General features: G+C 64.0%; 109 protein-coding genes and 1 tRNA gene (2 of these 110 only partly in view). 59 read left to right on the top strand and 51 right to left on the bottom strand.

Going from position 1 to position 112,951, the window contains the following annotated elements:
* Positions 1-1,412, top strand: partial view of a tRNA lysidine(34) synthetase TilS gene (gene tilS / locus DEIDE_RS05215; RefSeq protein WP_012692906.1) — the 3' portion only. 190 nt of this gene lie to the left of the window's left edge; only the last 1,412 of its 1,602 coding nucleotides appear in the window; its start codon lies beyond the left edge, outside the window; the stop codon is at positions 1,410-1,412.
* A gap of 188 nt (positions 1,413-1,600) precedes the next feature.
* Here the strand turns inward: tilS and DEIDE_RS05220 are convergent, their stop codons facing one another.
* Entirely contained in the window at positions 1,601-2,680 is a 1,080-nt protein-coding gene (locus DEIDE_RS05220; protein ID WP_012692907.1) for a GTP pyrophosphokinase, read from the bottom strand.
* A gap of 59 nt (positions 2,681-2,739) precedes the next feature.
* On the opposite strand from DEIDE_RS05220, the gene DEIDE_RS05225 reads away from it, so the two are divergent.
* The 7 genes from DEIDE_RS05225 to DEIDE_RS05255 all read left to right on the top strand — a co-directional run bounded on the left by DEIDE_RS05225 (position 2,740) and on the right by DEIDE_RS05255 (position 10,467).
* Entirely contained in the window at positions 2,740-4,668 is a 1,929-nt protein-coding gene (locus tag DEIDE_RS05225; RefSeq protein WP_242402959.1) for an N-acetylmuramoyl-L-alanine amidase, read from the top strand.
* Between the two features lie 57 nt (positions 4,669-4,725).
* Positions 4,726-5,004, top strand: coding sequence for a hypothetical protein (locus DEIDE_RS05230; RefSeq protein ID WP_041227113.1), 279 nt, complete (start codon positions 4,726-4,728; stop codon positions 5,002-5,004).
* 9 nt (positions 5,005-5,013) lie between these two features.
* Positions 5,014-5,721: an SDR family oxidoreductase gene (locus DEIDE_RS05235; protein ID WP_012692909.1), complete on the top strand. Its 708-nt coding sequence runs from the start codon at positions 5,014-5,016 to the stop codon at positions 5,719-5,721.
* Positions 5,718-6,683, top strand: a complete 966-nt coding sequence (locus DEIDE_RS05240; RefSeq protein WP_012692910.1) for an NAD(P)/FAD-dependent oxidoreductase — start codon at positions 5,718-5,720, stop codon at positions 6,681-6,683. The genes DEIDE_RS05235 and DEIDE_RS05240 overlap by 4 nt, the downstream gene beginning before the upstream one ends.
* Positions 6,680-7,213, top strand: coding sequence for an HAD family hydrolase (locus DEIDE_RS05245; RefSeq protein WP_012692911.1), 534 nt, complete (start codon positions 6,680-6,682; stop codon positions 7,211-7,213). Before DEIDE_RS05240 ends, DEIDE_RS05245 begins: the two co-directional genes overlap by 4 nt.
* A 219-nt stretch (positions 7,214-7,432) precedes the next feature.
* Positions 7,433-9,925 carry an ATP-dependent helicase HrpB gene (gene hrpB / locus DEIDE_RS05250; RefSeq protein ID WP_041227429.1) on the top strand — a complete coding sequence of 831 codons (2,493 nt, stop codon included), beginning with the start codon at positions 7,433-7,435 and terminating at the stop codon, positions 9,923-9,925.
* A 122-nt stretch (positions 9,926-10,047) separates the two neighbouring features.
* Complete coding sequence (locus DEIDE_RS05255) at positions 10,048-10,467, top strand: hypothetical protein (RefSeq protein ID WP_012692913.1); 420 nt, start codon at positions 10,048-10,050, stop codon at positions 10,465-10,467.
* Positions 10,468-10,479: 12 nt separating this feature from the next.
* Here DEIDE_RS05255 and DEIDE_RS05260 read toward each other — a convergent pair whose 3' ends face one another.
* The 4 genes from DEIDE_RS05260 to DEIDE_RS05275 form a co-directional block, all read right to left on the bottom strand.
* Positions 10,480-11,265 (bottom strand): methyltransferase domain-containing protein, encoded by a 786-nt coding sequence (locus tag DEIDE_RS05260; protein ID WP_012692914.1) that lies wholly within the window; start codon positions 11,263-11,265, stop codon positions 10,480-10,482.
* 210 nt (positions 11,266-11,475) lie between these two features.
* The gene (locus DEIDE_RS05265; RefSeq protein WP_012692915.1) at positions 11,476-12,081 is read right to left on the bottom strand and encodes a Rad52/Rad22 family DNA repair protein; all 606 of its coding nucleotides are present in this window, start codon (positions 12,079-12,081) and stop codon (positions 11,476-11,478) included.
* Between the two features lie 137 nt (positions 12,082-12,218).
* A complete protein-coding gene (locus tag DEIDE_RS05270) occupies positions 12,219-13,076 on the bottom strand; it encodes a serine protease (protein WP_012692916.1) in 858 nt (285 codons plus the stop codon).
* Positions 13,077-13,149: 73 nt separating this feature from the next.
* On the bottom strand, positions 13,150-14,694 hold the full coding sequence (locus DEIDE_RS05275) for a S8 family peptidase (RefSeq protein WP_012692917.1): 1,545 nt from the start codon (positions 14,692-14,694) through the stop codon (positions 13,150-13,152).
* A gap of 321 nt (positions 14,695-15,015) precedes the next feature.
* On the opposite strand from DEIDE_RS05275, the gene hisB reads away from it, so the two are divergent.
* From hisB to DEIDE_RS05305, 6 genes are all read left to right on the top strand, one after another.
* On the top strand, positions 15,016-15,603 hold the full coding sequence (gene hisB, locus DEIDE_RS05280; RefSeq protein ID WP_012692918.1) for an imidazoleglycerol-phosphate dehydratase HisB: 588 nt from the start codon (positions 15,016-15,018) through the stop codon (positions 15,601-15,603).
* Positions 15,600-16,232, top strand: coding sequence for an imidazole glycerol phosphate synthase subunit HisH (hisH, locus tag DEIDE_RS05285; RefSeq protein WP_012692919.1), 633 nt, complete (start codon positions 15,600-15,602; stop codon positions 16,230-16,232). The genes hisB and hisH overlap by 4 nt, the downstream gene beginning before the upstream one ends.
* Before the next feature lie 56 nt (positions 16,233-16,288).
* The gene (locus tag DEIDE_RS05290; protein ID WP_012692920.1) at positions 16,289-17,326 is read left to right on the top strand and encodes a branched-chain amino acid aminotransferase; all 1,038 of its coding nucleotides are present in this window, start codon (positions 16,289-16,291) and stop codon (positions 17,324-17,326) included.
* 262 nt (positions 17,327-17,588) lie between these two features.
* Entirely contained in the window at positions 17,589-19,517 is a 1,929-nt protein-coding gene (locus DEIDE_RS05295) for a 1,4-alpha-glucan branching enzyme (RefSeq protein WP_012692921.1), read from the top strand.
* Positions 19,514-19,777 carry a hypothetical protein gene (locus DEIDE_RS05300; protein WP_012692922.1) on the top strand — a complete coding sequence of 88 codons (264 nt, stop codon included), beginning with the start codon at positions 19,514-19,516 and terminating at the stop codon, positions 19,775-19,777. The genes DEIDE_RS05295 and DEIDE_RS05300 overlap by 4 nt, the downstream gene beginning before the upstream one ends.
* 44 nt (positions 19,778-19,821) lie before the next feature.
* A complete protein-coding gene (locus DEIDE_RS05305; RefSeq protein ID WP_012692923.1) occupies positions 19,822-20,619 on the top strand; it encodes a nitroreductase family protein in 798 nt (265 codons plus the stop codon).
* A gap of 73 nt (positions 20,620-20,692) precedes the next feature.
* Here the strand turns inward: DEIDE_RS05305 and DEIDE_RS05310 are convergent, their stop codons facing one another.
* The 3 genes from DEIDE_RS05310 to mnmC2 all read right to left on the bottom strand — a co-directional run bounded on the left by DEIDE_RS05310 (position 20,693) and on the right by mnmC2 (position 23,402).
* The gene (locus tag DEIDE_RS05310; protein WP_012692924.1) at positions 20,693-21,694 is read right to left on the bottom strand and encodes an isocitrate/isopropylmalate dehydrogenase family protein; all 1,002 of its coding nucleotides are present in this window, start codon (positions 21,692-21,694) and stop codon (positions 20,693-20,695) included.
* 62 nt (positions 21,695-21,756) lie between these two features.
* Positions 21,757-22,737 (bottom strand): NAD(P)/FAD-dependent oxidoreductase, encoded by a 981-nt coding sequence (locus tag DEIDE_RS05315; protein ID WP_041227116.1) that lies wholly within the window; start codon positions 22,735-22,737, stop codon positions 21,757-21,759.
* On the bottom strand, positions 22,734-23,402 hold the full coding sequence (gene mnmC2 / locus DEIDE_RS05320) for a tRNA (5-methylaminomethyl-2-thiouridine)(34)-methyltransferase MnmC2 (RefSeq protein ID WP_012692926.1): 669 nt from the start codon (positions 23,400-23,402) through the stop codon (positions 22,734-22,736). The genes DEIDE_RS05315 and mnmC2 overlap by 4 nt, the downstream gene beginning before the upstream one ends.
* Positions 23,403-23,505: 103 nt before the next feature.
* On the opposite strand from mnmC2, the gene DEIDE_RS05325 reads away from it, so the two are divergent.
* The 6 genes from DEIDE_RS05325 (at position 23,506) to DEIDE_RS05350 (ending at position 28,126) form a co-directional block, all read left to right on the top strand.
* Complete coding sequence (locus DEIDE_RS05325; protein ID WP_012692927.1) at positions 23,506-24,075, top strand: DUF1990 family protein; 570 nt, start codon at positions 23,506-23,508, stop codon at positions 24,073-24,075.
* Positions 24,072-24,839, top strand: coding sequence for a DUF1990 domain-containing protein (locus DEIDE_RS05330; RefSeq protein ID WP_012692928.1), 768 nt, complete (start codon positions 24,072-24,074; stop codon positions 24,837-24,839). The genes DEIDE_RS05325 and DEIDE_RS05330 overlap by 4 nt, the downstream gene beginning before the upstream one ends.
* Positions 24,840-24,907: 68 nt before the next feature.
* The gene (locus tag DEIDE_RS05335) at positions 24,908-25,972 is read left to right on the top strand and encodes a threonine aldolase family protein (protein WP_012692929.1); all 1,065 of its coding nucleotides are present in this window, start codon (positions 24,908-24,910) and stop codon (positions 25,970-25,972) included.
* 9 nt (positions 25,973-25,981) lie between these two features.
* Positions 25,982-26,971: a type II CAAX endopeptidase family protein gene (locus DEIDE_RS05340; protein WP_012692930.1), complete on the top strand. Its 990-nt coding sequence runs from the start codon at positions 25,982-25,984 to the stop codon at positions 26,969-26,971.
* Positions 26,968-27,366: a DUF1232 domain-containing protein gene (locus DEIDE_RS05345; protein ID WP_012692931.1), complete on the top strand. Its 399-nt coding sequence runs from the start codon at positions 26,968-26,970 to the stop codon at positions 27,364-27,366. Before DEIDE_RS05340 ends, DEIDE_RS05345 begins: the two co-directional genes overlap by 4 nt.
* A gap of 61 nt (positions 27,367-27,427) precedes the next feature.
* On the top strand, positions 27,428-28,126 hold the full coding sequence (locus DEIDE_RS05350; RefSeq protein ID WP_012692932.1) for a hypothetical protein: 699 nt from the start codon (positions 27,428-27,430) through the stop codon (positions 28,124-28,126).
* A 7-nt stretch (positions 28,127-28,133) separates the two neighbouring features.
* Here the strand turns inward: DEIDE_RS05350 and DEIDE_RS05355 are convergent, their stop codons facing one another.
* Both DEIDE_RS05355 and DEIDE_RS05360 read right to left on the bottom strand, forming a co-directional pair.
* Positions 28,134-28,628 (bottom strand): DUF456 domain-containing protein, encoded by a 495-nt coding sequence (locus DEIDE_RS05355; RefSeq protein WP_012692933.1) that lies wholly within the window; start codon positions 28,626-28,628, stop codon positions 28,134-28,136.
* A gap of 77 nt (positions 28,629-28,705) precedes the next feature.
* Positions 28,706-28,782: transfer RNA gene (locus DEIDE_RS05360), tRNA-Met, on the bottom strand.
* A gap of 400 nt (positions 28,783-29,182) precedes the next feature.
* Here DEIDE_RS05360 and fni point away from each other — a divergent pair.
* Positions 29,183-30,205: a type 2 isopentenyl-diphosphate Delta-isomerase gene (gene fni, locus DEIDE_RS05365; RefSeq protein ID WP_012692934.1), complete on the top strand. Its 1,023-nt coding sequence runs from the start codon at positions 29,183-29,185 to the stop codon at positions 30,203-30,205.
* Here fni and DEIDE_RS05370 read toward each other — a convergent pair.
* A complete protein-coding gene (locus DEIDE_RS05370) occupies positions 30,133-31,470 on the bottom strand; it encodes a low temperature requirement protein A (RefSeq protein WP_012692935.1) in 1,338 nt (445 codons plus the stop codon). The genes fni and DEIDE_RS05370 overlap by 73 nt on opposite strands.
* Positions 31,471-31,501: 31 nt before the next feature.
* A complete protein-coding gene (gene ruvA, locus DEIDE_RS05375) occupies positions 31,502-32,101 on the bottom strand; it encodes a Holliday junction branch migration protein RuvA (protein WP_041227434.1) in 600 nt (199 codons plus the stop codon).
* Positions 32,102-32,155: 54 nt separating this feature from the next.
* Here ruvA and DEIDE_RS05380 point away from each other — a divergent pair, with 54 nt between their 5' ends.
* Positions 32,156-32,770, top strand: coding sequence for a GNAT family N-acetyltransferase (locus DEIDE_RS05380; RefSeq protein ID WP_041227119.1), 615 nt, complete (start codon positions 32,156-32,158; stop codon positions 32,768-32,770).
* A 10-nt stretch (positions 32,771-32,780) separates the two neighbouring features.
* Here the strand turns inward: DEIDE_RS05380 and DEIDE_RS05385 are convergent, their stop codons facing one another.
* A complete protein-coding gene (locus DEIDE_RS05385; protein ID WP_041227122.1) occupies positions 32,781-33,500 on the bottom strand; it encodes an alpha/beta hydrolase in 720 nt (239 codons plus the stop codon).
* Between the two features lie 253 nt (positions 33,501-33,753).
* On the opposite strand from DEIDE_RS05385, the gene metG reads away from it, so the two are divergent.
* The 4 genes from metG (at position 33,754) to DEIDE_RS05410 (ending at position 39,744) form a co-directional block, all read left to right on the top strand.
* On the top strand, positions 33,754-35,760 hold the full coding sequence (gene metG / locus DEIDE_RS05390) for a methionine--tRNA ligase (protein WP_012692939.1): 2,007 nt from the start codon (positions 33,754-33,756) through the stop codon (positions 35,758-35,760).
* A gap of 78 nt (positions 35,761-35,838) precedes the next feature.
* On the top strand, positions 35,839-36,681 hold the full coding sequence (gene rapZ / locus DEIDE_RS05395) for an RNase adapter RapZ (RefSeq protein WP_012692940.1): 843 nt from the start codon (positions 35,839-35,841) through the stop codon (positions 36,679-36,681).
* Positions 36,678-38,036 (top strand): gluconeogenesis factor YvcK family protein, encoded by a 1,359-nt coding sequence (locus DEIDE_RS05400; protein WP_012692941.1) that lies wholly within the window; start codon positions 36,678-36,680, stop codon positions 38,034-38,036. The genes rapZ and DEIDE_RS05400 overlap by 4 nt, the downstream gene beginning before the upstream one ends.
* A 418-nt stretch (positions 38,037-38,454) precedes the next feature.
* On the top strand, positions 38,455-39,744 hold the full coding sequence (locus tag DEIDE_RS05410) for a glutamate-5-semialdehyde dehydrogenase (protein WP_012692942.1): 1,290 nt from the start codon (positions 38,455-38,457) through the stop codon (positions 39,742-39,744).
* A gap of 46 nt (positions 39,745-39,790) precedes the next feature.
* Here the strand turns inward: DEIDE_RS05410 and DEIDE_RS05415 are convergent, their stop codons facing one another.
* The 5 genes from DEIDE_RS05415 to DEIDE_RS05435 form a co-directional block, all read right to left on the bottom strand.
* A complete protein-coding gene (locus tag DEIDE_RS05415; RefSeq protein ID WP_049760443.1) occupies positions 39,791-40,141 on the bottom strand; it encodes a hypothetical protein in 351 nt (116 codons plus the stop codon).
* An 882-nt stretch (positions 40,142-41,023) separates the two neighbouring features.
* Positions 41,024-42,907 carry a 1-deoxy-D-xylulose-5-phosphate synthase gene (gene dxs / locus DEIDE_RS05420; protein WP_012692944.1) on the bottom strand — a complete coding sequence of 628 codons (1,884 nt, stop codon included), beginning with the start codon at positions 42,905-42,907 and terminating at the stop codon, positions 41,024-41,026.
* Positions 42,904-43,602: a hypothetical protein gene (locus tag DEIDE_RS05425; protein ID WP_012692945.1), complete on the bottom strand. Its 699-nt coding sequence runs from the start codon at positions 43,600-43,602 to the stop codon at positions 42,904-42,906. Before DEIDE_RS05425 ends, dxs begins: the two co-directional genes overlap by 4 nt.
* A 154-nt stretch (positions 43,603-43,756) precedes the next feature.
* Positions 43,757-44,437, bottom strand: a complete 681-nt coding sequence (locus DEIDE_RS05430; RefSeq protein WP_012692946.1) for a PspA/IM30 family protein — start codon at positions 44,435-44,437, stop codon at positions 43,757-43,759.
* Between the two features lie 156 nt (positions 44,438-44,593).
* On the bottom strand, positions 44,594-45,433 hold the full coding sequence (locus DEIDE_RS05435) for a hypothetical protein (protein ID WP_012692947.1): 840 nt from the start codon (positions 45,431-45,433) through the stop codon (positions 44,594-44,596).
* 175 nt (positions 45,434-45,608) lie between these two features.
* Between DEIDE_RS05435 and DEIDE_RS05440 the strand changes: the two genes are divergently transcribed.
* Positions 45,609-46,223, top strand: a complete 615-nt coding sequence (locus tag DEIDE_RS05440) for a TetR/AcrR family transcriptional regulator (protein ID WP_012692948.1) — start codon at positions 45,609-45,611, stop codon at positions 46,221-46,223.
* 69 nt (positions 46,224-46,292) lie between these two features.
* Here the strand turns inward: DEIDE_RS05440 and DEIDE_RS05445 are convergent, their stop codons facing one another.
* The 3 genes from DEIDE_RS05445 to DEIDE_RS05455 all read right to left on the bottom strand — a co-directional run bounded on the left by DEIDE_RS05445 (position 46,293) and on the right by DEIDE_RS05455 (position 50,408).
* Positions 46,293-47,675 carry a sugar ABC transporter permease gene (locus DEIDE_RS05445; protein WP_012692949.1) on the bottom strand — a complete coding sequence of 461 codons (1,383 nt, stop codon included), beginning with the start codon at positions 47,673-47,675 and terminating at the stop codon, positions 46,293-46,295.
* A complete protein-coding gene (locus tag DEIDE_RS05450; RefSeq protein ID WP_012692950.1) occupies positions 47,672-49,078 on the bottom strand; it encodes an ABC transporter permease subunit in 1,407 nt (468 codons plus the stop codon). Before DEIDE_RS05450 ends, DEIDE_RS05445 begins: the two co-directional genes overlap by 4 nt.
* A 148-nt stretch (positions 49,079-49,226) precedes the next feature.
* A complete protein-coding gene (locus DEIDE_RS05455) occupies positions 49,227-50,408 on the bottom strand; it encodes a sugar ABC transporter substrate-binding protein (protein WP_012692951.1) in 1,182 nt (393 codons plus the stop codon).
* A gap of 341 nt (positions 50,409-50,749) precedes the next feature.
* On the opposite strand from DEIDE_RS05455, the gene DEIDE_RS05460 reads away from it, so the two are divergent.
* Positions 50,750-52,012, top strand: coding sequence for an MFS transporter (locus DEIDE_RS05460; RefSeq protein WP_012692952.1), 1,263 nt, complete (start codon positions 50,750-50,752; stop codon positions 52,010-52,012).
* 68 nt (positions 52,013-52,080) lie between these two features.
* Positions 52,081-53,343, top strand: a complete 1,263-nt coding sequence (locus DEIDE_RS05465; protein ID WP_012692953.1) for an RsmB/NOP family class I SAM-dependent RNA methyltransferase — start codon at positions 52,081-52,083, stop codon at positions 53,341-53,343.
* Between the two features lie 76 nt (positions 53,344-53,419).
* On the opposite strand, the gene deoD is transcribed toward DEIDE_RS05465, so the two are convergent.
* The 4 genes from deoD to DEIDE_RS05485 form a co-directional block, all read right to left on the bottom strand.
* Positions 53,420-54,127 carry a purine-nucleoside phosphorylase gene (gene deoD / locus DEIDE_RS05470; RefSeq protein WP_012692954.1) on the bottom strand — a complete coding sequence of 236 codons (708 nt, stop codon included), beginning with the start codon at positions 54,125-54,127 and terminating at the stop codon, positions 53,420-53,422.
* Positions 54,128-54,148: 21 nt separating this feature from the next.
* Complete coding sequence (locus tag DEIDE_RS05475; protein WP_012692955.1) at positions 54,149-54,379, bottom strand: hypothetical protein; 231 nt, start codon at positions 54,377-54,379, stop codon at positions 54,149-54,151.
* An 86-nt stretch (positions 54,380-54,465) separates the two neighbouring features.
* Positions 54,466-54,996, bottom strand: a complete 531-nt coding sequence (locus DEIDE_RS05480; protein WP_012692956.1) for a GNAT family N-acetyltransferase — start codon at positions 54,994-54,996, stop codon at positions 54,466-54,468.
* A 76-nt stretch (positions 54,997-55,072) separates the two neighbouring features.
* Positions 55,073-56,155, bottom strand: coding sequence for an NAD(P)H-dependent flavin oxidoreductase (locus DEIDE_RS05485; RefSeq protein ID WP_012692957.1), 1,083 nt, complete (start codon positions 56,153-56,155; stop codon positions 55,073-55,075).
* A 26-nt stretch (positions 56,156-56,181) separates the two neighbouring features.
* On the opposite strand from DEIDE_RS05485, the gene DEIDE_RS05490 reads away from it, so the two are divergent.
* Positions 56,182-57,120, top strand: a complete 939-nt coding sequence (locus DEIDE_RS05490; RefSeq protein ID WP_012692958.1) for a histone deacetylase family protein — start codon at positions 56,182-56,184, stop codon at positions 57,118-57,120.
* A 151-nt stretch (positions 57,121-57,271) separates the two neighbouring features.
* A complete protein-coding gene (locus tag DEIDE_RS05495) occupies positions 57,272-58,870 on the top strand; it encodes a peptide chain release factor 3 (protein ID WP_012692959.1) in 1,599 nt (532 codons plus the stop codon).
* Between the two features lie 74 nt (positions 58,871-58,944).
* Here DEIDE_RS05495 and DEIDE_RS19480 read toward each other — a convergent pair whose 3' ends face one another.
* Both DEIDE_RS19480 and DEIDE_RS05500 read right to left on the bottom strand, forming a co-directional pair.
* On the bottom strand, positions 58,945-59,037 hold the full coding sequence (locus DEIDE_RS19480) for a ribonuclease domain-containing protein (RefSeq protein ID WP_083764231.1): 93 nt from the start codon (positions 59,035-59,037) through the stop codon (positions 58,945-58,947).
* Between the two features lie 503 nt (positions 59,038-59,540).
* On the bottom strand, positions 59,541-63,290 hold the full coding sequence (locus tag DEIDE_RS05500) for a PxKF domain-containing protein (RefSeq protein WP_012692960.1): 3,750 nt from the start codon (positions 63,288-63,290) through the stop codon (positions 59,541-59,543).
* Positions 63,291-63,821: 531 nt separating this feature from the next.
* Between DEIDE_RS05500 and DEIDE_RS05505 the strand changes: the two genes are divergently transcribed.
* Entirely contained in the window at positions 63,822-64,292 is a 471-nt protein-coding gene (locus DEIDE_RS05505; RefSeq protein ID WP_083764232.1) for a C39 family peptidase, read from the top strand.
* Between the two features lie 201 nt (positions 64,293-64,493).
* On the opposite strand, the gene DEIDE_RS05510 is transcribed toward DEIDE_RS05505, so the two are convergent.
* On the bottom strand, positions 64,494-65,624 hold the full coding sequence (locus DEIDE_RS05510) for an aminopeptidase (protein ID WP_012692962.1): 1,131 nt from the start codon (positions 65,622-65,624) through the stop codon (positions 64,494-64,496).
* A gap of 41 nt (positions 65,625-65,665) precedes the next feature.
* On the opposite strand from DEIDE_RS05510, the gene purU reads away from it, so the two are divergent.
* Complete coding sequence (gene purU, locus DEIDE_RS05515) at positions 65,666-66,541, top strand: formyltetrahydrofolate deformylase (protein WP_012692963.1); 876 nt, start codon at positions 65,666-65,668, stop codon at positions 66,539-66,541.
* 44 nt (positions 66,542-66,585) lie between these two features.
* Complete coding sequence (locus DEIDE_RS05520) at positions 66,586-67,029, top strand: hypothetical protein (protein WP_012692964.1); 444 nt, start codon at positions 66,586-66,588, stop codon at positions 67,027-67,029.
* Between the two features lie 80 nt (positions 67,030-67,109).
* Here the strand turns inward: DEIDE_RS05520 and DEIDE_RS05525 are convergent, their stop codons facing one another.
* A complete protein-coding gene (locus tag DEIDE_RS05525) occupies positions 67,110-68,099 on the bottom strand; it encodes an NADPH:quinone oxidoreductase family protein (protein WP_041227441.1) in 990 nt (329 codons plus the stop codon).
* Between the two features lie 171 nt (positions 68,100-68,270).
* On the opposite strand from DEIDE_RS05525, the gene DEIDE_RS05530 reads away from it, so the two are divergent.
* From DEIDE_RS05530 to DEIDE_RS05540, 3 genes are read left to right on the top strand one after another with little or no spacing between them, the layout of a single operon-like run.
* Positions 68,271-70,349 carry a 3-hydroxyacyl-CoA dehydrogenase NAD-binding domain-containing protein gene (locus DEIDE_RS05530; RefSeq protein ID WP_012692966.1) on the top strand — a complete coding sequence of 693 codons (2,079 nt, stop codon included), beginning with the start codon at positions 68,271-68,273 and terminating at the stop codon, positions 70,347-70,349.
* Between the two features lie 45 nt (positions 70,350-70,394).
* The gene (locus DEIDE_RS05535; RefSeq protein WP_242402960.1) at positions 70,395-71,516 is read left to right on the top strand and encodes a glycosyltransferase family 4 protein; all 1,122 of its coding nucleotides are present in this window, start codon (positions 70,395-70,397) and stop codon (positions 71,514-71,516) included.
* The gene (locus DEIDE_RS05540; protein ID WP_012692968.1) at positions 71,513-72,694 is read left to right on the top strand and encodes an acetyl-CoA C-acyltransferase; all 1,182 of its coding nucleotides are present in this window, start codon (positions 71,513-71,515) and stop codon (positions 72,692-72,694) included. The genes DEIDE_RS05535 and DEIDE_RS05540 overlap by 4 nt, the downstream gene beginning before the upstream one ends.
* Before the next feature lie 67 nt (positions 72,695-72,761).
* On the opposite strand, the gene DEIDE_RS19000 is transcribed toward DEIDE_RS05540, so the two are convergent.
* The 5 genes from DEIDE_RS19000 to DEIDE_RS05560 form a co-directional block, all read right to left on the bottom strand.
* A complete protein-coding gene (locus tag DEIDE_RS19000) occupies positions 72,762-73,313 on the bottom strand; it encodes a hypothetical protein (protein WP_012692969.1) in 552 nt (183 codons plus the stop codon).
* Between the two features lie 107 nt (positions 73,314-73,420).
* Positions 73,421-74,800: a tRNA (N6-isopentenyl adenosine(37)-C2)-methylthiotransferase MiaB gene (gene miaB / locus DEIDE_RS05545; protein ID WP_012692970.1), complete on the bottom strand. Its 1,380-nt coding sequence runs from the start codon at positions 74,798-74,800 to the stop codon at positions 73,421-73,423.
* A 320-nt stretch (positions 74,801-75,120) separates the two neighbouring features.
* Positions 75,121-75,954, bottom strand: coding sequence for a hypothetical protein (locus tag DEIDE_RS05550; RefSeq protein WP_012692971.1), 834 nt, complete (start codon positions 75,952-75,954; stop codon positions 75,121-75,123).
* Positions 75,955-75,970: 16 nt separating this feature from the next.
* Positions 75,971-77,167 carry an amidase gene (locus DEIDE_RS05555; RefSeq protein ID WP_012692972.1) on the bottom strand — a complete coding sequence of 399 codons (1,197 nt, stop codon included), beginning with the start codon at positions 77,165-77,167 and terminating at the stop codon, positions 75,971-75,973.
* Positions 77,168-77,359: 192 nt separating this feature from the next.
* Positions 77,360-77,860, bottom strand: a complete 501-nt coding sequence (locus DEIDE_RS05560; RefSeq protein ID WP_012692973.1) for an LEA type 2 family protein — start codon at positions 77,858-77,860, stop codon at positions 77,360-77,362.
* Between the two features lie 109 nt (positions 77,861-77,969).
* On the opposite strand from DEIDE_RS05560, the gene DEIDE_RS17960 reads away from it, so the two are divergent.
* Both DEIDE_RS17960 and DEIDE_RS05575 read left to right on the top strand, forming a co-directional pair.
* Entirely contained in the window at positions 77,970-79,118 is a 1,149-nt protein-coding gene (locus DEIDE_RS17960; protein ID WP_012692974.1) for a hypothetical protein, read from the top strand.
* A 72-nt stretch (positions 79,119-79,190) separates the two neighbouring features.
* On the top strand, positions 79,191-79,868 hold the full coding sequence (locus DEIDE_RS05575) for an outer membrane lipoprotein carrier protein LolA (RefSeq protein WP_012692975.1): 678 nt from the start codon (positions 79,191-79,193) through the stop codon (positions 79,866-79,868).
* Positions 79,869-79,954: 86 nt separating this feature from the next.
* On the opposite strand, the gene DEIDE_RS05580 is transcribed toward DEIDE_RS05575, so the two are convergent.
* The gene (locus DEIDE_RS05580) at positions 79,955-80,590 is read right to left on the bottom strand and encodes a C40 family peptidase (protein WP_012692976.1); all 636 of its coding nucleotides are present in this window, start codon (positions 80,588-80,590) and stop codon (positions 79,955-79,957) included.
* Positions 80,591-80,943: 353 nt separating this feature from the next.
* On the opposite strand from DEIDE_RS05580, the gene DEIDE_RS05585 reads away from it, so the two are divergent.
* The 7 genes from DEIDE_RS05585 to serA all read left to right on the top strand — a co-directional run bounded on the left by DEIDE_RS05585 (position 80,944) and on the right by serA (position 86,407).
* On the top strand, positions 80,944-81,309 hold the full coding sequence (locus DEIDE_RS05585) for a hypothetical protein (RefSeq protein WP_012692977.1): 366 nt from the start codon (positions 80,944-80,946) through the stop codon (positions 81,307-81,309).
* Positions 81,310-81,388: 79 nt separating this feature from the next.
* Positions 81,389-81,655, top strand: coding sequence for a DUF1844 domain-containing protein (locus tag DEIDE_RS05590; protein WP_041227130.1), 267 nt, complete (start codon positions 81,389-81,391; stop codon positions 81,653-81,655).
* 1 nt (position 81,656) lies between these two features.
* Entirely contained in the window at positions 81,657-82,097 is a 441-nt protein-coding gene (gene dtd, locus DEIDE_RS05595) for a D-aminoacyl-tRNA deacylase (RefSeq protein ID WP_012692979.1), read from the top strand.
* A 40-nt stretch (positions 82,098-82,137) separates the two neighbouring features.
* On the top strand, positions 82,138-83,271 hold the full coding sequence (locus tag DEIDE_RS05600) for a M23 family metallopeptidase (protein WP_012692980.1): 1,134 nt from the start codon (positions 82,138-82,140) through the stop codon (positions 83,269-83,271).
* A 352-nt stretch (positions 83,272-83,623) separates the two neighbouring features.
* The gene (locus tag DEIDE_RS05605; RefSeq protein WP_012692981.1) at positions 83,624-84,043 is read left to right on the top strand and encodes a PaaI family thioesterase; all 420 of its coding nucleotides are present in this window, start codon (positions 83,624-83,626) and stop codon (positions 84,041-84,043) included.
* Between the two features lie 5 nt (positions 84,044-84,048).
* Positions 84,049-84,669 (top strand): leucyl/phenylalanyl-tRNA--protein transferase, encoded by a 621-nt coding sequence (aat, locus tag DEIDE_RS05610; protein WP_012692982.1) that lies wholly within the window; start codon positions 84,049-84,051, stop codon positions 84,667-84,669.
* Positions 84,670-84,772: 103 nt separating this feature from the next.
* Positions 84,773-86,407, top strand: coding sequence for a phosphoglycerate dehydrogenase (gene serA, locus DEIDE_RS05615; protein ID WP_012692983.1), 1,635 nt, complete (start codon positions 84,773-84,775; stop codon positions 86,405-86,407).
* 256 nt (positions 86,408-86,663) lie between these two features.
* Here serA and DEIDE_RS05620 read toward each other — a convergent pair whose 3' ends face one another.
* Entirely contained in the window at positions 86,664-87,263 is a 600-nt protein-coding gene (locus tag DEIDE_RS05620) for an HAD family hydrolase (protein WP_242402962.1), read from the bottom strand.
* Between the two features lie 118 nt (positions 87,264-87,381).
* Here DEIDE_RS05620 and DEIDE_RS05625 point away from each other — a divergent pair, with 118 nt between their 5' ends.
* Both DEIDE_RS05625 and DEIDE_RS05630 read left to right on the top strand, forming a co-directional pair.
* Complete coding sequence (locus DEIDE_RS05625; protein ID WP_012692985.1) at positions 87,382-87,798, top strand: DUF3995 domain-containing protein; 417 nt, start codon at positions 87,382-87,384, stop codon at positions 87,796-87,798.
* Positions 87,799-87,802: 4 nt separating this feature from the next.
* Complete coding sequence (locus DEIDE_RS05630; RefSeq protein WP_012692986.1) at positions 87,803-88,360, top strand: TetR/AcrR family transcriptional regulator; 558 nt, start codon at positions 87,803-87,805, stop codon at positions 88,358-88,360.
* Between the two features lie 4 nt (positions 88,361-88,364).
* Here the strand turns inward: DEIDE_RS05630 and DEIDE_RS05635 are convergent, their stop codons facing one another.
* Complete coding sequence (locus DEIDE_RS05635) at positions 88,365-89,705, bottom strand: FAD-dependent oxidoreductase (RefSeq protein ID WP_012692987.1); 1,341 nt, start codon at positions 89,703-89,705, stop codon at positions 88,365-88,367.
* 493 nt (positions 89,706-90,198) lie between these two features.
* Here DEIDE_RS05635 and DEIDE_RS05640 point away from each other — a divergent pair, with 493 nt between their 5' ends.
* Positions 90,199-91,368, top strand: coding sequence for an aminotransferase class V-fold PLP-dependent enzyme (locus DEIDE_RS05640; RefSeq protein ID WP_012692988.1), 1,170 nt, complete (start codon positions 90,199-90,201; stop codon positions 91,366-91,368).
* A 198-nt stretch (positions 91,369-91,566) separates the two neighbouring features.
* Positions 91,567-91,923, top strand: a complete 357-nt coding sequence (locus tag DEIDE_RS05645; RefSeq protein ID WP_162485402.1) for a hypothetical protein — start codon at positions 91,567-91,569, stop codon at positions 91,921-91,923.
* A gap of 107 nt (positions 91,924-92,030) precedes the next feature.
* On the opposite strand, the gene DEIDE_RS05650 is transcribed toward DEIDE_RS05645, so the two are convergent.
* Complete coding sequence (locus tag DEIDE_RS05650; RefSeq protein WP_012692989.1) at positions 92,031-92,654, bottom strand: CBS and ACT domain-containing protein; 624 nt, start codon at positions 92,652-92,654, stop codon at positions 92,031-92,033.
* A 118-nt stretch (positions 92,655-92,772) separates the two neighbouring features.
* On the opposite strand from DEIDE_RS05650, the gene DEIDE_RS05655 reads away from it, so the two are divergent.
* Both DEIDE_RS05655 and DEIDE_RS05660 read left to right on the top strand, forming a co-directional pair.
* Positions 92,773-93,261: an OmpH/Skp family outer membrane protein gene (locus DEIDE_RS05655; RefSeq protein ID WP_041227133.1), complete on the top strand. Its 489-nt coding sequence runs from the start codon at positions 92,773-92,775 to the stop codon at positions 93,259-93,261.
* A gap of 79 nt (positions 93,262-93,340) precedes the next feature.
* Complete coding sequence (locus tag DEIDE_RS05660; RefSeq protein WP_012692991.1) at positions 93,341-93,814, top strand: OmpH/Skp family outer membrane protein; 474 nt, start codon at positions 93,341-93,343, stop codon at positions 93,812-93,814.
* 183 nt (positions 93,815-93,997) lie between these two features.
* On the opposite strand, the gene DEIDE_RS05665 is transcribed toward DEIDE_RS05660, so the two are convergent.
* Both DEIDE_RS05665 and DEIDE_RS05670 read right to left on the bottom strand, forming a co-directional pair.
* Complete coding sequence (locus DEIDE_RS05665) at positions 93,998-94,492, bottom strand: pyridoxamine 5'-phosphate oxidase family protein (RefSeq protein WP_012692992.1); 495 nt, start codon at positions 94,490-94,492, stop codon at positions 93,998-94,000.
* Positions 94,493-94,591: 99 nt separating this feature from the next.
* On the bottom strand, positions 94,592-95,857 hold the full coding sequence (locus DEIDE_RS05670) for an MFS transporter (RefSeq protein WP_012692993.1): 1,266 nt from the start codon (positions 95,855-95,857) through the stop codon (positions 94,592-94,594).
* A 101-nt stretch (positions 95,858-95,958) separates the two neighbouring features.
* Between DEIDE_RS05670 and DEIDE_RS05675 the strand changes: the two genes are divergently transcribed.
* A complete protein-coding gene (locus DEIDE_RS05675; RefSeq protein WP_012692994.1) occupies positions 95,959-96,261 on the top strand; it encodes a hypothetical protein in 303 nt (100 codons plus the stop codon).
* Here DEIDE_RS05675 and DEIDE_RS05680 read toward each other — a convergent pair.
* The 3 genes from DEIDE_RS05680 to DEIDE_RS05690 form a co-directional block, all read right to left on the bottom strand.
* A complete protein-coding gene (locus DEIDE_RS05680; protein WP_012692995.1) occupies positions 96,258-97,016 on the bottom strand; it encodes an RluA family pseudouridine synthase in 759 nt (252 codons plus the stop codon). The genes DEIDE_RS05675 and DEIDE_RS05680 overlap by 4 nt on opposite strands.
* The gene (locus tag DEIDE_RS05685) at positions 97,013-97,591 is read right to left on the bottom strand and encodes an NADPH-dependent FMN reductase (RefSeq protein ID WP_012692996.1); all 579 of its coding nucleotides are present in this window, start codon (positions 97,589-97,591) and stop codon (positions 97,013-97,015) included. Before DEIDE_RS05685 ends, DEIDE_RS05680 begins: the two co-directional genes overlap by 4 nt.
* A 130-nt stretch (positions 97,592-97,721) precedes the next feature.
* Positions 97,722-98,006, bottom strand: coding sequence for a cold-shock protein (locus DEIDE_RS05690; RefSeq protein ID WP_012692997.1), 285 nt, complete (start codon positions 98,004-98,006; stop codon positions 97,722-97,724).
* A gap of 366 nt (positions 98,007-98,372) precedes the next feature.
* Between DEIDE_RS05690 and DEIDE_RS05695 the strand changes: the two genes are divergently transcribed.
* On the top strand, positions 98,373-98,978 hold the full coding sequence (locus DEIDE_RS05695) for a gamma carbonic anhydrase family protein (RefSeq protein WP_012692998.1): 606 nt from the start codon (positions 98,373-98,375) through the stop codon (positions 98,976-98,978).
* On the top strand, positions 98,975-99,829 hold the full coding sequence (locus DEIDE_RS05700) for a hypothetical protein (RefSeq protein WP_012692999.1): 855 nt from the start codon (positions 98,975-98,977) through the stop codon (positions 99,827-99,829). Before DEIDE_RS05695 ends, DEIDE_RS05700 begins: the two co-directional genes overlap by 4 nt.
* A gap of 313 nt (positions 99,830-100,142) precedes the next feature.
* Here the strand turns inward: DEIDE_RS05700 and recG are convergent, their stop codons facing one another.
* The 3 genes from recG to DEIDE_RS05715 form a co-directional block, all read right to left on the bottom strand.
* Positions 100,143-102,485 (bottom strand): ATP-dependent DNA helicase RecG, encoded by a 2,343-nt coding sequence (recG, locus tag DEIDE_RS05705; RefSeq protein WP_012693000.1) that lies wholly within the window; start codon positions 102,483-102,485, stop codon positions 100,143-100,145.
* Positions 102,486-102,939: 454 nt separating this feature from the next.
* Positions 102,940-103,878, bottom strand: coding sequence for a DUF808 domain-containing protein (locus DEIDE_RS05710; RefSeq protein ID WP_012693001.1), 939 nt, complete (start codon positions 103,876-103,878; stop codon positions 102,940-102,942).
* A gap of 177 nt (positions 103,879-104,055) precedes the next feature.
* Positions 104,056-105,459: an MFS transporter gene (locus DEIDE_RS05715; protein WP_012693002.1), complete on the bottom strand. Its 1,404-nt coding sequence runs from the start codon at positions 105,457-105,459 to the stop codon at positions 104,056-104,058.
* Positions 105,460-105,537: 78 nt separating this feature from the next.
* Between DEIDE_RS05715 and DEIDE_RS05720 the strand changes: the two genes are divergently transcribed.
* Positions 105,538-106,533, top strand: coding sequence for an aldo/keto reductase (locus tag DEIDE_RS05720; RefSeq protein WP_012693003.1), 996 nt, complete (start codon positions 105,538-105,540; stop codon positions 106,531-106,533).
* 124 nt (positions 106,534-106,657) lie between these two features.
* Here the strand turns inward: DEIDE_RS05720 and DEIDE_RS05725 are convergent, their stop codons facing one another.
* Both DEIDE_RS05725 and DEIDE_RS05730 read right to left on the bottom strand, forming a co-directional pair.
* On the bottom strand, positions 106,658-107,131 hold the full coding sequence (locus DEIDE_RS05725; protein WP_012693004.1) for a MaoC family dehydratase: 474 nt from the start codon (positions 107,129-107,131) through the stop codon (positions 106,658-106,660).
* A complete protein-coding gene (locus tag DEIDE_RS05730; protein ID WP_012693005.1) occupies positions 107,128-108,027 on the bottom strand; it encodes an HpcH/HpaI aldolase/citrate lyase family protein in 900 nt (299 codons plus the stop codon). The genes DEIDE_RS05725 and DEIDE_RS05730 overlap by 4 nt, the downstream gene beginning before the upstream one ends.
* Before the next feature lie 211 nt (positions 108,028-108,238).
* Here DEIDE_RS05730 and aspS point away from each other — a divergent pair, with 211 nt between their 5' ends.
* Both aspS and DEIDE_RS05740 read left to right on the top strand, forming a co-directional pair.
* Positions 108,239-109,528: an aspartate--tRNA(Asn) ligase gene (aspS, locus tag DEIDE_RS05735; RefSeq protein ID WP_012693006.1), complete on the top strand. Its 1,290-nt coding sequence runs from the start codon at positions 108,239-108,241 to the stop codon at positions 109,526-109,528.
* Positions 109,529-109,637: 109 nt separating this feature from the next.
* Positions 109,638-110,378 (top strand): alpha/beta hydrolase family protein, encoded by a 741-nt coding sequence (locus tag DEIDE_RS05740; protein ID WP_012693007.1) that lies wholly within the window; start codon positions 109,638-109,640, stop codon positions 110,376-110,378.
* 68 nt (positions 110,379-110,446) lie between these two features.
* Here the strand turns inward: DEIDE_RS05740 and DEIDE_RS05745 are convergent, their stop codons facing one another.
* The 3 genes from DEIDE_RS05745 to DEIDE_RS05755 all read right to left on the bottom strand — a co-directional run bounded on the left by DEIDE_RS05745 (position 110,447) and on the right by DEIDE_RS05755 (position 112,336).
* Entirely contained in the window at positions 110,447-111,148 is a 702-nt protein-coding gene (locus tag DEIDE_RS05745; RefSeq protein WP_012693008.1) for a spermidine synthase, read from the bottom strand.
* Positions 111,149-111,212: 64 nt separating this feature from the next.
* Entirely contained in the window at positions 111,213-111,743 is a 531-nt protein-coding gene (locus tag DEIDE_RS05750) for a chromate transporter (protein WP_012693009.1), read from the bottom strand.
* Positions 111,743-112,336, bottom strand: coding sequence for a chromate transporter (locus DEIDE_RS05755; protein ID WP_012693010.1), 594 nt, complete (start codon positions 112,334-112,336; stop codon positions 111,743-111,745). The genes DEIDE_RS05750 and DEIDE_RS05755 overlap by 1 nt, the downstream gene beginning before the upstream one ends.
* 179 nt (positions 112,337-112,515) lie before the next feature.
* On the opposite strand from DEIDE_RS05755, the gene DEIDE_RS05760 reads away from it, so the two are divergent.
* Positions 112,516-112,951, top strand: the 5' end (the start) of a protein-coding gene (locus tag DEIDE_RS05760) for an ABC transporter ATP-binding protein (protein WP_012693011.1). It continues 566 nt past the right edge of the window; 436 of the gene's 1,002 nt are visible here — the first part of the coding sequence; its start codon is at positions 112,516-112,518; its stop codon lies beyond the right edge, outside the window.

The following is a 112,951-nucleotide window of genomic DNA, read 5'->3' on the forward strand; positions in this document are numbered from 1 at the left end:
CTGAACAGCTGGGGGCAGCCCACACGAGCACGCGGGTTGATGTGGCTGCCGTGGCCGCGCGCCGTGGCTGGAACGTAGAAGATGCTGCCCGCCGGGTGCGTTATGAAGTGCTGAGCCGAGCGGCCCGTCAGCATGGAGCCCACACCGTCATGACGGCGCACACCCGCCGCGATCAGGCCGAAACGGTGCTGATGGGTCTGTTGCGCGGGGAAGCTGTGCTGACCGGAATCCCGGCGGTGCGGGGCCGGGTACGTCGTCCCTGGCTGGATGTCCCCCGAAGTGAGATCGAGGCCTATCTGAAAGCTCTTGGGCAGGAGTGGCGCGAAGACCCCACCAATGCCGACGTGACCTACACCAGGGCGTGGCTGCGTACTGAGGTCATGCCTGTGCTGGCTGCACGGTTTCCAGGAGTGGAGGCAGCGCTGGGCCGGGTGGCAAAGCTGGCTCAGCAGGATGACGAGGCGCTCAGGGATCTTGCCGCAGCCTTGACGCCACATGCCCCGCGCGACCGTGTTCCGCTGGCGGTGCTGCGGCGGCGGGTAACGCAGGAACTGAAATCTGCAGGCTTACAGTTTCATGTGGGTCAGGTTGATCAGCTGGCTGAGGCGCAGCGCACCGGAGAGACGAGACATGTCACGCTGCTGGGTGGCCGGGGCGTCACGGTAACGGGCGGAGCCCTGCACCTCGCAGCGCGTGCGTGGCCCCTGCCGTCCTTTTCCTGGCCAGAAGACTGGACTCTCCGGACCCGGCAACCAGGAGACCGCATTACTTTGCCAGGCGGAACCCGTAAGGTCAGCGATGTTCTGACGGATCTGAAGATCCCCCGGGATCAGCGGGACGACGTGCCGCTGCTGGTGTCTGCGCAGGGCGTGAAGTGGATCGGTGTAGAGCCGAATATCTGGGCCAAGGGCGCGCGTGCAGTGGTAGGCCAGCCTGCAGACCTGCTCGACACCGCAATGGGGGAGGCCCTGGGATTGGCCCGGGAAGCAGCCCTGGCCCAGGAAGTTCCTGTCGGGGCCGTGGTCCTCGGTCCAGGGGGCCGCATCATAGGAAGTGGGCGCAACACCAGCCGTGCCGACAGCGATATGACGCGTCACGCTGAACTGGCGGCACTGCGCGCAGCCACCGCGGAACTCGGTACTGCGTATCTCACCGGATGCACCCTGGTCGTCACCCTGGAGCCGTGCCCGATGTGCCTGGGCGCGGCGCTTGAAGCGCGGGTGGAACGAATCGTGTACGGCGCGAGCAATCCCAAGGCGGGAGCGCTGGGCGGCGTTTCAGATCTCCTTTCCAGCCACTGGGGACATGTGCCGGCAGTGACCGGAGGAGTGCGGGCTCAGGACGCGGCACGAGTGCTCCGGGATAGTTTTCAGGAACTGAGACAGCGCAGGCTGAAGTCCCCGGACGTGTAGCGAGATATCTGGAGTGACCGGTATGTACTACGAATCCTGGACGCTGTGTTTGAAACAGTCCCGGGCCCCTCAGGTGCTGAACTGCCGGCCTGGACTGGACCTCCGGCGACTCTGACTTTGGGCCAGCTGCCCTGGAGCACATGCAGGGATCACGGTTCAGGCGACATGAGGGGTCCCGTAGGCTGAAATCAGGAGACGGTCTGGCGCAACTCGGCATAGGCCTCACCGACGGCCAGAACAAACCGCTCTATGTTCCCTGGAGCCCCTATATCGATCAGGCTGGCGACGTCAGAAGCATTGAGCGCAGGGTCGGCGCACACCTGGAGCAGCGCGTAATGCACGACGCTGACTCCTGGCCGGGCGCCTCCCGCGGGCAGCCAGGACTCTCTGAGCCGGGGCAGCAGCATCGCTGCAAAGCGTACGATGTCGCCCTCGTGGCGCCGCAGTTCCTTCTGCAACAGCCCCACCGAATGCACTCCTACGTAGTGCAGCAGCTGGGCCAGCCGTTGCGGTCGGTCCGGATCGGGCCAGCCGATAAGGAGCCGCACCTCCAGCGCGCCCGATACGGCGGAGTCCAGGTCGCGTACCGGTGAGATGCCCAGCAGATGCGTCATGCTCTGGGCATCGATATACACACTGTCGGGAGCATCCTGCACCCGCTGGGGAAGATTGGCAGCGTAGTCGCGCGATAGCCGGTGCAGCGCCATAAATTCCTCGTCGGCCATCTCCAGGAGCCCCGACAGACGGTTGAAGCGCCTGCGGACCTCGCGCGGTACCGCCTCCCGGTTCTTGTAGCCCAGGTCATGCTCGATCTCGGCCCAGGCATGCTGCAGGATGCTGCGGATCTGCACCTCGAACCGCAGCCCCGGAAGAACCGTACCCTGGCCCGGTGGGACGCGCAGCACGTAATGCACGCCCATATATCCGAAGCGGTCCGGGTCATGCACTTTGCCCTTATCCACGGAATTAGCCCAGTCCACCTCGAAATGGTCTTCGAGCAGCCGTGAGATCAGTGCCACGTCGGATTCGAAATAGGTAATGACGCGCACGCCCACCAGGTCGGTCAGGTCCTCCAGGGTCCGGTAGCGGCCGGGTTTGCGCCGCAGCTTGTCCGCCAGACTGGCTGGCCGTTTAACGCGGGCGGTAAGGTGGTGAATTTTCAGCCCTGCCTGGCTCAGAACGTTTCCCAGCAGGGCAACCACCGCCTCCCGCTGCTGCTCGTAGAGAGGCAGAGCGTTGGTGTAGGCCGTCACCAGCGTATGGTCCATGTTGGTGGCTCCAGCATAGCGGGCTACCTCAGGCGTGGGGGTGTGGCCCTCATTGTGGCGTGCTAAACCCGGATATGCGCCATCATCATCACCTGGCCCTGCTGAGCCTGCTGGGTGCGCTGGGCACCTTGCCCGCGTCACCGGCCCGCGCGCAGAGCGCCAGCGACATTTTTGTCTCCTACCCCGAGTCCGGTCACCGGGTGGCCCACAGTCATGTGATTCTGCAGGGAAGTGTGACTCCGGGAGCCACCCTGACCGTGAGCGGGCAGGCTGTTCCTGTAGGCCCGGACGGACTGTTCATGGCCTGGTGGCCGCTTAGGCCCGGAACCAACGACCTGCGCCTTGTCAGCCGGAGCGGCAGCAAAACTGCCACCCGGACCCTGCGTGTCGTTCGTACGGTGCCGCGAGTCCTGCCGGCGTCTCCCACCGCGATTGATCGGGAAACGCTGACTCCACGTGAAGCTGTGGAGTTCTGGGACCTTGCAGGGGACTCGCCAGCCGAGCGGACCGTGAAGGTCGGGTTCGTCGGTTCTCCGGGTGGGCGGGCCACCTTCAGGATCAACGGAGGCGCTGCGGTTCCCATGCGCGAGGGCACAGCTGGAGCGTACTCCGGAACGTTTGTTTTGCCGGTCCAGGCCCTGCTAAAGGACGCGCCGGTCACGGTCAGCCTGACGGGCCGTGACGGCCGGACGGTGACGGCAACTGCTGCCGGGCGCATCAGTGGTGCTACAGGGGAGACCCGCCTGGGTGTTCAGAACCCCGGAAGCGTGCATGGACTGGCCCTGAACGAAGCCACGACGCTGCTGACAGACCTGGCAGGTGCCCCGTTGCTGTACCCCCGCGACGATATGGCGTTTACGCTTGTGGGCCGTCAGGGGCGAGACTACCGGGTGCGGCTGGCGCCTGGCGTGCCGGCTCTGGTCACCCAGACCCAGGTTCAGGTCTCTCCGGGACCCCTGGCCGTGGGCGCGGGTGGGGCCATACAGCTGGAGGCCCTGCGCTCACCGGTTGGGGAGGGGGCGTCGGTTCCAGCACTGTTCTCGCCTCCACCTTTACAGATCAGTCCGGCCGTACCGGTCCCTGCTGTGATGACTGCGCCCGTGATGACTCGTGCACCCAGGCCGGACCTCACGCTGCGTCTTCCACTGGGCGGCGCCCGGCTGCCGTTTACGGTGACCCAGGACAGCCCTCAGCGGCTGGTACTGACGCTCTACGGGCCACTGGCCACGCCGCTCACTGCCCCTCAGGAGACGGATCCATTGTTGGGAAGTGTGGAAGTGCGCCCGCTCGCACTGGAGGTGACGCGCGTGGTGGTGAATCTGACAACTCCGCAGCTTTGGGGCTTTCACGCTGGATACGACGGCAATGACCTGCAATTAACAGTTCGGCGTCCTCCGGCCCTCAACCCAGCGCGGCCGCTTGAAGGCCGGACCATCACGCTGGATCCCGGACATGGGGGCACCCAGGGAGGAGGGGCTGGTAGCCTGCGCACGCCGGAAAAGGGGTTGGTGCTGCCCATTACCCTGCGTGCCGCTGAGCTGCTGCGTGCGCAGGGCGCCACAGTTCACCTCACCCGCACAGCTGACGTCACCGTGAGCCTGTACGACCGTGGGCTCACTGCGGAAGCCACGGGCAGTGACCTGCTGGTGTCGGTCCACGCCAACGCCCTGCCGGATGGGCGCGACCCGCGCGGTGTGCGTGGTCCGGAGGTGTACTTCACCCATCCTCAGGCCCAGCCGCTGGCAGCGTCGCTTCTGGCTGCCCTGCGCGCGGGCCTGCCGGAGATTGGCCCCGGAGCCGGTCTCAAGCCTGGGGCCAATCTGGCGCTGACCCGGCCCAGCGCCCAGATCAGTGTGCTGGTGGAACTCGCCTACCTGACGGATGCGGGCAACCTGCGCGCCCTGCACAACCCCGAAGCACGGGAACGTTTCGCGCAGGCCATTGCAGGTGGAGTCACAGCGTTTTATACGGGGCAGGCCCGGCGCTGACCCTGTGCCGGGCCCCAGAAGCCAGACTTATATCATTGGTTTGGACAGCGTGTCCAGGTGAAGGTAGACCGTCCCCTGGGGCGCCGGCATCCACGCTGGTCAGATCTGATCTATGCCGTCAACTATGGTGAGTTGCCCGGTACGCCGAGCCGAGCCGGCCAAATTGTCGATGCGTATCTTCTGGTGTGGGGCGAAGTGATTGCTGTCCTGGTGCGGACCAACGACCAGGAGGACAACCTGGAGGTCGCCCGGTCCGGAACAGTCTGGACGGATAAAGAAATCATGCAGGCCGTCTTGTTCCCGAAGAGGTTCTTTCAGACCTCTTTAAGGCGTTAGCCTCGGCGCATGACTTCCGCGCATTCTGGAGCCCTGCGTCCTGTAACTCTGATCACCGGCGCGGCGGGCGGCATTGGCCGTGCTCTGGCCCGGCTGCTGGCCTCCGACCATGACCTGATTCTCAGTGGCCGCACCAGCGGACCGTTGGACACATTGTGCGGCGAACTGGGTGCTACGCCTCTTCTGCTTGACCTGACCCGGCCCGATACCTTTGAGGCGGCTGTCGCTGGGCTGGGACGCGTGACCAATGTGGTGCATAACGCTGGTGTGGTGGACCTGGGTCCAGTCGGCACACAGGCCTATGACGTATGGACCCACACCCTGACCGTCAACACGGTCGCGCCAGCAGAGCTGACCCGGCTACTGCTGCCAGGGCTGCGGGCTGCTCAGGGAACGGTGGTGTTCGTCAACAGCGGGGCTGGACTGCGGGCCAATGCCGGCTGGGCCAGTTACGCGGCCAGCAAACATGCGTTGCGTGCGCTGGCCGACGCCCTGCGCGATGAGGAAGCCCCACACGGCGTCCGGGTCACCAGCGTGTATCCGGGGCGCACTGCCACCGAAATGCAGCGCAGGGTCCGCACCCAGGAAGGAGCCGACTACCAGCCGGAGGTGTTTATCCAGCCGGAAACGGTGGCCGCCACCATCGCCTTTGTCCTGAATGCCCCACGCGACGCCTCGCTGACGGACGTGACTGTGAGGCCTGGGCCCCGCGCATGAGCTTCACCGACTCTGGATTCGACTACGACGCGGTGGTGATCGGTGCTGGTCCCGCCGGTCTGAACGCTGCGGTGGTTCTGGGTGGGGCGCGCCGGCGCGTCCTGCTGCTCGATGGCGGTCCGGCGCGGAATTCCCGCGCCCAGAATGCCCACGGCGTTTTTACGCGCGACTGCACGCCGCCTGGGGACCTGAAGGAAGCCGGGCTGGCAGACCTTGCCCCGTATGACGTGACCGTCCTGTCCACCCCGGCGCGAGAGGCCCGCATCCTGGAGAACGGCTTTTCGGTGCGCCACGACCACAAGTGGGTGACGGCTTCAAGGCTGCTGTTCGCCACTGGAGTACGCGACGTGCTGCCGCGCATTCCCGGCCTGCGCGAACGCTGGGGCGACACGGTTCACCACTGCCCCTACTGCGACGGCTGGCCCAACCGGGAAGCCCATCTCGCCGTGCTGGGCAGCCACCAGGAAGGCCATCACCTGGCCCTGAGTGTCCGGGCCTGGTCTGACCGGATCACCCTGCTGACCGACGGCCCGGATGAGCTCACGGCCGAGCAGCGTCTGGACCTGGAACGCGTGGGAATCCCGGTTATTCCCACGCCAGTACGAAGGCTGACAGGGAAGCAGAACGTTACCGTGCACTTCCGGGATGGAGAAAAGCTCCCCCTTGACGCCATCTTCCTGAATCCTACCCAGACCCAGAACAGCACCCTGCCGGCTCAGCTGGGCTGTGAGCTTAACGAGAAAAGCCGTGTGGTTGTCAACGAGCACGGCATGACCAGCGTTCGGGGAATCTGGGCGGCGGGAGACATGACCGGTGCCCCCCAGTACGTCATGAGCGCGGCCAGCAGCGGCATGATTGCGGCCATCAGTCTCAACACCACCCTGATCCACGAGAACGTCCGGGCCCGTGGCGCGGCCTTCCACAAGAGCCTCGACGAGCAGGCTGGGGTCGGCGAAGCTTGAAGGCGGTTCTCTTTGACCTGGACGGAACGCTGCACGACCGCAACGCCACCATCCGGGACTGGCTGGAGGTTCACAGGCAGGAGTTTGCCCTGCCGGAAACCTACGCCGCCCGCTTCCTGGAACTCGACGACTATGGCTACCGCAGCAAACGCGAGGTCATCACCCGTCTGGTGCAGGAACTGGAACTGCCGCATGGGGTAGACACGCTGCTCGATACCTACTGGTTACACCTGAACCATGCCCGGGTGATGCCATACACGCACGAGGTTCTCCAGCGTGGCGTCCGGGTGGGTATCGTGACCAACGGGTGGAAGGAAGCGCAGTCCCGTTGCCTGCAGGTCTGTGCACTGGAAGGGCTGGGAGCAGAAGTCGACAGCACCTGGTGTGTGAGTGACTCGCCGCGCAATGACATCTGGGGGCCGCAGCAGATCGGGCTGCGCGCCGCCTGGCTCCCCACCGGCCACGCGCTGGATGGAGAAATCCCGGACGCAGTTCTGCATGATCTGCGCGATGTGCTGCTCCTGGACTGAGGAGGGGACTTGCTGCACATGCTCGAAAACGAAATCGGCACAATAACCGTGAGATAGAAACCTCGGCCCTGGTGTCCGACGTTTTTGAAGATCATGCCGCCCGCCAGTCCTGACCGTGAACGCTTCCAGGGAAAGCCCGTCCTGAGATGGCCGCGTGCATCTGGTGTGGGCGGTTTTCTGTTGCTTTGCACGGATGCGATCCGTACTACCATCGGGCGCGTGAGTACTGCGGCCACCCTGCCCATCCATGAGATCGTTCCGGCGCTGAAGGAAGCGCTGGCGACGCAAGCACTGGTGGTGCTGCAGGCGCCCCCTGGAGCCGGCAAAAGTACAGCCCTGCCCCTTACGCTGCTGGATGAGCCCTGGCTCGCTGGGCAGCAGATCATTATCCTCCAGCCCCGGCGTGTGGCCGCACGGGCTGTGGCTGCCCGGCTGGCCGAAGGTCTGGGCCAGGAACCCGGGGGTACCGTCGGGTACCGGGTGCGCTTCGAGTCACGGACCTCGGCCAGGACCCGCATTGAAGTCGTCACCGAGGGCATCCTGACCCGGCGCCTGCAGCGTGATCCGGAATTGTCCGGCGTGGGTCTTGTCATTCTCGACGAGTTTCACGAGCGTTCCCTCAACGCCGACCTGGCGCTGGCGTTGCTGCGGGAGGTTCAGGGGGCCTTGCGCGACGATCTGCGGGTGCTGGTCATGTCGGCCACACTGGACCCTGACCTTCCAGCCCGCCTGGAGGCACCGCTCCTGGAAAGCCAGGGCCGGGCCTATCCGGTGGAGGTGCGCTACCTTCCGGCGGATCCGGTCGGGCGGGTTGAGGATCAGGTGGCCCGCGCCGTCCGCGACGCCCTGGAGCGGGACCAGGGCGATGTCCTGGCTTTTCTGCCCGGGGTGCGCGAAATCCATGCGGCGCAGGGCAGGCTGGCCGGAGTAGACGCGCAGGTTCTGCCGCTTTACGGTGACCTGCCCCTGAAAGAACAGCGCCGGGCCCTGCTGCCTGATCCGGCCGGGCAGCGCAAAGTTGTGCTCGCCACCAGCATCGCGGAGACGTCCCTGACCATCGAAGGCGTCCGGGTGGTCGTGGACGGCGGCCTCAGCCGCACCCAGCACTTCGACCCGGCCACCGGACTGACCCGTATGGTGACGGGCCGGGTCACCCGTGACGCCGCTGCCCAGCGTGCCGGACGGGCGGGCCGCACAGCTCCCGGCGTGGCGTACCGGCTGTGGAGTGAACGGACGCAGCCGCTGCTGGGTGCCTCCCGCCCCCCCGAAATCATGGAGGCCGACCTTGCTCCGCTGACCCTGGAACTCGCTCAGTGGGGTGCGCCTGACCCTGGAGCCCTGGCGTGGCTGGACGCGCCCCCAGCGACGCGCATCGAAACGGCCCGCGCCTTGCTGCGGGGCCTGGACGCCCTGGATGAGCAGGGCCGGGCCACGGCTGAGGGCGCACGGCTGCTCGACTTTCCCACCCACCCCCGCATCGCGCATCTGCTGACTGGAGGCGCGGCCGAGGGTCAGGGCCCACTGGCGGCCGATGTGGCTGCACTGCTTGAAGAGCGCGATCCTCTGCCGCCGGGGAGTGGCACCGACCTGGCCGACCGCGTGACGGCCCTGCGGCAGTGGCGTGAAGGCCGGGCAGGTGGAGGAGACCCGGGCGTGCTGGAACGTATCGAGCGACTTTCCAGGCAGTGGCGCCGGCTGCTGGGAACGGACGTCTCGAATGAGGCTCCGGACCCCTTTGCAGTAGGCGCGCTGGTTGCCCGGGCCTATCCGGAGCGTGTTGCGGTGGCCCGCCCGCCTGCGGCTGGGCTGAGCCGGGGACGCTTTCTGCTGGCAGGAGGACAGGGCGCTGCCCTGCCGGAAGGTGACGCGCTGGCGGGATCACCGGCTCTGGCGGTGGCGCATCTGGACGCCGCGCAGGCTGAGGGACGGGTGTTTCTTGCTGCGCCTCTCGACGCACAGGCGCTGAGGGTGCAGGCCATCTGGGAGGACGCCGTGCGCTGGGACACGCGCACGGGAACGCTCTTGGCGCAGCAGGAGTTCCGGGTGGGGGCGATCGTGCTGGAGACCCGGCCTCTCAAGCAGGTTCCGGCCGCTCAGCGTGTGCAGACCCTGGCGGGCGCCATTCGTACCGAGGGACTGCATCTTCTGACCTTTTCGCCTGAAGCGGCACAGTGGCGGGCCCGTGTGCAGTCGCTTCACCACTGGCGTCCCGATGACAACTGGCCGGACGTGTCGGACCAGGCCCTGCTCGACACCCTGGAAGCCTGGCTCGGGCCTCACCTGGGAGGCGCACGCTCACGCGAGGATCTGGCGCGGCTGAGTCTCCTGCCTGCCTTTCAGGCGTTGCTGGATTGGCCGCAGCCGCAGCAGCTTGACGAGCTGGCGCCCACGCATCTGAGTGTGCCCAGTGGTAGCCGGGTCCGCCTGGAGTACCGCCTCGGTGGAGAGGCGCCGGTTCTGGCGGTCAAGCTGCAGGAGCTGTTTGGCCTGGAGCAGACTCCTACCGTTAATGGAGGCCGCACGCCGGTGCTGCTTCATCTGCTGTCTCCAGCCGGACGTCCGGTTCAGGTCACGCAGGACCTTCGTAGTTTCTGGAACAGCAGCTACTTCGAGGTGCGCAAGGACCTGCGCGGCCGTTATCCCAAGCATCCCTGGCCGGACGACCCCTGGACTCATCTACCAACCCGCTTCACCAAAAAGCGCGGAGGCTAGGCAGGCGCATCTGCGGCTTCTTGGAAGGCTAACCTCTGGGACACTGGAAGGATGCGTACTCACATGCTGGCCTTCTGATGTTGAGCGGGAGTGCGAGTGCCGCAGCGGATTATTCCAGGACCATGTGGTCCTTCGTGCTGGGGCAAGCGACCACCGCGCCTGTCGTGGATTCCCGCATCATGGGTGACATCGTGATGCGGATGTGGGTCAATCCGCCATCCGTCCCGGCCGATGGAGTCTTCGTGCTGTACATGCCGGGCCTGAGCCAGGCCCACTGGGCGGTCATGCTGGTCGGTCCTCGCGGGCGCGCTGGTGAATTTGTGGGTGCATCCAGGCTGACGTTCGTCAAGACCATGGTCAGCCCCAAGAAGCCTTCTGAAAAAATGAACCTGTACCGGCTCGGAGACGGCATGTTCAAGGGCCTGTATGTTTCTGAGGGCACCGTTGCAGACAAGGCGGGAAAGTCCCACCGGATGCTGATGCTGCTGACGCCTCAGATGTTCCAGGAGGGACTCAGTCCAGGGGATGTCCTGGGCCGCTGAAGCTCAGCCTGGTCACCCGCCGGTGACCTCCGGCTTGCGGGCTGTAAACAATACCCGTGTAAAGGCGTAGTACAGCCGCTCACCTGGAAAGGTCTGCTGCAGGCGGGCCCGGTAGGCCGCAACAAAGCGCTCGGCTTCCTGGCTGTCCAACCGGCTGAGGTATGGAACCAGAGCTGTGCCCCGGGTCCACTGAATCAGACCATCGGCGCCGTCCAGCACCACTGGGTACACCCGGCTGAGGGCCTCGATCCGGGTAGCGCCCAGGGCATCAAGCACCTCGGCATACCGGGCCGGAGAAAGCACGGGAGACGCCCCGTAAGCTGTGCCGAAGCGGCTGTATCCGCCGAGTTCAGCCTCAAAGTCCTGGGCTGTTTCGCTCAGGAGCCGGTGACTGGGATGTTCGTGATTCGCAGGAATCTGAACCGCCAGCACACCGCCCGGTTGCAGAAGGGTCCACAGTGCCGGCAGCAATGCTTCATGGTCGGGCAGCCATTGCAGGGCAGCGTTGGAATAGATCAGGTCGTAGTGCCCTCCCAGGTCCCGGATATCGCCCTGGGCAAAGGACAGATTCGGTGCCTGTTGGACCGGAGCGCGGGACAGCATCTCAGGGCTGCTGTCCAGACCCAGAACGCGGGCCTGCGGAAACCGGCGAGCCAGAGTGAGCGTCTGCTCGCCTGTGCCACAACCCAGATCCACAATCTGCCGGTAGTCCAGATCGGGAATCATCGCCTGAAGGTGATGTGCCGGAGCACTGCGGACCTCCTGAAACATCCTGTACTGGTCTGGATTCCATGTCATGCCTCTACTGTATTGAGGCAAATTTCTTAGTGTGCGTACCGCAGTGGTAACACTGGACCAGCGTGCCTGATGGCAAGAAAAAAGCCCACCAATGCGGTGGGCTCTGTTGCCTGGCTCCGGTTTACAGCAGGCGTCCAAGGGCGCCGCCCAGCAGCGTCAGCAGCAGCACGGTGGCCATAGCCAGCTGCAATTGCCGGGCTGTGGGCCGGGTCATGCGGCGCGGCCCTGGTTGCCCCCGCTGATGGGGTGCAGGCTGCCCAGCGCGGCCTTCAGGTGCTTGTACACTTCACGCTGCAGTTCCAGGTCCTCGGGCATTTCATATCGCAGCTGATCCATGGCCTGCACCAGGTGAGCGCCTCCTGGGCTGCGTTCGTGGTCGGGCCGGGCCCACTCGGGGAGTTCAGGCGGGCTGACCGGTTCACGCTTGGCGTCGTTCCAGGCCACCCATTGCTTGGGCAGGTCGTACAGGTAGCGGCCAATGCCGAACTGCACGGCACAACGCTTGAGCGCGTCACTGGCAGCTGCTTTCAGCGTTCCCAGGTCACCCTCGGGGGCCTCACCGATGTCCTCACGGCTGACTCCCAATACGGTCAGACGGCCTTTAACAGTAGGGAGACGGGTGCCGGGAACAACCTCGACTTCAAACGACCAGGCATCCGGGCAAACGGCGTCCAGTCGGTCCTGGACATTACGGGCATCAATGTGAGCCAGCATCAACGCGCGGCTGCGGTCTTTGGTAATTACGCCGGGTTTCCACGCGACCGCGTGAGCGGGAAACGGGGCTTGCAGTCGTTTCTGTACATCGCTCAGCTTCATGGATTTAGTTTATAACAGAATGGAATTCTGGTCAAGGCGTAATTCCTCTTCCGAGTAAGGTGATTATCGGTTGGTTTTTGCGCTCCCGAACGTGGAAAACCCCCAGCTCTAGCCAGGGGTAGTCCAAACAATTCGAATTACTGTGCGCCAATTCCTGTCTGCTGATAGATCCAGTTGATATAGCCGTTGACGCGCGTGTAGACGCCGTAGCCGCGGCAGGCCGAGGGTCCATAGCTCACGATACCCAGAACGTAGAACTTGCTGTTGTATCGGGCGGCAAGCGGCCCTCCGCTGTCGCCGTTGCAGCTGTCCTTCCCGGCATCGTATTTCCCGCAGATGGTGTTGCTCGGGCGGCTGCCGCAGTCGCTTCCGGTAGGCGTAATCGGAATGGTGACTTCACGCAGGGCTGTAGGGCTGGAAGATCCGGTTTCGGTTTTGCCCCAGCCGCTGACGGTGGCGCTGCGGCCGTTGACATCCAGAACGGACTCGGTGGTGTTGTTGGGCAGTGCGGCTGTCTGTACTGTGCTGCCGAGCGTAAAAGCCGTACTGATTCTGATCAGTGCAATGTCGTACCCGTTGCTGGCGTCGCTGTAATAGGGATGAATGATGATCTGGCTGGGCGTGCGCAGCTGACCGCTGGTCGTGGTCAGATTGTTGATGCCGGCGCGCACGCGCATGCTGCTGGCGCTATAGCCCGTGACGCAGTGGGCGGCCGTAAGAATCCAGGTGGAGCTGATCAAGGTACCGCCGCACCAGCCACTCATGGAGTTATAGGGTGTCACACTGACCTGATACGGACGGTTGGTCGTGCTGGTGACGGTGCCGTATACAATCTGGCTGCTCAGCTTGTCAAAGGCCAGTTCCGTGCCGGTGGTTGTCACCGTTTCTTCAGGCAGGGCGACCACCTGAGGCACGTCAGCCTGGGGGCCCGTCGAGCCACAGGCGGTGAACAGCAGGGAACCCAGAGCAAGCAGCGGAAGAGCAAATTTTTTCATTAGAACCTCCTGAAAGGTGAATCTGCCGGTGGAACCCCGCCGCCAGGGGATCTGGACGGCGGGATAATCCGGCTTACTTGGTTTCGGTCAGGGTGTAGGAGCCGCTGCCACTGTATGCATACACTTCCCAGCGGTACGTGCCGCTGTTGGCTGCGTAGCTGATGGCCTCGGTGCTGGTGCCGCCTTCGCTTGCGGCCACATCTGCCCACGCGCTGCCGTTCCACTTCTGCAGATACAGGTCAAAGTCAGTGCCGCTGGGGCCACTCAGGTTGCCCTTCAGGGTGCCGCCGCCGTAGCTGAATCCACTGGTCGAGGGCTTGAAGGAACTGGTACCAGAGCTGACGCTGCCGGTGTAGGTCGTTGTTGTGCCTGGGGTCGTTCCGGTGCCGCTGCCGGTGTACAGCAGGCGGTTGGGGCTGCCGGTACCGGCGCTGGTGACCTTGCCGGTCGTAGCGTTGTTGATCAGGGCGCTAGTGACCGAGCTGTTCGTGGTATTCCCGGCAGCGATCAGCAGGGCGGCGGCTCCCGCTGCGTGAGGAGAGGCCATGCTGGTACCGCTGATGGTGTTGGTGGCGGTGGTGCTGCCGATCCAGGTGCTGGTGATGTCGCTGCCAGGAGCAAAGATGTCGAGGCACGAGCCGTAGTTGGAAAAGGAGCTGCGGGCATCGGTCCGGGTGGTGCTGCCGACGGTGATGGCGCTCGCGGCGCTGGCAGGGGAGACGTTGCAGGCGTTCTGGTTTTCGTTGCCGGCGGCGACCACCATCACCAGGTTCTTGCTGGCGGCGCTGTTGACGGCGTCATTCAGCGCCTGGCTGAACCCGCCGCCCAGGCTCATGTTGGCTACGGCAGTGGAGCTTCCTTTGTTGCTTACGGCCCAGTTCACGCCGGCAATCACTCCGGAGTTGGTCCCGGAGCCATTGCAATCCAGCACCTTCACCGCGATGAGCTGGACACCCTTGGCCACGCCCCAGGTGGCACTGCCCACCGTACCGGCCACGTGGGTGCCGTGGCCCTGACAATCGGTGTTGTTGCCGTCGCCCGTGGTATTGGTGCCCCACACGGCCCGGCCACCGAAGTTGGTATGCCCGGTGTTGATGCCGGTGTCGATGATGTACGCCTTCACCCCGCTGGCAGTGGAGTTATAAACATAGTTACTGTCGAGGGGCAGACTGCGCTGGTCGATGCGGTCCAGGCCCCACGTCGCGCCGCTCTGGGTGGCGGTCGCGTGCATCCTGCCGTCCTGCTCGATGTACTTCACGCGTTTGTCTGCACGGAGGACGGCCAGGTTCTGGGCGCTGAGTTTGGCGGCAAAGCCACTCAGGGCCTGGGTGTAGATGTGCTGGATGCTGACACCCTGGGGGTCGAGCTTGAGGCTGTTGATCAGACCGCTCGCATCCTGGGCAGTCAGGTCGCTGCCCAGGGCGCCGTCGCTGAAGACAACGATGTACTGTCCTGTAATGGCTTCAGGGCTGCTGGTGCCGAGCAGTGGAGCCAGATCGGTCTGGCTTCGCTGGCTGCCAGGCGCAGTCGCCAGATCGGGAGTGGAGGACTGTGGCTGACCACAGGCGGCGAGCATCACGGTGAGTCCAAATGTGCATAGTGCAAGACGTACCTTCATCCAAACCTCCAGGAGGGATGCGGAAATCTCGTGTGGAACTATGTTTTGCCGACCCGGTGGTTGTACCATGCATGAGAAAAAATCATTTTTCCTCTTGTCTAGACATATTATATTCAGCCGATGTTCTAAACATTTGAAAAGACTGGCGATCAAAAACATGTTGACCGTATGGTCAGAATTTTAGTTTCGTGAGGGCTGTTGTCTCAGGTGTCAGGGATTTGATCTTCCTGAGCACCACTTCAGGACCCTGCGTGTCAGGGTCGTGCACTGAGTTGTACGACCCCATCCCAGCCGTAGGGTATGCAGCGCTAGGATGCGACCATGAGCCGTCTGGCTACCGTGCAGCGCACCACCACCGAAACCGATATCGAGATCCGACTGAACCTGGACCAGCCAGAGTTCGAAGCCCCAGCGACCGGGCACGGGTTTCTGGACCACATGCTGGATGCTCTGGCGCGTCATTCCCGTCTGGGGCTCAGCGTTCGGGCCAGCGGCGACCTGCATATCGAACCGCACCACCTGATTGAGGACGCTGGCATTACTCTGGGTCAGGCGCTGACTCAGGCACTGGGAGACCGGCGCGGCATCGAGCGGTACGGGAGCGCCTTCGTACCCATGGACGAAACCCTGGCGCACGTGGTCGTGGACCTGTCCGGACGAGCCCATCTGGCTTTCGAACCCGAGACCCTTGACGTCTGGGGCCAGGCCGGCGGCATGACGCATTATCATCTGCGCGAATTCCTGCGCGGACTGTGCAATCACGGCGGCGTCACGATGCATGTGCGGCTGCTGGCGGGCCGGGAGGCACACCACGTGATAGAGGCCATCGTCAAGGCCCTGGCCCGGGCGCTGCGTGACGCGGTTGCGTTGACTTCAGATCAGCTGCCCAGTACCAAGGGGAGTCTGTGACCCCCCGATGTGAGGTGCTGCTGCTGGACTACGGCGGTGGAAACGTCCGAAGCGCAGCCAAAGCCCTGGAACGCGCCGGGATGGAGGTGCGCGTCAGTGCTGATCCAGCCGACGTACCGCACGCGCCTGCCGTGGTTGTTCCGGGTCAGGGCCATTTCCGTCAGGTGATGGAGGCTTTCGACAGCAGCGGGTTCCATGCGCCCGTCATGCAGGCTGCGCAGGCAGGCACACCGCTGCTGGGAATCTGCGTGGGCATGCAGATGCTGCTGACCGAGTCGGAAGAAGCCCCAGGTGTGCAGGGGCTGAACCTGGTTCCCGGTGTCGTGCGCCGGTTCGAAGCGGTGCCCGAACGCAAAGTGCCGCAGATGGGCTGGAACAGCCTGGATAAAGTCGGGGACAGTCCGCTGCTGAGGGACCTGACCTGTCCTGCCTATGCCTACTTCGTGCACTCCTATTACGTTCCGCTGGAGGTCGAGGTGGACGCCGGCGCTATTTCCGAATACGGCGTACCGTTCTGGTCGGCCTTCAGCCAGGGCAATATTCACGCCACGCAGTTCCACCCTGAAAAAAGTGGCGCGGTGGGCCTGGCCATCCTTGAGCGTTTCCGCCGCCACGTCCTCGGCCATTGAGCACTGTGGCCGGCTCAGCCGGCCAGGACTGTAGGGGGCTTGATAGGCTGAAGCTCATGCGCGACGTGAACATTGACTGGGCGAACCTGGGTTTCAGCTATATCCGAACCGACCTGCGGTTCCGCTCTCACTGGAAAGACGGCGCCTGGGACGCCGGGCAGCTGACCGAGGACAACGTCCTGCACATTGCCGAGGGTTCCACGGCTCTGCATTACGGGCAGCAGTGCTTTGAGGGCCTCAAGGCTTACCGCGCTCAGGACGGCAGCATCAACCTGTTCCGCCCCGACCAGAACGCCGCCCGGATGCAGATGAGCTGCGAGCGGCTGCTGATGCCGGCGCCCTCCACCGAAATGTTTATCGAGGCCTGCCGTCAGGTCGTCAAAGCCAATGAACACTTCCTGCCGCCCTTTGGTACGGGCGGCAGCCTGTACCTGCGGCCTTTTGTAATCGGGGTGGGCGACAACATCGGCGTGCGCACGGCTCCCGAGTTCATCTTCAGCGTGTTCTGCACGCCGGTGGGCCCCTACTTCAAGGGTGGGCTCGCTCCGCACAACTTCATCGTCTCGGAATTTGACCGGGCCGCACCCAACGGCACGGGCGCCGCCAAAGTCGGTGGCAACTACGCCGCCAGCCTGCTTCCCGGCGCACAGGCCAAGGAGGCGCAGGCCCAGGGCCGCCAGTTTGCCGACGCCATCTATCTTGACCCGGCCACCCACACCAAAATCGAGGAAGTCGGGGCTGCCAACCTCTTCGTCATTACCAAGGACGGCCGGACCTTCGTGACGCCCAAGTCGCCGAGCATTCTGCCCAGCATCACCAAATACAGCCTGCTGCATATTGCTGAGCACCGGCTGGGCCTGAATGTTGAGGAAGGCGACGTATACATCAATCAGCTCGACCGGTACAGCGAAGCAGGCGCCTGCGGGACTGCGGCCGTGATTACTCCGATTGGCGGCATTCAGCATGGCGACCACTTCCATGTCTTTCACAGCGAGACCGAGGCCGGCCCGGTGACCCGCCGCCTGTATGACGAATTGACAGGCATACAGTTCGGAACCGTGGAGGCCCCCGAAGGCTGGATCGTCAAAGTCTGAGCCCGGACTTGACCGCGACTGTTGTGCACGGCCGGTGACCTTCAGGCACAGCGGGGAGCACGGCACCGGGCGTACGGCCGTCGCCTGTTCCTGAAAGACCATCAGGAGTCCAGGTAGGCAGGCTCGTTCCCGCGCACCCTCTTGTCGCCGGGAAGCCCAGAGATGAGGTGACCCGTCTCTGGGGTTCCCGGCAGACCTTCAGAGCCTTTATGGTCTGCATGAGCTTTTCACCTGCCGCAATCAGGGCCGGTAGACTCCAGGCATGAGCGATTCCTTCCTGCCTCTGCCACTGGATTACGGTCATCTGCAGCAAATGGCGACCTCCGATCTGGTAAGGCCGGACCACCTGCTGGGCGCACACGTTGCCACACAAGGCGGAGTAGAGGGCGTACGCTTCGCTGTCTGGGCCCCCGGTGCGCAGCACGTCAGCGTGGTGGGCGACTTCAACGACTGGAACGGATTTGAAAATGCTATGACCCGGCTGGACTTCGGAGTCTGGGGCACCTTTGTGCCTGGAGCCCGCATGGGCCAGCGTTACAAGTACCGCGTCACTTCCGCTGCCGGGCAGACCGAAGACAAGATGGACCCTTACGGCAGCGCGTTTGAGCTGCGCCCGGCCACGGCCAGTGTCGTCTGGGAGGACCGGTTCGAGTGGACGGACACACGCTGGATGTCCTCGCGCACAGCTGGCTTCGACCAGCCGGTCAGCGTCTACGAGGTGCATGTCGGTTCATGGATGCGGCGTGACGACGGCTGGTTCCTGAACTACCGCGAACTGGCCCACAAACTGGGCGAGTACGTCACGTACATGGGCTTTACGCATGTGGAATTGCTGGGTGTCATGGAGCACCCCTTCGATGGCTCGTGGGGGTATCAGGTGACTGGGTACTACGCCCCCACCAGCCGCCTGGGCACCCCCGAGGATTTCAAGTATCTGGTCAACCACCTGCATGGACTGGGTATCGGCGTGATTCTGGACTGGGTTCCCGGTCACTTCCCGACGGATCCGTCCGGACTGGCCCGCTTTGACGGGGGACCGCTGTACGAGTACGCCGATCCACGCCGCGGGTTCCACCAGGACTGGAACACGTTCATCTTCGACTATGGCCGCAACGAGGTCGTGATGTTCCTGATCGGCTCGGCCCTCAAGTGGCTGCAAGACTTCCACGTCGACGGCCTGCGGGTGGACGCGGTCGCCAGCATGCTGTACCTGGATTTTTCACGCACCGAGTGGGTGCCCAACGTCCACGGTGGGCGCGAGAACCTGGAGGCCGTTGCATTTCTCAAGCGCCTGAATGAAGTGACCCACCACATGTGCCCGGGGTGCATGATCATCGCCGAGGAAAGCACGTCCTTTCCTGGCGTGACCGTGCCGTCGCCGTACGGGCTGGGGTTTGACTACAAGTGGGCCATGGGCTGGATGAACGATACACTGGCGTACTTCGAGCAGGATCCGCTGTGGCGCAAGCACCACCACCACAAGCTGACGTTCTACAACGTGTACCGCACCAGTGAGAACTACGTGCTGGCCATCAGCCACGACGAGGTGGTGCACCTCAAGAAGTCGCTGGTCATGAAGATGCCGGGTGACTGGTACACCCAGCGCGCCCAGTACCGGACATTTCTGGCCCTGATGTGGACCATGCCAGGCAAGAAACTGCTGTTTATGGGGCAGGAATTCGCGCAGTCCACAGAGTGGGACCATGACGCCTCCCTGCCCTGGTACCTCACCGATGTCCCGGACCACCGCGGCGTGATGAATCTGGTGCGGCGCCTCAACCAGCTCTACCGTGAGCGGCCTGACTGGTACCGGGGCGACAAACGTGACGACAGCCTGTACTGGGTCAGCGCGGACGACGCCGATCAGAGCGTGTACGCCTACGTGCGGCGGGACAGCGAATCGGGTCAGTGGAGTCTGGCCGTAGCCAACCTGACGCCGACCTACCGCGAGCAGTACCGGGTTGGCGTGCCACAGGCCGGAGAGTACCGTCTGCTGCTTTCCACGGACGACGGCGAATACGGCGGTTTCGGAACCCAGCAGCCGTCCCTGATGGCAAGCCAGGAAGGCTGGCATGGCCAGCCCTACTCGCTGAGCCTCAATCTGCCTCCAAGCAGCGTCCTGATTCTCGAATTCGCAGGGGACGTGCAAACGCTCACATACCGGCAGCCTGAGGAGAGTCCTCAAGCGTGACCGGCAGCCCTTCCGGACGTCCCGACCTGCTGACTGCCCTGAGCTTCGGCCTGCTGGCCCTGGTAGGCCTGCTGTTGCTGTGGCCGCTGCTGTCCGGCAGTCAGCCTCCCCACCCAGGTGTGATTGGGGTACTGCTGCTGGCCCGGCTGGGAGTTCAGCTGTTACGGTCCCGGACCGACGAGCGCCTGCGCCGACCGGTCAGCTGGGCGGTAGACCTTATTCTGATCGGCCTGCTGTTCTCTGTGGTCAGCCAGCGCTAAGCGTCCCCAGGCATCCAGCAGCGCCACCGGGTATTCTCCGCCGCATGACCCACCGCTCCCCCGAAGAAGTCCGGGCCTTCTATGACGCGCACCGCACCGTGCGTCAGTACGTAACAGCAGCAGACGGCACGCCGATTCCTCTGCCGCCAGCGCATCTGGACGTCATTCTGCATGCCGCGCAACGGGCCCCGACCGACGCGACTGCCCAGCTGTATTCGTTGGTTCATCTGCGTGACCCCGAGGTCCGGGCTCAGGCCGCCGCACTGACCACCAACGCCCACATGGCCACGGCTTCCGAAGCTTTTGTGGTCTGCGCTGATGTTCGCCGTACCCGGCGCGTGTTGGAAGTGTCTGGGCGTACGCCCGGGCACTGGCCGGCGGTGGCAGTGCATTTCGGCATCGGGGACGCTGTGATGGCCGGAACAAACCTGCTGACGGCTGCCGAGATGCTGGGTTATCAGGGCTGCTGGATTGGCGGCGTGCTGAACGGAATCGATGGGCTTATTGACCTGCTGCGTCTGCCACAGGGGGTTCTGCCCTTTGCAGCGCTGACCATCGGAACCCCGGCTGAGAATGCGCCCTACCGCCCGCGTGTGCCGCGTCACCTGGTCGTGCACACGGACACCTATCACGACGGGGATCATGATGAACTTCAGGACGCCATTGCGGTCATGAACCCCATCGCCTCACGGGGGGGCCAGCCGGGCGACTGGCCGCGGCTGCTGGGCGCGTATTTCGCTCAGGACGGCGGCATGGAAAAGCGCGAGCCTCACCTCGTCGCTGCCCTCCGCCGTCAGGGCATGTGGTCAGGGGAAGCTGTGGCCCAGACTCCTGTGCACTAACCTCAGCGGACTGATTTCAGAAACAGAGAGGCTGGCCTGGGTGATCGCCCCAGGCCAGCCTCTCTGCCGGCTTTCAGGCCAGCGCCCGGATCACGGCTTCTGTGAACTCGTGAGTTCCAGCAGTGCCGCCCAGGTCCCGCGTCCGGGGCCCTTCGGACAGAACCTTGTTCACGGCATTGTCCAGCCGGCGCGCCGTGTCGTGATCGCCCAGGTGGTCGAGCATCAGCACGGCAGCCAGGATGGTCGCGGTGGGGTTGGCCACACCCTGACCGGCGATATCAGGCGCTGAACCGTGCACACTTTCAAAAATCCCGAACTTGTCGCCGACGTTACCGCTGGCGGCGATGCCCAGGCCGCCCACCAGTCCGGCGGCCAGATCCGAGAGGATGTCGCCAAACATGTTGGTCATGACCAGCACGTCGAACTGCTGGGGGTTGCGCACCAGCTGCATGGCGGCGTTGTCCACGATCATGGTGCTGGTGTTCAGGCCCTCGACCGTGCGCGTATGGTCGAGGATGGTGTTCATGAACAGACCCTGGGTCACGGGCAGCACGTTGCTTTTGTGCACCACGGTGAGCCGTTTGCTGCGTTTCATGGCCAGGTCCGCGGCAAAGCGGCCGATGCGTTCGCTGGCGTCCTTGGTGATCACAGTGTCAGCGATAGCGGTATCACCGTAGCGGCGTTCCTGCTCCACGTACAGACCCTGGGTGTTCTCGCGGACAATGACCAGATCCACGTTCTCGTAGGCGCCGGGCACCGGACGGGTGCGGGTGGGCCGGACGTTGGCGTACAGGCCGTACTTCTGGCGCAGGTGGCGGATGGCGCCGAAAAAGCCGGCGGGTTTCTCGCCGCTGGGGCTGGTCGCTGCGCCGAACAGCGTGGCGTGGGTGTTCTCCACCGCGTCATAGGTGGCCTGGGGCACGCTGGTGCCGTGGTCGAGGTAGTACTCGTAGCCGGCCTCGGCTTGGACGTACTCGGCGCTGAAGCCGGCCGCGTCCAACACGCGCCGCGTGGCGGGAATGACCTCGTGGCCGATGCCGTCCCCTTCAATCAAACAGATGCGGTAGTTCGCCATAACGCCGTACAGTCTAGTCCAGGCATGTGGCCGGCTTCACAGTTGTGCCCGGTGCGGGAACGTTACCCGCCGCGTAACGGCGGGGCCGCCCGCACCTGGGCAGCCAGCTCAAAGGCCAGCAGCGGCCCCAGCAGGAATCCCTTGCTGCTCAGGCCTGAAAGCCTCCATACACCGTGTGCATCCTTCCCGGCCTGGAGTCCTGAAAGCCGTGAACCTGTCCACCGCCCGGTAACGCTCAGGGTCTCCAGGTTGCTCAGGGCGGCTCCCTTGCCCAGCAGCCAGCTCAGCGAGTTCAGCGGCAGCTGCGGCGGGACCCAGTGCTTTGCAGGCGCTTCAAACGTGGCGCCCAGGACGCCTCCCTGCGCGGCTGGCGCGAGGTAAGCCCCGAAGCTCAGCGGCACCTTGGACGCAGCCCGCTCCAGGGTCAGCAGCGTGCCCATGCGGTGGGTGGCGTCCTCTCCGGCCCAGGTCGAGCCCACCGACCCCCCGCACCACACCACAGCCTGGGCTTTCAGAAGAGTTCCGTCATGAAGCGTGACCGTCTGCGCGTCCCAGGCTGTCGCGCGGGCCTTGACCAGCGACGCACCGGACGCCTTCAGCAGCGCCCTGCACAGGGCCTGCCCATCCAGCCAACCACCGCCCGGCAACTGCAGCGCGTGTGGCCAGTGTCCAGCAAGTGCCTTGGGCCGCTGGTTATGGTCAAGCCAGTGGTGGGGCAGCGTTTCGGGCAGGTTGCGCTCAAAGCGGGCGCGTGTCCGGTCATCCGGCAGGGGACGGACCACACCTGAACGGGCATGCGGCACCGCATAGCCCTGCGCGGCCAGGTCACGCACCAGGGCCCAGGTGAGGGCCATGCCCTCGGGTGCGCGGGCGTCCACGCCGCCTGACTGGCCCCGTACCGGGTTGACCAGCGCTGAGGGCACATGACTGGCCGTATGCATCCCGGCATCTATGACCGTGACCCGCCAGTGTTTGCGGGTCAGGGCGTACGCCACCGACGCCCCGGCAATGCCGCCCCCGATGACCAGTGCGTCGCAAGTCATGTGGGACGGACAGCGCGCAGGCATTCGCGCTTGCCGGGCGCTCCCGGGCGCCTCTCCACCACCAGCCCGGCTGCCTGAAGCGCTCGCCGGACATGACCGGCAGCGCTGTAGGTGGCCAGCACGCCGCCTGGGGCCAGCGTCCGGAAAAGCCGCGTGGCAAACTCCGGCGTCCAGACCTCCGGGTTGCGGGTGGGGGAGAAGCCGTCAAGGTACAGCGCGGTGGCCCAGCCCTCCGGAAGGTCAGCGTCCAGGACGTCCGCGATCATGACCTGAACCCGGGCACCCCCTGCGTTGACCTCTAATGGCGGCTGGGGCCAGCGCGCTGTCAGGGCCTGCCAGGCCGGGTGATCTGCTCCTTCCTGCCCAGCTGCCACGGACTGCAGCACTTCAGCCGGAGCCGGATCGAACTCGTAGGCCAGGTAGTCGAGAGGAGCGCCGCGCTGGGCTGTCTGCGCCAGCGTCGCGCGGCAGTTCACCCCGATCCCGAAGCCGACCTCCAGCACCCTGGGCGCCGGATGCTGGTGAGTCCCGGTGCCTTCGACAAACACATGACGGGCCTGAGCAGCCGCGCCGTGGCGTGAACCGTAGGCCTCGCCAAAGCGGGCATTGTAGGCGGTGCGTGAACCGTCGGGTGTTTCCAGGATGGATGATTCTGGGTCGGGCATCTGGAAGGGGAGAATACCGCTGCGCGCCGCGCGGCCTGCGGCATGAGGAACTGCTCAACCCGGGCCGCGCCCGGCTTCAGGCAGCGTGCGGCACACTGCAGTCATGCGCAAATCGGTCCAGCGTGAAGACGACGGCCGCGGAGCCCTGCTTGAGCGCCGCTACTGGGTAGAGGTCGAGCATCCGCAGATGTCGATTCAGGACCTGATGCTCGATATTCAGCAGAACCTGCCGCAGTACGCCCCGGAATTGCTGGCCGGCTTCGAAAAATCGGTTGGCATGTCCGACGCCCTGCGGCGTGGAGACGAGTATCACATTCGCATCCTGGGACCGTGGAACGGCGAAGTGCGCGTGGTAGAAGTCAGTGACACCTCGTTTGAGCTGGTCACGCTGGAGGATCACCCGGAAGCCGGAAGAATCCGGTTTTCCATCTCGCCACACGAACATTTCGAGGATGCCTTTCACTTTGAAATCTGCTCGCTGGCCCGTTCGCGCGATGGGCTGGTGGCCCTGAGCTACGACGCGTTGGGCAAGCGCGTGCAGCAGACCGTCTGGACCACCTTCTGTGAGCGTGTGGCCCAGCGCAGCGGTGGCCGGAAAATCGGGGACGTGCAGGTCCGGACTGTCAGTGAGACTGACTTTCAGGCGGAGGATGATTCCGGAGACGCCCCGTGAGGCGCACCAGCCCGCCATTGCACGAGCAGCAGCGTGCCCGGCTGGAAGCCTACGCGCAGGCCCGGGCCAACTTCGACACTACCCGCGTACATGAGTGCAGCGAGGAGACCGGCTGGCGCGTTGACAACTATGAGCAGGAGCTGCCAGCCGAGCCTCCTGGAGAGCCGCTGCCAGGAGGCTCGTTCATGGCAGCCCAGCAGGTGCTGCGCAACTACAGCTTTCCTCCGCCCAACCTGATCACCGGTGTGTTTGTGCCGGAAACTCCGCTGGAGCAGCGTGTCATGGTGCTGCGCGGCCGGTTTCTGATCTTTACCTTCTGGTTCGGGGTGCGGATCGGCGGCGTGGTCAACGAGATCCGCGCACTCCCCGACGGCAGCCGCGAGGCAGTCTGGGGCTACAACTACTACACCCTGGAGGGCCACTTCGAACGCGGGCAGATCGAGTTTACGGTTCACAAGCATCTGGGCACAGGCCGGGTCATGTTCCGTATTCATGCCGTCTCGCAGACCGGCCACATCAGTAATCTGTTTTACCGGGTGGGATTCCGGATCTTCGGCCGGTTCCTGCAGCGCCGCTTCTCGCACGAATCCATGCGCCGGGTCAGGGAGCAGGTGGAAGACATGCTCCTGACCGGCGCGAGCACGCCTCTGGAACCCTCCACACCGCTTGAGGCGGTGCCCAGAAGGGACGTTCCGGACCATATGACCCAGCACCTGGAGCGTGCGGCAGACGGTCATGCACCTGACAGAAATCAGGGGGACTGAGCCAGCCTGTCCAGGGGTGCGGAACTGCGCCACCAATCCAGGTGCCATGAGGGCTTACCCTGACGCGCATGACTGCTCCCGTTTCGGTCCTGGCCGATTTCCGCTCCGATACCGTTACCACCCCTACGCCCGAGATGCGTCAGGCCATGGCCCAGGCGGCTGTCGGCGACGACGTCTACGGCGAAGATCCGACCGTCAATGCCCTGCAGACGGAACTTGCCCGACTCACCGGTTTCGAAGCCGGGCTGTTCATGCCGTCAGGCACCATGACCAACCAGGTGGCCATCGCACTGCACACCCGCCGCGGCGAGGAAGTTGTCTGCGCCGAGGGCAGCCATATCTACGAGTGGGAGCTGGGCATGATGGCGGCTTTCAGTGGTGTGGTGCCGCGCTTTGTGCCTGCGCCGCTGGGGGTGCCGGACCCGGGGGACATTCGCCTTGCCGTCCGGCGCAGCATTCATCAGTCGCCCACCGGCATGATCAGCCTGGAAAACACCCATAACAAGGCAGGCGGCACCATCATTCCGCTGGACGTACTGGCCGCCATTCGCAACGTGGCACAGGAAGAAGGTCTGCCGCTGCACCTGGACGGCGCCCGGGTCTTCAATGCCGCTGCCGCGCTGGGCGTTCCTCTGCGGGAGATCACCCGGCACTTCGATACGGTCAGCATCTGCCTGAGCAAGGGGCTGGGTGCCCCGGTGGGGAGCGTCCTGCTGGGCAGCGCCGCGGCCATGAAGCAGGCCCACCGCTACCGCAAGATGATGGGCGGCGGTATGCGTCAGGCAGGGGTGCTGGCCGCCGCCGCCCTGGTGGCCGTGCGCGACGGCCCGGCCCGGCTGGCTCAGGACCACCGGCGCACCCAGCAACTGGCGCGGGCTCTGGTGGACGCAGGGTTCAATGTGGACCTGCGGGCAGTGCAGACCAACATCATCTATGCCCGTATGCCGCAGGCTCAGGCCTGCGTGGATGCCTGGGCGGCCAGAGGTGTGCTGGCCAGTGCCCTGGGGCCCGACAGCGTGCGTTTCGTGCTGCACCATCAGGTGACCGATGACGGGCTGGAGGCGGCCATCCGGGTCCTGACGGCCCAGTCCCCAGAACAGGAGAGCAAGCCGGCATCAACCATGTCGCGGTAGGCTGCGGGCATGACCGCCCCGGACGCGCCGACGTCACCTCCCGCCAGCTGGCCTGAGGCCACTCCAGAGCCTATGCGTGGCGTGCGCGCCGTGGATGGCAACCGTGCTGCCCTGACTCTGCTGGTTGTCCAGAATGTGGTTTCGGGAGTCCTGATCGCGCGCGGCGCACCATTGGGGCTGTCGTTGCTCGCGTCAGTGGTCGCCAACGTGCTGGTGGGACTGCTCCTGTTCCGGCCGGCCCTGCGCGCCCTGGTACAGGACTCACGCTGGCGCACGCCGCCTGCCTGGGGATTGGCCCTGGGCACCTTCGTGCTGGCCTTCCTCGCTTCACGCGCAGCGATCCTGTTTTTCGTGACGCTGTTTCCGGAAAGTGCCGACAGCGTGCCGCAGTTTCTCAGCAAGGGCGCGGACCTGTGGCTGCTGCTGCTGGCAGCGGGATTGCTGGTGCCTTTTCTGGAGGAAGTCGCCTTCCGCGGCCTGATGCTGCGTGGGCATGAGCGCGCCGCCGGGTTTACCCTGGCGGCCGTCGCCTCGTCCTTTGCCTTTGCGGTGGCGCATGGCGTGCCGGCCAGCATTGCGGGAATCCTGCCGCTGGCCTACGCTCTGGCGCGGGTGGTTCAGCACAGCGGCAGTTTGTGGAACGCCGTCATCATCCATGTGATGAACAACACCCTGGCTGTAGGCCTCGGAGCCCTGCTGACCCGCGAGCGCCTCGGCGGAGCCATCGCCAATCCCGGGCAGGCCTCAGATCTGCTGAGCAACCCGGCCCTGCGTGTGCCTTTGGCTGCCGGATCGCTGCTGTTTGGCGGGGTGGTGCTGCTGGTCATGCACCTGTGGCTGACTCCGCGCCCTGATCCTCAGGTGCGCGCCACGCGGCAGGGCCCGTGGCTGAGCGCGGCATACATCGGAGTGGTGCTGTTCGGGCTGATGGCCGCCGTCATGACGTTGCCCGCCGTGCGCCTGATGATTTCATCCACACTGCGTGGTGCGCAGCCGTGAGGGCACCCTCCGGCTGGCGCCGCGTGCAGGCATCGGCCCGCCGGCTCAAGGCCGAACTCCTGGCGGTCAGCCACGCTGCACGTGACCCGCGGACCTCGTGGCCAGCCCGCGCCCTGGCATTGCTGGTGCTGGCCTACGCTCTGAGTCCTCTTGACCTGATTCCGGACTTTATTCCCGTGCTGGGCCTGCTCGATGATCTGCTGCTGGTGCCCGCCGGCCTGTGGCTGGCCTTACGCCTGATCCCTCTTGAGGTCCTGGCAGATGCCCGGGCGCAGGCCGCACGCCACCCGCAGAAGCTGGTGCCCAGTGCCTGGGGGCTGGCTTTGATCCTGCTAACTTACGGTCTTTTGGCCACGTTGGCCTGGTCCTGGTGGGCGAAGCGGCAGGGCAGCTGACCCGCGAAACCTTGCACGCAGCACGACTGCCGCCCCACGGTGGCCGTTAGAGTGGGTCCGTATGGCCCGCAAGCCCCCACCGACCCAGGCGTCAGAACCCACTGCGCCTCTGCCTACCGAACTGCTGACCGGCCCGGGCGATTTCGCTGCCCGGCTGGCTCCCGCCGAGCCTGTGGGCTGGCGGTATGTAGGTGTGGTGGTGCTGTCGGGCGTGCTGTCCGGTGTGGCCTACGCCTTGCTGGTGCGCCCGGCGGCCAACCTGGCGGCCGAGGTGGCCCGCGCGGCCCCGCCGGGCGCCCTCACCCACATCACCAACGTGGTGGGGGGGATGTTTCTGACAGTGCTGAGCTTTGCGCTGATGTGGGGGCTTGGACGCCTGGGGGGCGGGCGGGAGAGCCGGAGCGGCGAAGTCTACGGAGCCTCATTCGCCGTGTTCGTGCCGCTGTATCTGCTGGTGATCGTATGGACGCTGCTGACGCCCGCAGCGGCCTTTGAGCCCACAGCGGTGCCCAGCGGCGCCAGTGCCGGCACCGTGGAGGACGCAGCTCTGCGCGCCGCTGCCCACACCTCTGCGGCCCTGGCCCTGCTGACGGTCACGGTGTTGGGGCTGGGAGTTCAGTTTGCCCTTGTCTATCAGGCGCTGCGGGCGCTGACCGGATCGGTGCCGCGCGCCCTGGCCGGAACCCTGCTGCCCCTGCTGCCTGCACTTGCGGTGCAACTGATTGCCATTTCGCCGCTGCTGAGCCGCCGCTGGAGCTGAAGCTTGCTTATGCTCCCGTGTAACGCCACAGATGCCACAGGCCATAGGCTCCCAGCAGCAGGTGCAGCGCAAACTTGGCCCCCAGGCCAGTCAGCAGGCCCACCATGGTCCCCCAGGTCGAACGCACCGCTTCGGGCATCGGGCGGCGGGCGACCAGCAGTTCGGCCAGCAGCGCGCCCAGGAGAGGCCCCACGATCAGACCGAGCGGGCCCAGGAAAATCCCGGCGATCCCACCGATAAGGGCGCCCCAGGCGGCCTGACGGCTGCCGCCGTAGCGGCGGGCTCCCCACGCCGAGGCCAGGTTGTCGACCAGCATGGCAGCCACGGCGATGATCAGAAATACCAGCAGGAAGGGCAGGTCGCGCCCAGCCTGAAACCCGTCAAGCAACGCCGCGACGGCAGCACCCGCAAAGATGACCAGGGTGGACGGCAGCACCGGAACAAAAGTACCGATCAGGCCAATGATCCATGCGGCCAGGAAAATCAGGAACGGCATACTCATGCCTTCAGTATGGTGGCGGTGCGGTCGCAGTTCCCACACACATAAGAAAACCCCACCGGCTGGCGGTGGGGTTCATTTGGTTGCAGGGACAGGATTTGAACCTGCGACCTCCGGGTTATGAGCCCGACGAGCTACCAGACTGCTCTACCCTGCGTTCCTCTGGTACTGATTGTGCGTTGTGGCGGGCACTTCCTTGCGGGGGTGCCGTTTCCAGCGCTCAGAAATAGTACCCCGGAGTTCCGATTCTGTCAACACCAGCCTGAGGCTGTCCCGCTGATCTACCCGTGAAGAACATGTCGTGGTCTCCGGTGGGGCTACATGCGGGCAGGGGCACTGGTCACCCGCGATCTCTCCATGGCCATGACGGGACACTGGACCCAGATTGGATAAGCGCGCCAGGAAGCATTATTTGTCTGGAAATCACCAGAGTATGAGGGGCCTGATCTCTGGCCGGGGGCCTGTCAAACAGACCATGCTTCTGACAGCGGTTCCACTCTGCTGCCGGACTGCAGGAGAACCATGTGGCTGGTGTGCCGACACTCTAGGCTGAAGCGGTGACTTACCTGACTTCCGGCCCTGGCCTGAGTGCCCGCAAGCTGCGGCATATCGAGGCATGCCTGCTTCCGGACAGCCAGTACCAGGGCGTCACTACTGGTCTGGAGACGGTGCGGTGGCCTTACCGGGCACTTCCGGAGCTGAATCTGGCTGACGTGAATCTGGAAGTCAGCTTCCTGGGCCGCCGACTGAGTGCTCCGCTGCTGATTGGTGCCATGACCGGCGGCGCAGATCGTGCCGGGCAGATCAACCGTAACCTCGCCACGGCCGCGCAGCGTCTGGGGATCGGCCTGATGCTAGGATCCCAGCGCGTGATGCTCGAACGTCCGGAGGTGGCAGCTACCTTCCAGGTGCGCGAGGTCGCGCCGCATGTGCTGCTGGTCGGAAACCTGGGCGGCGCGCAGTTTCTGCTGGGATACGGCGCCGAGCAGGCCGTGCAGGCTGTCCGGCAGGTAGGAGCGGACGCCCTCGCCATTCACGTCAACCCACTCCAGGAAGCGCTGCAGGCAGGTGGGGATACGAGCTGGGCGGGGCTGGCGACGCAACTGGCCGCGCTGGTGCCGTCACTGCCGTTTCCGGTCATTCTCAAGGAAGTCGGGCACGGCCTGGATGCCCGCACCGTCAGCACGGTGGCTGGCATGGGCTTTAGGGCCCTGGACGTGGCGGGAGCAGGCGGCACCAGCTGGGCCCGGGTAGAGGAGCTGGTTCGTTACGGAGCGGTGCAGCGGCCGGACCTGTGTGAAATCGGCGTACCTACAGCGCAGGCCCTGCGGGATGCCCGGCAGCAGGCCCCGGGGGTTTCCCTGATCGCGTCAGGCGGAATCCGCACCGGTCTGGACGCGGCGCGCGCGCTGCTGCTGGGTGCGCAGGTGGTGGCCGTGGCCCGGCCGCTGCTTGAACCGGCGATGGACAGTGCAGAGGCAGTAGAAGTCTGGCTGTCCCGCTTTATTCACGAACTGCGGGTCTCGATGTTCGTTGGGGGGTTTGCCGATATCTCGTCGCTCGGATCGGCAAGCTCCTGAACGATGGTTTCCGGCGCTTCTCCTTCGTCGAGCTGCTCGGTCACTTCTTCCTCCAGTTTCCCGAGACGCCGGGTTGCCGGATCAGTGGCGACAATCAGGCTGGCACCTACTGTCAGAACGGCTACCAGAGCATGCAGCTGCACGGTGTCCAGATCAATGAAGCCCACAGCTGCCGCTCCAAAAGCTCCAGCCCACATGGCCATCAGGCTGCGGTCCATACCGCGCTGCCGTGCGACGCGCCGTGAATTCCAGCGCAGAAAACACAGCGTCAGGAATGCGCTGGCCAGCGGCCAGGCGACAAACTGCTGATTCACCGCGTCTTTCTTGGCGTCCACCCCACTGAGACCATGACCGAGGCCCACGCCAAGCATCACCACACTCAAGGTGAACGGCAGGTGCCCGTAGAGCCACGCCTGCATGCGCTGAACCTGCCCTTCCACATGAGCGCCCAGCAGGGGAAGGGTGCGGGCCTGATCGAAATAAAGCCGCCAAAGGGCCACCGTCAGCAGAATGGCACTCAGGGCCGGGGCCAGCGTGACCAGATTCATCTCCTGCTGCCGGCTGCCGTTGACCACTTCCGTGACGATGGCACCCAGCGCAATGATCTGCAGAAGGCCTACCCGCTCGGGCAGATGCCCTTCATGAGGGAGACTGGAATGCGCGTTGCCCACCCGAGCCTGAATGACGACTGGAATGATCATGTCAGCCAGCAGCGCGGCGCACCACAGGAGGATCTGCAGCGTGGACCCGCCAGGAAGCCAGGCAGAGATCAGCCACACCCCGGCGGCGAGCGCCAGGGGAGCGCTGCTCTGCTGTGCAAACGGGGCTCCGCCCGGCACCTCGCGGGCCAGGGCAAAGTGCATCACCACCTGCAGGACGCGGTTGGTGCCGTAGGCCAGGGCAAACGCCATCCCTGTATCCTTCAGATCACCCCGCAGGGTCAGGGCCAGCATGCCCATGGACACCAGCTGCGCCACCGTGCCCCAGCGGTAGGCGCGCGTCTCGTTGCCGTAGCGGGCCGCGAGCATGGTGTTGCCTGCCCAGGCCCACCAGACTGCCGTGAACATCAGTCCGAACTCGCCAAGGTTTTCGAGCTGAGGCGAGTCGCCCAGACGTTTGGCCAGCTGGTCAAACGCCACGACGAAGATCAGGTCGAAAAACAGTTCGAGCCAGGTGACCTTCTGGTCGTTGTGTACAGGGGTGCCGGCCGGGCCCGATGGTTCGTGTTCCTGAACTTCGATCGTATCGGGCTCGCCGTGGGTCATGACCAACGCCTCATGGCGGACGCACGGCGCATCAGCGCAGGCGTCCCAGGCCCTTGCGAATCAGGGCGTCAGCGCTCTGGGTGGGATCGGCGCCCAGCAGCTCGGCGACCACGCCGCGCACCTGGGCCTCACGGAAGCCGAGGGCCAGCAGCGCCTCAATGGCGTCGCGCCCGGCAGTGCTGGAGACCGGTGTCGCTCGCGTGCCGGCAGGAACGCCCGCCGCGGCCAGATGCTCGGGTACCTTGTTCTGCAACTCCAGAACCAGACGTTCAGCCGTTTTCTTGCCCACGCCGGATACACTCGACAGCAGCTTGACGTCTCCAGCCATCAGGCCCTGCGCCAGGGCGGAGACCGGCATGGCCGACAGCAGACTCAGACCCAGTTTCGGGCCCACCCCGCTGACCCCAGTGACCAGATCGAACAGCTTGAGGCTGTCAGCGTCGGAAAAGCCAAACAGCAGCTGCGCATCTTCCCGGACCACGAACCGGGTGCTCAGCTCGGCATTCTGACCGACCACCAGCTTGCCCAGGGTGCCAGCCGGGCACTGCACCTCGTAGCCGACGCCGCCAGCAACGATCACAGCGCTGTTTTCCCTCACTTCACGCACCACGCCGGACAGGTAAGCAATCACACCCGCCATTCTAGAGGCGCGCCCTTGTTGACACCTGCACCGCGCCACTTTGAAATGGTGCATGTGCCTCACATCCGACCTGCGCGCCCTGAGGACCGGGACGACCTGTATCACATCTGTCTGAAAACAGCTGACAGTGGCCAGGACGGTACCCACCTGTACCAGGACCCGGAGCTAATCGGTCACGTCTATGCCGGACCATACCTGGCCTATCAGCCTCAGTTTGCTTTTGTTCTCGAAGATGATCTGGGTGTCAGCGGCTATGTCATTGGCGCGCTCGATACCCGGGCTTTCGACGAAACCCTGGAACGCGAGTGGTGGCCCGCTTTACGGCGGCGCTACCCCGATCCGGCAGTGCCTGCCTCTGAGCGCAGCCGTGACGAAGCTGTCATTTACCAGATGCACCACCCACGCCCGGCTGACCCGGACATCACAGCTGCCTACCCTTCACACCTTCACATCGACCTGTTGCCCCGTGCCCAGGGCGGGGGCCACGGACGGCGGCTGCTGTTCACTCTCTTTGAGGCGCTCCGTCAGGCCGGGTCCCCTGGGGTGCATCTGGGTGTGGGCGGACGCAACATCAATGCCCAGGCGTTCTACCGGCACGTCGGATTTCAGGATTTAAAACCCCTGCCTGACGGCGGAGCCCTGATGGGCTGGACACTCTAGAAACGGTCCGTTACGGCATGCGGGTCCACGTCAGTGTCTCCTGCACGATGGTGGCCCACTCCTGCTCACGGGGCTCGTGGGCCATGCCATCAATCTCCAGCAGGCGGGAACCGGAAGCGGCCGCAAAGCTGCGTCCCTCTTCCGGAGGGCAGACACGGTCTTCTGTGCCAACGGCCAGCAGGCCTGGAACGTTCAGAGCGCGGGCATGCGTCAGCGGTGATCCTTCATGCCACTGTTTGGCGGTCAGAACCGCGTCGTAATAACGCCTGAGCGCATTGAGGGCGCTGCTCTGGTACACCCGGCGCAGGTCGGTCGGAGCACTGACGGCGACCACATGTGACGCGCACGTGTCCTGGGTCGCTGCTGTCAGCAGGGCGATCAGGCCGCCCATGCTGAAGCCCAGCATCACCACCGGCCCCCGCGGCTGGGACGAGAGCCACTCCAGGGCCAGCCGGGTGTCCCGCGCGCCGCTCCGGCCGTAGTCGTCGCAACCGCCCGAACCGCGCCATCCACGGCTGGACAGACTGAGTGCATGCCATCCGGCTTCGGCAAACATTCGAGCCGGTTCAGCCATGGCGCTGGCATCCTGACCCCAGCCATGAAGCAGCAGGACTGCCGGCGCCTGCTGCGGCTGCCCCCAGTGGTAGCCACCCAGGGTGCCGTCTGGTACAGGAACCGTAACTCGCTCAGCACCGGGAAGGTCGGGTAGATCCAGGCCAGGGATAGTCACAGCCCATTGTCGCCCGGTCCGTAGGCCATTGATGTGATCCCCAGGTGGGCAGACCACGGTAACGTGGGGTCATGATGTTCCGCTTCCTTTCGAAGATGCGAATGCTCCGCTGCTCCTGATCCAGAGGCTGTCTGGAGCGCATTCATACCGGACGCAGCTCATCTTTTCTGAAAGCTGAGCTTTTTCCGTATGCTGGAGAGGTTGTCCGGCCTGCCTCTCATCAGGGTAAGCGCCGGGCGGAGGAGAGATCAGCATGACCGCGAATAACGAGTTCTTCCTGACCACCGCGATCGACTACGCCAACGGCGCGCCGCATATCGGCCACGTATACGAGAAGATTCTGGCTGATGCCATCGTGCGCTACCAGCGTCTGGCTGGAAAAAACGTCACCTTCGTCATGGGCACCGACGAACACGGTGAAAAGATCAGCAAGGCCGCTGCGAAAGAAGGTCTGACCCCCCAGGCTCTGGTTGACGATCTGAGCGTGCGCGCCTTCAAAGGGCTGTGGGATCGCCTGGGCATCAGCTACAGCGAGTTCATCCGCACCACGGAAGGGCGCCACAAACGCTTCGTGCAGGACGTGCTTCAGCGCGTGTATGACAGCGGCGATATCTATTTTGCCGAATACGAGGGTCTGTACTCGGTCGGCGCCGAGCGGTACGTGACCGAAAAAGAACTGGTGGAGGGCCCCGACGGCGTGCGCCGCTTTCCCGGCGACAAGGACCCGCCCGAATTGCGGCGCGAGGCCAACTACTTTTTCCGCATGGAAAAGTACCAGGAGTGGCTGCTGGGCCACCTGCGTGAAAATCCGGATCTGATCCAGCCCTCCGGCTACCGCAACGAGGTTCTGGAAATGCTCAAGGAGCCCATTGGGGACCTCAGCATCAGCCGGCCGAAAAATCGCGTGCCCTGGGGCGTGGAACTGCCCTGGGACGCGGACCACGTCACCTACGTGTGGTTCGACGCGCTGCTCAGCTACCTGACGCCGCTGGTCACCCGGGGCGTGGACGAGAGCGTCAGCGGTCTGGCGTGGCACGTGATCGGGAAAGACATTCTCAAGCCGCACGCGGTGTTCTGGCCGACCATGCTCAAGGCCGCCGGAATGCCGGTGTACCGCAAGCTGGTGGTGCACAGCCATATCCTGGCTGAAGACGGGCGCAAGATGGGCAAGTCGCTGGGCAACGCCATTGACCCCGAAAAACTGGTCGCGGACTACCCGGTGGACGCCATCCGCTACGCGATGCTGCGCGAGGCGACCCTCAGCGCCGACAGTCCTTTTGGTGAGGGCATCCTGGTCTCGCGCCTGAACAGCGACCTGGCCAACGACCTGGGCAACCTGCTGTCGCGTACGGTCAGCATGATCCAGAAGTATCGTGAGGGCGTGATCCCGGCCCCCGGCCAACCGGCTGACCGCGAGCGGGTCATAGAAGCCGCGGCCATTGCCCTGCCCGGTGAGGTGCTGCGTCTGGTAGGCGACCTGAAGGTGAATATGGCCATCGAGGCGGCCATGAACTTTGTGCGTGACCTCAACCGGTACATCGCTGAAAGTGCGCCCTGGAACCTTGCCAAGAGTGAGGAAACACAGGGAAGACTCGACACCGTGCTGTACACCGCCGCCGAGGGCCTGCGTGTGGCCAGTGTGTGCCTGGAGGCTGTGATTCCCGGCAAGGCCCGCGAACTGCGCGCCCAGCTGGGCCTGGGCGGCCAGACTTACGCCCTCAGCGGCGCCTGGGGCCTGACCCCGGCGGGCACGCGCGTGCAGGGCGGAGCGATCCTGTTTCCCAAACCCGACCCCAAAGCTGCTCCTGACGCCGCTGCGCCGGCCAAGGCAGCGCCTGCTCCCAGAAAAGAGAAGACAGACGTGACCGAAGCTGTTGCCCAGCCAAAGATCAACACCCAGCCAGCCCCCAGTGCCACGCCGGCAGCCACTGAGCCTCTTATCAGCATCGAGGATTTTGCGCGGATTGATCTGCGGATCGCAGAAGTTGTGGCCTGTGAGGCTGTCGAGAAGGCAGATAAGCTTCTGAAGCTCACCGTCAGGCTGGGTGACGAGACCCGTACCGTGGTCAGCGGCATCCGCAAGTGGTATGAGCCTGCTGATCTGGTGGGGCGCAAGGTCGTGCTGGTGGCCAACCTGAAGCCTGCCAAGCTGCGCGGAATCGAGTCCCAGGGCATGATCCTGGCGGCCGAGGACGCCGACGGCAACCTGGATCTGGTGGGTACGGGGCTGGATCTGCCCAGCGGCACCAGGGTGCGCTGACACACAACTGCTGAGTCAGCGGATCGCGGCGGCACCGGGAGAGCTACTCCCGGTGCCGCCGCGTACTAGACTGCCGGCATGCCGTTCGTGGTTGTGTCCGGGCTCTCCGGCAGTGGAAAAAGTACCGCGTTGCGGGCGCTGGAAGACGCTGGCTTCTTCATTACCGATAACCTTCCCCCGGAGTTATGGGGCGCGATGTATGACCTGAGCAAGGCCAGAGGCCTGACCCGCGTGGCGGTCAGCACCGACGCGCGCACGCGGGATTTTCTGAGCGCACTGGACGACAGCTATATCAGGCTCTCGCGCCGCGAGGAGGACCTTCACACGCTGTATCTGGAGGCCAATTCGGAGGTGCTGCTCAAGCGTTACAACTTCACCCGCCGGGAGCACCCGCTGGGTGAGACCCTGATGGTGGATTTTGCGCGGGAGCGCGAGCTGCTGGCGCCGCTGAGGGCCATCGCCGATACCGTGATCGACACCACCGACCTCAGCGCCACTGACCTGGCCGAGCGCGTGCTGCGGCTGTTCCGGCTGGAGCACGACTTTCACCTGCGGCTGCTGTCGTTTGGTTTCAAGCATGCTCCGCCACGCGACGCTGACCTGGTGCTGGATGTGCGGTCGCTTCCCAACCCGCACTACGACCCGGTCCTGCGGCCCCGCACTGGCCTGGAGCGTGAGGTCGCACAGTACGTGTTTCAGAACCAGGCAGGAGAGGACTTCTACGCGAACCTGCGGGACTTTGTACGTACCAGTGCCGAGCGGGCCCGCGACACAGGCCGGCATGGATACACGGTGGCGATCGGATGCACCGGAGGGCAGCACCGCAGTGTGGCGGTGGCCAGCCGGCTGGCTGCCGACCTGCGTGACCTGAATGTGGATATCACCGATCACCGGGACATGAAAGCAGGAACCAGGGAATGAGTGATCCTCCACTGCGGCGCGATCAGATAGGCACCGTTTTCCCTGTGGAGAACGGCGCCACCGGGCATCCCAAAACCCGGCGCGCCCGCATGTGGATGCAACCAGGCATTGGCGTCAAGCGCTGGCTGATGCTGTTCGTGGTTTGTACCTTTATTGGGGCGGTCGGCTTCCTTCACTTCACCTGGACCGGGCCACTGCACTTCACGGCCACCAAGTGGATCCTGTGGGTCAACCGCTTCCTGCGTCCGGAATTCATGCCGCTGTATCTGGGAGGCATGATCATCATGACCCTGTCTCTGCTCGGAGCTCTATGGAGCATCGCTATGCTCAGCCGCAGCGTATTACGGGGAACAGGGACTGCTCCCAATACTGCTGTAGATGTCATTTATGCCCGGCATACCCTGAGCCGCGCGCCACGTGTGGTGGCTCTGGGGGGAGGCACTGGCCTGTCCAATCTTCTGAAGGGGTTGAGGGAGATTACCGGGAACACCACGGCCGTCGTGGCTATCTCTGATGACGGCGGCAGCAGTGGCCGGCTGCGCGAGTCGCTGGACATGATTGCTCCGGGTGACCTGACGGACTGCTATGCCGCGCTGTCCGACAGCCCGGTGATGGCCCGGCTGATGCTTCACCGCTTCACCCGGGGCGACGGCATTAAGGGGCATACCTTCGGGAACCTGATGCTGGCGACCCTCAGTGAGGAAGAAGGTGGTCTGGGTGAGGCCATGCAGGATATTCACGAGGTGCTGAGGATCCGCGGCCACGTGTATCCGGCCACGCTGCATCCGGCTTCACTTGTCGCGCAGCTCAGTGACGGCCGCGTGATCAGAGGCGAAAGTCAGTTCGCAACTGCTGTTGGGGAAGCCCGGATCGAGCAGGTTCAGCTTGACCCGCCGGACGTGCCGGTGATGGGCGCCATTCCGCGTGCACTGGAAGAGGCCGAGCTGATTGTTCTCGGTCCAGGCAGCCTGTATACCAGCATCATCCCGGCGCTTCTGGTGCAGGAAATAGCTGTGGGGATCCGCAACTCGCCTGCGCCTCTGGTCTACGTGGCCAGCCTGATGACTGAGCCAGGAGAGACGGACGGTCACACCCTCGAAGACCATGTAAATGCCATCGTTCGTCACCTGGGCCGCACTCCTGACCACATTCTGGTCAACAGCGCCACGCCGCCGAAAGACGTATTGGACCGCTACGCCCAGCAGGGAGCAAGGTTGCTGGACCTGAGTGGCGCCACCCAGGAGCTGCGGGACCGGGTGCGCAGTCTGCCTCTGCTGCAGCCCAATCAGGCCCGCCATGATCCTCATGCGCTGGCGCAGGCCCTGCTCAACTACACCTTGCGGCGGCACCCCTGACCGAGCAGCTTCCGGTCGTGACGTTGACGTTCTATACACGCGTCGATCTGGGGGGCGCCGGCGGCCCCGGCTGACGCCACCACTTCGCTCGTGTTATGTCCGGATGGAGCTATCGGCGATGAACTTCAGGCACACGATGAGGTCCACTACGGCCGGGGAACCGGGCATAGAAGTTACTTCATGATCTGAAGAGACTGCCCTGTAACACCTGGCAGCTTTTTGCCTTTTTCAGCTGAAGGTACCTATGTCGGCATTGACGTTCCCGTGCGGCTGCGCCTTGAGCTTCTGCTGCTCTTGGGGCAGAGTCCCTTGCCCGGTCTCCAGCGCAGCTTGCACATCCCCTAGATTCCGAATGGCCGTCGGCACCTGCCTACCCGACCTGTGCAGGAGAAACGGCAGCGGCTGGTAGCCTGCACAGATGACCACCGCATTTCCTGAACAAGGCCCCCTGCGCGTTGTGGCGCAGCAGGCACGCACGGCGGCCCGTACCCTGCGTTCGTTGAGCACCGAACGTAAGATCGCTGTCCTGCATGCCCTGGCCAGAGAACTGCGTGCCCGCGAAAGCCAGATCCTGGAGGCCAATGCCCAGGATGTGGCCGCAGCTCAGGCGGCAGGCCTGGGTGCCGCCATGGTGGACCGCCTGCGCCTCACTCCGGCCGCGCTACACGGCATTGCCGCAGATGTCGAAGCAGTGGCTGGGCTGAGTGATCCAGTGGGGGAGTCCACGCCCGAAAAACTGTTGCCCAGCGGCATCCGGGTCTCTACGCGCCGCGTTCCACTGGGGGTCTTGGGAGTGATCTACGAGAGCCGTCCCAATGTGACGGTCGACGTGGCTGCCCTGGCTCTGATGAGTGGAAATGCGGTGATTCTGCGAGGAGGCAAGGAGACCGTGCGGAGCAACACGGCCCTGGAGGAGGCCATCCAGGCAGCACTCCGCGCCGAGGGCCTGCCGCAGGAGGCCGTGCAGGTGATCCGGGACCCTGCCCGCGAGCGCATGCTGGAACTGCTGAAGCTCGACGATCTGGTCGACGCGATTATTCCGCGCGGGGGCGCTGCTCTGCACAGATTCTGCGTGGAGAATGCGACTGTTCCGGTTATCGTAGGTGGAATCGGTGTGGTGCATCTGTACCTTGACGGCAGCTTCACCCAGGACCCGAATGATGTGCGCCGGGCTGCAGAGGTCGTCCTGAACGCCAAAGTACAGAAGCCCAGTGCCTGCAACGCCCTGGATACGCTGCTTGTGGACCGCGCGGCCCTCACCGTCCTTCCCCAGATTGCACAGAGTCTTGCGGCGCAGGGGGTGGAGCTGCGGGCCGACCCGGAAGCTCTGACCTGTCTCAGCGGAGCAGGGTTACAGGCCCACCCGGCCCAGGAATCAGATTACGGCCAGGAGTTTCTGGCCCTGACCATGAGTCTCAAGGTGGTTGCCGGGCTTGACGAGGCGCTGAACTTTATCGCGGCGCATGGCAACCATACCGACGTGATCCTGACCCGTGACGCAGCGCAGGCCGAGCGCTTTGTTCAGGATGTCGACAGCGCTGCCGTAATGGTCAACGCCAGCCCCCGGTTCAACGATGGCGGTCAGTTGGGCCTGGGAGCCGAGGTGGCCATCAGCACCCAGAAGCTTCACGCACGTGGGCCGATGGGATTGCGGGAACTGACGACAACCAAGTGGGTCGTCATGGGCGACGGTCATACACGCGCCTGAGGCGCACGGCAAAGGCGCTTCAGACGAAGACAGGTTGCAGCGGGGTTCAGGCAGTAAGCAGCGCTGAGGTGGCCAGGCGTTGTTCCTGTGGCATCAGAACCCGCTGGGCTGTTCCAATCAGCCACATGCGCGCTTCCAGGGATGTACTGGCGTGGCAGTGAGCCTGGCGCATGATCTGCAGCCACGTTTCCTGTACACGGGCTTCCGGATCCGGCACTTTCGACCGCTCTGCCATGGCATACAACAGTCTGGCGTAGCGTCGGTGCAGTTCTCTCAGGGCTTCGAGTTCGTTCTGTGCCAGCGCACACAGCAACTCCGCGTCCGACAAGGTGCTCATCTCCGTCGAGGCGCGCATCACATGAGCGTCAGCCTGAGGCGTGGAGGTTTGGTCTGTCATGCATCACCAGAAAATAAGAAGGGCAAACACCTAAGGTCGCCGGCGCTCAGACGGGATCGGGGAGATGCAAAACGAATTCCCGAGTCAGGACGGCAGGAAACGGCACTGGAACCTCTGGTGTGTGGACAACGAGGTTGGGTCAGGAGTCCTGAAGAGCCATGCCTGCCTTGCCAACCCAGTTTCCTTCTGCCGGTGGAGGGTTGGTCCAGACAGGGAACAGTGGCGTGGCGGCTGACGGAATGCGGCATACGTTCTCCTGGTGCCATCAAAAGCCTGAAACGGCCTGGGACCTTTGTGGCAACTATTGTCCAACGACCCTCTCACCCTAGATTGTGCGCAATCAAATTGATAGCTCTGGGCAGAGAGGGTTCATTAATCTAATTTCGCGGTGAGCAGAGGAGAACACAGCTCTTTCTCTGGGCCGGTTCACGAGAATGAGAACTGCGCATCAGAAGGTTTCGGTGAGTGATAGCTGTGCGGGGTAATGGGGAGTTATTAGTGGACCCCTGAGCTCTGGCAGAGAGACATCGTTCGTATTGATGCCCGCAGCGAAAGAACCATCATTCTTTGCGTAAGAACGGAACTAATCCGAGGATCTCCTGGACATCACATATCCGATTCCCGAACACTCAAGCGCTCAACATTGAAGCTCTAGAGGCCTCTGATCAGGGTCCACCTGTGCATAGGGCTGGTGGAATGGCTTCATTGGGAATCTTCGCGTTGCATACATCGTTAACACGCCCGCAGGACATCAATACACTCCAGCCATGTGTAAGGCCAATAAGTAGGAAATAGGAAATTGCCCTGTCCGTAGCTCTTTTGGCCAGCAGCAGTAAAGCCCCCGATCACCGGGGGCTTAAGTATGTCTTTGTATTGGTCAGATCACACGCCTAGAGGGACGTCCACACCAAGCTCGGCCATCACTGTGCGGATGGCTGGAGCATCAATCCCGGCCCGCGCATGCACGCTGTCAACGGTGGCATGTTCCTGAAACTCATCCGGGATACCCAGCACGCGCACAGTAGGACGGAGGTTCATGGTGTTCAGGGCTTCCAGCACGGCACTGCCAAAGCCGCCCATAACGGTGTTGTCCTCGACAGTGACAATAGCGCGCGCCCGTGAGGCGACCTCACGCAGCATCACCTCATCCAACGGTTTGACAAAGCGGGCATTTACCACGCCTACGTTGGGCAGGTCTCCCACCGCCTTCAGGACATACTCCAGGGCTTTGCCGCCGGCCAGAAGAACGACGTCGTCTCCGGGTTTCAGGCGCTCCCAGCTTCCCCAGGCAATGTCCGGCCAGGTGCCTTCCGGAACACGTTCGGTCGTGCCCCGTGGATAACGGATGGCGAATGGCCCAGGTTGTGACTGCGCCGTGCGGAGCATGCCGCGCAACTCCTCGGCGTTCCGGGGCAGCCCTATGCCGACATTGGGAATACTGCGCAGAAAACTGAGGTCGAAGACGCCGTTATGGGTCGCACCATCGGCACCGACAATACCTGCACGGTCAATGGCGAAGGTGACGTTCAGGTTCTCGATAGCCACGTCGTGCAGAACCTGATCGTAGGCCCGCTGCAGGAACGAGCTGTAAATGGCCACGATGGGTTTAAGACCCTGAAGGGCCATTCCAGCGGCCGTGGTGACCGCCACGTCCTCAGCAATACCGACGTCCAGGTAACGGTGCGGATGAACCTTGCTGTATTCCACAAGTCCGCTGCCCTCGCGCATGGCCGGCGTGATCACGAAGGTCCGGGGATCAAGCCGGGCCAGTTCAGTCACCGCGTCCCCGAACGCCGCGCTCCAGGAATAGGCGTTGCTGGGAACCACCTCGCCAGTGGCCGGATCGAACTTGCTGGGTCCATGCCACGAGATCGGATCAGCCTCGGCGTAGCTCAGGCCTTTGCCCTTGGTGGTGACCACATGCAGGATGGTCGGTCCGTCAAGGTCCACCAGACGTTCCATGAGCCACACCAGCTCCTGAACGTTGTGGCCATCGACCGGGCCGACATAACGCACTCCCATGGCCGCAAACGGGTTGACACTGGCTGGATCGAAAAAATGACGCGTAGAGCTCTTGGCCCGGCTCATCAGATTGGCCAGCGGTTTGCTGACGGCCTCGACTGCCTTCTTGCTGGCCCCTTCGCCCTCCTGGAACCATTTCTGTACCTGCAGGCCGCGCATGAATTTGTTGATGGCCCCAACGTTCTCGCTGATGCTCATCTCGTTGTCATTGAGCACGATCAGCATGCGGCGGTTCATGTCCCCGATGGTGTTCAGGGCTGCCAGAGCCATACCCCCGGTCAGCGAGCCGTCTCCGATCACAGCGGCAACTTTGTAGTCCTGGCCCAGGGCGTCGCGCGCCATCGCCATTCCCAGGGCATTGGCCAGGGATGTGCTGGCGTGCCCCACCGTAATCGCGTCGTGTTCGGATTCCGTCACCTTGGTAAAGCCCGAGAGGCCACCCTCTTTCTTGACCGTGGGCATCAGGTGCCGGCGACCGGTCAGCATCTTGTGGGCGTAGGCCTGATGGCCCACGTCAAAGAGGATCCGGTCCCGTGGAGAGTTCAGCACGTAGTGCAGCGCCACAATCAGATCGGTGGCTCCCAGGGAGGACGCCAGATGCAGGCCTCCTACGGAACAGACCCGTACGATCTCCTCACGAAGTTCCTGCGCCAGTGCAGGCAGCTGGTCGCGCGACAGACGCTTGAGGTCTTCCGGGCTCTGTACCCGGTCAAGCAGCGGCGTCAGAGAAGCTTGCGCCGTCATGGCTGATTCCCGCTGCGGGGCGTGCTGAAATTGCGTCCTGTAAGCAACAGACCTTCCGGGGAGCGGACCTCTCCGGTGAACGGGGTAAACCACAGCTGCTGGGTGGCGGGGAACAACCCCCCCACGGTGTCACTCATCTGCCGGGTCACCACCCAGACGTCAAAGGTGCCTGCTGGTGTCTGCACGCGGCGCTGCTGCTGCACCAGATAGCTGTAGGTCACCAGGCCCTGCGCCTGAGTTTTGCCGGCGTCGTCTACGACCGTCACCTGACTCTGACCCTGCCAGGCCAGACCCACCTGCCAGGCACCCTGAGCCGGATACTCCTGCAGCGGAGGCTCCAGGCGGATTGTGACACCCGGCTTGCGGATGCCCTGCAACTGCACCCCGCTGTTGCTGAAGGTACGGAACCAGGTCTGCTGGGCACCTCGGCCCGTTAACTCGAAAGTCTGCACAGTCTGGCCGGCAAAGATCGACGGACCCATGGCGCGCAGGGTATAGGGGACTGCCGTGGCTGGTTCGCCTTCGGGCAGATAAGACCAGGCCAGCCCGGCCTCACGAGGGTAAAACGACACCCCACTGACCGGCGTGCTGGCCTGCACAGTTGCTGGGGCGGCTGTGCGGGCGGGTGCACAGGCCGCAAGACCCAGAAGAGCCACGAGCAGCGGCAGGCGGACAAGTGGCAGGCGTTCAGACATGGTGCTCAGGGTAAACCTCAGATCGCCTTGCATGCTCACAGCTAACATGAAAATCGGCTGACTTTTGCCCTGACTTGTGGAAAACAGGTGGATTCCCAAGAAAAAGGGACGCGCTTACGCGTCCCTTTTGGTGCTTTCCTGCTGGCCGAATTGGTCAGCCGGGTTTGCTCTGCTCACCCTGTACGCGGGCTTTCAGGGCTGCCAAGGCGTCATCTACATCCTTTTCACGGCCCAGATCCCGTAGCTGAGCATCGATGTCATTTTCGCGCCGCAGATCTGACATGGCTTTGTTGCGGTCTTCCATTCCGGCAACCTTCTGTTCCATTTCGTCGAAGGCGTCCATCGCACCGCCGGCCTTGTCGAAGCCCGAAACGCGGTCGAGCGTGGCTCCTGCCTGAGCCGTTTTCTGGCGGGCGGCGAGCAGGGTCTTTTTAGACTCCATCTCGTCGATTTTAGCCTCAAGCGCGCGCAGCTGGGTCCGAAGCTGGTCAACCGTATTGGTCTGGGTGGCCCGTTGTTCGTCAAACCCTGCGGCCAGATCCTTGTGGTTCTGCGCGCGGCGCAGGGCTTCACGCGCCAGGTCCTCTCTGCCGCCTCGCAGAGCTTCTTCCGCTTTCTTCTCGTACTCGGTGGCCAGCTTGCGGTTGATGTTGGACTCGCGCTCCATTTTGATGTTCTGACTCATGGCTTCAGCCACTTCGGTGCGGGCCTCGGTGTAGGCACTTCGCATGTCACGCAGCGACTGGTCGATAATCTTGCCAGGGTCCTCGGCCTTGCTGATCATATCGTTGACATTGGCTCGGAGCAGGCGGGACAGTCGATCAAGAATGGACATGGGTGAAACCTCCTCGTTGCATGATTACGCAGGCCAGCATCCTTGGGTTCGCGTACCGGGTGATCCGCAAGGCCAGCTGAAGATCACATGAGGAGTAACAGGAATGTAAAAACGCGCGCCCATTGGTAGGCGCGCGTCATGGTTAACAGGGTCTGGTTAGAACACGATGGGACGGAGGCCGACGCTTTCAGCCCCGCACGCCACCGTCAGGTTGTTGCCTGCTGGCGTGACCGTGCACCCCAGGGCGCGCAGTCCCGCCAGGGGGAAAATCAGGTTTTTCCCGTCGGTCGCAGGTGCCAGGGGAAGTTCAACGGCGCCGCCCTCGCGCTGTACGGTTTTCTGACCGACCGTCACGGTCAGGGGGCTCTGACCGCTGACGCTGAGACGGAACTTGCCTCCGCCCAGGTTGGAAACATTGACCACGCCCACGAGGTCGCTTCCAAGCACATACGGCTGACCCTTGACCACTCCAGCAGGAGCAGCCACGCGCGCCGCAGACGCAGCAGGCGCCTGCACGCCATCAACGATCAGCAGGGTTTCCGTCGCGGCCAGCTGGCTGAGCAGCACAAATGCTGCGACATTCCCGCCGGCCTTATCGGCAACGAACAGACTGCTGCTCTTGCTGCCTGACTTCCAGTCGCCCACCGCACGGGACCCGAGTTTGGTCTTGACCAGGGGACGGAGAGCCGGCACGCTGCTCTTGGTGTACAGGCACACTGCCTGGGGGCTGAGCTTCAGGACGTCGGGGCAGCGAATAATCTGACCTTTGACCAGCGCGCTGAGTTCCACGGCCACGGAGCTGGCCACGCGCGCAGTTGCCGCCGAGGGGCGCTCAGTGGCGGCGGCAGCACCGGCCGGAGCTGGCGTGGTGACCGCTGGACGTGCCGGGGTGGCCGGCGCAGGGCTTGTGGGCGCGGTCTGAGCAGCAGCGTGCGTAAGGAGACCGGTCGTGAGGAGCAGGGCCACGGCGCGGACGGAGGTTCGGACAAGCGACATATGAGGGCATGCTAAACGCGCAGCATGAGCGGGGACTTTGAAAGCTGACTCACTGGTTGAGGTGCCGAAAGTGAACACTGACCCACGTCCGGTCAGGGCGGCAAGACCTTTCAATGTTAAGTCATCGTGGGCTGCTTCACACCGCTGGATTCGTTCTGACAGTAGGGTCAGCACTGTGTCTGTGCCTGCTCAACGACCCGCCCGCGCCCGCAGCGCTGAGGAAAAATATCAGCGGCGTGAAGATATTCTCCGTGCTGCTGAGCGCCTGTGGACCACGACGCCCTACGCAGAGCTGAGCATGAATCAGGTTGCCCGTGAGGCCCAGCTGGCCAAAGGCACCCTGTACCTGTATTTCGATACCAAGGAAGACCTGTTTCTGGCGCTGCTCAGCGAGCATCTCAGGGCGTGGCTTCACGACCTGACCTCCGAGTTGGACAAAAGCAGCCCCCAGACACCCGACGACGTGGCGGATGTGCTGCTGGCCACCTCAAGGGATCTGGAGCCCTTGCGCCGCCTGCTGGTGCTGTTGGGAACGGTACTTGAACGCAACGCCCGGCCCGAACTTGTGGCCAGTTTCAAACAGGAAATGCAGACCCTGACAGAAGGGGTGGCACAGCGCCTGCCCTTTGCCCCGGAGGTTACGCTGCGTCTGCTGCATCATCTGCATGCACTTTCGATCGGCTGGCAGCAGCTCACCGAGGACGCCTCCCGCTCGGGTGTGGACAACCCGTTTGAAGAGGAATTCCGGCTGGCTCTGCGCGCTGTGGTGCGGGCCGTTGCCCAGAGCTGAGCTCACTCCCTCCTTCAAGACAGAAGGCCACCCGGGTGCGGGGTGGCCTTTCCTGGGCATACGCCCGAACTACTCCTTGACGCCTCCCGCGGTGGCTCCGCCCACGAAGTACTGCTGGAAGCCGTAAAACAGGGCGACGATGGGCAGCGCGCCCAGGGTCGCGGCAGCGGCGAAGACCCCCCACTTGGTCGAAAACTGCCCCTGCGTAAACGACAGCAGCATGATCCCGACCGTCCACTTTTCCACCCCGGTCAGCAGGATGTTGGCCAGGATAAATTCGGCATAGGTTCCGATGAACTGGTTCAGGAAAATAAACACCAGCATCCCTCCGGACAGTGGCAGTACGACGCGAAGGAAGGTCTGCCAGCGGGTGGCGCCGTCAACCATGGCGGCTTCTTCGAGAGACTCGGGGAGGCTCTCGACGTACCCCTTGAAAATCCAGGTGTTGAACGCGATGGCTCCGCCGGAATAGGCCAGGATCAGACCGGTGAAGGTGTTGCTCAGGCCCAGAGTGACCATCAATGTGTAGACCGCCACCAGCGCCAGGAAAACGGGAAACATCTGGATAAAGATGAAGAACAGCAGGGTATGAAAGCGCCCTGGAAAGCGCAGCCGGGCCATGGCGTAGCCGGCGGTGGTGGACAGCAGGATCGCCAGGACCCCGGTAATGCCGGACACCAGCAGGGTGTTGCGCACGGAAAGGATGAACTTGCTTTCGTTGGTGCCACCCTGGAACTGAGCGGGCGTCAGAAAGAACACCAGCACGGCAAGTGAGACGATCAGGAGACGCATCAGCCAGGTCCGGGCCTGCGAAAGTCCCTCGCTGTCGCGTCCCAGGCGGCCCATCAGGGCCAGCAGAAACACGCCGGTCAGCGCAGCGCCCGACAGCCCGGCCAGCAGCAGCTGCCACGCGGGCACCGTAACGCCTTCAAACAGCTGCTGGAAGTTTTCCATGCTCAGCACATCCAGCTTGGGCATCAGACCAGTTTTGTAGAAGATATTGGGGCTGCTGAAATCCGGAAAGGCAAACAGGCTGTTGCGCGGGTCGAAGGCCGCGATCAGCACGTATACCAGCGGGTAGATCGCCACCAGGGTAACCAATATCAGGAACAGATGGGTCAGCTGGTCACCCAGCACCGCGCCGTAACCGATCTTGCGGCCGGTGCGCGCCTGCCCGATGCGCTGGCCGATCAGGCTGGTCAGCGCCAGCACGCCACTGGCCGCCAGCAGGAACAACAGGAAGCGAACCCAGCCACGCTCCACAAAGAAAATCGTGAAGCTTTTGGGGCGCCCCTGCATATTGCGTGCCAGAAAATAGCCCAGGGTCACAAAGCCGCCGATCACTACGGCCAGGACCAGCCAGGGCAGCGCTCGCCGCAGAAGGCTGGGCTCCTGGTGGACATAGCCGCCCGGCGGCAGGTCGTTGGTACCCGTGTGCGGAGTTGCCGTCATTTACGGGCCTCCTCAAAGACACCAGCAGCCTTGAAGTTCACCAGACTGATGGCCAGAGTCAGGAAAAAAATGATCAGGGCGATGGCACTGGCCAGCGCGAAGTTCTGGCCGCCGCTGCTGGCAAAGGCTGTATTGAAGCCCCACGAGAGCAGGATATCGGTGCTTTGTGCAGTGGCCTCTCGGCCTTCCAGAGGCGGACCACCCTGGGTCAGCAGGTAGATGATGCCGAAGTTATTGAAGTTGAACGCGAAGCCTGACAGCAGAATGGGCGTGAAACTCGAGCGCAGCAGCGGCAGGGTGATGCTCTGGATCTGCTGCCAGCGGCTGGCCCCGTCGATGCTGGCAGCCTCGTAGAGGTCCTCGTTGATGGTGCTCAGCGCGCTGATGGTGGCCGTCATCATGTAGGGGAAGCCCAGCCACAGGTTCACCAGCAGCACGCTGATCTTGGCCCACAGTGGGTCTCCGAGCCACGGCACGGCCGCGATGCCCAGCAGGCCCAGACCCTTGTTGACAATCCCGAACTGCTGATTGAGCAGGGCTTTCCACATCTGGACACTGATGACTGCGGGTACGGCCCAGGGCAGAAACAGCAGCGTGCGGTAGATATTCCGTCCCTTGAGACGCTTGTTGAACAGCAGGATACCCAGCACCAGACCGGCCAGGGCGTTGATCACCACCGTGCTGAAGGCGAACACCACGGTCCAGATAAAAACAGGAAGAAGCGCGCGGCTGGCTTTGCCGAAAATCTCCCGGAAATTCGCCAGGCCTACGTATCCGTACCGGTTGATGCGGGTGGCGTTGGCAACCGCCAGGGTCTCGGCGACCGGTGCGGCCAGCGTCACCTCGCGTCCACTGACACTGGCAATCTTGGCCCGCACCGGCACCGAGGCTTCCTCATCGAACAGCACGATGGTGCTGCCGGCGCAACTGGGCTGCGCGCACTTCAGGTACTCTGCAACACTGCTGGCCTGCGGCGTTTCCTGCAGGGTCACCACCCGGCGGTCAGCGCTCAGGGACGCGGCCGTGCGTACAGCCGAGTCGGGGTTGCCGCTGTTGACCGCGTTGTAGTTGGTAAAAGCGTAGTTCACGGTCAGCACGATGGGCAGTACTGTGAAGGCCGCCAGGAACACCAGCGCAGGAAACAGGTAGTACCAGTTGACGATCCAGGGAAACAGACGCGCGACCAGCGGCATCAGCAGCACCAGGGCGCCCAGGGTATAGACCAGCAGCAGGTAGGGGGGAGCCGTGGGGGCCAGACGGGCCGTCAGGCCACTGAGCAGCCAGCCGATCAGGGCGGCAGCGCCCATCAGCACGGCCAGCACCAGGACGGCTGTCAGGACGCCGCGGGCGCCTTCGGGGGGCTGTGTAGGGCGCCGGGCAGGAAAAGGCGTAGGCGAAATCATAGGGTGACAGACCCCTCCTTCTCGACAGGTTGCAACGGTGTGGGCATTTGAAGTTAACTTTCTGGAAATTGCAAGCGCAGCTCAGGCCACACAGGGCCGCACAGAAAGGCGGACGGGGAAATGCCCGTCCGCCTTTCCGGCCTGCACCTTACTTGATGTTGCTGTTGATTTCCTGCACGGCCTTGTCGAGGATCTGGCCGTAGTTCTGCCCTGGCTTCTGGACGCTCTGCGCGATGGCGTTGCTCCAGGGGCCCCACACGGCGCCCATCTGCGGGATGTTTGGCATCGGGGTGCCCATGCTGATGGACTTGCCGAAACCTGCCACCACGGGGTCAGACTTGAGCTTGGTGCGTGCGCTCAGGCTGACGGGGATACGACCGCCAGCTTTGTTGAAGCTGATCTGGGCATCGGAGGTGCTGAGGCTCCTGGCAAACGCACCGGCCGCAGCCTTGTTCTTGCTGTAGGCGTTCATCATGGTGCCCTGCACGCCCACGAAGGGGCTCCACTTGCCGGTAGCGCCGGGAGGAGTCGGGAAGGGCACGATGCCGTAGTCGATTCCGGCCTTCTTGATGTCCCCCATGTCCCATGGCCCGGTCAGGAACATCGCCAGACGGCCGTCAATGAACGCGCTGCGGGCGGCGCCGCCGTCCACGCCTTCAGGCACGAGGTTGTACTTGTAGCGCAGGTCGTTCAGGAACGCACTGGCCTTGTCGGCTCCGGCGTTGGCCAGGCCCACGTCCTTCGGGTTCAGCGTGCCCCCGGTGTTCTTGAACACGTAGCCGCCGTAGGCGCTGATCACGCCGTAGTTCATGTAGGCGTTGCCCAGGTCGGCCAGGAAGCCGAACTTGCCGTTGCCGGTGTTCGCCTGCGCGGTCTTCAGGAACGAAGCCCAGGTGGTGGGGGGGGTCGAAACAAGTTTCTTGTTGTAGACCAGTCCCACGGCTTCTGCGAACATCGGGACCCCGAACAGTTTGCCCTGGTAGGTCATGGCCTGCACAGCCGTGCGGTCCATATCCGTCTTGCTGGTGACGTACTTGTCCATCGGCTCAATGACGCCGGCAGCTGCCAGCTGGCCCAGACGGTCCTGAGGCAGGGTCACCACCAGGTCAGGCCCCTGACCTTTGGGAGCACTCTGGATCAGCTTGTCGGGGATCTGGTCGAAGGGCACGCTGACGACCGTGATCTTGTGGCCGGATTTCTTCTCATAGGCCGCTGCCTGAGACTTGAGCCACGCCAGCTCGGTGGTCCCGAAGTGGGTCCAGACCGTGAGGTTGGCGGCGCTGGCATGGCCCAGCAGGGCGAGAGAAAGAACAGTCAGTGCTTTTTTCATGGAACTCCTTAGGCGCGGATGAACCGCTTCCACAAGTGGGAGAGAAAGACAGAACGCGCAGCCTGCACCTGAGGCGCTGAAACAGCGTGGATTGAAGCAGTGCGGACTCGGTGCCACAGAAATATTAAGGATGCGCGTACAGGAGTATATATAAGCTGCGTCCCGAAGTACAACGCATCCATTACGCGAAGCCGGAAAGGATGCCTTTAAGGTCTGGTGGGGATGGGAACCTCGACCGGCGTTCTCGCAGTGATCCAATGCACCTGAAAGCCTGCACATTCGGGCCTGTCGGGGACAGTTCTCCTGACCGGTCGGTCAGCGGTGAGTGATAGACTGGCTGAATGACCACCCCGCCCGCACCCGGTCCGGACGCGTCAGGCCGCGCTGCCGGACGCACCAAGCTTATTTTGTTCCTGACCATTTTTATTGCCATGCTGGGGCTGAGTGTGCTGTTTCCGATTATCGCGCCGCTGGGGCGTCAGCTGGAGCTGACCGAAACACAGACCGGCTGGTTTGCGACAGCCTACTCACTGATGCAGTTTGTCTTCAGTCCGGTCTGGGGCACCCGCAGCGAGCACAGGGGCCGCAAGCCGATCCTGATCACCGGTCTGGTGGGGTTCTCACTGAGCTTCGGGTTGTTCGGGGTGGTGGCGCAGCTCGGAATAGATGGTGTGCTGGGCGGCTCACTTCTGTTTGGTCTGCTGGTGGCGACCCGCGTGATCGGCGGCATTCTGAGCAGTGCCACGCTGCCCACGGCTCAGGCCATGATGGCGGACCTGAGCAGTGAAAAGGACCGCGCCGCAAGCATGGGCCTGATCGGGGCCGCCTTCGGGCTGGGGGTGGTTTTCGGGCCGGCCCTGGGAGCGCTGCTGAGCACCATCAGCCTGACGGCTCCGGTATTTTTCAGCGCCGCGCTGGGCCTGCTCACCGCCCTGGTGGCGGCCCGCACGCTGCCCGAAACCAGACGTGCCGGCAGTGCACCGGCTCCCAAAGGTGAGCGGCGCGCCCTGCTGACGCGCGGCGCCATTCCCCTGTTCCTGGCAGTCAGCGCGCTGTCCACCCTGGCCAGCGTGGGCCTCGAGCAGACGATTGGCTTTTATGTCCAGGACACCCTGAACCTGACCCCCGCCAAGACGGCGCAGGCGGTAGGGGGCATGCTGGCCCTGTTCGGTCTGGTGGCCGCTCTGGTGCAGGGCGGCGCCATCCGGCCCCTCAGCCGGCGCCTTCCGCCGACCCCGCTGCTGGTGGCCGGACTGCTGGTCATGGCCGCTGGTATGTTTCTGCTGCCGCAGATGCAGAGCTACTGGCCCATCACCCTGGCCCTGGCTGTCGTGGGCGTGGGAAGCGCCATTCTGGGCCCGACCCTGAGTGCGGCGCTGAGCCTCAGCGTGCCTGCTGACCAGCAGGGAACCGTCGCGGGTCTGAACAGCAGCGCCCTGGCACTGGGCCGGATGACAGGTCCACTGATTGCCACCGGGCTGTATCAGACAGTCAGTCACAGCGCCCCTTACATGCTGAGTGGCAGCGTGCTGGTGGCGCTGCTGGTCCTGATGCTGGTGCTGCGTCCCCGGGTGGCACCGGCACAACCCGCTGCCCATCCCTGACGGGCTAACCTTTGGTGGGATTACTCCGCTGGCGCCGGACAGACCCGCCATGCAGGTATGCTGCACCAGTGACCGACACCCGGCCGCGCCGCCCGGCGCCTTACAATCCTGCCCGCGAACTGGCGGTGCGCGTATTGTTGCGCGTGCTGCACGCGGATACCTTTGCCGCTCCTGCACTGGACGCCGCGCTGCACAGTGCCCGTCTGCCGGCCCGTGACTCGGGGCTGGCCACCCATATCGTGTACGGCACTCTGCGCCACCACCTGAGCCTCAGCACAGCCTTGTCTCCGCTGCTGAGTGAAGATACCCACCCTAAGGTCCGGACGCTGCTGCTGGCCGGGGCTTTTGAGAAGCTGTACCTGGGTACCCCCCCGCACGCCGTGGCCAGCGAGTACGTGAATCTGGCCCGGGGCGCCCGGCTGGCCCCGCCGGGGCTCGTCAATGCGGTGTTGCGGCGCATCGCACTGCCACAAGGGGAGGCTGACAGCAGTGAACTGCCCGAGTGGCTGCGTCAGGTCTATCAACAGGCCTACGCTGAGCAGGCTCCGGCCGTGATGGCCGACCTGCTGGAGCCTCAGCCCCTGTGGCTGAGTGTTTCGGAGGCCGGTGCAGCCGCCCTGGAAGCAGAGGGCAGCCGTCTGAAGGGAGAGTTGCAGGGCACCGAACGCGTGGAACTGGCCCGGCCGCTGCGCGAGTCTGAGGCCTACCGTCAGGGTCAGGCCCAACCGATCAACCCGGCCAGCCTCGCCTGTGTGGACGCCCTGGGTGACGTCGAGGGCCTGCGGGTGCTTGATCTGGCAGGCGGCGCCGGCGTGAAGGCCGCCATGCTCGCGGCCCGTGGAGCGCAGGTCACCAGTGTGGAACTGATGGCCCGCAAGCACGACGCGGCCCGCGCCAACCTGAGCCGCCTGGGCCTGAGCGCCGAATTCCTGACCCATGACCTGACCCTGCCTCTGGACGCCCCTGCCGCTCCACGGGTGCTTCTGGACGCTCCATGTACGGGCAGCGGTACCCTGCGCAGCCACCCCGAAATCAAGCTGCGCCTGACCCCGCAGGCCGTTGAGGCCATGGCTGACCTGCAGGCCCGGATGCTGCCCCACGCTGCTGCCCTCGTCGAGCCGGGCGGCACCCTGGTCTACTCGGTGTGCTCGGTGACGCCGCAGGAAGGTCCACAGGTGGTCGCAGAGTTCCTTGCCAACCATCCGGACTTCACGGCGGACGCCGTCCCGGGCCTGGAGGTGCCGCATGTTGCTGCCGGACCCGGAGTGCTGACCCTGCCGCTTGACGGTGTGGACGGCTTCTATATTGCGCGGTTGCAGCGAAAAGCCTGAAGGGTCGGCGAATCCAACGGACAGTAAATGAGGTGACTGGGCATATATCCCAGTCACCTCTTTGCTGCTTTGGCTGTTACAAACCGAGTGCGGCGTCAAGCGCCACTTCGATCATGCCGTTGAAGGTCAGCTGACGCTCCTCGGCGGTGGTGACCTCGTGCGTGACCAGATGGTCGCTGATGGTCAGGATCGTCAGGGCCCGCACGCCGTACTTGGCGGCCAGGGTGTACAGCCCGGCAGCTTCCATCTCGACGGCCAGCACACCGAAGTCGGCCCACCGTTTGAACTCGGTGCGGTCATCGGTGTAGAAGGTATCGCTGCTCATGATGTTCCCGACGTGGGTGGTGAAGCCGCGTTCCTGGGCAATCTGATAGGCGCGCAGCAGAAGCTGGAAGTCCGCGATGGGCGCGAAGGTACGCTCACCGAAACGGATGCGGTTGATGTTGCTGTCAGTGCAGGCCGCCTGCGCCAGGACCAGGTCGCGCACGTGCACGCCCTCCTGGTAGCTGCCGGCAGTGCCCACCCGGATCAGGTTCTTGCAGCCGTAGTCCGTGATCAGTTCATTGACGTAGATCATGCAGCTGGCAATCCCCATGCCGGTGCCCTGCACGCTGACACGCTGGCCCTTGTAGGTGCCGGTGTAGCCGTGCATGCCCCGCACCGTGTTGTGCAGCTGAGCGTCTTCAAGGAAGGTTTCGGCGATGTGCTTGGCGCGCAGGGGATCACCCGGCAGGAGGACGGTTTCGGCAATCTGGCCCTTTTCGGCGTTGAGGTGAATGCTCATCGCCTCTCAGGGTAACAGGCATCAGAGGAATGGCCTGGAAGCCATGCCGGGTTCAGACTGATCTGGCCCCCATTCGGCAGTCAGCCAGCGCGCGTGCGGCATGTCGCTGGACAGAAACTCGCGCTGCACATCCTGCACGTTGTAGGGCACGACCCGGAAGGTGGGAGTCCATCGTGCGCAGGAGCGGTCAAGAATCAGGTATGCGGCGCGCGCCACATTGACCGGCTGGTCTCCCGACTGCTGATAGGGCAATCCTTCGCAAAGACCCCCACTTGCATGGGGCAGAGCAGGTGATGCTTCATACGGAGAGCCAGCGGGCCCCCGTGCTGCCTTAGGAATCACAACTCGCCGTCTGGACGTCTCAGCACATACTGAACCATCGCGACAGGCACGCCCTGGTAGAGCTGCGGTTCAGTCATTCTGCATTCCCGGAAGCCCAGCCGGCGCATCAGGGCGTGCGACCTCTCATTGGGCGCGTGCACTTCCGCCGTGACGGTATGGAGTCCCGTTGCCCAGGCTTGTTCCAGCAGCAGTTTGCAGGCGCGCCGGGACACCCCCTGTCCCCACAAATTCCGCTCGCCCAGCACCACGCCCAGTTCTCCGGAAACCAGTTCCTCAGAGGTACTTTCCTCGGAAGCTGCCTTCAGATTGGCCAGGTCCACATAGCCCACCAGCCGCCCGTCCAGAGTGATATCCCAGCGCCGGAAGTCTGCCTGTTTCGAGGCGATCAGAGCTACCCAATGACGCCGGATCACCCTTGGGGACAACCCGACAGTCCAGTCAGCGGCCTGGCAGAACACCGGATCGGCGGCCCAGCGCACTGCGGCCTCTTCATCGCCTGCCTGGAGTGGGCGCAGTGCAACAGTCACTTGTGAAGACCGGGATCCTGCTGAAGCTGTGGCAGCGGGTGCTTTCCCGGACCTGTCAGGAGAGCGGTGGCCGACCTCATCGACCAGCCGGCGATCCGGGAGTTCCACTGGGGTCCGGAGTCAGGGCTTCAAGCACCTGCGTTGCAGGCCCTTGCCGGGCGAGAGCAAACCCCTCACCGGCCCACAGGCTCAGCACATCCGCCTGTCCGGCCTGCGCGCCGGCGCTGCGCAGTGGCCGGGTCAGGGCATTCTGGTACGGATAGGGGAGGGGATGGGCGACGCGGTCGCTGAATGCGTTGCGCAGGCCACGCGCCGTGCGGCCCGAGAAGGCGCGTGTCAGCACGGTGTCGCCGCCCTGCTGTAGGGCCGCGCGGTAGGGGGGCGACGTTCCGGCTTCGTCGGCCAGCAGGAACGCCGTACCGCATTGCGCCAGGGACGCCCCGGCTGCCAGCGCGTCCCTGACGTGCTCGCGCGTCATCAGGCCCCCGGCGGCAAGCACCGGGAGGCTGACCGCGCCCGCCACCCCGCGGGTCAGTTCCAGGGTGTCGGCCAGGTCGTCGTGCTCCCAGCCTCCCCGGTGGCCCCCGGCCGCGCCTCCCTGCGCCACCACGGCGTCCACCCCGTCTGCTTCCAGCATGCGGGCCTCCTGAACGCTGGTCGCCGTGCCGACGACCAGGACTCCTGCGGCGTGCAGGGCGCGGATGTGCTGCGCCTCCAACCGCCCAAACGCGAAGGAAAACACCGCCGGAGGCTCGGCGAGGACCGCTTCCAGCTGCGCCTCAAAGTCTTCCTGAAGGTGGGCGGGGACGGCAGGCGGGGGAAGCTGCAGCGCCGCGTGAAACGGTTGCAGTTCCGCGCAGGCAGCCTCGATCTGGGCCGCTTCGACTTCAGGCACGGGTTGCGGCGCGAACAGGTTCACCGCGAACGGCCGGATGGTCAGGCGGCGAATAGCCTTCATGGCCCCGGTAATCTGCGCCGGGCTCAGGTAGGCGGCGCCCAGGCTCCCCAGTCCGCCTGCCCCGGAAACGGCCGCTACCAGTTCTGGTGTGCCCACGCCGCCCGCCATGGGCGCCAGCACCACCGGGACCGTCAGCCCCAGCGCACCAAGTGCTCCGGCGTCATGCTCCTGCGAACCGGGTGTGTGTCGCACTGTCGTCATGCCCTACAGCGTAGCCTTGCTGCGGCATGAGCGCGTTTCCTCACCCTTTCCGGGCATTTACCGCGTTTCGCCGCGCTGCGTATACCGCCGGTCCCGCACCCCGCCGTCAGTTTCTGCCCCGCGAGTTTCTGGAGCTGCTGCTTTCAGGAGCTCAGGCCCGGCTGCCGCTGTGTGACGCGCCGGACCTGCCGTGGGCCCTGGCCGAGGCGGTGCATGACCCTGAGTATCTGCGCCGCTGGCGTCAGGGGGAAGTGACCCGCTCCGAGGAACGTGCCCTGGGCTTCGCCTGGACCCCGGCGGTGGTGCAGCGTGGCCTGGGCAGCAGCGGCGCCACCCTGGCCGCCACCCGTGACGCCCTGCAACGGGGCCTGGGAATCAACCTGGGCGGCGGCACCCACCACGCCTTTGCAGACCGCGCCGAGGGCTTTTCCTTCCTGAACGATGTGGTCATCAGTGCCCGCTGGCTGCTGGACGCCGGATACGCGCGGCGCATTCTGGTGCTTGACCTGGACGTGCACCAGGGCAACGGCACGGCCAGCATGTTGCGCGCCGAGCCCCGCGTATTGACCGTCAGCGTGCACGCCCAGAGCAACTACCCTTTTCGCAAGGAACGCAGCGGACTGGATGTGGGCCTGCCGGACGGCACCGGCGACCAGGCCTATCTGCAGGCGCTGGAGACCCAGGTGGCGCCGGTGGTCACGGCGTTCCGGCCGGATTTCCTGTTCTACCTCGCGGGGGCCGACGTGCTTGCCGGAGACCAGCTGGGGCGACTGGCCCTGAGCCCCGAAGGCGTGCGCGCGCGCGACCACCGGGTGCTGCTGTGGGCCGCCCGCGCCGGTCTGCCGACCACAGTGGTCATGGCCGGAGGCTACAACCGTGATCCCCAGACGCTGATCGATGTGCGCCTTGGAACGCTGGACGCAGCGCTGAACGCCTTCAGCCGTTTCCCTCAGTGCCAGCCCTGAAGGCGTCCGCCGCACGGTAGGGAGTTGGCAGCACGCGCTATCATGACGCCATGACTGTTCTCCTCACGCCCCCCTAGCGCGAGTCGAGAACCGTGTTGTTCCCGGAAATCCAGTAATCACCGGGCCGCAGAACCGGCCCGCAGGAGAGTTCATGAGCACCCCCGACACCAACCCGGCTGCCCTGCCCGGCGAGATCGCCCGGCGCCGCACCTTTGCCATCATTTCCCACCCGGATGCCGGGAAAACCACCATCACCGAAAAGCTGCTGCTGTACGGAGGCGCCATTCAGGAAGCCGGATCGGTGACGGCCAAGGAAGGACGCAGCCACACCAAGTCCGACTGGATGAGCATCGAGCAGCAGCGCGGAATTTCGATTTCCAGCAGCGCGCTGACCTTCGAGTACGCCGGACGGCACATCAACCTGCTCGATACCCCCGGACACCAGGATTTCAGCGAGGACACCTACCGCACCCTGACGGCCGCCGACAGCGCCCTGATGGTGCTCGACGCCGCCCGTGGCGTGCAGGCCCAGACCGAGAAGCTGTTCGCGGTGTGCCGCAATCGCGGCATTCCCATCCTGACCTTTGTCAACAAGATGGACCGTCCGGCCCAGGACCCGTTCGAGCTGATTGCGCAGGTCGAAGAAACCCTGAAAATCACGGCAGTACCTCTGACCTGGCCCATCGGGGACGGACCTGATTTCAAGGGCGTGTACGACCTGCAGACGGGTCAGGTGCTGGCCTTCGAGCGCACCTCCGGCGGCAAGCACCGCGCGCCCATGCAGACCGCAGGCCTGAACGACCCCCGGCTGATCGAACTGGTCGGCGCGGATCTTGCTGCCAAACTGCAGGAAGATGTCGAGCTGATTCAGGGCGCCATGGCCGAGTTCGACGCCGAGGCGTTCCTGAACGGCGAACTCACCCCGGTCTTCTTCGGCTCCGCCATGAACAACTTCGGGATCGAGCACTTCCTGAGCAACTTCGTGGACCTCGCCCCACCCCCCGGCCCAGTCGAAACCAACCTGGGAGAACGTGCCCCCGAAGCTCCCTTTGCAGGTTTCATCTTCAAGCTGCAGGCGAACATGAGCAAGCAGCACCGCGACCGCACCGCGTACATGCGCGTCATGAGCGGCCACTTCGAACGCGGCATGGACGTCACCCACACCCGCACCGGCCGCAAACTCCGCCTGTCCCAAGCCCACACGCTGTTCGCCCAGGACCGCGAGAAGGTGGAGGAAGCCTACCCCGGCGACATCGTGGGTCTGGTCAACCCGGGCGTATTCCAGATTGGTGACGTCATCAGCGTGGACGGCAAGGTCACCCTGCCCAGCTTCCCGCGCTTCACGCCCGAAACCTTCGCCACCATTTCCCTGCGCGACGTGGGCAAACGCAAGGCGTTCATGAAAGGACTGACCCAGCTGGCCGAGGAAGGCGTCGTGCAGGTCTTTTACCCCACGGATGGAGCGCGTGACCCGTACCTGGGCGCCGTCGGACCGTTGCAGTTCGAGGTGTTCCAGGCCCGACTGGCCGAGGAATACGGCGTGGATGTGGAAATGAACGTCACCAGCTATCAGCTGGTGCGCTGGCTGGCCGGTGACCCCAGCAATGTGGCCCGCTTTGCCCGCCACGTGGAAGACGACCAGGGACGCCCGGTAATGCTGTTCCGCAGCAAGTACGACCTGGAATACACCGCTGAGCAGCACCCCGAGATCGAGTTCCTGCCGCTGCCTAAGGATTTAACGCGGGTGTGAGGGCATGAGGGAAGGGCGGGTTTCCCGGACTTTTTCGATGATGCAACGGTTATGGCGGCCCTGCAGTTGCCGGCTCAGCACACGATCCGCCGTGTTCCCCAGTCGCGCTTGCTGGGGGTCCTGATGGTGTACTCGCGGTAGTGGCCTCGCTGTCGGGCAGGCGGCAAGCCCTCACGGTTGCCGAAGGTGCTGCCGTCCTTCGCGTAGGAGGGGCCCCTGGGTGATCAACTGCAGGGTGTCCTGCCCTTCGCGCTAGCGATGGGACGCGAGCCTCCTGGGGCCGCGATGATTCCTTGCGTATTCAGGACGTGGCCGGCCGGGTCGCGGCAGGCGGCCGACGGGGTCAGGCCAACCAGCTGCAGCCGGGTGATCAGGGCCGCGAAGGCCGGATCCGCGCCCGGCAGCGCGGGCGCGGCGGCCAGTCAGTAGACCGGCAGCGTCTCGGCGCGCCCGGGGAGCGCGCCGGTACCGCTGAGCACCTGCTGTGCTGCCCGCCGGGGGCCAGCGCCGTCTCATGGAGTCCTCCGGGAGTGAGGAGATCAGAAGAGGGGATAGCTTTGCTTTTGCTCTGCTCCGGGTGTCTCTGGCGGCGGTCTACCGAGGCTGGCATCACTTCGCCAACAAGAAGAAGGCCCGGTCAGATTGACCGGGCCTCTTTGGGAGTGAAGGTTCAGGGCTTGACGTTGAAGGCGCCCCGGGCGATGAGGACTCCGTTGTACCGGACCTCGTAGGTGTATTCACCGGCGGCAAAGCCCTTGGTGCTGAGGTTGTGGATGTAGTGGTTGGACGCGGCGTCGTAGCGCCAGTCGGCGGTGCTTGCCAGGGTGACGTCGGTAATCTCGTAGGACTTGTCGGTGATGGACAGCGCTTTGAAGCCCCGGCTGATGGTCAGTTCCTTGGCCAGCCCCACGGCAGGGCCGGTGGCGAGTTGAGGGGCCGTGAACTTCAGGGGCACGGTCGATCCGGACTTGGCCAGGCTCAGGTCACTGGGGTCACTCTTGAGCGGCGAGAGGAAGTTGTGGGTGCCGCTCCAGATGTTGCCGATGTAAACCCGGACTTTCTGCTCGAACTTGCTGGTATTGCCCGCCAGATCCTCCACTGTGCAGGAGACGCTGTTGGTCTCGGTGGACAAGTTATTGATCGCGAGGTTTGTGGGGTTGCAAGTGATCGCGCCTGATCCTGCCAGACCGGATCCACCGCTGTCAGTCGCGCTCAGGAGGGGGAGCAGTGGGATTGCCGTGAAGCTACTGGCGTGGATGGACGTGGGCAGCTTCGATCCGTCGATGACCGGCGCGATCTTGTCGATGTTGATGGCTTCGACCGTAACCTTGCCGGAGTTGCCAGCCTTGTCGGTGGCCGTGTGGAGCTGGCTCGCGGCGCTGCTGGTCAAGGTGGTGTCAGCCGGGCAGGTGTTGACGCCAGAAGCAGCATCGGTGCAGGTGTAGTCGATGATGACGTCACTGGTGTACCAGCCGTTCTTGCCGGTCGTCCCCCTCAGGACGTAGCTGATCGCGGGCGCGGTCTTGTCGAGCTGGATGGTGAAGGGCGTGATAGAGGCGCTGTGCCCGGCCTGGTCGGTGACGCTGCCGGTGATCTCAGTGGGGCCGTCGGCGCTGACCGTGATGGCCTTCGGGCAGGAGGCCACGCCCGAGACGCTGTCGGCGCAGGTGAAAGTGACGGTCACGTCGCTGGTGTACCAGCCGCTCGCAGGCACTGGGCTGCTCAGGGTGTAGTCGATGGTCGGCTTGCTGGTGTCGATCTTGAGGCCGTTCAGCGTGGCCGTCTCGTTGTTGCCGGCGTTGTCGGTGGCGGTGCCGGTGGCGCTCTGGTCGGCGCCTTCGGTGAGCTTCTGGCTGGCGCTGCAGCTCTTCAGACCCGAGAGCGCGTCGGCGCACTGGAAGCTGACGGTCACGTCGGCGGTGTACCAGCCTTTGTCATTGGCTCGGCTGTCGGTGCTGCCGCTGATGGTGGGCTTGGCGGTATCGATCAGTGCATTGACGGTGCGCACGGCCGTGTTGCCTGCTTTGTCCTTGACTGTCCGGCTGACCGTGGTCGGGACGGGGTTGCCGTTCACCCGGGTGGAATCGGCGGTGGCCGTCAGGGAGAAGCTGGCATCGGTGCTGGTCTCCAGGCCGGAGGTGTCGTCGTTGGCCGTGAAGGAGACCGACAGGGGCGTCTTGCGCCAGATGGTGTCGTTCACGTCTGCGCCGCTGATCTCGGGCGCGGTCTTGTCGATGCTGATGCTGCCTACCGTGGCGGTGGCCGAGTTGCCGGCGTTGTCGGTGGCGGTGCCGGTGACGCTCTGGTCAGCACCTTCGGTGGTCACGGTCTTGTTGCCCAGGCAGCTTCCCATGCCGGAGCGGGCGTCGGTGCAGGTGAAGCTGACGGCCACATTGTCGTTGTTCCAGCCCTGGGCGTTGGCTGCCGGGGTGCGGCTGCCGGTGATGGTCGGGGCGGTGCGGTCGATCTTCACGGTCTCGCTGTCGCTGCCGGTATTTCCAGCCGCGTCGGTGCAGCTTCCCGAGACCGTTACGCCCGCGCTGCCTGTCTCGTCGCTGAGGGTCTGCTTGGCGCTGCAGTTCACGCCGCCGCTGCCGCTCGCGGTGTCGGTCCCGGTGGTGGTGACCTCCACGGCGCTGCGGTACCAGTCGTTCAGCCCGGCTGTGCCGGCCAGTGCCAGGGCCACCATCGGCGCGGTCTTGTCGATGCTGATGCCGGTGACGGTCGTGGTGGCCCGGTTCCCCGCCTGGTCGGTGACGGTGCCGGTGACGCTCTGGTTGGCGCCTTCGGTGCTTACGGTCTGGCTGGTCGTGCAGCTCGCCACGTCGGACCGGGTGCCGTCGCAGCTGAAGCTGACGGTCACATTGGCGTTGTTCCAGCCGGAGGGCGGGGCGAGGGGGGAGCGGCTGCCGGTGATGGTCGGAGCGGTGCGGTCGATCAGCGCCGAGAAGGTCCGGACGGCGCTGTTTCCGGCGGCGTCGGTGACCGTCTGACTCACGAGCGTCGGCGCCGTGGCGCTTTCTGATTCCGCGGTGGCGGTGAGCGTGAAGCTGGCCAGCCTTGCGTCGGCCAGGCCAGACAGAGGGTCAGAAGCAGTGAACGGGTCCGAGCTCACGCTGGCGCTGTTCGTCCAGGTCGTGACACTGGTGTCACTGCCGCTGATGACGGGGCTGGTCCGGTCGATTTTGGCGGAGAAGGTCCGGATGGTGGCGTTGCCCGCCTTGTCGGTGATGGTCCTGGACACGGTCGTGGGGACCACGGTAGTCCCGGACAGGGTGGACTCATCCTTGGCGGTCAGGGTAAAGCTCGAGGGAGTGCCGTCGACCAGGCCAGAGCCGGTCTCAGTGATCGTGAAGGTGGGCGAGACCACGTCGGCCTTGTGCCAGGCGGGGTCCGTGACATCGCTGCCGCTGACGCTGGGGGCGGTCTTGTCGATCAGGGCGGACACGGTCCGGGTGGCCACGTTGCCGGCGGCATCTCTGACGGTCTTGCTGACCACGGTCGGCTGGGTAGCGCTCGCGGACTCGCTCGAAGCCACCAGGGTAAAGCTGTCATCCGTGCTGGTGGCCAGGCCGGAAGTAGGGTCACTGGCCGTAAAGGCGGCCGACAGATTCGTCTTGCGCCAGGTGGTGTTGACGATATTGGCGTCGCTGATGACCGGGGCCGTGGCGTCGCGCTTAATAAACACGGACCTGGTGCTGGTCCCGCCGGCGCTGGTGGCCGAGCAGGTCACCGTGGTGCCGTTGGTGTCGGTCTCGATCAGGGGGGTGGGACATTCGCGCGTGGTAATGGCGCTTTGCCCGTCGGTCACGCTCCAGACCACCTGGACATCCGAGGTGTACCAGTCATTGAGGCCTTGGGTCCCAGTGACGGTGGGCACAATCACGGGCGGGCTGGTGTCCGTGCCACTAGGAATGATGATCTCAACAATGAACGAGGTAGGCGTGTTCGTGCTGCCTGCATGCCCGCCTGTCGCCGTGGCCGTCAGGGTGACCTCCCCAGCGGTTGCGCCAGAGGCCACGGTATAGGGAATGGTGACGGGATTCGCCGTTCCGCATCCAGTGATCTCAACGGTTGGGGGATTCGGAATCTTGCTGACGTCACTGGAGGTCAGGGTGAGCGTCCCCTTCTGGCCGTTGTTGAAGTTGCAGTTGTTCTGATTGTCGTTGCTGGTCTCGGCCATGTAAAAAGAGGGGTTCCCCGTCTGGCCTGGGGTCCTGGATATCCTGCCGCCCGAGACGACATGGTTGGTCACGTTCACGAGCGTCACAGTGTCCAGGCGCCTCAGGACCGGGCTGCTGGCTGCCGCCTCAGGCGTGCTGGCCTTAGCTTCAGGTGCTGGGGCGGAGGATGGAGTGTCCGACTGGGAACACGCTGCCAGGGTGAGAGCCAAAAATAGACCGCCGAGAGTTCGTTTCATAACGCCTCCTGGGGTCGGTCTCACCACTGCTCCAGCCGTCCCAGGTGACCGGGTTAAAAGACGGCGTTCATAGCTCCCCTTTAGTTTCAATCACCTTAGCCTCATTGAGGTTTGGTTAAAAGGCGATCAGGTTCCGGTCGTAGGTTAATGAACGTTAAGGACCTGGGGGGGGGTATAGGAGAACTTTATGGATTTCTCGTGTGGTACGCCCTGTATAGTTTTTCACTTAAACTCAACTTGTATAGACAGATTTTGCGCTGTTTTCAACACCGTTATGGGCAACTGATACTCATTAAATTTCCTTTGTTACAGGACATTTAATGGCTATTGGGAAAACCTCAGCCACTCCCTTTGACACGGATCCGCGTAGATCACTGTGTTCTATCTCGCAAACGGGTGGGGGGCCAGGTCATGTTCCTGTGTTGACCTATAAGTCATTCTGATCAGGTGCGTGTTTTCGTTCTCCTTATTTTTCTCATACTTGGGACGGCTCATGCCGCGGCCCCGGTACCGGGGTATGTGCTTTCCGGCATGTCTTTGGTTCGGCAGACCTACAACGCGTGTGGGCCGGCCAGCATCACGCAGGTGCTGGCTTATTTCGGCCTGAAGATGAACATGGCGGACGTGAGCCGCCGCACCCGACCGTCTGAAACCTCGTACATGACTGCTGAGGCCATTGTCAGATTTGCCCCCCAGGTGGGAATGGAAGCGCGGCTGTTCACGAATGGCTCGCTATCCATCGTGAAGTCTGCCATCAAGAGTGGCCTGCCGATCATCGCCCTGCAGTCGCATATCACGGATGCTGGTAAGGTCATTCCTCACTGGCGCGTGGTGGTCGGCTACAACGATCCCACCGGGCAGGTGTACCTGATGGACCCGCTGCTGGGGTACGTCAGCATGGGCTACGCCGACTTCGCTCGTGTCTGGGCTGACCAGCGCGGGCAGTTCGCGGTGCTGTATCCACCTCAGCTGGCGGCCACTGTGCGGAAAGTGGTGGGGTAGGGGTTTACAGGGCAGATTGCACGTAGGCACCAGCAGCCTGAGTTCCGGCTGCTGGTGCCCATAGTTTTGCAGCCTGTCCTCTCGATCTTTGTTCTGGGAAAAATGGACTGAAAGAGGCGCGCCGGATACTGAACCCTGGCAGAGTCTGAGGGCAGACTGCACTGGGTATTCCAGGCGCCGTCAGTACCTGCTCCCCAACCCTTAAATCAGGAAGATTCCATTCTCCTGCACCACTTCGCCGTCCAGGCTCAAGCGCCCGCCCTGGCGCAGGTCCGTTATCAGGTCCCAGTGGATGGCGCTTGCGTTCAGGCCGCCGGTTTCTGGGTAGCTTTTGCCCAGTGCCAGGTGTACGGTGCCGCCGATCTTCTCGTCGAACAGGATGTTCCCGGTGGGAATCTGAATGCCGCTGTTGGTGCCGATGCCCAGCTCACCCAGCCGTCGGGCGCCAGCATCGGTCGCCAGGGCGGCGCGCAGCACGTCCTCGCCTTCCTCCGCGCTGGCTTCGATAACCTCGCCCGCGCGGAAGACCAGCCGGGCGCCCCGGACCATCTGGCCCTGGTACGCCGCCGGAATGGTAAAGGTCACAACGCCCTCGGCGCTGTCCTCCAGCGGCCCGGTAAACACCTCGCCGCTGGGCATGTTGCGTCTGCCGTCGCTGTTGGCCCAGGTCCGGCCGCCCACGCGCAGGGTCAGATCGGTGCCGGGGGCCTCGATCCGCACCACGTCAGCGCGGGTCAGCCGGTCGATAATCCGGGCCTGCATCTGCCGCACCTCGCCCCAGGCCGCGACCGGGTCAGCGCGGTCCAGGAACATGGCGCGCATCACGAAATCACCGAAGGCTTCGTGGCCCATGTTGGCCTGCGCTGCGGCGTGCAGGGTGGGGAACAGGGTCAGGCTCCATTTTTTCCGGGCGCGGGCGGCCGCAACCGGCGCGCGCGAGGCCATCAGGCGGGCGCGCCGCGCGGCGTCTCCAGGCTGGCCGGGCTCCGGGGTCAGCACCCGGAGGCTGCCGTCCAGCGCTTCCACGTCCGCCACGTCAGCGGCGTGTACGGCGTCCAGCACGGCGTCGGAGGCCAGTTCAGCAAAGTCGTCATCCTGCCCCGGATAGTCCACGCGCACCACTGGCCGGGCACCGCGAGACAGCAGCGCGCGGGTGACCTCGCGGATCAGCGGCGTGGCGGCCTGGCCGCCGGCCACCAGCAGGCGCTCGCCAGGGGCGGCCATCAGGCAGTAGTCGGCCAGCAGTGCGGCGTGGCGCACCGGATCGTAGGGCAGGAGAAGGGAAAAGGCGGACTCGTCCGTATTGGTCTGCACGTTGTTCGTCTGCACCATGGGAGGCTAGCACCCAGGGGCGGGCAGTATTCTCGCCGGGTATGACGGCTGTTCCTGACGTTCCCAACACCGCGACCCTGACCATCACCTGCCCCGACCGGCAGGGGATCGTGGCTGCCGTATCGCAGTTCCTGCATAACCACGGCGCGAACATCATCCACAGCGACCAGCACAGTACCGACCCCGAGGGTGGGACCTTTTTCATGCGCATGGAGTTTCACCTGGAGGGTCTGGCGCAGGCACGCGACTCCTTCGAGCGGGCCTTTGCGGGGGTGGTGGCCGAGCCGCTGAACATGGCGTGGCAGGTCAGCTACGCCACCCGGCCCAAACGCATGGCGGTGCTGGTCAGCCGCTATGACCATTGCTTCCTGGACCTGCTGTGGCGCAAACGGCGCGGCGAACTGAACGTGGAGATTCCGCTGGTGATCAGCAACCACGAGGACCTGCGCCGCGACGCGGAGATGTTCGGCATACCGTTTCATCTCGTGCCGGTTACCCGCGACAACAAGGCCGAAGCGGAAGCCGAGCAGATCCGCCTGATGCACGAGGCGGGCGTGGACTTTGCTGTCCTGGCCCGCTACATGCAGATTCTGTCGGGGGAGTTCCTGCAGGCTTTTGGCCGCCCGGTGATCAACATTCACCACAGCTTCCTGCCGGCGTTCGTGGGCGCCAATCCGTACCGCGCTGCCTTTAACCGCGGCGTGAAGCTGATCGGCGCGACCAGCCATTACGTGACCGAGGAACTCGACGCTGGCCCGATCATCGCGCAGGACGTGGTCCCAGTTACGCACCGCGAAACACCCGACACGCTGATGCGCCTGGGCCGTGACGTCGAGCGGCAGGTGCTCGCCCGCGCCGTCAAGGCCCACGCGGAGGACCGTGTGCTGGTATACGGCAACAAGACCGTGGTGTTCTGAGCGGTCCGGGCTTCACGTTTCTGACCTTCCGGTAGGCTGTGCCCATGGAAGGCTTTTATGTGGTTCTGCTGTCCCTGCACAACATCGTCCGCTGGCTGGTGCTGATCTTTGGTGCCCTGGCGCTGCTGCGCACCGTGCCGGGCCTGGGGGGCAGGCGGCCCTTTACTGCCGGTGAGCGCAAAGCGGTGGCGATGTTCACAGGAAGCGTGCACCTGCAACTGATCCTGGGCCTGCTGCTGTTTGCCTACATGGGCATGCAGAGCATTCCGGCCTTTGCCGACGCACCGCGCCCGAGCTTCCGCTGGGAGCACGTGGGCCTGGGCGTCCTGGTGGCGGTGTTCGCCACGCTGGCCAGTGCCCTGAGCAAGCGTGCCGCGACCGATCAGGCCAAATACCGCGCGGCGGTGGTCTGGACCTCGCTGGCTTTGCTGCTCAGCCTCGCTGCCATTCCCTGGTGGCGCCCCCTGCTGCGGCTGTTTACCCAGTAATCGGCCAGAAAAGCACTCGTCAGCAGGTGAAATGGGGGAGGGGCACGCTGGCCACCTCCCCCTTCCCTTGCCCGCACACTTCAGCGCTGCGGCTCGATAATCACCTTTCCGGTCGTCTTGCGGTCCATCAGGTCCTGAAAGGCGCGGGCACTGTCGGCCAGTGCGTAGGTTGGTCCCACCTGCGGCGTGACCTTACCGCTGCCCACCAGCTTTGCCAGTTCCTGCGCGGCCTCACGGGTGGCTTCCTGGTCGCTCATCAGGCTGGTCAGCCACAGTCCGGTGACCGTCAGGTTGCGCTTCATCAGTTCGCCGGGCTGCAGGTGCGCGGGTTCACGGCTGGCATTGCCGATCACGATGACCCGCCCACGGGGGGCAGCCATCTTGAGGCTCTCCTGGAATCTCTTGCCTCCCACCACTTCCAGGATCAGCGGCACGCCGCGTCCGCCCGTGGCATCCTTGACCTTTTGCACCCGGTCAGGGTCGTCCTGCAGCAGGGTGACGTCGGCGCCCAGGGTGCGGGCCAGCTCCAGCTTTTCCTCGGTGGACGCCATGGCAATCACGTTCAGGTCCATCGCCTTGGCCAGCTGGATAGAGGCGGTGCCCAGTGCGCCTGCTGCCGCCTGGACCAGCACCCACTGCCCCGGCTGGGCATATCCCAGGGTCTTGAGCCCGTGGTAGGCCGTGAAGTACGACACCGGGAACGCCGCTGCCTGCGCGGCACTCAGGTTTTCGGGCACCGGAATCAGTCCGGCTGCCGGAACCACCGCATACTCCGCCAGAGCGCCGGTTCCGCCCAGGCCAGCCACGCGCACTCCGGTCTGAACGCCACTGACACCTTCGCCCAGCACGTCCACGATGCCGGCAAACTCCATGCCCGGCGTGTACGGCACCCGCGTGCGCGTCAGGTACTCGCCCGCTACGGCCAGCACGTCCGCGAAGTTGATCCCCACGGCTTCCACCCTGATGCGGATCTCGCCGGGACCCGGCTGGGGCACGGGAAGGTCGCGCAGTTCCATCACGTCAGGGGCGCCCAGGCGCTCCACCAGCATGCCTCGCATAGTTGTGGTCATGGAGGGCAGCATACCCGAGTGTTCCCCGCAAAGTGAACGTGAACGTGCACTCTGAACGTGAACGTATTTGACCGGACGGGAAGGTCATGAAAGCATGGGCGCCAGCACACTGAATTGAAGACCGCCCCACAAAAGGGGTCAACCCGAGTTCCCCCAGGAGGAAACCCGTACATGAGCATTGTGGACCAGATCCGTCAGGACGATATTCTTGTTCTCAGCATCAACAACCCACCCGTCAACGCCTTTTCTCCAGGCGTGCCTGAAGGTCTCAAAGCCGGTCTGGACGCAGCCCAGGCGGACGACACGGTTCGCGCAGTGGTCATCATCGGCTCGGGACGTACCTTTGTGGCAGGGGCGGACATCAAAACCTTCAACATGCCCCGCGAGCAGGCACCCGACCTGCGCGGCACCGTGGAAAAACTCGACCGTTTCCCCAAACCCACCGTCGCGGCCATTCACGGCACCGCCCTCGGCGGCGGCCTGGAACTTGCGCTGGCCTGCACCTACCGCGTGGCGGTACCGGACGCCCAGCTGGGCCTGCCTGAAGTGAAACTGGGCGTGCTGCCCGGCGCTGGCGGCACCCAGCGCCTGCCGCGCGTGGTGGGCGCTGCCAAGGGTCTGGAGATGATGCTTTCCGGCAATCCCATCCGTGGGGCGGAGGCCCGCGAGCTTGGCCTGGTAGATGAACTCGTCCAGGGTGACCTGCTTGAAGGCGCAGTTCGCTTTGCCCGCGCCCACGCCGACGCCCGCCCGCTGCCCCGCATCAGCGAGCGCAGTGTGGAGGGAGGCAGCCCCGAGGTGTTCGCGGCGGCCCGTGAAAGCATCAAGAAGACCCACCGCGGTCAGCTGTCGCCGTCCTTGATTATCGATCTGGCGGAAATGGCCGCGACCCAGCCCTTCCAGACCGGCTGGGAAGCGGAAGCCGAGAAATTCATGCAGGCCAAGGACTCCCCGCAGTCGCGCGGGCTGCGGCACATCTTCTTCGCCGAACGCGAGAGTGCCAAGATTCCCGGCCTGAGCAAGGACACGCCCACCCTGGACATCCGCTCGGTCGGCATTATCGGCGCCGGCACCATGGGCGGCGGTATCGCCATGAACTTCCTGAACGTCGGGATTCCGGTCACCATCGTGGAAACCGCGCAGGAAGCCCTGGACCGTGGTCTGGGTGTCATCCGCCGCAACTACGAGAACTCCGCCAAAAAGGGCCGCATGACCATGGAGGACGTGGAAAAGCGCATGGCGCTGCTCACGCCCACCCTGAACATGGAAGACCTCGCGGACGCCGACATCATCATCGAAGCCGTGTTCGAGAACATGGACGTGAAGAAGGAGATCTTCACGAAACTCGACGCGATTGCCAAGCCCGGCGCCATCCTCGCGACCAACACCTCCACGCTGGACGTCAACGAGATCGCCAGCGTGACTGGCCGACCAGAAAGCGTGATCGGCCTGCACTTCTTCAGTCCGGCCAACGTCATGAAACTGCTGGAGATCGTCCGTGCCGACAAGACCAGTGACAGCGTGCTGGCCACCAGCATGGCGCTGGCCAAAAAGATCAGGAAGGTCGGCGTGGTGGTCGGGGTGTGCGACGGTTTCGTCGGCAACCGCATGATCCACCGCTACGGCGACGAAGCCCGCAAGATCGTCGAGGAAGGCGCGGCGCCGCAGGACGTGGACGCCAGCATGAACGCGCTGGGCCTGCCCATGGGTCCTTTCCAGATGAGCGACATGGCGGGGCTGGACATCGGGTACGCCATCCGTCAGCACCAGGCCAAGGTGCGCGGCGAACCCAAGCCCGACGGCTGGCTCGACCGCATCGTGGAACGGGGCCGCAAGGGCCAGAAGACGGGTGCAGGCATCTACGACTACGACGAGCAGCGCAAACCCCGCCCCAACGACGAGATGGAAGAGCTGATCAGCTCTTACCGCGCCGAGAAGGGCATCACCCCACGTGAAATCTCCCAGGAAGAAAGCACCAAACGGCTGGCGTACTCGCTGGTCAACGAGGGCGCCAAGATCCTGGAGGAAGGCATTGCCCAGCGCGCCGGGGACATCGACGTCATTTACATCTATGGGTACGGCTTCCCGGCCTACCGTGGTGGCCCGATGCAGTACGCCGACGAGATGGGCCTCCAGAACGTCGTGGCGGACCTGGAGAAATATGGTCAGACCCCGGCGCCGCTGCTCAGACGGCTGGCCGAGGAAGGCAAGACTTTTGCGCAGTACGACGCGGAAAAGGGCCGGGCCTGAACAGCGGCGTACAAGCTGGCCGGGTTCCGGCGCCAGCCTTCATGCGTGAAATCCGGTCTGTCCATGCTTGAGGTCGCTTTCCTCACCGATGCGCCCCGGGTGGCGGGCAGCGAGGTCTGGCTCTCGGACCTGCTGCCCCTCCTGCCGGAGCACGGGGTGCAGCCCACCCTGTACCTGCCTCAGCGCGAAACCCTCGACCGTTTCGCCGCGGGACTCGAAGGCGGGCCCGTCAGGGTGAGACGGTACACCGACACCGCCCTGCTTCCGGAACTCACCCGCAGCGCGGACCTGAGGGTGGTGCAGGCGTGGGAACCCGCCACCTACCGGGCCTTGTTGCCCGCACTGGCGGCGCCGCGTCTGGTGGTCAGCCACGATCAGCTCGACTATCACTACCCCCCACCCCTCAGGGCGCTGTACCGCGAAATTTACCGGCATACCAAGGCCGGGGCCTTTCGGGCAGCGGACGGCGTGGTCACGGTGTCGCACTGGGGCGCAGAGTTCCTGCGGGGCAGCATGGGCCTCAGCGCCACTCAGGCTATGACCAACGGCGCCGATCCGGAGCGGTTCCGGCCTGCCACGGGTGAAGAGCGTGCTTCCCTGCGTGAGTCCCTGGGGTTCACCCGCTTCACGGTGCTGGTGCCGGGGCGCTTCACCCTGGAGAAGAACCAGCTTGCGGCCGTCCGGGCCGCCCGTCACGCGCCGCAACTCGACTTCGTGTTCGTCGGGGACATGGACGCTGGGATGGGCGTCATGGCTCAGGCGCTGGCACGGCGCCTGCGGCTGTCCAACGTCCGGTTCCTCGGGCGGCGCTGGGACATGCCGGAGTTGTACCGCGCCGCCGACGCCCTGCTGCAGCCCACCCTGGCGGAGAACCAGTCACTGGTGACGCTCGAAGCCATGAGCAGCGGACTTCCGGTCGTGACCACCCCGATCCCGGCCCAGGCCGAACTGGTGCGCGACGGCGTGGACGGCTTGCTCGTCCCGCCTCAACCGGCCCTGCTGGCCCGCGCCCTGAAAGCTCTGGCAGCTCATCCTGACCGGGCTCGCCAGGTTGGAGCCTCAGCCCGTCAGCAGGTGCTGGACGGCTACACCCGCGCGGGCAGCGCCGCTCAACTTGCCGCTCTTTTACACACCACCTGTCAATCGTTATCTGGAGGATCCACATGAATGACGCTGTTATCGTTTCTACCGCCCGCACTCCGATCGGCAAGGCCTACCGGGGTTACCTGAACGACACGCACGGCAGCGACATCGGCGCGCACGTCGTGACCCACGCCCTGCAGCGCGCGGGAGTGGCCCCGGCGGAAGTCGAGGACATCATCATGGGCGCCGGTAACCCCGAGGGTGCCACCGGCAGCAACATTGCCCGGCAGATTGCCCTGCGCGCCGGCCTTCCAGTGACGGTCAGCGGCGTCACCGTCAACCGCTTCTGCAGCAGCGGCCTGAACACCATTGCCCTGGCCGCCAACCACGTCATGGCGGGGCAGGGCGACGTGTTTGTGGCCGGGGGTCTGGAAAGCATCAGCCTGACCCAGAACGAGCATGCCAACAAATACCGCCTGCGCGGCGAGTGGCTTACCGAGCACAAGCCCAGCATCTACATGAGCATGCTGGAAACCGCCGAGATCGTGGCCAGCCGCTACCAGATCAGCCGTGAGCAGCAGGACCAGTACGCCTGCCAGTCCCAGATGCGCACGGCCGCCGCCCAGCGGGACGGAAAATTCGACCACGAGATCGTGCCGTTCACAGCCCGCATGAAAGTTCAGAACAAAGCCACAGGCGAAATCAGCGACGAGGAAGTGACCCGCAGCCAGGACGAGGGCAACCGGCCGGACACCACCATCGAGGGCCTCGCCAAACTCAAGCCGGTGTTCGAGGGCGGCGTCATCACCGCCGGCAACGCCTCACAGCTCAGTGACGGCGGCGCGGCTGTGGTGGTCATGAACGGCGAGATGGCCCGTGACCGGGGCCTGCAACCCCTCGGGATCTTCCGCGGCTTTGCCGTTGCCGGCTGCGAGCCGGACGAAATGGGCATCGGCCCGGTGTTCGCGGCTCCGAAGCTGCTCAAGCGTCACGGCCTGAGCGTGGACGATATCGACCTGTGGGAGCTCAACGAGGCTTTTGCCGTGCAGGCTCTGTACTGCCGCGACCGGCTGGGCATCGATCCGGACAAGTACAACGTCAACGGTGGCAGCATCAGCATCGGTCATCCTTACGGAATGAGCGGCGCACGCCTGACCGGCCACGCCCTGCTGGAAGGGAAGCGCCGCGGCGCCAAGCTCGTGGTCGTCACCATGTGCGTCGGCGGCGGGATGGGTGCTGCAGGACTGTTCGAAGTGCTGTAAATCTAAGAAGAGAATGCCTCCTTTTTATAACCATGGAGGCATTCATTAAATGGCGAAAATCTTCGACTCAGAGTGTGCAGTCTGCAACAGGAATAGCCTGCACACTCTGAGCCTCGTTACTTAACATTCCGTTGGAGCTTTGAGCTACGACATTCAAGAATGTTGCTCCAAGTACTGTGAAAGTCGCCACAGGCCGGACATTTATATTTTGCGCTGAGACTGTTCCATTTTTTAAAGATAGAGAAGCCATTGCGGGGGGCACGTTGACATTGAGTGCGAGGCCTTCGGCAGGTGAATAGATATCGTTAAAAGCTCTAGAGAACACTTCTTTGGTTGTGCCAGTATCTCGGCCCTCTAGTTGGACGCCGAATCGATTTGCCATTCCATCCCAACGAACAACGGCTTCCAATACTGTATTAAGGTTATTGCATATAACTGAAGAGCCTTTTGAGTAAGTAGTTCCGGATTTGGTATCTACATAGTCCGATGGCAAAGTGTATTCACTTTGGTACGAGAGCAAACGGAGATTACGGACAGGATCCACAAGATTCACTGCATTCGTGCCGCATCCTGCGAGAAGCCCTGCCATGCCCACACCGGCCAGAAGAAACTTTTTCATACCTCTCACTGTGCGGCGTGAACCTGACCCGAAAGTGACCTCTCCTTGAGCATCCATGAGCCGAGTGCAAATCGAATCATGAAAAATCCAGGCTAGGGCCAGGACCCTTAAGCCATCTGAAGTGGGCTCGTCACTGCTGCGGCCTCTGGATTCAGTCTTGGCTGTTCAGGAAGCGGCTCACCGCTCGCGTCCAGAATGCGGCCGTACATCATGTGTGGTGTCGCGTGCTCGATTCGCACTGGGTAAACGCCCGCCTGTGAGGCACCGATCGCTTTGGGAACCACCGTCGGATGGTTGCCGCGGGTATGGCCTTCCAGGAAACCGGCGTCATGGGCGTCTCCGCGCAGCAGCACTTCCTGCACGCTGCCCACCTTCTCGGCGTTCTTGCGGGCACTCCACTCTTTCTGCCGGGCAATCAGACGCTGCAGGCGCTCCGTCTTCAGTTCGCGCGGCAGATCTGCGAAGTGCTTGTAGCTGGGCGTGCCGGGGCGCGGTGAATAGATGAACATGTACGCGCTGTCATAGCCGACCTCGTCATACAGACTCAGGGTGTCCTGGAAATCTTCCTCGGTCTCGCCCGGGAAGCCCACGATGATGTCGGTCGCCAGGACGGCGTGCGGCAGGTGCCGGCGGATCTCGGCGATGTGCTGCAGGTACTTCTCACGGGTGTACTCGCGGGCCATGCGGCGCAGCACGTGGTTGGAGCCGCTCTGCACCGGTAGATGCACGAACTCGCACACGGCCGGGGTCTCGGCCATGGCCGCCGCCACGTCCTCGGTGAAGTTCATGGGGTGCGACGTGGTGAACTTGATCCGGCGCACACCACTGCGCCCCACCAGCCGCAGAAGATCGGCAAAGCTGGGGTAGCCGGCCAGCCGGGCGCCCTGATCCACGCCGTAGGCATTGACGTTCTGGCCCAGCAGCGTCACTTCCTGAACACCGGCCGCCAGTTGCAGGTCCAGTTCGCGCAGGATGTCGTCAGGCGAGCGGCTGACCTGTGGGCCACGCGTGGTCGGAACGATGCAGTAGGTGCAGTGGTGGTCGCAGCCCCGCATGATGGTCAGGTGCGCCTGAAGCTTACCGGTGGGTGCCGGGGGGATGTGTTCGTGCAGCTCGTCCTTGAACTGCAAACCCCAGAAGCGCTCGTTGCTTTCCAGCGCCTGACCGATATCCAGCAGACTGCCGGGCCCGAGCAGGACATCGACCTCGAACTTGCGGGCCATCTGCTGGCCCTCTTCCAGCTGCGCGAGGCAGCCCATCATGCCAACCACCAGCGGCCGCTGGGCTTTGATCTTACGCAGCGTGCCCAGCAGACTGCGGACCTTGTCCACTGGTTTGCCACGCACGGCGCAGGTGTTGACCAGCACGAAATCTGCCTCGTCCACACCCTGCACCAGATCGGCGCCCAGAGAAACCAGCTGGGACTCGACCAGGTGCGTGTCGTACTCATTCATCTGACAGCCGTACGTGATGACTGTTGCCTTCATCTGCCTTCCTCCTGCAAGCCGGTCGGATGGATTCCGGGGCCTGTTCACGGTGCGCGCAGCCGGGGAAGGGCACGCGACCAGCAGCGGGGAGTCTAGCAAGTTGGCTGCAGAAAAACCGGTCAGGGCCTGTGACGTACGAAAAGGGAAGAGCTCCACAGTTAGCGCGTGTACGCGAGCGGCCCCTGCAACTGCCGATGCGGGACTTCGAATGCGCCAAGGTGTCTGCCTCAGCTGTGTTCAGGATGCTGGTATTTTCTCCGCCTGGAACGGTGACTTTGGCTGCCAGACACCGTAGAGGCATTGTTGAAGAAGGCCGACTGTTATTCGTCGTCCCGTGGGATGGGGTAAAGCTGGCCTTCCATCACCCGAATGCGTCCTTCTGGCTGCGCGTACGTCGCATCGATCAGGCCACTGCGGTGTTGCGCGAACCAGTGTTTGAGTGCGGCTGACCGGGAAAAGATTTCACGCGTCAGCACCTGTTCGGCTTCGAGACCCCTGCCGGCCAGGATCATGTTGCCGTAGTAGCCGCCCACGCGTGCCCGGAGGAACGGCACGTCCGGTTGAGGCTGCTTCAGCATGGCTTTCAGGTCGGTGAGGTTCCGCGCGCCCTCCTGAGCAGGGACGTAAGAGTAGGCGCGGGTCCGGTCGGCCAGCCGCACGCCGTCCCAGCCCAGCACCGTGTTCAGGCTGGGGCTCACGGCATAGGACCAGTCGTAGTAGGCCAGGACATCCGACGCGAACAGGATTTCCTTAAGTCCATCTCGGTTCAGGTCCGTGAAGGTTGCCCCGTAGTTCCCGCCGTCGAGAATGCCCAGATTGCGCACCGGGCCGGTGTCCTGCGTGAACAGGTATACCGTCTGGCAGCAATGCGCGCCTCCGCTGAAGTCACTGATGACCAGTTCAGGCCGTCCGCCGGGCCGAAGTGGCTGCAGTTCTGCCGTCAGGCTCCAGCCGGTGACTTTCAGGACGGTGCGGGTGCCGTTGCGTACCACCGCGACCGCCTCAGTGTTTCTCGCGTCATCCCTGGGGGAGACCTGTACGGTCAGCGTGCCCCACTTCAGGACCTGGGGCTGCTGGGCCTGAGCCAGCGGCGCAGGGGACAGCAGGACGAGGCAGGCAAAGGCCAGGCTGGGGCGCATGGTCGGAGATCGCATGCCTCCAGGCTAAGCTTTACTCCTGCGCCGCGAGACCCAGGCCCAGCAGGCGGTCGTCCATTCCACGGGCGGCCACCAGCTGCGCTCCTGCAAAAGGCAGTTCGGTCGGGACCGCCAGTGCCGGAACACCGAGAAGACTGAACGGGACGTTGAGCCTCAGCACGGCGCGGCGAAGCACCGTGGTTCCGCCAGGCAGGTCTATCTCCTCCTGGCCAGCCAATGGGGGTGGCACTGGAACGACCGGAGCCAGCAGCACGTCATGGCGTGACAGCACACTGTCCAGATAGGCCCGGTACTCGGCACGCCGCGTATGGGCCTCATGGACCGCTTCCTCGCTCAGGGCCTGCCCCTGTCGCAGCAGCCCCAGGGTGAACGGCAGAAAGCCCGGGTCTTCTTGTTGCAGCGCAGCCGCGTGCACCTGCGCAGCCTCGCTGAGCACGATGGGTGTGTAGGCGTCCAGCATCTCCGGAAGCTCAACCGCAGCCACAACCGCGCCCTGGGCTTCAAGCCGGCCCGCATAGGCCTTCACCGCGTCGCGCACCTCGGGTGCTACCCAGCCTTCAGGCAGCCACAACCCGACCCGGACCCCGGACCAGCGTTGAGGCTGTACCGTCGCGCCCGTCAGTGCCTCGTGAACCCGGACCACCGTGGCCAGGTCACGGGCGAGCGGTCCGGCATGGTCACACGTCCATGACAGCGGCAGTACGCCCTCGGTGCTCCAGGCGGCGTGGCCTTTGGTCGGTTTGTAGCCCACCACCCCACACCACGCCGCGGGCACACGAATGCTGCCCCCGGTATCGGTGCCCAGGGCGAAATCCACCTGATTCAGCGCCACGCTGACGGCCGCGCCGCCGCTGCTGCCGCCCGGGAGACGCTGAGGCTCGAATGGATGGCTGGTGCCACCGTACCCGTTCAGGCCGGTAATGCCCAGCGCAATCTCGTGAAGGTGCGTCTTGCCGGTGGCGCTGGCTCCCAGGGCCAGCAGCTGCTGCACCAGCACACTAGGCCCCGGGTCAGCAACGGCCGCGCGGGTACTGGCCGCCAGGGGCCAGCCGGGAACGCCAAACAGATCCTTGACGCTGAACGTCAGTCCCGAGAGTGGCCCATGCGGGTCGCCTGCCAGGGGAAGAGCTGGCCGGTAGGCCCAGGCCCGCTGCGGATCTTGAAAAGCGGCCTCACCAAGCGGAGACGCAGGAGAACGGTGGTCTGCCATTGTAAACAGGGTAGCGGTTCAGGAGGTCTGCCCCGGTCTGGTCTCCTGAACTACGTTGCCCGGCCTCATACGGGCTGGTGACGTTCGGGGACGACGGTGGGGGAGAGTGCCCGTCGGCAACCTGAAGCGGTGTTCGCGGCGCAGCGCTTCGCGATTCCTGCGTTCCGACCACCGTCGGAACCGGGGCCCGGATCAGAACGGCAGGATGGGAGGCTGCTTCCACTGGCCCTGCGCCAGGGTGAAGGGTCCGAAGGCCTGTTCACCCAGTGGACCAAGGTTCAGGCTGAATCCACCGTCGAGCCGGTAGGTGACCAGCTGACCGCGCGCCACTTTCAGGAATGACGCAGCGGTATTCAGCGTGACCGGTACCGCAATATTGGCGACCTGCTGTGCGGTGCCGCGAGCCGGCAGATTTACGTTGGGGAACTCCACCTGGCCGACCTGCGCACCGTCGATCACCAGCTGACCGGCCAGATTGGCCATCCGCAGGGGCAGCGGATTGGGATTGGTGACCTGCAGGTTCATGGTCAGGTGGGCCACGGCCGGGCCCCCGCCCAGCCCGCCTGGCAGCGTCAGGCCAGTCAGGCGGACCTGCTGCACGTCCACGGTGGGGACCTGCACGATGGGTTGTGTTGGTGTACACGCGCTGAAGGTCAGGGCGGACACGGCAGTCAGCGGCAGCAGTCGTCGCATGCGCCCAGACTAAGCCCTGCTTCTCACGGAAGTCTGATGCAGCCAGACCAGAAAGGATGCTCAAGATTGCCGCTGTTCATGGAGAGAAATCGTGCAGTACGCTGCCTTCATGCGGCAACAAGGACGGCACTGGCACGGGCGCTCACTGGCGTTGGCGGCCGCACTTCTGGGTGGGGCTCAGGCCACGAATCTTGACTTTTCGGGAGCTGTTCATAGTCCGGCAGGCGGCGGCTGGTCTGCCGGCACCGTCCGCTTCGGAGTGTCCGATGTTGGTTTCGCGGGCGGAACGGTGGCCCTGGGCCTGTCGACCCGGGCAGCAGACCTGCAGTTCAGCCGGGGGTTCTCCCTGGCACCTCTCGGCGCAGTCACGGCGCGTACCGACCTGGCGGTCACCTGGCAGGGTGGGGTGCGGACCCAGGCAAGAGTCAACGGGGCCCTGGGCCCGGTCGCACTGAACGTCGGTGCGGCGCTCTTTACGACCTCGCTGGCCAGTGTCGATCCTCTGGCGTCTTATGCGTTTCAGGCCAGCGACCTGCGTGATCGTGGCTGGAATGCAGACCTGACGGCCCGGTACCGCCTCAGCCGCCTGCTGGTGCTTCAGGGAGGCGCTGAGCTCGGCGCACAGCCGCAGGCGTTTGTGGGTGTGGAAGGCCGCCGTGACCTCATCCGGATTCTGCCCCCTGCGGATGGCAGTGAAACAGAGCCCGCTGAACCACAGGAAGCACAAGAGTCCGATATCTCGGCAACCAGCAGCCCAGCCTCGCCAGCGGTGCCGGAGACGTCGGCTCCACAGGATGAGTCTGCGCCGGAAGAGCAGCCAGACGGATCAGCAGAGCTTGAAAGCGACGACCCGGCTGCGGCAGAACCGGAAACTGAAGTGACCGGCACCATCATCTGGCGTCTCGGCGCACGGGCAGGGCGGGATGTCCTGGGTGTGACCGCTGGGGTTGGGTACGCCGCGCCATCCGGGTTGAACCTGGGACTTGATGCCCTGATTGGCCCGGGGAGCTTCGGTGTTACCGCCAGTCTCAGTGCGGCAGATGTTCTGGGTGAAGGGACCACCCTGCGGGTATATGGGGCCTTTGAGCCATGGCGTAACCACACCATGCCACTGCGTGCGGGCCTGGAGGCTACGCTGCCGGCTGGTCCCGGAGAACTGGGGTTAGACCTGCGGGGAGGACAGGCGTCTAATGGCAGTCTCGGGTATGGGGCGCGTATTTCGTATTCGCTGCCCCTCGGGAACTCGGAGCGCCCCTAAACCTGAGAACTATGAGTTGCCAGTAGGTCTCCAGGACCTTAAAGCTGTGGTCAGCACGGCGAACCGCTTCTCATGGACGGGGACCCGATACTACTCCCTGTGAAGAACTTTCTGACCATGACCCTGATTGCTGTTCTCGCCTCGGGCGCCAGCGCGCAGAGTGCGCAGGACATCATCTCTAAAGTCGATGCCACCCAGAAGGCTGCCAAGGACGTCTCCTTCCGCCTGAGTGGCAACGCGAGCCTGGAGACCAGCTCACAGAAAATTGACATGACCATCAAGAGCATTCCGGCACAGGGGGTTGCACGGCTTCAATTTGCCGCTCCTGACGCCCTGGCTGACAATGTCGTCGTGGCCGACAGGTCGGAAGTACGCCAGTACCTGTTCCTGACCAACCAGGTCACCGTCACCCCACTGAAGGAGGCTGCATCTAACGCCGGTTTCGGTGGCCTCGACTTCACCCAGTTCAGCAATCCGGCTGCCCTGCTCAAGGACTACAGCGTAAAACTGCTCGCCACGTCAGGTGCAGCCGGAAAGCGGGTCTTCCAGCTGGAGGCCACGCCAAAGAATGGGGGCGACCGCGCCCGGTTGTGGATCACCGAAGCCGGCTGGCGTCCCACCAGAATGCAGCTGCTCAGCGGTGGCCGGACCGTAGCTGACCTGACGGTTTCCAATTACCGCATCAACTCGGGCCTGACCGTCGCAGGTCTCAAAACCCTGCCCAAGAACGCAGAGATTATTCGTCAGTAAAGGACAGCTACGCCCGGAGCCTGAAATGACCAGAAAGACCCCCGCCGTACGGCGGGGGTCCTTGTCGATGAAAGTGGATGTGTTGCTTAGTTCAGAACGCGGCGGGCGCCCTGGTAGCGGCTTGCCCAGTAGGGGTTGCTGAACAGGGGCTCGACCATCGAGCGGCCCTTGTAGCTGTTGGCGTTGGCCATCAGGCCGCCGCCCAGGTAGATCCCGACGTGGCTGGCGGTGCGGCCGGTGGTGTTGAAGAACACCAGGTCACCTTCACGCAGGTGGCTGCGGTTCACTGGAGCGCCGACGCGCCACTGTTGAGCCGCGGTGCGGGGAAGGTTGATCCCCATCTGGCGGAACACGTTCATGGTGTAGGAGGAGCAGTCAATGCCTCCACTGCCGTTTCCCCCGAGAACGTAGCGGATGCCCAGGAAGCGGGTGGCGGCGCTGCGAACGAACGCGCCTCCCCGGCTTGGGGCAGCGGCAGCCTGAGGGGCCCGGGCGGGTGCCTTCGCGGCGGAGGGCGCGCCCCCGGTGTTCAGGCGCTGGCCCACCTGGATGGTGGTGCTGCTGAGTTTGTTCAGCTTCATCAGCGTGCTGGCATCCATGCCGGTGGCACGCGCCACGGAGTACAGGGTGTCTCCAGGCTTGACGGTGTAGGTAGCGGCGGTGGCATTGCTGAACGTAAGCGCGGCAAATGCAAGGGCAAGAAGGGTAGGGAAACGTTTCATCGACAGGGAGAAGTTTAACGTATCTTTATTTAGTTGCCCTTAATACACGGGAAAACCGAGGGATTTATGCGCCCATGCGCCCATTATGCGTTCTAGTAATCATTCACCCAATCGGAAATGAGCCGAATAGCTCAGGGTTCTCAGACTTCAGCTCATCTCAGCATGATGGGCGAAAGCGTGCGCGCATACAGCCTGCAAGATCGTTAGACATCAAACGCTGTCTCAGGATTCTCATGCACGGAATCTGACCTGCGTCTTTAGGCTGACTACAGGACGGTGCAGGTCTCGCGCCTATACTTGGCTCACGACCCGGATGCCGGTCAATGGCATCTCGGTGCCCAGCAGGAGGATGCATGAAGGAACCCATGACCACTGACCAGTTGCTGCAAGGTCTCAAGCACTACCGCCGCATTGCCCGTCAGGACATGTTGCGTGCTGGTGAAACGCCGCATCCGGAGGCTTTTTTGCAGCACGCGGAAAGTCGCCGTGAAATCTATGCGGCCCTGGGCACCTATGCGGAGCAGCACGCCAGTGACGAGGTCATTGAACATGCGCTGGAGCTGTACCGGCAACTCCCCTTCGTGACCGGGACGCCGGAGCATGAGCACGCCGACCTCAAGGGACGCGAAAATGCGCTGGAGAACTTTTTCCTGCTGGTAGGTCTTGATCCCAAGGCTCGCCGCGAGGCCCGCAGCAAACGCCCCAAGCTGACGTCCTGAGGGCGCGGCATCACGTCTTTGCGGGTGCTTGCTGCGGCGTCAAAGCAGGAGGCCACAGCAGGGCACTAGACTGCCCGGTATGGCTCATCCCGAATTTGTTGGACTGGTCAACTCCTTGCAGGCTACCGCTGAGGCGGCCCTGGGTGACCTGAACGCCGCCTCAGCGAGCGCCGCACGAGACGGACTGCTGGCCGAAAACCGAGCGCGTCAGACGGCCGAGCGCAGCCTGAAACTTCTCACCATGCTGGCGGAAAAAACCCGTGGAAACCTTGATTTCACTGAAGCTGACCTGCTGACCCAGGCGATTGGCAGCCTGCGCGAACGACTCAGCGCCAGCGGTAACTGAGGTGCGGGCGGTACTGCAGCGGGTCACCCGCGCCACATGCACGGTCGAGGGGACAATCACAGGTCAGACAGGCCCGGGGCTGCTGATACTGCTGGGGGTGGCTCCCACGGACACACCTGAGGTTGCCTGTGCACTGGCTGGCAAGACTGCAAAGTTGCGAATCTTCAATGACGAAGCGGGCAAGATGAACCGCAGCGTACTGGACATCGGTGGCGGGGTCCTCAGTATCAGTCAGTTCACGTTGTATGCCGATACGCGCAGCGGAAACAGACCAAGCTTTATTGCCGCGGCTCCGCCTGATCGGGCCCGGGAGTTGTACGGGGCGTTCAATGAGGCCCTGCGTGCACAGGGCCTTGAGGTCAGCGAGGGGGTCTTCGGGGCACATATGGTTCTGGACCTGACCAATGACGGTCCGGTCACGATCACGCTGGACGTGCCCTGAAACGCGTCTTCTCACCTCGTCTCTCGCTATTCTGGCGGGCATGAAGCTCTCCGGACTGTTGCTGGTTGCCGCGCTGACGATGGGTGTGGCCGGCGCCTACACCGTTAAGCCCGGCGATACGTTGTATTCCATTGCACGCGCACATGGCACCACGGTCGCGGAACTGACCCGTCTGAACAGCCTGAGTGGCACGGAAATCAGTGTCGGGCAGGAACTCCGGGTACCGGGGCAGCCAGCGCCCTCTGCGCGGCCTGCTCCGTCTCCTGGCGCGGCACCTTCCAGCCCGAAACCGGCAGCGGCACAGCCCAGTCTGCCCAGGTCCCTGCCCGCAGACCAGCTGGCTCCCACTCCGGCGACGGCCCGTATTGCCGGGGTCAACATCCGCGTGCCGCAGAGCCTGCGCATGGGAGAAGCCTTTACGGTCCGTCTCAGTGGAACCCGGGCGGCCCAGGCCACCGTGCGTTTTCCCAGTGAGATCGGGGAAGACGTCAGGGAGCCTGCCGAGGTCCTGCGCCCTATCGGTGCGGCAGGAGAGTACCTGGTCCTGGGCCGCGTGGTGCTGGGCAAGACCACCCCTTTGGTCTACGAGGTGAGCCTGAACGGTGAGCTGATCCGTGGCCGTATTCCGGTCGTGGGACTTGATCAGCCGATCCAGCACCTGAACCTGCCTCCCAAGATCAGCGGCGTGCTGCAGGACCCCAGACGGGCAGCCGAAGACGCAGCGGTCGAGAAAGTCTACGCGCGCCGCACGCCGCAGCTCTGGTCGCGTCCGTTTGCGCCTGCGCTGGCAGGAATCAGACCCAGCAGCAGCAGCTTTGCCCAGCCCCGCACCTATGTGGCGGGTGGGCAGGTGGCTTATCACTTCGGCACGGACTACCCGGCGCGAGCTGGAACGCCTGTGCTTGCCGTAAACGACGGCACCGTAGTGCTGGCGGGGAATTATCCGGTAAGAGGCGGTCTGGTTGCGATTGACCACGGTGCAGGGGTAACCAGCCTGTACTTCCACCAGTCCCGGGTGGTCGTCAAGCCGGGACAGCAGGTGACGCGCGGGCAGAAAATTGGCGAAGTGGGCAGCACCGGCCTCAGCGGCGGACCCCACCTGCACCTGGAACTTCGGGTGCGTGGCGAGGGCACCAATCCTGCTGGCTGGATAAACCGCATCTGGCCCCAATAAAAGAGAAGCTGACTGTTGCTGAACACAAAATGGAGCCACCGGGGGTTTTCTCGTCGGTGGCTTTATGTGTTGAAACGCGTAAGACTCACCTGGGCACCTGGAACAGCAGAGTGTCAGAACGGCCACCTAACTGCTAAATGGAGGTCTGCGCCTGATTGTTGCAGGCGGTGCACGGCGTCTGATCGGCTCTCTGCCGTGTCCGATGACGCACTGGGTGGGGACCCGCATCTGCTCAAGCCAGGCTTTAGCCGCAGGGGGTAACAGTGCTGCACGGCTTTCCGCGTGCTCGGGGATAGATTCGCCGGGTGGCGGAATCGCGGCAGCCACCACGTCCGCTGATAGGCTGGGCAGCATGTCTGAGCTGCTCTCCCTGGAGACCCTGAACGCGCTGGGCGACGGCCATTTGCCTGGCCTGATCGGAATTCGTTTTACACATGCGCAGAAGGGTCTGCTGCGCTCCAGGCTAGAGGTGCGGCCCGAACTGCTGGCGCCAAACGGGTTTCTGCATGCGGCGAGTGTGATTGCTCTGGCCGATACCACCTGCGGCTACGGCACCCGCATGATGCTCCCCGAGGGTGCAGCTGGATTTACGACTATCGAACTCAAAAGCAACCACCTGGGCACGGCCCGCGAAGGCGTGATTACCTGTGAGGCCCATGTGGTTCACAGCGGACGGACCACCCAGGTCTGGGACGCCGAGGTGCGGGCGCCTACCGGCAAGGTGATGGCCCTGTTCCGCTGCACCCAGGCCGTTCTGTACCCACAAGGGTAGGGCACGTGCCGGGCGCTGAGACCTTCCTGCACCACGCCGACCCCCTGACCCGCGAAATTGCCCGGGGGTACGCAAGTGGTGCGTTCCTGATGGACAACGGTGACGGCCTGCAATGGTATGCGGTAGGTGGCCGGGCCGTGGTGCCGCTGACTGAAGCACAGGGCCTGCATGTCTCGCGGCGGCTGCGGCGTGAACTGGCACGTTTCGAGGTCCGCCGCGATACGGCTTTTGACGAGGTCATCGCGGGCTGCCGGGGCGAGCTCAGTGGTTCGCCCCCCCGGGATGGCCAGTGGATCAGCGACGAGTTGACCGTGATCTACCGTCAGCTGCACGCCACCGGTCTGGCCCATTCCTTTGAGGTCTGGCGCGATGGCGTTCTGGCTGGCGGGGTGCTGGGCCTGGCGCTGGGCGGCGCCTTTATTGCCGAAAGCAAATTCCACCGTGTCTCGAATGCAAGCAAGGTCGCCCTGGTCCAGCTGGCCGCTCACCTGCATGCCCGGGGCTTTACGCTGCTGGACGCCCAGATTCAGAATCCGCATCTGGAAACACTGGGCGTTTTCGAGATTGACGATGCAGACTACGCCCGGAGACTTGAAGTAGCGCTGAAGCAGAACGTGGCCTTCTGAAACGCTGGTGCTGAGGTGGCGCAGGACGTCTCCCGGCTGCTGAATGGAGAGTTCTCCTAGCCAATTGTTGCTGCGCCCCCGCTCACACGCTTACCCTGACCGCATGACTGCCGCTGCCCCCGCACCTCTGGACTCCGATCCGGCCAACCGGGCGCCCCTGCGCGTCCTGATCTGCGACGAAATGAACCCCGGCGACCTTGACTACGACGGGTTTCAGATTGACTATCAGGGCAACATGGACCGCGCCGAGACCCTGCGGCGCCTGCCTGAATACGACGCGCTGATTACCCGCAGCCGCACCAAGGTGGACCGCGAACTGATTGATGCCGCTGGTCCAAGGCTCAAGGTGATCGGGCGCGGCGGTGTGGGCGTAGACAACATTGACCTGGAATACGCCAGCCTGCGCGGCCTGCTGGTGCTCAACGCACCGGAAAGCAACAATGTTTCGGCCGCCGAACTGGCCGTGATGCACCTGATGGCCTCGGCCCGCGGCCTGACCCGCAGCGACCGTAAAACCCGTGCCGGTGAGTGGGACCGTAAATACCTGGGCATGGAACTCAAGGACAAGACCCTGGGTATCGTGGGCCTGGGCCGCATTGGCAGCATCGTGGCTGACCGCGCGCAGGGACTGCGTATGAACGTGGTGGCCTTTGACCCCTACGTCCCGGAAAACAAATTCGAGCGCCTGGGCGTGGAGCGCGCCGAAACCCTTGAGGACCTGCTGGCCCGCGTGGACGCCGTGACGGTTCATACCCCTCTGACCGAGGAGACCACCGGCATGATCGGTGCCCGCGAACTGGCGCTGCTGCGGCCCGGGGGCATCGTGGTCAACGCGGCGCGTGGGGGCATTGTCGATGAGCAGGCTCTGGTGGACGCCCTGAGCTCCGGGCATCTGTTCGCTGCCGGGGTGGACGTGTTTGTCGACGAGCCGCCCACGCCGGACCACATCTTCCTGAGCGCCCCGAACCTGGGGATCACGGCTCACCTTGGAGCCAACACCTACGAGGCCCAGGAACGTGTCGGCGCTGAGATCGTCTCGCGCGTGCTGGCCGCGCTGCAGGGTGACGTCAGCAAGGGCGCGGTGAATGCCCCGGCTCTGGACGCCAAGACCCTGGAGGCTCTGGGCGGCTACCTGCAACTAGGAGAGAAGCTTGGCCGCATTCTGGCTCAGCTGCTGCCCGGTGCTCAGGACGTCGAGGTCACCTTCCGCGGCGAATTTCCAGCGGACCCGGCGCCGGTGGTCACCGCCGCGCTGGTCGGCTATCTGTCCGGCAGCACCGAGGACACGCCCAACATGATCAATGCCCGTGCCCTCGCCCGTGAACGTGGACTGAATCTCGCGGTGCGCCAGGAGCAGGACAGCCCCGACTATCAGACCGAAGTCATCGTGACGGTGCGTACCGGGGAGGGCGATCAGAAGCAGCGCGCCCGCACGATCGGAGGCACGGTGTTCGGACGGAGCCCTCGCCTGACCCGCCTGCGCGATTACCGCGTGGAGCTGGAACCCGAAGGCTACATCCTCATCGCCAGCAACGAGGACAAGCCCGGCGCCGTGGCCAAGCTCAGCAACCTGCTGGGAACCTGGGGCGTCAACATTGCCGGGATGGCTCTGGGACGGGCCGCGAAGGGTGGGCAGGCCCTCTTTACCCTGACCCTTGACGATGGGCTCAGCGCCGAGCAGCTGCAGGCCATTCGCAACCTGGACGTCATTGACAGCGCGTACCTCGTGCGCGTCTGAGACAGGTCCTGGGTCCATCCCTTGAGCTGTGAGGGCTGGGTCCCGGAAAAACTCAGCTTTTGGGGATGCTGTGGCTGGCGTTGCTGGCGGCTCCTGTTATGGCGATGAAGCTCAAGCTCAGGCCATGGGTGGTCGACTGCCGAAGGGGCACTGACCGTTTACCGGTGCAGGTCAGCTTTAATAGTCCATGCCCGGAACAGAATGCGTGTGCTTGGCTCGTAATGCGCTGCCTAACGAGGTTTTTCCCTGCTGGTCATCAGTCATGCAGCGCATTCGCATTACGCGGAATCGTGGATCGCCAGTGTCGTTTCTCCAACTGGCGTAGGTCAGGCTCGTGAACGATGGCTGTCAGGTATGCAGCCAGAGCCCGGAGCTCGTCATCTTCCTGATCGCCGGTCCACATGCCTACGCGAACCAGATGACCAGAACCGCACAGGTCATTCGATGCCAGGTCGTCCACGACAAGGATCCAGTGTGCGGGATACCGGGCACAGACCCACCTGGCCCTGAACTTCCTGGCCGGTTTCCTCAACTCGCCCTCGCCCTCTTCGGTTCGGCGCCAGGTGCACCGATCACGGTGCCACAGGAAAAAGGCGCGCCCGGCAAGGTCAAACTGCGTTTCGAAAGCAATGACCCTGAGCCCGGCCCTCATCCAGTCCTCGCTGGCGGCAGTCCAGACCGCAAGGTCGTAATGGTCGGCTACGGCTTCTAGAAACGACTCGAGATACGGGCGAACCAGAAAGCGGTGCCCCTCAGACACCGGCGGGTCGGGAATCCCGTGCCAGAGGGTTTCGTCCAGGTCAAGAACGAGTAGCGGACGATACGCTGGCAGGTTCTCCAGGGCTGATCCTGACACAGGCACCTGGCTGAAGTGCTGCGTGTCTGTGAATTGAAATCCGCTGCTCAGCAGGTACTTTTTGGCTACCCGGTCAAATCTTCTTGCTTTCGCTTTAAACCATACCATACTGTCTGGTATGGAAATCTTGATTTGGCCCGTAGTTGTTGTGATGCTTATGGTTGCGGGGCTACATGTGGCGTGGGGTGTGGGCGTAACGTGGCCGGGACGCGACGCTCGGGACCTCGCTCAGAAAGTGGTCGGTGGATCAGAAGGCGACCCGATGCCGTCGCCGCTCGCTTGTTATGCGGTTGCCGGCGCTCTGCTGGTTGCGGCTGCAGCCCTGGTTCTGACCTTATTTCCCCATGGCTTTCAGCCGCCGCTGCGGCTTCTAGGTTTCGTGACCGCTGGCGTTTTTCTGCTTCGTGGGGCACTGGGCTATGTCCTGCCACGCCTGGCAGACACCGGGCAGGACTTTTACAGGCTCAACCGCGTGCTGTACTCGCCTCTGTGCCTGGCGCTCGGAGGCATGACCCTGCTGGCGCTGCTGGGTTAAGCCTGTGCGGCGTAAACGTGGCGATTGGCTGGCAGCGGGCTTTGACCTTCTGCGCGAGGAAGGCGAGCAGGCCCTAACGCTGGAGAGGTTGTGCGGGCACATGGCTCTGACCCGGGGATCCTTTTACCACCACTTCAAAGGAATGCCCGAGTACCGGCAGGCCCTGCTGGACGCCTGGAAGGACAGCCTGACGGAACAGGTGATTGCTCAGGTCCCTGTCAGCGTTTCGGGTCTGGAGGCGCTGTCTGTGCTGGATCAGGCTGTCACAGCCCTCGATCACCGCCTGGATCTGGCTTTCCGGGCGTGGTCGCTGCGTGATCCGGCGGTCAGGGAAGCAATGAGTGAGGTGGACGCACGGCGGATCAGCGCCCTGACCCTCTGGCATGAGCAGGCGGGGCACCCCCGCGCCGGGAACCTGGCTCAGCTGGAATACGCCACCTTTCTGGGTGCTCAGGCCCTTGGCCGGGTAAGCGACGAGGGCCACCTGCACAGCATCCACGCTTTGGCCATGTCGGCGCTCATTCGGGAGCTGATCCGGACGGAAAAGCCGGACGCAGGCTGACCTGTCAGAGCTCGCGGCTCAGCCGGTCAGCCGCAACCAGCAGGACATCCCACACTCCACTGTACGGCGGAGCGTAGGCGAGGTCGGACTCGAACAGATCCTGCACGCTGGCACGGCGATGCAGCAGTGCGGCCACCACATCCACCCGCTTGACGCTGTCTCCACATCCCACCAGCTGGGCACCCAGCAGACGTCCGCTGCCCCGTTCGCCGGTCAGACGCACGAAAATGGGCTGGGCGTCCCGGTAATACCCGGCATGGTCGGTGCTTTTTACGTCCACACTGACGGCATTCAGGCCCAAAGTATCGGCGTCCGTCTGTGTCAGGCCTGTGCGGGCGGCCCCCAGTTCGAACACCTTGAAGATTCCGGTGCCGGCAACCCCTGGAAACCGGGCGTCACCTCCCGCCATGTTGACCCCTGCAACCCGTCCCATGCGGTTGGCACTCAAGGCCAGCGGGATATGCACCTTACGGCGGGTCACGCGGTGGATGCATTCCGTGTTGTCCCCAGCGCTGTAGATGCCTGGTACGTTGGTTTCCTGGCGGGCATTGACCGCGACTGCGCCACTTTTTCCCAACCTGACACCAGCGGCCCGGGCCAGTTCAGTGCGGGGCTGGATCCCTACGGCCACGATAACCAGATCAGCCCGGACCAGTCCGTCCTCAGTCTGTACCCCGGTCACACGCCCATCCCGTCCGGTCAGGCTGACCACACCGGTATTGCACCGGACGTCTACGTCATGCTGCTCCAGCTCAGCCCGGACCAGGCGCTGGTACTCGGGGTCCAGCATGCGACCGGCAACTTCTGGCGCTTTTTCCAGCAGCACCACGCTCAGACCACGCGCGCGCAGGGCATCGGCCATCTCTATGCCTATGTAGCCAGCCCCGACAACGCAGGCCCGCCGTGCGCCCTTCAGGGAAGCTTCAATGGCCTGACCATCCGGAATCTCGCGCAGAAAATGCACGCCGCTCAGGTCGGTCTGAGCCCAGTCGGGCCGCAGCGCCGAAACGCCTGTTGCCAGGAGCAGCCGGTCATACGGTTCGGTCAGCGTCTGCCCTGAAACGCGGTCCTGCACCGTGATGGTCGCGGCTGTGGAGTCAACTCCGGTGACCTCGTGCCCCAGACGCACGCCAATGCCCCGGGCACGCATCTGGGCAGGGGTGCGCGCAACCAGCGCGTCAAAGTCCTTTACGTCCCCACCGAGCACGTAGGGGAGACCACATGCCCCGTAACTGATCCAGTCTCCCCGCTCGAACACCACGATCTGGGCCTCTGGATCCTGACGCCGCGCGCGGCTGGCCGCTGACATACCCGCCGCCACACCTCCCACAATCACAATCCGCATCCTGTTCAGGCTAGTGCGGCTGTGCGGGCTCCTGCCTTTACGGTTTCCATGGTGGACGACAGGGAGGTGTGAGCAGACCGGCTCCGCTGAACTGTCCCATTCATGCACCTTCCTAGCCATGTGCTCAAGGCGGGGCGTGCGCTGGCCGCCGGAGGCATTGGTGGCGGATACAAGACGTTCGGCACACAGTGCCGGGCAAGCGTGGAGGGGCATGCGGTCTGTTTGTCGTGCTCCCCGCCGTAAAACCAGCGGAGCTATGACAACAGCTTCCAGACCTTTGCGGTTTTTTCCGTTGGCGCGTCAGGCAACCATACAGACTGTCCCCGGGTCATGGAACACTGGTGCCGCCCGCAGATGTGCCTTCAATCCTCCTCAGGACGACGCGCTGGCGCGGCCTTCTGGCGGGTTGAAGCTGGTCGTGCCCAGGCATGGGGCGTCCCTGGTGGGTAGGCAGCCCTTACCGTTTGAATGTGCGGGCTCTTACGATAGTGGCATGACAGGTCAAGACCGCCCGCTGGCCGACTACACGCCTCTCAACCGTGAGCGCCTGATCGCTCCCGGGCCAGTCGAGGTCGATCCTCGCGTGCTGCTGGAACTTGCGCAGCCGCAGATGCATCACCGTGCACAGGCTGGCATCGACAAACTGATGGAAGCCCGCGCCAAACTGACGCGGTTGCTGGGTGACCCCTATGACGCCGTGATTACCACCAGCAGTGGCACCGGCGCCTTTGAGGGCGCGCTGGTCAGCACCACCCCCAGCGGCGCCCGGGTGGTCAACGCGCAGGCTGGAAAATTCAGTGAACGCTGGGGCGAGATGGCCCGGCGGTTCGGCTACGACACCCAGATTGTGGCCAAACCCTGGGGTGAGATGCTTGACCCCGACGAGATCGCGTCAGCCACAAAGGACGCACATACGCTCTGTATTACCCACAGTGAAACCAGCACTGGCGCACTGCATGATCTGCAGGCCATCGCCAGCGCGGCCAGGGCAGGGAACCCGGATCTGATCATCATTGCCGACTGCATCACCAGCTACGGCGTCGCTGAACTGCGCCCAGCTGAATGGGGAGTGGACGTGATCGTCTCCGGCAGCCAGAAGGGCACGGCGACCCCGCCAGGGCTGGGGTTCGTGCTGTTCAGCCCACAGGTTCAGGAGCGGCTTATTCGTGATACGCCCCACGGGTTTTACCTGGATATGACGCGTGAACTGGCTGGTCAGAAGGCTGGAAGCACTCCCCAGACTCCAGCCATCAATCTGTTGTATGCGCTGAGCACCGCACTCGACCGCCTGATCAGCGTGCCGCTGGAAGTCCTGTGGGCCGAGCAGGCCCGCAAGACGCAGGCACTGATCGCGGCAGGAACCGCACTGGGAGCTCCAGCGTGGGCCGCGCGTCCCAGCCCGGCGGTAGCGGTCCTGACCCCACCTGCGGGGCTGACTGGCCGGCAGGTGGCGGGGCGGCTCGCCCAGATGGGCCAGCGTGCCCTGCCGGGTCAGGCACCTCATGAAGACACGGTATTCCGCGTCAGCACCATGGGGTACGCCGACCGGTATGACGCCCTGGCAATTGCCGGCATTCTGGAAGACTGCTTCTCGGATCTTGGTGCGCCGGTCGCCCGGGGAGAGGCTGTTCAGGCCGCCTGGAGAGCTCTGAGCGCGTCATAAGCTGCCTGTGGACATTCCCCACACGGGTCCCACCTGCTCCGCGTAAACGGGCCTTCCTGCCTCACAGACGGGTACAGGGGGCCGGGAGAATGCCACACATGAAACATCTTGTCTTTCCGGCCGCAGCCCATGCCGGAGCTTTCATAGCCGAGCTTCGCAGCCGGGGGGGTGATTCATCCAGAGGTAGGCCAGACCTCCTTGCACTGCCGCAGTGAACTGGAGGGCAGCAGAATCGACACCGGAGTCCAGGACCAGGGTGTGACCATGGAACTCGTGGAGCGCGGTGGGGACGTGGGCGACATCACTGGCGGCGCGCTGAAAGGGGGAGTCATCGGGACGGTGGCAGGGCTTGCAGCAGGCGCTGTTGTGGCTGCCAGCGGCGGTCTTGCCGCTATACCCGTGCTCCTGGGCCTGGGTATCGGCGCCGCAGCCGGCGCAGTTCACGGTGACGGCAGGCAGAATCCCATCAAAGGCCGGATGGAAGGTTGTTACAGCCTTGACGATCGCCGCTATGACCGCATTAATCCGAGGTTGGGCTGGAGAGCCGTGTCGTGACCGTGGAAGATGAGGTGCCAGCCGCAGCGGTGGACGCTACGTCTCAGCCGTGACAGCAGGCAAAAGCGCCACGGAGTCGGCCGACTCCGTGGCGCTTTTTGCAACAATTAGTCGAGAACTGTGATGCCTGCGTCGCGCAGACGCCGCCGGGCGTCCCGTATGCCCTCGCCGTTGACCCTCATGACAAAGCGGCGGTACCCGTTTCTTCCACCGTAGGTTGCGACGCTGATGATGTTGCTGGGCAAGATGGCCTGAGTGGCCCGCTCCAGGCTGCCCGGCACGTCAGGCATATCCAGGGTCAGCCGCTGGCCGCCCTCGCGCATGCCGAGAATCCCTGTAAATGCGCGCAGCACATCCATGGTCGTGATGATTCCACTCAGGCGCCCGGAATCGCTGAGGACCGGCAGCCCGCCTACATGGTGCTCCTGCATGCGCAGCGCAGCGTCTTCCATGTATTCGCCCTCGGCGGCGGTAATCACCGGGCGGGCCATCATTTCAGACACGGTGAGTTTGCTCAGCAGGTAATTCAGTTCCCAGACACTCAGGGTGGTGGCCTTACTGGGCATGGCGTCTTTCAGATCCTTCCGGGTGGTGATACCAACCAGCTGAGAGCCCTCCACGACCGGCAGGCGGCGAAAATTGCCTTCCTTAAGTATCTTCAGGGCATCCATTACAGGAGTGTCGGGTGTGACACTGACGGGGTCAGCCGTCATCCAGTCGCGAACCAGCATGCTGCGAGTCTAAAGCAAAATGTGCCGGATCCTTGCCTGATTCTCAGCTGATGGCCGATGTGAAGTCGCTGTGTCCTGCTTCATTCGGCTCAGAAAGGCTCATGATACGGTGACCGTCATGAAGATGAACGCGAAAGTCCTTGCTCCCCTTGCTGTTGTTGCCGCTTTTGGGCTGGGCACCGTTTCCCCCAGTGCTCAGACTCCTGCTCAGAAAATTGGATTTGTTGATGTGGCCAAGCTGATTTCCAGCCACTCCGGCAACAAGGACATTGAGGACATCCAGAAGAAAGCCGATGCTGAACTGGGTGAACTCGACAAGCAGATCAAGGCCATCGACGCCAAGGGCAGTGCTGCCACGCCCGCCGACAAGGACAAGCGCACCCAGCTGATCTCGACCATTCAGGCCAAGGCCAAGGCCTACGACACCCAGCTGCAGCCCAAGGTTTCCGTCGTCGAGAAGGCTGTTGACACCGCCATCGGCACCGCTGCCAAGAGCAACGGCTTCAGCATCGTGATGGACCGCAACGTTGCGGCCCGCAGCGGCCTGGTCGTCTACGCCGATGACAGCACGGATCTCACCGCCGCAGCAGCCAAGGCTGTCAAGTAAGCCCCACCCTTTTTCTGGTGGCCTGCCCCGCTGCATCACGCGGGGCAGTTGCCATCTGTTCGCGTTTCCGGAGGTCCGTATGAACCGAATTCTGATCCTCCTTCCGCTGGCCCTGCTGGCCACGGTTCCCAATGCTCAGCAGTCCAAGAGCCGCGTTGCATTCGTCAATGTTCAGGCTGCTGTCAAGGCGATGCCTGGCAGCGCCACGTACCTGCAACTGGTCGCCAAGACCGACGCTGATCTGAAGGCCAAGCAGAAGAACATTCAGGCCCTGGCCACCAAAGCGTCGGCCAGCAATACGGCAGCAAACCGGCAGGCCCTCAATACGGCCCAGCAGGCGTATACCAAGACCCAGACCCAGTATGCCCAGCGGGTTGCTGAAGCGTTCAAGCCCCTGGCCAGCAAGCTGAACACCACGATTGCCAAGGTGGCGAAGGCCAACGGTTACAGTGTGGTGCTTGATCAGCGTGTGGCGGCCCAGACAAATCTTGTGGTCTATGCCAACGACAGCGCAACGAACCTGACCAACGCGGTGATCAAAGCGTTGAAGTAAGTGCCCTTGAGAATCGGCCCCAGCCTTTTTCGGCTGGGGCTGATGTGTTTGTTGTGATGGCAACAGTCGAGCGTGGCCGGGAAAATCTCCATTCTGAACGGCGCACGAGGGGCTTGCAGAAGGAGCTGCAACAGACAACTTCGTAGATGTCTCCCACAGCTCCTCCCTCAGATTGTCCTGAGCTTACAGCGCAATAGTTTCGTTTTTGCCTGTCGGGTTGGTCTTGCCAGTGACAGCGCTCCTGGCCATCTTGAACAGCGTCTGGAGCTTGCCGTCACTTTCCCAGTATTCAGCGCCGTGGGCATGAATCTTGATCAGCTGAATGTCCGGATCTTCCTTACCTCCGGCAAAGAAGGCCTTGTAGAAGTCGCTCCACAGCTCATCAAGTTTGGCGCGGTCCTCGACCAGTTCTGCCGTGCCGTTGATGCTGACGTACACGCCTTTATTGGGCTCGGAGTAGCTGACATTGACCTGTGGCCGGGCACGCATATGGCTCACCTGATGGCTTGACCGGCTTCCAATAAACCAGACGTCCCCGTCGAACTCAGTCTGCTGGGTCGTCATGGGGTGGGCGTGGAGGTGGCCCTCTTCGTTGATGACCGTCAGCATCGCGAATTTGACGTCACTGATAATGCCAGCAATCTTTTTGATGGCGTCTTCTCGGCTCGTTCCACTCATGATGTCCAGCGTTTCATGCCTTACCCCCCGGCTTTTGGATACTGCCGCACCGTGTAAAGATTGCAATCAGATTGGATGAGCCTTGCACCCACAGGCACCCTAACGGTGTACGTGGCGTGTTTCAGGCACTTTGCGGACCAGCACGACCCCCAGGATAAAGAACAGAGCTGCCAGCCCGAAGACCAGCGTGTACCCCAGATTCTCTGCCTGAGCATTGCCCCAGTCCAGGAGTTTGCCCTGCGGTGCGCCCACGAACTGAGGCGCGACGAACGCCACATGCCAGATTCCCATATCGCGTGCGAAGCTGCGTCCACTGGGCATGGCGTCGCTGCCCAGCGCCCAGTCCACACTGGAAAAAGCTCCATAGCCCAACCCGAACACCAGAGCCAGCAACAGCGCGACATAGAAGCCCGGAGCCACCAGCAGCAGCAGCGCGGCGCCAGCCATCACACTGCCAGCCACGTAGATGACGGGTTTGCGGCCGACACGGTCACTGATGCGCCCGCCGACCAGAGCGCTCACGATACTGGCGACGATAATGCAGGCCAGCATGATGGAGCTGCTGGCCACCGGATTGGGCTGCCGGAGCACGTCCGCCGTGTAGTACTGGATAAATGGCTGCACCGAATATTGCCCCAGGGCGAACATCACCCGGGTCACGAAGACCCATAAAAAGGGCTGGTAGGCGAACAGTTCCTGCCACGACAGAACCGGGGCGTCGCTCTGGACTGGCGCAGGCTGATCTGCTTCGGGGACGCCGCGAATCGTGATCAGGGCAGCGCCCAGCAGTACCACGGCCATCAGAGCGAAAGCTGCCATTGCTGGCAGGCCCAGCGCGCCCAGTGCAAATCCGCTTGCTGCCCCCAGTAACTGCGCGATGGCCTGCAGCATGCCCATGACACCGCTGTAGCGTCCGCGCTGTTCCTGCGGCACCAGTTGCGGGATGAGGGCTGAATACGGCGCAGTCGCATAGTTGTTTCCGAACTGCACCAGCAGGTAGCCCAGAACGTAGATCCAGAAGCCGTGTCCACCCCCCAGGGTCGTCACGGCCAGGGCCATGACAGCCAGGCCAGCCAGATTGACCCCGACGCCCAGCTTCAGATAAGGCAGGCGGCGGCCGCTGCGGTCACTGTGGGCTCCGACCACAGGAGGCACCACCAGTGCGATGACTGCACCGATGGCCGTCAACAGGCCGAGGTAAGTGCCCTTCTGATCCTCACCTACAAATTTCACGATGTGGGCGGGCATCAGGAGGGTCAGCAGCATCAGCCAGTGAAAGGCTGTGCCAAACCAGAACGCCGACAGGACCCACGGACTCGCGAGTACTGTTCGCGCCTTGGGCGCCACAGGAGAGTGAGGGGTCATGTCATGCAAGTATATGCTGCACATTTACCGCCTCTTTACTTGTTTAAGAGCCTGTGGCGTGAATAGCAGTTCAGTTCCGCCGGGTCGGGTCAGACTGCCGCATGACTGCTGCACTGAATCTTGAAGACGCCCTGGCCTCTTTCCGTTCGGCTTTTACTTACAGCCATCCTGAGGGCCTGACCATTACTCCACACATCGACGGCAAGGTTCTGCGGGTGGAGGTTCGCAATCAGGACATTGACGCCCTGCGTGGCTTTGACGTCGTTGCCGAGCCTCTGGAAACCGAGCACCGCAGCGCTGCGCAGCTTGGCGAGGATGTGGCGCGCGTGGTGGAACAGGAACTGATGTACGGTCAGCTGCCGGCGGTCGCTGAGGGAGGAGCCTTCCGGCGCATCGTCGTCTAAGGCGGTCCCTCCCCGGCCAGCGAATCCCAGTACGCCTGCAGGTCCCGGGCCAGTGGCACTTCGACACTCATCTGTGCTCCGTCCCAGGAAAAGGCGATGCGTGCTGCATGCAGGGCCTGGCGGGGCAGCCCCAGACGTTCGGTAAGGGCTGGGGTCTGACCCGTTTCCATAAAGTCCAGAAAAGCCTGTGGGTCACGGCCGTAAATTTTGTCTCCGACCATCGGCAGTCCCAGATGATGCAGGTGGGCCCGGATCTGATGAAGCCGCCCCGAGCGGGGATAGGCCTCGATCAGGCTGTGTCCGGCGCGCCGGTCGACTACCTGGAAATCCGTCACTGCTGCCCGGCCGTCCGGGACGACCGCCTGACGAATGGTGACCCGGTTGGCTCCGCCCAGCCCCAGGTCACCCAGGGGGGCATCCAGGGTGTAGCGCTCCCATGTGGGATTGCCATGGACGATGGCCAGATAGGTTTTTCCGACCAGATGAGTCTTGAACAGAGTGAAGAACCGCCGGGCCGCATCCGAGTCCCGTGAAAGGATCTGCGCGCCGCTGGTTTCCCGGTCCAGCCGGTGGGGTGGAGCGAGATCAGGTTCACCAGTTTCAGTCTGCATGTAGGTCAGGACATCAGGAACATCAATCCGTGCACGCACCGGGTGCGTCAGCCACAGGGCTGGCTTGTGCACCACATAGAAATCAGGATGTTCGACAATCACCCGCGGCTTGCCGGGCGGAGGCAGCAGAGGCGCGCGCGTCACAGTTCCCAGGTGCTCTGGTAGGGGCGGCCCGACAGACGTGAGGACAGATCAATGCTGCGCTCAACCGTACGGGACAGCCTCTCCCGCAGCCAGGCACCAGGCTGAGCGGGGGCGTCCCAGTGGGTGGACGTCGCGTAGACAAAATGAGGGTTGATCACGCACTTGAAATCGAACATCAGGCCTGCGGCAAAGGCCGAGTGGCTCAGCCAACCGTGGTCGAGGCCGCCTGAGACCAGGAAGGTAACCGGCTGGTCGAACCAGGCTCCGTGGAGGCCACGTTCCTGATCGGTGCTTCCGGTGAGTTCGACCAGGGCCTTGGCGCCGGATCCTATCCCCCAGTTGTAGACCGGCACCCCCAGAAAGACGCCGTCGGCTCCCCGGATAGCGTCGTGATACTGCCGGGCATGGGGATGGGTGTAGCACGTCACATTGTCGAACGGCGGCAGTGGAGTTGACCTCAGGTCCAAGTGAGTTACCTGATGTCCCAGACCCACCAGTTGAGCGGCTGCCAGGTCGCACAGCCAGGCACTGCGGCTCTCCGGATCCAGGCTGGTCGAAAGCACCGTGAACTTCATGCCGGGCAGGCTAGCGCGACCTGAGTGTTCAGTCCTGAAGACAACAAAACAAGGTGGGCACTAAGAAGCGCCCACCTGAACTTTTCATGTTACGGTACTGCGTCGAACTGGTTTCCGCGCGAAGCGGAAATTACCAGCGGCTGCCGCCGCGGTTGCCGCCCATGCCGCCGCCGTTTCCATTGTTGCCGCCCATAGGTGCAGGCGCAGCGTTGGTCACCACAACGTTCTTGGCCTGGGGGCCTTTGTTGCCCTGGCCGGACTCGACTTCAAACTCAACTTCGTCGCCTTCGTTCAGCTTGCGAAAACCGCCGCTCTGGATGGCGCTGTAGTGCACGAACACGTCGGGGTTACCGGGATGTTCGATAAAGCCATAACCTTTCTCAACGTTAAACCACTTTACTCGACCTTGAGCCATAACTCTCCTTGCATCTCGTAACCTCGACGCTCAGTCACCCACCCTCTGGGTCGGAACCGCGATATAGCGCGTGGCTTGAGACGTAAAAAGTATCGCATGTTCTCATGCGGAAGGATGCGAATTATGACCTTCAGCTAAAGGCCTTCAGTACTGGTGCCAGGCCAGATTCCATTACAGTCATCACAAACCTGGACAGGGTTTCCCGCCATCGGCGGGGGATCATCTATGTATGTACAGTCTCTCCTGGACTGCATGCTAATCTGCGCATAGATCAACACGCTGCTGCCTCTCTGTCAGGACCGCTCCCCGGATCCCACAAGGACCCACGCGACCAGGCCGGTGGCACCCAGCACACGGAGGAAAGGCATGCCGCGCTACGCCCTGGAAGGGCACGTCCCGGAAATTCACGCGACGGCGTTTATCGCCCCAAGTGCCGATGTTATCGGTCAGGTCACTGTGGCTGAAGGAGCCAGTGTGTGGTTTGGTGTGGTGCTGCGCGGTGATCTGGAAGCGATCGAGATCGGTCCTGGATGCAACGTCCAGGACGGCGCAGTGTTACACACAGACGCCGGCTGGCCCTGTGTGCTGACTGAACGCGTGACGGTAGGCCACCGGGCCATCGTTCACGGCGCGAGCTGCGGCCCAGGCAGTCTGGTGGGTATGGGCGCCGTGATGCTCAGTGGCTCCAGCCTGGGTGCCGGAGCCATGCTGGGTGCCGGTGCGGTCCTGCCGGAGGGTGTACATGTGCCCGACGGAATGCTGGCTGTGGGTGTTCCGGCCCGCGTCGTGCGGCCCGCTCCGTCTACCGGGAACGCAGCCCGTTACGTCAGGAATGCGGCCCGCTTCAACGATCATCTGCGGCGTCTGCCTGAGCCCGGTATAGCCGAGTATCACGGTGAGCAAAAGAACGACACGATTGAGAACGGTCGGGTCGAACAGACACTGGAACTGGCTGGCGTGGAGCACCGGTGAGCAGGAGTCTGTCCTCGCCGCTTCCAGGGGGTGACGGTGCCGAGCGCCGCCCGGCGCCAACCCCCGAGGTGCCGGAGGATCTGGCTGAGCTGATTCCTGAACTGACTCCGATGTTTCCAGGAACTGCACCATTCCTGGCCCGGTTTCTCCCGCAGGCTACTCCCGCGCATCTGGGCCTGAACCAGCTGTTCTGCGACCTGCACGCTTTTTTGAAGTGTCTGCACGAGCAGAGCTGGTATGGGTACCTGCACGCTTCGCTTGGTGACCAGAGCGCATACGTTCTGCTGTATGAAGGGCGTACGGTGACAGCTGCGGCGGCGAGCGCCACGGGTGAGCAGGCGCTGGGAGAACTGCTCAATCTGTACGAGCAGGGAGCTGCCCTGGCCGCGTACCCGTTGCCAGCGACTCTGGCCCATGTGCTGAGCGGGGTTGGCTCGCGGGCCTGGAAATTCAATCTGACCGAGGACTTTACCGGGCTGCATGCCCGTCCTACCGGCGCAATTTTCTATGCTCGCGGTGAGATTGTCGCGACCATGGCGGCCACCCTGCCCTATGAGGGCGCCTTCCCCGCTCCGTTGAGGCCGCAGACCCTGATTCTGCCCCGGAGTCTGGCTGGCTGGGCTCACCATCACTACACGTTGACTCTGCGGGGCCGCGACGCCCTGAACGCTATTACTGGCATTCACCAGAGCTTCCGGACTCAGCATGGCCAGGCGGGACTGGCTTTCCTGCGTGCGCTTGGCGATAAACTTTCGCCTGCCGAATATGCGATGCGCTCTGACGTGGCCCTGCATGATCTGGAGCCGATGGTGCAGGACTTTCTGCGAACTGGCTGCGTCCGCGAACACTGATTACAGTTTTTTTGAGGCTGGTAAATCCGGGACTGCCTGGGGGCATGACCGTGCCCTCTCAGCTTTCGCATTGATATCTAAAATTGGTCGCACCTGTACGTGCTCTTGAGCCCGGCGCTATCAGGCCGGATAAACCGGGTCAGTGCGCTTTTAAAACAAAAGGAAGGGCCGACCCACGCTGGAGTCAGCCTCCCGGCGCACATAGACTTCACCCGGCCCATGCTTTGAATTGTTGCGCTGATGCTTTTACTTTAACTGAATGGTGTCACGGTGTTGTCACATGTAGTGATACGCGCTGCCTGATCGTGTGGTATCAGATCACTTCCCGGAAGGCCACGCTGTGACTGCGGCTTTGTAACTCGGCACGCAGATACTGCAGCCGGGGGTGCTCCAGCCGGGGGTCATGCGCCAGGATGTGCTTGGCCAGTTCGCGGGCCTGCTCGATGATGGACGTGTCGTTGGCCAGGTCAGCCAGGCGCAGATCCGGAATCCCGCTTTGCCGGGTGCCGCGGATTTCACCCGGGCCGCGCAGCTTGAGGTCGGCCTCGGCAATGACAAAGCCGTCGGTGCTGCCTTCGATGATGCCCAGACGCTGCCGGGTTTTCTTACTGTGTTCGCCGGCGATCAGTACGCAGTAACTCTGCGCGCTGCCTCGTCCTACGCGTCCACGCAACTGATGAAGCTGCGCGAGCCCGAAGCGTTCGGCATTCTCAATCACCATGACCGTGGCGTTCGGAACGTCCACGCCTACCTCAATGACTGTGGTGGACACCAGCAGATCGAATTCACGTGCCCGGAAGCGCTCCATGACGTGATCCTTCTCCGCGGCGCTCATACGGCCATGAAGCAGGTCGATACGCGCCTCCGGCAGGATGGTTTTCAGGTCGTCGGCCAGCTGGGTGGCGGCCAGCAGTTCCAGGTTCTCGTTCTCGTCGATCAGGGCCGTGACCACGAAAGCCTGCCGCCCTTCGCGGATCTGGCGCATGACAAAACCATATGCCTGCGTGCGGTGGGTGTCCTGAATCAGTTTGGTTTCGATCGGCGTGCGGCCGGGCGGCATCTCGTCAATAACGGACAGTTCCAGGTCGCCGTAGGCAGTCAGCGCCAGGCTCCGCGGGATAGGTGTGGCCGACATGACCAGCACGTCCGGCCGGCCGGCCAGCAGCTTGCGGCGCTGCTGAACGCCAAAGCGGTGCTCTTCATCGATGACGGCCAGACCCAGGTTGTCGAACTGGACATTTTCCTGAATCAGCGCCTGGGTGCCCACCACCACGTCCACCTCGCCCCGGGCGATTCGGGTCTGCATCTCCAGCTTCTGCTTAGCCGCCATGGCTCCGATCAACAGGCCGACGCGCACGTCCAGCTGATTCAGGTACCCCACGAGATTGTTGTAGTGCTGCCGCGCCAGGATCTCGGTGGGGGCCATCAGGGCGCCCTGGTAGCCATCGCGCACCGCCAGATACAGCGCACAGGCCGCCACAGCCGTCTTGCCGCTGCCCACGTCACCCTGCACCAGCCGGGCCATCTGCCGCTCGGAGCGCATGTCGTCCGTAATTTCCAGCAGGACCCGCCGCTGTGCATTGGTCATGCGGAAGGGGAGGACAGACTCAAAGCGCTCGATATCGTCGCCCCTGGCCTCGAAGCGTTTGCCCTGCAATACGGCGTCTTCACCCTGGAGGAGCATGCGCAGTTCCAGAAACAGATACTCGTCGAAGCGCAGCCGTGCGTTGGCCCGGGAAAGCTGAGCCTCGTCAGCCGGGAAGTGAATGCCCCACAGGGCGTCGCTCAGATCGGTGATTCCATATTTCTGACGCCAGTGGGCCGGCAGGTAATCGTCGAGCGGGACCGACTGCAAAGACCGGAAGGCGGCGCGGCGCAGGAACTCCTGCGAGATGCCCTCCTTGCTGTCATACACGCCCACGATGCGCCCGGTACTGAGCGAATCCTGGGCACCGTCCACCGTTTCCAGGTGCTCGACGCCCAGCTGCACGTTGCGGCCGAAGCGCTTGACCCGCCCGGTCAGCACCAGGCGTGCGCCCTCACGCAGCTGCCGCTCTACCCAGGGCTGGTTGAACCAGGTTGCTTTGACCCTGCCGCCCGAAGGCGTTTCGAGCGTCACTTCAATGACGAGCATGCCGGGCCGTGGGCTCCGCCTTGACTTGGCCACCACGGTGCCCTCGACCGTGACTTTCTGGCCTTCTTCCACCTCGGCCAGATCGGGGAGGGCGCGGCGGTCCTCGTGGCGGTGAGGATAGGCGTGAAGCACGTCCCGCAGCGTATGCAGTCCCAGCGAGGTCAGTTTGCGCGCGCCGCCGGGGCCAGTATCCAGGCGCGAGACCTCGGCGTCCGGAGGCAGTCGCTCTCCGGAGACCGCTGGTGGAGGAGCCACACGTGCTGCCGGTCGGATCGGCCGTTTTTCAGGCTGGGAAGTGGGCTCAAGCAGTGCCAGGGCGGATTTCAGCGCGGCTTCACGCTTGGCCGGCTCCAGGGACCCATACCCACCAAGCACTTCCCTGACCTGCGGAAAAGGATTGCCCAGCGGAGAGGCCAGCAGTTTCTCGACGCCGCCGGCCACTACCCGGTTCTGACAACCGGCGGCCAGCTCCGCCGCGAGGGGCCGCCTGAGTCGCTCGCGTAGTTCTGCCACCGTCGCCATTCCTCCCCGAGGCTAACAGAGCGCGGCCGAGCAATCCGTGAGGAATGACTTCCGCAGGGGGAGAGAGTTGCCCAGTTGGTCCCGCGGCCCGCTGGTGGCTTCCAGTGGTCAGCTCCTTACCTCTACCTTGTGGACAGTCTCTTGAAAGGAAGCTCCTTTCGGACCTGGCAAGGTTGCGCAAACATGTAGGGGCGTGATGAGCCCACAGGGCAAAAGTAGAATCTGCCTCCTCACCCTTCAGATTCCCGATCTGCCGGTTGCTATCCCTCGCGCTTGCCGGTGGGTTTGAGCTGAGCCCTGCGCCGGCGCACCACCATCAGTGAAACGTGCCGCCGGAATGTCCAGCGGCACGTCTGTTGGTGAGACTTCTGGCACAGGTACCCGCTTTATGGCATTCGGACATCAACGCTGGGCCTGAAGCTCTCAGACGGAGGACGCCCATCCTGCACCGCGGTCAGTGCTTTTGTTTTTTGGGAAGCACGTGCATCAGCGCGACAATCGGAGCACCGATCAACAGGCCGGCAGCGCCGGATCCGAGGGTCTCAACAAGCCATTCGACCAGGCCGTGGGCTGCCGGGACAGCGTGACCAGCGGCCACGGCGTCCTCATGAAGCGCGTGCGCCAGTTCACCGAATCCGAAGGTCTCCAACCCGGCCAGGATGATATGTCCGCCGACCCACAGCATGGCAACGGTGCCGATAATGGACAGCGCGCTCAGGATAATCGGCATGGCCTTGACCAGTCCCCGGCCCAGCGCCTGACTGGCTCCGTTAGCCCCATTGGCCAGCCGCAGGCCGATGTCGTCCATCTTGACGATCAATCCCACCACTCCGTACACCAGCAGAGTAATGGCAAATGCAACGACAATCAGAATCAACGTGCGGGACACGAAGCCTTCAGTGGCCACCTCTGCCAGTGAAATCGCCATGATCTCGGCAGACAGGATGAAGTCAGTCCGGATGGCACCTGCGATCATCTGTTCTTCGTGGGCCTCACTACTCAGAAGAACGGGTTGATCGCTCTGCTCGTCGTGATGTCCACCGACGGCTTCGTACAGCTTTTCAGCGCCCTCGTAGCACAGGTAGGCGCCGCCCAGCATCAGGATCGGGGCGATAGCCCACGGCAGGAACTGGCTGAGCAGCAGAGCGGTCGGCAGAATAAACAGCAACTTGTTGCGCAGCGAACCCCTGGCAATACGCCAGATGATCGGCAGTTCGCGCTGAGGCAAAAATCCGGCCACGTACCGTGGTGTGACAGCCGCGTCATCGACCACCACTCCGACGGCTTTGGTGCCCGCCTTGGCCGCGGCAGCCCCGATATCGTCAATCGAGGAAGCGGCAATCTTGGCAATAGCAGCCACGTCATCGAGAAGCGCGACCAGCCCGCCACTCATCGGCTGAGCTCCGGAGTCTGTTGCAGGTGACCGCACCGCTCAGCGCATGCAGGCCACCAGGTTGGGGCAGCGGAGAATCGTTGCCCACACAGGGGGCTGCAGGGGTCAGGGAAGTGCCATACGGCCATCAGGCCCACAGAGTAGCAATCCAGGGCGGTGACCGGAGCCAATCTGTTGTTAAGAGCCGCTCTGTTGTGACGTGCCCTCAGGCGCGGCTGGAAGCGTGGAAGGCCCAACCCTCAGGCACAGAGCAAGCGCGACCGCCGCCAGGACGCCCGCCAGAATGTAAGCACGGCGCAGTCCCTCAGCCAGTTCGGAGCCCCCAGTCACAATGGCCTCTGCGCCGATGAGCAGGGCCATCAGTGCCACTCCCAGGGCGCCGCCCATCTGACGGGCAAACAGAACGCCACTGGTCACGGCGCCCAGTTCCTTGCGAGCGCTGCTTTCCTGCGCAGCCAGCAGCAGGCTGAGCATGGCAAATCCCATTCCGGTCCCCACGGCGAATCCCAGAACGCTTGTGACCCACAGTGGCGCGTGGACCGCGAAGACCAGGGCTGAGAACATCACGACCAGGACCACAAAGCCGCTCTGGGCAATGCGTATCAGAGGCACCGTCTTGACCAGCCTGCCCGTCAGGATGGCGGTCAGGGTCCAACCCACCAGCATGGGTGTAAGGATCGCGCCGGCCGCTGTAGCACCACCACCAGAAACCCCCTGCGCGTACAGCGGCAGGTAGGCAATGATCCCGAAATAGGCCGCGCCGCCCAGCATGTTGCCCGCAAACGCGACCCTTGGCAGCCGCTGCCGCAGAGCGCGCATGGGCAGCAACGGGTCCGGGTGCCGGCGTTCCACAGTGATTGCGGCACCCAGGGTGACCAGCCCCAGACCCACCAGCAGCCAGTGCCGCTGCTCAAGTCCCCAGACCACCAGACCGCTTCCCAGCGTGAACAGCGCCGCACCCGCCCAGTCGAGCCGTGCGGGGCGGGGCTGACCGGTCTCCGGGAGAAAGCGCAGGGCCAGCAGCAGGGCTGCCACGCCAAACGGCAGGCTGGCATAGAACGTCCATCGCCACGACAGTGTTTCGGTCAGCCAGCCGCCCAACAGTGGACCCAGCAGCCCCGAGACTCCCCACACGCCTGAGATCACCGCCTGCACCCGGCCCCGTTCGGCCAGGGTATACAGCTCTCCGACCATGGTCAGGGTCAGCGGAAGCAGGCCCCCAGCCCCCAGGCCCTGCACCGCGCGGGCAGCCACCAGGGTCACCATGCTGTCGCTCATACCGCACAGGGCGCTGCCCACCAGAAAGATGACGACACCCAGCAGATACAGCCGCCGCCGTCCCACCAGATCCGAGCCTCGACCCCACAGCGGGCTGGAGACAGTGCTGAACAGCAGGTACACCGCAAACGGAAGGGCATACAGCTGTTCACCACCCAGGTCGCTGATCACGCTGGGCATAGCGGTGGCCACCACGCTGGCCTCCAGGGCCGCCAGAAAAACACCAACCACCAGTCCGGCTGTGGCCAGCCGCCGCACCTGCGGAGAAAACGAGGGGGGAGCTGTTGGGGTGGGTGGCGTCACGCACGCAGCCTACTGCCAGGATTGAATGAAGATCACGGCGGCTGGCTTCACGGCGTCTGAATCGTTACAGTAGGGAATATGACTTCTGAACAGCAGTCCCTCCACCAACGTCCCCTGGGCCGCACCGGTCTGAACGTCAGCGAAATCGGCTACGGCGCCTGGGGTATCGGTGCCGACATGTGGATCGGTGCCAATGACGACGACAGCCTCACGGCTCTGCGCCGGTATCTCGAACTGGGCGGTAACTTTATCGACACGGCCATGGGCTACGGCAACGGCCACAGCGAGCGTCTGGTCGGGCAGGTGGCTCGCGAATATCCCGGCACACTGGTCGCCACCAAGATCAGCCCCCTCAGCAACCAGTGGCCAGCGGCGCCCGAAACGACCGCCGAGCAGGCATTTCCCGGCGAGCACGTAATCCGCATGACCGAGGCCAGCCTGGAGCGACTCGGCCTGCCCCAGATTGACGTGCAGCAGTTCCATGTCTGGAACGATTCCTGGATCGGTCAGGGTGACTGGCAGGACGCGGTGGCACAGCTTAAACGCGACGGCAAGATCCGCCATTTCGGTATTTCTATCAACGACCATCAGCCGGACAACGCCGTCAAAGCCGTAGAAGCCGGAGTGGTGGAGACCGTCCAGGTCATCTACAACGTGTTCGACCAGTCCCCACAGGACCGCCTGCTGGACGCGTGTCAGGCCAATGGCGTGGGAGTGATCGTGCGCGTGGCCCTGGACGAAGGCAGCCTGACCGGCAACATCACGCCTGAAACCACCTTCCCCGAAGGCGACTGGCGTCACCGTTACTTCGGCGGCGACCGCAAGACCGAACTGCAGCCACGCCTGCGCGCCATCGAGGCCGACCTGGGCATTGAAACCGGTCAGCTGGCCGAGACCAGCCTGCGCTTCGTGCTGAGCCACCCTGCCGTCAGCACCGTGATCGTGGGCATGCGCAGCCTGCGCAACGTGGAGCGCAATGTCGCCATGGGGGATGGCCGTGGTCTCCCGGCCGAACAGGTGCAGAAACTGCACGCCCACCGCTGGGACCGCAACTGGTACCTGCCTGCAGAGTAAAGACCGCTCTCAGGTGGGCTGTTCTGAGCCCATGTAAGAGTTGTGCACTCAGGCTGGGAAGACGTTGGGAGTCACAGGCCTTCGTTTCCCGGCCAATTTTTATGGAATGGTCCGCCGTGTCTGGTCAGGTGGGCCGTTTTTGCATCAGGGCCGTACGCTTGCACTGAGCCACAATTTCGCCGTGCTGATTGAAGGCGCGGTGTTCGACGGTGACCACGCCCTGGCCGGGCCGCGAGCGGCTCTCTCTGGCGTCGAGCACCACCGATTCGGCCCGGATGGTGTCGCCATGAAACACGGGTTTTGGAAAAGCCACGTCGGTCAGGCCCAGGTTGGCGATCAGGGTGCCCAGGGTCAGCTCGTGCACGCTCAGGCCCACCAGCAGGCTCAGCGTGAGCAGGCTGTTGACCAGCGGCTGTCCGAACTCGGTCTGCGCGGCGTAGGCATGATCCAGATGCAGAGGCTGCGGGTTCATGGTCATGGTCGTGAACAGCACGTTGTCCGCCTCGGTCAGCGTGCGGGTGACGCGGTGACGGATCACCGTGCCCGGAGTCAGTTCCTCGAAATAGCGGCCCTGGGGGCGCTGCAGGTCCTCGTTCATACTTCCTCCGCCTGTGGGGTGATCCCCGCTGCTCCGGCCAGCACGGCCCGGGCCGCGCTCAGCATAGGCTCGTCCACCATCTGTCCTTCAAAACTGAAGGCGCCGTGTCCTCGCCTCGCGGCCTCCTGTGCGGCCTGAAGCAGCGCCCGTGCCCGCGCCAGCTGAGCCGGCGTGGCCCCGAAGATGTCGTGCGCCAGAGCGACCTGAGCCGGGTGGATACACAGTTTGCCGCTGTACCCCAGGGCCCGGCCCTGCCCGGCGTCCTCGCGGAACAGGTTCTCATTGTTCAGGGCCGTCACCACGATATCCAGCGCGGGAACCCCCGCCAGGCGGGCCGCCAGGGCGACCTGAGACCGGGCATACAACACCTCCAGACCACCAGCCGTGCGCATTCCGCCCAGATCGGTGGTGTAATCCTCCGCCCCAAAATAGGCCCAGCCCACCGCCGGGTGCTCCATGATCTCCCGGGCATTCCACACGCCGGCTCCGGTTTCCAGCCCGGCCATCAGTGGCAGGTCCAGTCCCTGCGCGCTCAGGGCGTCCGCCACCTGTTGCACGTCTCGCGCCGATTCCAGCTTTGGCACGACCACCCCGGCCAGTTCGGGGGTCAGCACCGCGAGGTCGGCCTCGAAGTAGGGGGAGTGCACTGCGTTAACCCGCAGAAAGACATTCAGGCGGGGGGCAACAGCTATCAGGTCGCGCGCCGCGTCACGGGCCACTGGCCGGGCTGCGCTCTTCGCGTCGGGGTCACCGGGAATGGCGTCTTCCAGATCGATCACCACGGCGTCAGGGGCACTGCGGGGAAGTTTGGCGATCAGATCCGCCCGGTTGCCGGGGGCGAACAGCACACTTCGTGGCCGGGGCAGCGGCGTCAAACGAACGTTCGTTACGATCACGCCTCCGAGCATACTCCGGGCAAGATGCCTAGCTTCCAGGTTTGACCGGCCCCTCCCGGCGCCGGTACACTCCTCATCATGTTCGCGGCCCTTGCCAACAACAACGATAATGATCCCCACTAGGGGACGCTTCGACGTGCAGGCCGCGCCCCCGACCCAGAACGGAGTCGGGGGTTTTTCGTACTACATCCCGCGTTACCAAGGAGACCCCATGACCGCCACAGCACTACAGCGCACCCTGACCCGCGAGCTGGCCCACTTTGAAGGCCAGACGGTGAAACTTCAAGGCTTTCTGCACGCCCGCCGCGATCTGGGGGGCGTGCAGTTTCTTGTGCTGCGCGACGTAAGCGGCATCGCTCAGTGTGTGGGCAGCGGGCTGGAGTTGCCGCTGTCGGAGAGCAGCGTCGAGGTGGTGGGCAGTGTCAAGGCGCACCCCAAGGCGCCGGGCGGCTACGAGGTGCAGGTCCAGAGCTTCCGGATCATCTCGGCAGCCACCGCTCCGACTCCGGTCGAGATCCCCAAGATGGACTGGCACGTCAACCCCGAGACCATGCTGGACTACCGGGTGGTCAGCGTGCGCGGTCTCAAGGAGCGAGCCGCACTGAAGGTCCAGGCCGAACTGGTTGCCGCTTTCCGTGACCACCTGATGACCGAAGGCTTTACAGAGATCAGTACGCCCAAGATCGTGTCGGCCGGAGCGGAGGGGGGAGCCAACCTGTTTCCCATCGATTACTTCGGACAGCCTGCCTACCTGGCCCAGAGCCCACAGCTGTACAAGCAGATCATGGTGGGTGTGTTCGAACGGGTCTTCGAGGTCGCGCCGGTCTACCGCGCCGAGGAACACGCCACCAGCCGCCACCTCAACGAGTACCTGTCGCTGGACGTCGAGATGGGCTTCATTGAGGACGAAGAGGACGTGATGGCGCTGGAAAACCGCCTGCTTGCTGCCATCATGACCCGCCTGAGGGAACGCTGCGAGACCGAGTTCAGCCTGCTGGGCGCCAGCATTCCGGACGTGCCGGCGCATATTCCGCGCATCACCCTGCTGGACGCCCGGCAGCTGGTGGGGGAGAAGTACGGCCACCCGGTCGGCGGCAAGGATCTGGACCCCGAGGCTGAGCGCCTGCTGTGCCAGCACTACGCCGAGACCGAGGGCAGTGACTTCGTGTTTGTCACCAAGTACCCCCGCGCGGCCCGGCCCTTCTACGCCCATCCTGACGAGGGCGACCTGACGCGCGGTTTTGACCTGCTGTTCCGCGGCATCGAAATCACCTCCGGCGGGCAGCGCATTCACGACCACGCCATGCTGATGGAATCCATTGCCGCCTACAAGCTCAACCCTGAGACCCTGACCGGCTACACCGAGGTCTTCAAGTACGGCATGCCGCCCCACGGAGGCTTTGCCATCGGTGCCGAGCGTCTGACCGCCAAGCTGCTGGGCATCAGCAACGTGCGCTACGCCCGCGCCTTCCCACGTGACCGTCACCGCCTGACGCCCTAAGTGCGCGGCAGGGGCGCCCGGCTGGCATCCTGTGCCGCCGGGCGCCCTTCAGATTCCCTCAAGCGGTCCGGCAAGCGGTCTGGCCAGGCGCAGTGTCAGAATCCTCGCCATGGAAGAGTTTGCGCAGTTCACGGTGGACAGTCAGCGTCTGTACGGCATGCTTCACACCCCAGACGGAACGCCGCCCGCCAGCGGCTGGCCCAGCGTGGTGCTGCTGCACGGCTTCACCGGCCACCGGGTGGAACCTCACCGGAACTTCGTGCTGTTTTCCCGCCTCCTGGCGTCCAGTGGCGTTGCCAGTCTGCGCTTCGATTTCCGGGGCAGCGGCGAATCACAGGGCGACTTCAGCGAGATGACCGTCAGCCGTGAGGTGCAGGACACCGTGGCGGCATTCGAATACATGCGCCGTCAGCCGCGTCTGGACCCGGAGCGGGTCATGCTGCTGGGGTTCAGCATGGGGGGGCTGGTGGCCTCGCTGTCGCTGGCGCAGGTGCGGCCTCATCGTCTCGCCCTGTGGGCTCCGGCCCTGCCCGAGCTATGGCTGGCACACCTGCGCGGGGGGTACGTGCCCGGGACCATCACCGACATGAACGGCTGGCCCCTGGGCCGCGAATTCCTGATGGAGGTCACCCGCGCCCGCCCGCTGGAGGCTGCTGCGGCCTGGGGAGGGGTCGCGCACGTCTTTCATGGCGACGCCGATCAGACCTGTCCGCCCCAGTGGGGCGTACGCTACGCCGAGGCCCTGGGCTGCGATGCAACGGGAATTCCAGGTGCCGGGCACACGTTCGACAGCCTGCAGGCCGTTGAACAACTGCACCGTGTGACCGCCCGCTTCTTCATGGGCGGCTGAGCGCCTGGAAGTGTTGAACGGTGCGCTTCATCCAGCCACAGGGCTGCCCTGACTTCAGCAGGACAGGGCTATTTTTTGCCGGGGCGCGTCTGCTCCGGGCTCCGGGCAATCCAGATGGTGTGCTTTGCTCCCCGGTCGCCCCTGGCGCGCGCCGTGCGGACATGAACGGTGAATCCCGCGCGGTTCAGCGCCGTCGTAAAGCGCGGTACTGCCTCGACACTCCAGACGGCCAGTACTCCGCCCGGCCTCAGAGCTGCCCGAATTGCGGCGAGGCCCTTGGGCGCATAGAGCCAGTCATTGTCCTCCTGGGTCATGCCTTCAGGACCGTTGTCCACGTCGAGCAGAATCGCGTCGAAGGCGGCAGGCTGGCGGCGGATGACGTGGGCCACGTCACCCACCTCCACGCGGGTGCGCGGGTCGGTCAGCGGATGGCCGGCGGCGCTTCCCAGCGGTCCCCGGTTCCACTCGACCACCTCTGGCACCAGTTCGGCAACCGTGACAGTCGCGTCCGCTCTCACCGACCGCAGCGCCGCTGCCAAGGTAAAGCCCATTCCCAGACCGCCCACCAGAACCTGAGCTGAGGCCCGCTCCGCGATGAGTGGGCACGCATAGGTGGCCAGCGCTTCCTCTGAGCCGTGCTGACGGCTGTTCATCAGCTCGCTCACGTAACCCGAGATCCGGATACTGAACTCATCGCCGCGCTGCCAGAGCAGCAGCTCGTCATCCGTTCCAGGAATCGGGGCACGGCCCAGCGGCACCCAGGGTTTCAACAGCGGCCATCCACAGCACTCGACATCCTGGGGAGTGTATCTGTATCAGGCCTCTGTCACGAAGTCACAGGCCCAGCAGGGCGCCGGCAGCTGCAGCGCTGACCACGACCACCGCGGCATTCAGCCGGGTGCGCCACAGCAGCACGAATGCCACCATGGCCAACAGCAGGTCGGGCCATCCTTTGACGCTACCCTGTCCAAGGACCAGGGCGCCGGCCAGCAGCACGCCTGCACCGAAGGGCAGCAGGGCGTCACGGAAGGCACTGACCCAGGGATGGGCACTGTGCCGGCGCCACAGCAGGGCAACTGCAGCGCTGATCAGGGCTGTAGGTCCATAGAACCCCAGCGTGGCGGCGCCTGCCCCGGCCCAGCCGCCTACGGCGAAACCGTAGTGGGTGACCGCCAGCATGTTGGGCCCGGGCATCACCTGTCCCAGCGCAAAGCCGTTGGCCAGGGTCTGAGCATCAATCCATCCGCGCTGACCGACCAGCACCCGCTCCATCTCGGCGATGTTGGCCCCGCCGAAACTGATCAGGCCCAGCCGCGTGAATTCGTAGAGCAGTGCCCAGAACAATTCAGGGTCGGCCGAGGTCATCAGGAGTCTCCTGAAGCGCGGCGCGGGCGATGGATAATGAGCCCGGCACTCAGCATGACCAGCAGCACCGGCAGCAGCGGCAGGCGCAGCACGCCCAGCGCCAGGAAGGTCAATGCCATGACGACCCCGCCGCCGCGGACGTCCGCGCCCACGCGGGCCACCGGCAGGGCAGCTGTCAGCATGACGCCCAGGGCAGCGCACGCGGCCCCACGCAGCGCGCTCTGCACCGGTCCCGGCAACCCGCCCGGCAGTCCCAGAGTCACTGCCGTCACGCCCAGCATGGCCGTCAGTCCGGGCAGCAGCACGCCCAGGACGGACGTCAGTGCGCCCAGGCGTCCGCACAGGCGCGCGCCGATCATAGCCGCCAGATTGACGGCGTTGGGTCCGGGAGTCAGCTGCGCCAGGGTGTAGGACTCGGCGAACTCCACGTCGGTCAGCCACCGACGCGCATTGACTGCGCGCCGGGTGTGGGCCGGCAGCCCGCCGCCAATTCCCGAAAGCGCCACACCAAAAAAGAGCTGGAACAGCGCCAGCGGGGTCGGTGGGGGAGAAGTGGTGTTCAGGGTTGCAGACGGCGCAGCGGGGCTGCTCATGCCCTGAGCCTAGGCCTGTTCTTTGCCCACTTTCCGTGACTGTGGCAGGAACACTCCGGCACACAATGAACAAAAACCCTGCCCCGGTTTTCCAGGGTGCAGCCCTCAACGAATCCATTACGCAAACTGGCCTAGCGGGAGCGCATCTGGGCGCTGGCTGACCTACCCTGAAGGCCACTATGTTGCCCCACGACGCCGCCGTTCATGTCCGCGATCTGCGCAAACAGTACGCCGTCCACGAAAAGGACCCGGGCTTCGTGGGCAGCCTGCGGGCGTTTGTGCACCGCAAAACCAGACAGGTCGAGGCCGTCAGGAGCGTGTCCTTTGACCTGGCGCCCGGAGAAGTGGTGGGCTTTCTGGGACCCAACGGCGCCGGCAAGACCACCACCCTGAAGATGCTCTCGGGCCTGCTGCATCCCTCGGGTGGTGAGGCGCGGGTGCTGGGGTTCGAGCCGCGCCGCCGGGAGACCGCCTTTCTCAAGCAGATCACGCTGGTCATGGGCCAGAAGCAGCAGCTGATCTGGGACCTGCCGGCTCTGGACAGCTTTCTGGTCAATCAGGCCATCTACGAGATTCCCGACGAGCAGTACCGCGCCACCATGCGGGAGTTCACCG

This window comes from Deinococcus deserti VCD115 (assembly GCF_000020685.1).
GTDB classification, from domain to species: Bacteria; Deinococcota; Deinococci; order Deinococcales; family Deinococcaceae; genus Deinococcus; species Deinococcus deserti.

Coding starts and splice junctions, on each gene's coding strand:
- DEIDE_RS05220 (WP_012692907.1), bottom strand. CDS start 2,680: ATGGACCATACGCTGGTGACGGCCTACACCAACGCTCTGCCTCTCTAC.
- DEIDE_RS05235 (WP_012692909.1), top strand. CDS start 5,014: ATGACTTCCGCGCATTCTGGAGCCCTGCGTCCTGTAACTCTGATCACC.
- DEIDE_RS05240 (WP_012692910.1), top strand. CDS start 5,718: ATGAGCTTCACCGACTCTGGATTCGACTACGACGCGGTGGTGATCGGT.
- DEIDE_RS05255 (WP_012692913.1), top strand. CDS start 10,048: ATGTGGTCCTTCGTGCTGGGGCAAGCGACCACCGCGCCTGTCGTGGAT.
- DEIDE_RS05260 (WP_012692914.1), bottom strand. CDS start 11,265: ATGACATGGAATCCAGACCAGTACAGGATGTTTCAGGAGGTCCGCAGT.
- DEIDE_RS05265 (WP_012692915.1), bottom strand. CDS start 12,081: ATGAAGCTGAGCGATGTACAGAAACGACTGCAAGCCCCGTTTCCCGCT.
- DEIDE_RS05270 (WP_012692916.1), bottom strand. CDS start 13,076: ATGAAAAAATTTGCTCTTCCGCTGCTTGCTCTGGGTTCCCTGCTGTTC.
- DEIDE_RS05275 (WP_012692917.1), bottom strand. CDS start 14,694: ATGAAGGTACGTCTTGCACTATGCACATTTGGACTCACCGTGATGCTC.
- hisB (WP_012692918.1), top strand. CDS start 15,016: ATGAGCCGTCTGGCTACCGTGCAGCGCACCACCACCGAAACCGATATC.
- DEIDE_RS05290 (WP_012692920.1), top strand. CDS start 16,289: ATGCGCGACGTGAACATTGACTGGGCGAACCTGGGTTTCAGCTATATC.
- DEIDE_RS05295 (WP_012692921.1), top strand. CDS start 17,589: ATGAGCGATTCCTTCCTGCCTCTGCCACTGGATTACGGTCATCTGCAG.
- DEIDE_RS05305 (WP_012692923.1), top strand. CDS start 19,822: ATGACCCACCGCTCCCCCGAAGAAGTCCGGGCCTTCTATGACGCGCAC.
- DEIDE_RS05310 (WP_012692924.1), bottom strand. CDS start 21,694: ATGGCGAACTACCGCATCTGTTTGATTGAAGGGGACGGCATCGGCCAC.
- DEIDE_RS05315 (WP_041227116.1), bottom strand. CDS start 22,737: ATGACTTGCGACGCACTGGTCATCGGGGGCGGCATTGCCGGGGCGTCG.
- mnmC2 (WP_012692926.1), bottom strand. CDS start 23,402: ATGCCCGACCCAGAATCATCCATCCTGGAAACACCCGACGGTTCACGC.
- DEIDE_RS05325 (WP_012692927.1), top strand. CDS start 23,506: ATGCGCAAATCGGTCCAGCGTGAAGACGACGGCCGCGGAGCCCTGCTT.
- DEIDE_RS05335 (WP_012692929.1), top strand. CDS start 24,908: ATGACTGCTCCCGTTTCGGTCCTGGCCGATTTCCGCTCCGATACCGTT.
- DEIDE_RS05340 (WP_012692930.1), top strand. CDS start 25,982: ATGACCGCCCCGGACGCGCCGACGTCACCTCCCGCCAGCTGGCCTGAG.
- DEIDE_RS05350 (WP_012692932.1), top strand. CDS start 27,428: ATGGCCCGCAAGCCCCCACCGACCCAGGCGTCAGAACCCACTGCGCCT.
- DEIDE_RS05355 (WP_012692933.1), bottom strand. CDS start 28,628: ATGAGTATGCCGTTCCTGATTTTCCTGGCCGCATGGATCATTGGCCTG.
- DEIDE_RS05370 (WP_012692935.1), bottom strand. CDS start 31,470: ATGACCCACGGCGAGCCCGATACGATCGAAGTTCAGGAACACGAACCA.
- DEIDE_RS05380 (WP_041227119.1), top strand. CDS start 32,156: ATGGTGCATGTGCCTCACATCCGACCTGCGCGCCCTGAGGACCGGGAC.
- metG (WP_012692939.1), top strand. CDS start 33,754: ATGACCGCGAATAACGAGTTCTTCCTGACCACCGCGATCGACTACGCC.
- rapZ (WP_012692940.1), top strand. CDS start 35,839: ATGCCGTTCGTGGTTGTGTCCGGGCTCTCCGGCAGTGGAAAAAGTACC.
- DEIDE_RS05400 (WP_012692941.1), top strand. CDS start 36,678: ATGAGTGATCCTCCACTGCGGCGCGATCAGATAGGCACCGTTTTCCCT.
- DEIDE_RS05410 (WP_012692942.1), top strand. CDS start 38,455: ATGACCACCGCATTTCCTGAACAAGGCCCCCTGCGCGTTGTGGCGCAG.
- DEIDE_RS05415 (WP_049760443.1), bottom strand. CDS start 40,141: ATGACAGACCAAACCTCCACGCCTCAGGCTGACGCTCATGTGATGCGC.
- dxs (WP_012692944.1), bottom strand. CDS start 42,907: ATGACGGCGCAAGCTTCTCTGACGCCGCTGCTTGACCGGGTACAGAGC.
- DEIDE_RS05425 (WP_012692945.1), bottom strand. CDS start 43,602: ATGTCTGAACGCCTGCCACTTGTCCGCCTGCCGCTGCTCGTGGCTCTT.
- DEIDE_RS05430 (WP_012692946.1), bottom strand. CDS start 44,437: ATGTCCATTCTTGATCGACTGTCCCGCCTGCTCCGAGCCAATGTCAAC.
- DEIDE_RS05435 (WP_012692947.1), bottom strand. CDS start 45,433: ATGTCGCTTGTCCGAACCTCCGTCCGCGCCGTGGCCCTGCTCCTCACG.
- DEIDE_RS05445 (WP_012692949.1), bottom strand. CDS start 47,675: ATGACGGCAACTCCGCACACGGGTACCAACGACCTGCCGCCGGGCGGC.
- DEIDE_RS05450 (WP_012692950.1), bottom strand. CDS start 49,078: ATGATTTCGCCTACGCCTTTTCCTGCCCGGCGCCCTACACAGCCCCCC.
- DEIDE_RS05455 (WP_012692951.1), bottom strand. CDS start 50,408: ATGAAAAAAGCACTGACTGTTCTTTCTCTCGCCCTGCTGGGCCATGCC.
- DEIDE_RS05460 (WP_012692952.1), top strand. CDS start 50,750: ATGACCACCCCGCCCGCACCCGGTCCGGACGCGTCAGGCCGCGCTGCC.
- deoD (WP_012692954.1), bottom strand. CDS start 54,127: ATGAGCATTCACCTCAACGCCGAAAAGGGCCAGATTGCCGAAACCGTC.
- DEIDE_RS05485 (WP_012692957.1), bottom strand. CDS start 56,155: ATGACGACAGTGCGACACACACCCGGTTCGCAGGAGCATGACGCCGGA.
- DEIDE_RS05490 (WP_012692958.1), top strand. CDS start 56,182: ATGAGCGCGTTTCCTCACCCTTTCCGGGCATTTACCGCGTTTCGCCGC.
- DEIDE_RS05495 (WP_012692959.1), top strand. CDS start 57,272: ATGAGCACCCCCGACACCAACCCGGCTGCCCTGCCCGGCGAGATCGCC.
- DEIDE_RS05500 (WP_012692960.1), bottom strand. CDS start 63,290: ATGAAACGAACTCTCGGCGGTCTATTTTTGGCTCTCACCCTGGCAGCG.
- DEIDE_RS05505 (WP_083764232.1), top strand. CDS start 63,822: ATGTCTTTGGTTCGGCAGACCTACAACGCGTGTGGGCCGGCCAGCATC.
- DEIDE_RS05510 (WP_012692962.1), bottom strand. CDS start 65,624: ATGGTGCAGACGAACAACGTGCAGACCAATACGGACGAGTCCGCCTTT.
- purU (WP_012692963.1), top strand. CDS start 65,666: ATGACGGCTGTTCCTGACGTTCCCAACACCGCGACCCTGACCATCACC.
- DEIDE_RS05520 (WP_012692964.1), top strand. CDS start 66,586: ATGGAAGGCTTTTATGTGGTTCTGCTGTCCCTGCACAACATCGTCCGC.
- DEIDE_RS05525 (WP_041227441.1), bottom strand. CDS start 68,099: ATGACCACAACTATGCGAGGCATGCTGGTGGAGCGCCTGGGCGCCCCT.
- DEIDE_RS05530 (WP_012692966.1), top strand. CDS start 68,271: ATGAGCATTGTGGACCAGATCCGTCAGGACGATATTCTTGTTCTCAGC.
- DEIDE_RS05540 (WP_012692968.1), top strand. CDS start 71,513: ATGAATGACGCTGTTATCGTTTCTACCGCCCGCACTCCGATCGGCAAG.
- DEIDE_RS19000 (WP_012692969.1), bottom strand. CDS start 73,313: ATGAAAAAGTTTCTTCTGGCCGGTGTGGGCATGGCAGGGCTTCTCGCA.
- miaB (WP_012692970.1), bottom strand. CDS start 74,800: ATGAAGGCAACAGTCATCACGTACGGCTGTCAGATGAATGAGTACGAC.
- DEIDE_RS05550 (WP_012692971.1), bottom strand. CDS start 75,954: ATGCGATCTCCGACCATGCGCCCCAGCCTGGCCTTTGCCTGCCTCGTC.
- DEIDE_RS05555 (WP_012692972.1), bottom strand. CDS start 77,167: ATGGCAGACCACCGTTCTCCTGCGTCTCCGCTTGGTGAGGCCGCTTTT.
- DEIDE_RS05560 (WP_012692973.1), bottom strand. CDS start 77,860: ATGCGACGACTGCTGCCGCTGACTGCCGTGTCCGCCCTGACCTTCAGC.
- DEIDE_RS17960 (WP_012692974.1), top strand. CDS start 77,970: ATGCGGCAACAAGGACGGCACTGGCACGGGCGCTCACTGGCGTTGGCG.
- DEIDE_RS05575 (WP_012692975.1), top strand. CDS start 79,191: ATGGACGGGGACCCGATACTACTCCCTGTGAAGAACTTTCTGACCATG.
- DEIDE_RS05580 (WP_012692976.1), bottom strand. CDS start 80,590: ATGAAACGTTTCCCTACCCTTCTTGCCCTTGCATTTGCCGCGCTTACG.
- DEIDE_RS05585 (WP_012692977.1), top strand. CDS start 80,944: ATGAAGGAACCCATGACCACTGACCAGTTGCTGCAAGGTCTCAAGCAC.
- DEIDE_RS05590 (WP_041227130.1), top strand. CDS start 81,389: ATGGCTCATCCCGAATTTGTTGGACTGGTCAACTCCTTGCAGGCTACC.
- DEIDE_RS05600 (WP_012692980.1), top strand. CDS start 82,138: ATGAAGCTCTCCGGACTGTTGCTGGTTGCCGCGCTGACGATGGGTGTG.
- DEIDE_RS05605 (WP_012692981.1), top strand. CDS start 83,624: ATGTCTGAGCTGCTCTCCCTGGAGACCCTGAACGCGCTGGGCGACGGC.
- serA (WP_012692983.1), top strand. CDS start 84,773: ATGACTGCCGCTGCCCCCGCACCTCTGGACTCCGATCCGGCCAACCGG.
- DEIDE_RS05625 (WP_012692985.1), top strand. CDS start 87,382: ATGGAAATCTTGATTTGGCCCGTAGTTGTTGTGATGCTTATGGTTGCG.
- DEIDE_RS05635 (WP_012692987.1), bottom strand. CDS start 89,705: ATGCGGATTGTGATTGTGGGAGGTGTGGCGGCGGGTATGTCAGCGGCC.
- DEIDE_RS05640 (WP_012692988.1), top strand. CDS start 90,199: ATGACAGGTCAAGACCGCCCGCTGGCCGACTACACGCCTCTCAACCGT.
- DEIDE_RS05650 (WP_012692989.1), bottom strand. CDS start 92,654: ATGCTGGTTCGCGACTGGATGACGGCTGACCCCGTCAGTGTCACACCC.
- DEIDE_RS05655 (WP_041227133.1), top strand. CDS start 92,773: ATGAAGATGAACGCGAAAGTCCTTGCTCCCCTTGCTGTTGTTGCCGCT.
- DEIDE_RS05660 (WP_012692991.1), top strand. CDS start 93,341: ATGAACCGAATTCTGATCCTCCTTCCGCTGGCCCTGCTGGCCACGGTT.
- DEIDE_RS05665 (WP_012692992.1), bottom strand. CDS start 94,492: ATGAGTGGAACGAGCCGAGAAGACGCCATCAAAAAGATTGCTGGCATT.
- DEIDE_RS05670 (WP_012692993.1), bottom strand. CDS start 95,857: ATGACCCCTCACTCTCCTGTGGCGCCCAAGGCGCGAACAGTACTCGCG.
- DEIDE_RS05675 (WP_012692994.1), top strand. CDS start 95,959: ATGACTGCTGCACTGAATCTTGAAGACGCCCTGGCCTCTTTCCGTTCG.
- DEIDE_RS05685 (WP_012692996.1), bottom strand. CDS start 97,591: ATGAAGTTCACGGTGCTTTCGACCAGCCTGGATCCGGAGAGCCGCAGT.
- DEIDE_RS05690 (WP_012692997.1), bottom strand. CDS start 98,006: ATGGCTCAAGGTCGAGTAAAGTGGTTTAACGTTGAGAAAGGTTATGGC.
- DEIDE_RS05695 (WP_012692998.1), top strand. CDS start 98,373: ATGCCGCGCTACGCCCTGGAAGGGCACGTCCCGGAAATTCACGCGACG.
- recG (WP_012693000.1), bottom strand. CDS start 102,485: ATGGCGACGGTGGCAGAACTACGCGAGCGACTCAGGCGGCCCCTCGCG.
- DEIDE_RS05710 (WP_012693001.1), bottom strand. CDS start 103,878: ATGAGTGGCGGGCTGGTCGCGCTTCTCGATGACGTGGCTGCTATTGCC.
- DEIDE_RS05720 (WP_012693003.1), top strand. CDS start 105,538: ATGACTTCTGAACAGCAGTCCCTCCACCAACGTCCCCTGGGCCGCACC.
- DEIDE_RS05725 (WP_012693004.1), bottom strand. CDS start 107,131: ATGAACGAGGACCTGCAGCGCCCCCAGGGCCGCTATTTCGAGGAACTG.
- aspS (WP_012693006.1), top strand. CDS start 108,239: ATGACCGCCACAGCACTACAGCGCACCCTGACCCGCGAGCTGGCCCAC.
- DEIDE_RS05740 (WP_012693007.1), top strand. CDS start 109,638: ATGGAAGAGTTTGCGCAGTTCACGGTGGACAGTCAGCGTCTGTACGGC.
- DEIDE_RS05750 (WP_012693009.1), bottom strand. CDS start 111,743: ATGACCTCGGCCGACCCTGAATTGTTCTGGGCACTGCTCTACGAATTC.
- DEIDE_RS05755 (WP_012693010.1), bottom strand. CDS start 112,336: ATGAGCAGCCCCGCTGCGCCGTCTGCAACCCTGAACACCACTTCTCCC.